The sequence below is a fragment of the Pandoraea pneumonica genome (assembly GCF_902459645.1).
Taxonomy (GTDB): domain Bacteria; phylum Pseudomonadota; class Gammaproteobacteria; order Burkholderiales; family Burkholderiaceae; genus Pandoraea; species Pandoraea pneumonica.
This window is the reverse complement of sequence record NZ_CABPSK010000001.1, coordinates 285,544-400,886: the sequence shown is the minus strand read 5'-3', so window position 1 is coordinate 400,886 and position 115,343 is coordinate 285,544. Positions and strand designations below refer to the sequence as shown.

The following is a 115,343-nucleotide window of genomic DNA, read 5'->3' as shown; positions in this document are numbered from 1 at the left end:
GAAGCGGCACTGCGCTCACTCGCCGCCAGCGGCACATTGCCGGGCCACTATCACTACCGGCAGCAGGCGCTCGGCGCCCCGGCGCAGTTCCTTGCCGAACTGCTGGGGGTCCATGGCCCCGCCTACACCATTTCGACGGCCTGCACCTCGAGTGCAAAGGCGTTTGGCGCGGCTCGCCGTCTCATCGATAGCGGCGTGTGCGATGCGGTGGTGACCGGTGGTGCAGATGCCCTGTGTGCGCTGACGCTCGGTGGTTTTGGCGCGCTCGAGTCGCTCGCGCAAGGTCTGTCGCGCCCCATGAGCCGTCATCGCGACGGCATCAACATCGGCGAAGGGGCGATGCTCTGCCTGATGTCACGCACGCCCGGGAACATCGTCTTTTCCGGCATTGGCGATTCGAGCGACGCCCATCACATTTCGGCGCCGGCCCCTGACGGCAGCGGTGCCATCGATGCCATGCGCGCCGCATTACGCGACGCCGGTCTCGCTCCTGCGCAAATCGACTACGTGCATCTGCATGCCACGGGCACACCGAAGAACGACGCCATGGAAAGTCTCGCGACGCACACCTGCTTCGAGCATTCGCCTTGGGTGAGTGGCACCAAGCCGATGACAGGCCATCTGCTCGGTGCCGCAGGCGCCACCGGCATCGGCATTTGCTGGCTCACGCTAGAAGCCGGCGGCCGTTTGCCGCCGCACGTCTGGGACGGCGCTACCGATGAGACACTCAGCCCGTTACGTCTCACCCCTGTCGGCACCACACTGGGCCGCGCGCCCCGTCATGTGATGACGAACGCGTATGCATTCGGCGGTAACAACGCCAGTGTGATTCTCTCGCGTGCGGAGGCCTGGCAATGACCGCGTCGACGCCATGGCCGCCCATCGAAACCCTGCTACCGCACCGGCCGCCCATGCTGTTGATCGACGCCGTCTGCGAATACGATGCCGAGTCGATCTGCGTTCAGGCAACGCCCGACGCGCATGCGTGGTACGCCGACGCGAGCGGCAACATGCCCGTTCATATCGTGATCGAACTCATGGCGCAGGCGATTGCCGCGCATGAGGCGCTCACACGCCGCAACAGCGGCCTGCCACCGGCACCCGGCGTGTTGCTCGGTACGCGCAGGCTCGAAGCGAATGTCGCGTCGCTGCGCGCCGGCGTGCCGGTGCTGGTGCGCGCGGCCTGCGTGCTGCGCGACGACACTGGCAACGGAGCTTACGACTGCCGCGTGGACATCGACGGCGACGCCGTTGCCAGCGCCACGATCAAGGTTCATCAGCCGACCGATTTTTCTGCATTTTTGTTGGAGCATCTATCATGACCCGACGCGTTCTCGTCACCGGCAGCAGCCGGGGCATCGGGCGGGCAATTGCCCTGCGCCTCGCTCAGGACGGCTTTGCCGTCACCGTCCATTGCCGCGAACAAGTCGGCCCCGGTGAGGCCACCGTGGCCGAAATTCGCGCGGCCGGCGGTACCGCCCATCTCGTGCAGTTCGACGTGCGCGACCGGCAGACCTGCCGCGAGACCCTCGAAGCGGATGTCGCCGAACACGGCGCCTATTACGGCATTGTTTGCGGCGCAGGCATCACACGCGATAACGCGTTCCCCGCGCTGTCCGACGACGATTGGGACAGCGTGCTCGATACAAGTCTCGACGGCTTCTTCAACGTCGTTCACCCGCTCAGCATGCCGATGGTGCGCCTGCGCGCCGGCGGGCGCATTGTCACGGTGGCTTCGGTCTCCGGTGTCATGGGCAATCGCGGGCAGGTGAATTACAGCGCTGCCAAGGCGGGCCTGATCGGCGCCACTAAAGCACTGGCGGCCGAACTCGCATCGCGCCGCATTACCGTGAACTGCGTCGCCCCCGGTCTGGTGGACACGGGCATGCTCGAAGGGGTAGCGCTGGACGAAGCCCTGCGCATGGTGCCGATGAATCGCGTCGGCACGCCGGACGAGGTGGCGCACGTGGTGTCGTTCTTGATGTCTGACGGCGCGAGCTACGTGACGCGTCAGGTGATCGGTGTCAATGGAGGGATCATCTGATGACGCGTGTTGTGGTTACCGGATACGGCGGCATCACGGCCTTAGGCAGCCGCTGGGAAGATATCGAGATTGCACTGCGCGCCGGCCGGAATGCCGTGCGCCGCATGCCGGAGTGGGACTACTTCGAAATGCTCAACGGGCGTCTCGCCTGTCCCGTAGAAGACTTCGCGCCGCCGCCCCACTGGCCACGCAAGCAACTGCGCTCGATGGGGCGCGTGGCCCAGTTGGCGCTTCGGGCCACCGAACACGCCCTTGCCCATGCTGGGCTCGACGTGACGGCGGGCGATCCGGGCGATATCGGCGTAGCTTACGGTTCGTCGTCCGGCAGCATCGCGCCGATTCAAGCGTTTGGCGTGATGGTCGAAACGGGATCGATGGCGGGCGTCACCTCGACGAGCTACATCCAGATGATGCCGCACACGACGGCCGTCAACATCGGCGTGCATTTCGGACTGCAAGGCCGCATCATTCCCACGTCGAGCGCATGTACCTCGGGCAGTCAGGCGATCGGCTACGCCTACGAGGCCATCCGGTTCGGCCGCACGAAAGTGATGCTCGCCGGCGGTGCCGAAGAGTTGTCCGGCCCCGGCAGTGCCGTGTTCGACACGCTGTACGCGACGAGCACGCGCAATGACGAACCGCAGCTCACGCCCCGCCCGTTCGATGCGGCACGCGACGGTCTCGTCGTGGGTGAAGGGGCCGCCACGCTGGTGCTCGAATCGCTCGAACACGCGCAGGCGCGCGGCGCCACGATTCTCGCGGAAATTGTCGGTTTCGGATGTAATACCGACGGCAATCACGTCACGCAACCTACCGCTGCCACCATGGCGCGTGCCATGCAACTGGCGCTCGACGATGCCGGGCTGACACCGCACGCCATCGACTACATCAGCGCCCACGGCACCGCAACCGACCGGGGCGATATCGCCGAGAGCGAAGCGACCGCCAGCCTCTTCGGAAGCGGTGTACCGATTAGCGCCATGAAGAGTTACCTCGGTCACACGCTGGGTGCCTGCGGGGCGATCGAAGCCTGGTGGGCCATCGAAATGATGCGTCGCGACTGGTTTGCCGGCACGCTCAATCTCGATACCCCAGACCCGGCCTGCGCTTCACTCGACCACATCGGCGGTGCCGCTGGCCGTCAACTGGAAACGCAGCGAATCATGAGCAATAACTTCGCGTTCGGTGGCATCAATACGTCGCTGATCTTTCAACGATTTGTGGATTGAACGCGATCAATTACGCAACACGTTGGTAACCCAATGACGCAACGGGGTCATCGCCGGGCCTAACCGGCGATATACCCAGTAACGTCGCTCACAAACGCAATGGAGAAAACATGCAGACTCGTCGACGCCTGCTCGCCGCCTCGCTCGCTGTCACCCTGACGGCCATGCTCGCCCCTGCCGCACACGCCGCCCGTCCCGCCGTGCCGATCGTGCCGCACGACAACATGCCGATCGTCTCGGGCAGCGGCAAACCGTTGTCGCTCGAAGAGATCCGTGGTGCTATCACGCGCGGTGCCGCCGGGCACGACTGGGCCACCACGCAAGACAAGCCGGGCGAACTCGTTGCCTCGATCAATGTGCGCAACAAGCACTACGCGTCGGTGACCATCAAGTACACGGAAACGGCGTATTCGGTGTCCTACCGCGACAGCACGAATCTCGAGTACGCTCTCTCCGGCGCACCGGCGGCCTCCTCACGCCGCGAAGACTTCAATAACACCGCGCTGCCCGCCAATACGCCGATGATTCACCCCAACTACAACCGTTGGGTCGACACGCTGATCCGCGACATCAACGCGGAACTGCGCCGCCTCTGATGTCTCGCTTTCATCGCCCCGACGGATTGGCTCGGGTGGTCGTCACCGGCCTCGGGATGGTTTCCGCGGCCGGTCATTCGCGCGAGGTGATCGTCGACGCGTTGCGCCAGCAGAAAAGCGGCGTGCATGAGGCACCGGATTACGTCGCACACGGCCTGCGCAGCACCGTCACCGGGCGGCCGCACGCCGGATCGCTCGACGACGCGGCGTTACCACGCAAGCTGCGGCGGTTCATGGGCGACACGGCGCTATATGCCAGCCACGCCGCCCTGCGCGCCGTGGCAGACGCCGGACTCGACGCCGCGACACTGAGCAACGGACGATGCGGTGTCGTCGTCGGCTCCGGTACCGGGGCGATGAAAGACTTCGAAGAGGCGCTGGACGTCGCGCGAGAAAGTGGTGCGACACGCGTATTGCCCTACGTCGTGCCACGCGCCATGTCGAGCACGGCGCAAGCCGCGTTATCTGCCCTATTCGATCTGCGCGGCGTGGGATATGCCATTTCGTCGGCATGCTCGACGTCGATTCATTGCGTCGGACACGCGGTCGATCTGCTGCGTCTCGGCCGCCAAGATGTGATGCTCGCGGGCGGCAGTGAGGAAGCCCCTTGGGGTGCCGCGATGTGTTTCGATGCGATGGGCGTCCTCTCCCGCGCGCGCAATGCGACACCCGACAAGGCATCCCGGCCGTTCGACGCCGAGCGCGACGGCTTCGTGCTCGGAGGCGGTGGCGCCATCGTCGTGCTGGAAACCCTCGCACATGCCGAAGCACGCGGTGCCCGAGCGCTCGCCGAAATTACAGGGGTGGGTGTTGGCACTTGCGCTTCGCGTGCGTTCGGTGTGGATATCGCGACAATGAGCGATGTCGTCAAAGCCGCTTGTCAGGATATTCCGGCACCGCCCGGCTTTATCAGCGCCCATGCCAATGGGTCGGTCGAGGGCGATACCGTGGAGTTGGCAGCACTGGCCGATGCCTTCGGCGGTGTGTCCGAGCTACCGGCCATCACTTCGATCAAAGGCATCACTGGTCACACGGTCGCCGCGGCCGGTGCGATGCAGATTGCCTGTGCCATCTGGGCGATGCACGAGGGCTTCGTCCCGGGCGCGGCCAACATCGATAGCCTGCCCGCCGAAGCCGCCGCTTATCCGATCTGGAGAGAGAGCCGCGACGCTGCTGCCCGCAGCGCGTTGATCAATACGTTCGGCTTTGGTGGCACCTACGGCGCGCTCACACTGGCGCGCATCTAAGGGCGGTTACGCCAGCGGTTTTCTCGCGACCACGTTCACCAACGTCTCTTCGCGTTCGCCGAACACTCGGCGTCGCTGCAACTTCATGCGTTCGAGCAGCCCGAAGTCCTTGGCCCGGCTCCACCACAAGTAGGGGTAGGAAACGTTCTCAGGCTCGAACGTGAATCCCGCCTCGCGAATCATGTCGAGGTAACCCTCTGCGCTGCGCTGAACGTGCATCGGATGGCGGAACAGCAATCGGATCACCCATGATCGGATGTAGGCCTCCGTCGACTCGGCGAAGCACAGCAGACCGCCCGGCTTGAGGACACGATAGAACTCGGCCAGCGCGGCCTCCTGATAGACCAGATGATGGAACGTCTGATGGCAGAAGACGATATCGCAACTGGCATCGGGCAGCGGAATCGCCGAACAATCCCCCGAATGCAGTTCGACCGGCACCCCGGCGGCGCGCGCATGCGCTTGGGCATCGTCGAGCGCCGGCGCGAAGCAATCCACCCCGATCAGACGCGAGGGTACGAAATAACGATGCAGCAGAGGCAGCGACTGCCCATGGCCGCAACCGGCGTCGAGTACGACGGGTGCAGGCGGCACGGTACCGCGCGCCAGTTGCAACAAGTCCTCGATCGCCACACGCAACACGTGATGACGCCATGTGTAGGTCTTGAGGAACCAATTTCCGAAGCGGGTTTCGGGAACGAACGCCTTGGCGGATGACAGGGAAGACGGATTGGCAGCGCTGGTCACAATAGCGGGGTACCGCTCTGGCGGTTTATTGAATGGAATCCCGCTATTGTGCCAACTGCCTCATCTCATGGAAAGGACGCGAAGCGCTATCCCCCTGAAATTCAGGGGTACTTGATAAATTCGAGAAAAATCCTGCGCCGTATCGGCCTATTCGCGCGCCCGGTTACACCAGCCGAACGATCTGCTTGCCGAAGTTTTCGCCCTTGAGCAAACCGAGGAACGCCGCAGGGGCACTCTCCAATCCTTGCGTCATCGTTTCGCGATAATGCAATTCGCCCGCGGCGATGGCGTCGGTCAGTTCGGTGAGTGCCTGCGGCCAGATATCGAGATGCTCGGTAACGATGAAGCCCTCGAGCCGCACGCGGTTCGTCAGCAATAGCGCCGGATATTTCAATGGCGCGGGTTGCCCGTCGTACCCGGCGATCATGCCGCACAACGCAATGCGCGAATGGGCGTTGATGTTGCCCAGCACGGCATCGAATACGGCGCCTCCCACGTTTTCGAAATACCCGTCGATACCGTCGGGCGCCGCAGCACGCAATGCCTCGTACACATTGCCCGCCTTATAGTCGACGCAGGCATCGAACCCTAGCGTTTCGGTGACATACGCGCACTTTTGCGGCCCGCCTGCGATACCGACGACGCGGCATCCCATACGCTTAGCCAACTGGCCAACCACGCTGCCTACCGCGCCTGACGCCGCGCTCACGGCCACCGTCTCGCCTGCCTTGGGCGCGATGATCTTGTTCAAGCCGTACCACGCCGTCACCCCCGGCATACCGGCCGCACCGAGATACACACTCATCGGCACCCGCACCGCATCGACACGGCGCAAGTTGCTACCGTCGGAGATGCCGTACTCCTGCCAACCGAACATCGCCGTCACTGCGTCGCCGGGCTGCCAGTCGGGATGCCGCGACTCGATGACCTCGCCGACCGTCGCTCCCACCATCACGGCGTCGAGCGGTTGCGGCGGCGCGTACGACTTGGTGTCGTTCATGCGGCCGCGCATATAGGGGTCGAGCGACAGATAGAAATTGCGCACCAGCACCTGCCCGTCGCCGAGTTCGGGCAGTTCGGGCGCGGCGAGGTGGAAGTTGTCCAGCGTGGCCTCGCCCTTGGGACGCGAAACCAACAGAATTTGGCGGTTGATCGTCATGACTTACGCTCCGGTTAGTCGCCTTGCGGATCGTCGGGACGTCGTTGCTGGCGAACCTCGCGGCCCACCGCCAATCGACGCAAATATTTGAACGTGCCCATCGCCTTGGCAACCAATTTGCCGTCGGCGTCGCGCACTTCGCCTTCGCAATACGCCATCGTCGTCGAGCGATGCAGCACGCGGCCAAACGCGCGCATCTCGCCCGACCCCGGTTGCATAAAGCTCGTCTTCATTTCGATGGTCACGACACCGCTGCCCTCCGGTGCGGCACTGCGGCTCGCGGTACTCAGCGCCACATCGAGCAGCGCCATCGTCACGCCCCCGTGCATCACTTCCCAACTGTTCAAGTGCTGGGGTGCGAGATTCAGACGCAGTTCGGACTCGCCCCCTTCGGCACGCAAAAGCTCGATGCCGAGGTGATCGATAAAGCCGGAGCGGATCGATAACGTGCTCATCGCGGGCTCCAGTGATTCAAATGGGATGCGCCGCAACGGCGGCTGTCGTGTCGATAAGGCATTGGGTAAAACATTTCCGTCATTTTCAGCATGAGACGCAGTCCACAGCGGCTGCGTCCCGGTTAAATCATTCACTCGCGCGCCACGCCCGCGTCAGACAACGACGCCCACGCCTTGGCCAGCGAGCCATTCAAATCGATGGCACGACAAGCGTGCTCGATCACGCAAACTTCGAAGCCCGCCGCCTTGGCGTCGAGTGCGCTCCATGCCACACAAAAGTCGGTCGCCAGCCCCACGCAATGCACGCGCCGGACACCTTTGTCTCGCAAATAGCCGGTCAGTCCGGTCGGCGTCTTTCGATCGGCCTCGAGAAACGCGGAATAGCTGTCCACCGCAGGGTGATAGCCCTTGCGTACTATGGCCTGCGCTTGCGGAATGTGCAGTGCGTCGTGCAAGGCCGCGCCGCGCGTGTCTTGCACACAGTGCGCCGGCCACAGCACCTGCTCGCCGTAGGGCAGCGCGATCGTCTCGAACGGCTGCCGTCCGGGATGATTCTCGGCAAACGAGACATGCCCCGACGGATGCCAGTCTTGCGTGAGTACCACGTGCGAAAAGCCGCCAGCCAGCGCGTTGATGGCCGGTACGACCTCGTCGCCATGCGGCACCGCAAGCGCGCCACCGGGCATGAAATCGTATTGCACGTCGATCACGAGCAAGACTTCGTCCATCGGTTTCATTGCATTCTCCTGCCCGCTTGTCGCGCGGCGAACCCGCTGCCGCGCATTGCCATTACCCGTTAAAACGCTTCCCGCTCTCGGCCAATTCGACAAGGCGTGCCGCAGGCGTCCAATCTTCACCATGCGCACTCGCTTCGAATTCGCGTACGCGCGCCAGCACCTTGTCGAGCCCCACCGTATCGGCGTAGAGCATCGGTCCGCCGCGCCATAACGGGAAACCGTAACCGTTCAGATACACCATATCGATGTCCGACGCGCGCGCCGCCGTGCCGTCGGCCAGCACCTTTGCACCTTCATTGACCAGCGCATAGACGAGCCGATCGACGATTTCGGCATCGGTGAACGAGTGCGGCACGATGCCGTGTTCGCGGCGATAGTCGTCGATCATCCGCTCGACCTCGGCCGACTCATGCGGAGTACGGTCGCCATCGGAATAGTTGTACCAACCGGCATGGGTCTTCTGACCATAGCGACCGGCTTCGCACAGCACATCGGCAATCTTCGGATACACCAGCCCCGGCTGTTCGGCATGCCGACGCTTGCGAATCGCCCAGCTCACGTCGTTACCCGCCAGATCGCTGGTCCGGAACGGCCCCATCGCAAAGCCGAACCGCTCGATGGCAGCATCGATTTGCGCGGGCGACGCGCCCTGCTCGATCATCCATTGCGATTGTTTGAAATACGGTTCGAGCATGCGGTTGCCGATGAAACCGTCGCACACGCGCGCCACAACGGCGAGCTTGCCGATACGTTTGGCGAGCTTCATCACCGTGGCCAGCACATCGTTGGCGGTATGGGCACCACGCACAACTTCGAGCAACCGCATGACATTGGCCGGGCTGAAGAAATGCATGCCGATCACGTCTTGCGCACGTCCTGTGGTTTCAGCGAGCACATCCAGATTGAGAGTCGACGTATTCGACGCGAGGATCGCGCCCGACTTTGCCACCTTGTCGAGTTCGCGGAACACCACCTGCTTGATCGCCATGTCTTCGAAGACGGCTTCGACGATCAGGTCGGCGTTTGCCACGGCGTTGAAGTCGGAACTGCCGTGAATGCGCGCGAGGCGCTTCTGTGCTTCGTCGGCGGCCATCTTGCCGCGTGTCACAGCGCGTGCGTAATTGCCGCGCATCGCCTCAAAGCCCCGGGCGAGCGCCGCGTCCGTGGTATCGACCAGCGTCACGGGAATTCCGGCATTGGCAAACGTCATGGCGATGCCGCTGCCCATCGTGCCCGCGCCGATCACCGCCACACGCTCGATGTTGCGAACCGGCGTATCGTCGGGCACGTCCGCAATCTTGGCCGCTGCACGCTCACCGAGGAACGCATGCCGCAGCGCTTTCGATTCCGGCGACGTGACGAGCGACACGAAACATTCACGCTCGAACTTCACGCCATCGTCAAACGGACGCAGCAGCGCCGCCTCCACCGCTGCCACGCATTTTTGCGGCGCGGGGAAATGCGGTTGCTCGCGCTGCACTTTCTCGCGCGCCGCGTCGATGGCAGCCTGCGCCGAACCATCGGCGTCTTCGATCGCAACATCGCGCAAGCGCGGAAGCGATTCTCCATGCGCGGCGACTTCGTTCGCAAAGGCGATAGCGCCCGTCAGAAGATCGTCATGCGTGCCTTCGAGCATCTTGGCAAACAGCGAGCCTGCCAGCGCTTCCGATTTCACGACTTTGCCCGTCACCACCATATCGAGCGCGCGCGTCACGCCGATGGCGCGCGGCAGCCGTTGTGTGCCGCCCGCACCGGGCAGCAGCCCGAGCTTGACTTCAGGCAGGGCAATTTGTGCGCCCGGCAACGCCACGCGGTAATGACACGCCAGCGCAAGTTCCAGCCCGCCGCCCATCGCGACAGCGTGTACGGCAGCGACCACCGGCTTCGCGCAGGCGTCCAGCGCATTGATCACATCGACGAGCAGCGGGCTTTGCGTGGCCTTCGGCGTATTGAACTCGCGAATGTCCGCACCGCCCGAGAACGCCTTGCCGCTGCCGATCAGCACGATGGCGCGTACCTGTGCGTCGGCCTGCGCCGTGGTCAGCCCCTCGGCAATGCCGGTACGCGTCGCGTGCCCCAGCCCATTGACCGGGGGATTCTCCAGCGTAATGACGGCTACGCCGTCACGGACTTCATATGCCGTGCTCATCGTTGTCTCTTTCCTTATTGTGGTGCCGTTGGGGGTGCCGTCAGTGCGTCGACTGCGGCAGAACGATCGTTCGATTCTAGCGCAGCTAGACCTCCAACCATTCGGCACGAATGTCGTCTGCGCCCGCCAGTTCGCCCGGCGTGCCTTCGAATACCAGTGCGCCGCGGCCCATGACCGCCACGCGTTGTGCACAACTCAGCGCGAGCGACAGCTTCTGCTCGATGAGCAAGATGGCGACGCCGGACGCGCGCAGCTCCGTCAGAATGCGCCCGATACGGGCGACCACGCGTGGCGCCAGCCCTTCGGTGGGCTCGTCGACAATTAGCAGATCGGGACCGGCCATTAACGCGCGGCACAGCGACAGCAATTGTTGCTCGCCGCCTGAGAGCGCCGCCGACGGGGCGTCCCGGCGCGGTGCCAGTTCCTCGAAGCGCTCGAAGGCCTGCGCCAGCGTGAGCGCTCGGGGCCTCGACGCCTGCCCCTGCACCCCCTGTCCCGCCTGTTCCGGCTCGCTGCGACGCCCCGCTCGCTGCCACCACCGGCTGGGCGCGTGCGTGCCTCGCTGACCTAGCAGCAGGTTTTGCGTCACGGTGAGTGGGCCGAAAACGTCACGCGTCTCCGGGACATAGCCGATGCCGAGCCGGGCGATCTCGTGCGGGGCCAGCGACACGAGCGATTTGCCCTGCCAGCGAATCTCGCCCTGCCGAGGCAGTTGTCCCATGATGGCGCGCGCGAGCGTGGACCGGCCAGCGCCGTTGCGCCCCAGCACGGCCACGATTTCGCCAGGTTCCACACGCAACGTGACGCCGTTGAGCACGCGAGCGCCGCCATAGCCAGCCTTCACGTCGACGAGATCAAGCATCGCGCCCCCTTCCGGCAGAGGCCGCGCCCAAGGCATCGGCATACTCGCCTAGATACGCCGTGCGGACATCCGGGTGTTCGCGAATCCGCGACGGCGCATCGCACGCGATAATCTTTCCGCGCGCGAGCACGGCGATCCGGTCGGCGAGCGAAAATACGACGCGCATATCGTGCTCGATCATCAACAGCGACCGGCCACGGCTAAGCTCGGCGATAAGCGCAACGACGCGGGCCGATTCGGACTGACTCATGCCTGCCGTCGGCTCGTCGAGCAGCATCACCTGCCCGGCAGCCGCGGCACACAGGCCGATCTCCAGTACGCGTTGCTCGGCGTAGCTAAGTGCGCCCGCCGGATCATCGCGGCGGGTATCCAGCCCGAGCCGCACCAACCACGCCTCACTGATGGCCGTGACGTCGCGCAACCCGCGCATACGTCGCCAGAAGGTGTAGCGGTGCCCGCTCGGCCACAACGCCGCACATCGCAGATGATCGACGACGCTCGTCTCCATAAACAGTTGCGACGTCTGGAAGCTGCGCGATAAGCCCAGACGGCTGATGACATGGGGCGCCCGGCCTGTCACATCGTGCTCGCCGAGTAAGACGCGGCCATGGTCAGGCGTCGTACGCCCGGAGATTACGTCGAAGAGCGTGCTCTTGCCCGCGCCATTCGGGCCGATGATCGCCAGCCGCTCGCCCGGCGCCAGTGTCAGGTCGACGGAGTCGAGCACCTGCGTGCGCCCGAACGACTTCCGGACCCCGCGCACGCTGAGGATCGGCTGTGACGACACGCGTGCGTCGCTGTTTGCGCGCGTCATGGCTGCCCTCCGGGTGCTTTGATCGCCGAGCGCGCGACTTGGCGCGAAACGTGGCACAAGCGGGGCCACGCCCGGCGCAGGCACGCCACACCGAGCAGCAGACTGATCATCGCAATGCCCCACGGTACCAAAACATGCCATCCATGAGGTGCGCTCATGTCGCCCAGCCACGACGGTCCGCGCTCGGCCGTAGCGGTCACGGCGAGACGCGCGCTGTAAGTCATTTCCACCAAGGCAATCAGTCCGCCCGCCAACAGCGCGCACCCCGCGCAAACGGCCAGATACGGACGCCACAGATGCCGTAACCCGCCACGATGCTGCGCGCGAAGCCCTCGAAGCGCCCGCACGTGCGCAGCGGCCAGCCCTGCGATGCCGCCCGGCGCAAACACCACGACGGCAAGAAAACTCAACCCTAGATACAACTGCCACGCCCTCGTGAGCGTTGCCAGCACCACGGTCGCGAAAACGCCGATGACCGCACCCGCGATCGGACCGGCGAAGTAGGCCGTGCCGCCCAGCACCGTGAATACCAACACGACGCCGGAGCGCTCAAGACTGAAGGTGTCTGCGCTGACCAGTTCGAAATTGAGCGCACCGAGCGCCCCAGCCACCCCGGCAAACGCCGCGGCAATGATCTGCATCCGGTAACGTACGGCCGCAGGCGACTGCCCCAGAAACGCGACGCGCGCCGCGTTGTCGCGCACCGCACGCGCGAGAAAACCGAGTGGTGTGCGCGTCACGCCATACATCAACGCCGCGCACACGAAGAGCCAGACGGCGACGAGACCATAGACCTCGCGCTGGGAACCGAAGGTCAGGCCGAGCCATGGCGCGCCCAGCGTGCGGTCGGTGGCAATGCCGCGCTCCCCGCCGAACCACTCGGGCAACATCGCGGCCATGACCCAGACCAATTCCGCCACGCCCAGCGTAATCATCGCGAACGTCATCCCCGCGCGGCGCGTGGTGACAAAACCGAGCGTCGCCCCCGCCAGCGCTCCTGCCACCGCACCGGCGAGCGGCACGACGATCATCGATACCGGCAACGCCCCGGCACCGATGCGATTCATGCACCAGACCCCCGCATACGCACCGATGCCCGCATACGTCGCGTGACAAAAACTCAGCAAGCCCGTCGAACCAAGCAGCAAGTTGAACGACAGCGCAAGAATGGCCGCCGTCCCCATCTGCGTCATCAGCGTGAGCGCAGCGTCGGACGGGAAGCACAGCGGTAACGCGACGAGCAGCATCGCGAATGCCGCCCAAATCGCCGCGCTCGCACGCTGGTCATTGCGATCGGCGTGCTGGATGGGGCCGACGGGGCCAAGGGGATCAAGAGGATCAATGTGGCTGCGAGATGCGTTGTCGGGTACGTCGAGCATCACCCCTCCCGCACGCCGAGCAAACCGCGTGGCCGCCACAACAGCACCGCTACCATCAGCAGATATGGCACGGCGGGTGCCAACTGCGACAACGTCAATCGGGAGAGCGGCGCGAGCGCATCGAGCAGCGCGCTCTGCGTGGCCTGCGGCCACCATGGCGCTAGACTCGCATCGCTCGTCACCGCCCATGTCTGCAAGACGCCGATCAGCAGCGACGCGACGAATGCGCCACTCAACGAACCTAGTCCGCCCACCACAACCACGACAAAAACCACACTGCCAACCGTCGCGGCCATGCCCGGCTCAGTGACCAACACGTTACCGCCCGCCGCGCCCGCGAGTGCCGCCAACGCAGCGCCGCAAGCAAACACCCCCGTGTAAAGCGCAGGCACGTTATAGCCAAGGGCCTGCGTCATGGCCGGTTGCGCCAACGCCGCCTGTAGCACCAGCCCGGCACGCGTGGCACGAAACGCGACCCACACCAGCAACGCAACCGCACACGCGAGCGCCATCAGGAACAGCCGGTAAGCCGGTACCGCCACGCCCATCACATTGACCAGCACGCCCTCGAACGCTGCTGGCACGACGTAGTCGACAGGCCCGCGCCCCCAAACCAGTTGCACCAGTTCCACCACGAGATACGCCAGACCGAAGGTCGCCAGCAGTTCCGCCAATGCCCCTCGGGAGCGCAGGCGCCGCAAGATGCCACGCTCGAACGCGGCGCCGAAGACGCCTACGATCAGTGGCGCGAAGATCAGTGCGGGCCAGAAACCGATTGCCGAAGACAACGCATAAGCAAAGTACGCCCCGAGCATGTAGAAGCTGGCATGCGCGAAGTTCAGCACGCCGAGCATGCTGAAAATCAACGTGAGCCCGCTCGACAACATGAAGAGCAGCAAGCCGTAGCTCACGCCGTTCACGAGGATGAGGCCAGCCGTGGCGCTCAGAAAATGCACTGCGACTCCTTGGTCAATGTCTTGTGTCGATGCCAACGAAAGACGCGGCAACTCGCGCCTATTCAGCGAGCAGGCGCTGCGCCGCGTCGAACGAAAATCTGGCTGACATTATAGGGGCCGCCGACCGCCGGATTCACGGCGAATCTGCCTTGAATCCGCGTCGCGACTGGCTTTTGAGACACTGCCGGTTGTCCCGTCAGACAATTCCGGCAGACGTTCGGTGATTGCGTAGCTTATGACGCCGCTTGATAGTCGCGGAATCGCTCACGTAGTTTGAGCTTGAGCATCTTGCCGGTCGCGGTGTGGGGAATCTCGTCGACAAACACGACGTCATCGGGAATCCACCACTTCACGACGCGGCCCTCGTAGAACGCCAACACGTCCTCGCGGGTGAGCGACGAACCGGGCTTGCGCACGACCACCAGCAACGGGCGCTCCTCCCACTTCGGATGTCGAACCGCAATGCACGCCGCCTCGTGAATCTCGGGGTGGGCCATTGCAATGTTTTCCACATCGATGGAGCTGATCCACTCGCCGCCCGACTTGATCACGTCCTTACTGCGGTCGGTGATCTGAACGTAGCCCTCGGGGTCGATCGTCGCCACATCGCCTGTTGGGAACCAGCCATCCACCAGCGGCGACGACTCACCACGGAAATACCGGTCGAGCACCCACGGACCCCGAGCGTGGAGGTCGCCGAATGCCTTGCCGTCCCATGGCAATTCTTCGCCTTCGGGGCCGACAATCTTCAGATCGACGCCATAAATCGCCGTGCCCTGCTTCTCCAGAATGTGTTGCTGGGCGTCCTCGGGCAGGTCGCGATGATGCTTGCGCAGGTGGCAAAGCGTGCCGAGCGGCGACATCTCGCTCATGCCCCAGGCATGGATGACGCGCACGCCGTAATCGCGCTCGAACGTCGTGAGCATCGCCGGTGGGCACGCCGAGCCGCCGATCACCGTGCGCTCCAGCGTCGAGAATCGCGCGCCGATCGACTTCACATACGTGAGCAAACCGAGCCAGACGGTCGGCACGCCCGCCGAGAACGTCACGCCCTCGGCTTCGAACAATTCATAGAGGGACTTGCCGTCGAGGTCTTTGCCGGGGAACACCAGCTTGGCACCGACGAGCGCGCTGGAATACGGCATACCCCACGCATTGACATGGAACATCGGCACGACGGGCAGCACGGCGTCGCGCGCCGACATCGCCATGGCGTCGGGCAGCGAGGCGCCAAATGCGTGCAACACCGTCGAGCGATGACTGTAGAGCACGCCCTTGGGGTTGCCGGTGGTGCCCGACGTGTAGCACAACCCGGAGGCCGTGTTTTCGTCCATCTCGGGCCATTGGTAAGCGTTGGCGTCCTCGGCCGCGAGCAGGTCTTCGTAGCACAGCAACGGCAGCGTCGACGCGGGCAGATGCGCGCGGTCGGTCATGGCGATCCAGCCCTGAACCCCGGGGCATTGCGGCGCGATCGCTTCGACCAGCGGCATGAAGTTGATGTCGAAGGCCACGTAGCGGTCTTCGGCGTGATTCACGATGAAGGCAATTTGCTCGGGGAACAGGCGCGGGTTGATCGTGTGCACGACGCTGCCCATGCCCGAGACGCCGTAGTAGAGCTCGAGATGGCGATAACCGTTCCATGCCAGCGTGCCCACCCGCTCGCCCGCGCCCACGCCAAGCCGTTGCAACGCCTGGGCCAGTTGCCGGCTTCGCTGCTCGGCGTCGCGCCAGGTGTAGCGATGAATGTCGCCTTCCACGCGACGCGAAACGATTTCGGTGTCGCCATGATGGCGGGCAGCGTGCGTGAGTAGCGAAGAAATCAGCAGCGGCGCGGCCATCATCTGGCCGAGGAGCGGTGTTGCCATGCGTCGAATCTCCAGAAAAGTCGGGATTACCGGAATATCGGGATACGTCTGGGCTACGGCTGGGATGAAACACGGCACGTGGCAGGCTGGCACGTCTCATGCGTGCATTCATGGTGCCACGCACTCCGATTCTTGACGCGCCCGGGCCGCCGGTCAACGCCGATCGCTTGTGCGGCGCAGCAAGCGCGGCATCCCCCGCCTGCTGGCCTTCCACGCGAAACACCAGCAAAGTGCCCTGCACCATGGCTCCTCGCTGCCTCGCCAAGCGGCAGCAGGCACAGGACACCTCAAGTAGAATGTTTGTTCACCATCAGGAACGTCCCCAATGTCGGCTTCAGACCGCCCCGCAAGCGCCTCCTCGGCGTCGGCCCCCGCGTCGTCCCCCGCGTCGTCCCCCGCGTCGTCCTCTTCGCTCAAAAATTTCGGCACCCTTAATTTGGCGAACCGATTCGCGACGCTCGGCCCCGACTTCTACACCCGCCTCTCACCCCAGCCGTTGCCCGAGCCTTATCTCGTCGGCTTTTCTGCCGACGCCGCACGCCTGCTCGGATGGTCGCCCGAGGCTGCGCGCGATCCGGAGTTTCTGGCAACGTTCGCCGGCAATCAGCCGTTGCCAGGCGGCGATCCGCTCGCCAGCGTCTACTCGGGTCATCAGTTCGGGGTCTGGGCCGGTCAGCTTGGCGACGGCCGTGCGCTGCTTCTCGGAGAAGCCGATGGCGCCGGCGGGCGCTGGGAAATTCAGCTCAAAGGGGGCGGCCTCACGCCGTACTCGCGTATGGGCGATGGCCGCGCCGTGTTGCGCTCGTCGATTCGCGAGTTTCTCTGTTCGGAAGCCATGTTCCATCTCGGCGTGCCGACGACCCGCGCGCTTTGCGTGATCGGCTCGGATGCGCCGGTGCGCCGCGAAACGATCGAGACGGCGGCCGTCGTCACGCGCCTCTCGCCCAGCTTCATCCGCTTCGGGCACTTCGAGCACTTCTGGGCGGCCGGTCAGCACGAGGCCTTGCGCCAACTCGCCGACTTCACCATCGATCACCATTACCCGCATTGCCGCGACGCCGACAATCCGTATCTCGCGCTGCTCGAAGCCGTCTGCGACGCGACCGCAGAACTCATTGCGCACTGGCAAGCCGTGGGCTTCTGCCATGGCGTGATGAATACGGACAACATGTCGATTCTGGGCCTCACGATCGATTACGGCCCGTTCGGTTTTCTCGACGCATTCAACGCCCATCACATCTGCAATCACTCGGATACGCAGGGACGCTACGCCTATCAGGCACAGCCCAACGTGGCGTACTGGAATCTGTTCTGTCTCGCGCAAGCGCTGCTGCCGCTGTTCGGTGAAGGAGATGAGGCGATCGAGCGCGCGCAATCGGTGTTGCCCGTCTTCAAGACACGCTTTGCCGAGGAAATCGACCTGCGCATGCGCGCCAAGCTGGGGCTGCGCGAGTCGCACGCCGATGACGAGGCGTTGATCAACCGTCTTTTCAAGCTGATGCATGAGGGGCGCGTGGACTTCACGCACCTGTTCCGCTCGCTGGCGACGCTGCAACTCGATAACCCAGCGGCAGACGCACCGCTGCGTGACATGTTCATCGATCGTCCGGGGTTCGATGCGTGGGCCGTCGACTATCGGGCACGTCTGCGCCACGAGGCCAGCACCGATGCGAAGCGCGCTGTTGCGATGCGTCTGGTCAATCCGAAATACGTGCTGCGCAACCATCTCGCCGAAGTCGCCATTCGACAAGCGCAAGTGAAGGATTTTTCGGAAGTCGACACGTTGCTGCGCGTGCTGTCACGCCCGTACGACGAGCAACCGGAGTTTGCGCGCTACGCCGAACTGCCGCCCGACTGGGCCGGTCAATTGGAAGTGAGCTGCTCGTCGTAACTGACACGTTGCGACGCATTGCGAATCCGGGAATTATCCCAATATGTGACTCGTCAGATGACACTCGGAACGTAGAATTCCGGGTAACGACGGGTCTGGAAATAGTCAGGAGAGTTTTCATGAGCAAAGTGGAAAAGAGCGATGCCGAGTGGCGTGCCCAGCTCGACGATGTCGAGTACCAAGTCACCCGAAACGCCGCGACCGAACGCGCCTTCACCGGGCGCTATTGGGATCACTGGAAAGACGGCACTTACCGGTGCGTTTGTTGCGGCGAGCCGCTCTTCCAATCGACGGACAAATTCGACGCCGGTTGCGGCTGGCCCAGCTATAGCAAGCCGATCGAGGGCGCGGGTGTCGATCAGGTGATGGATTACAGCCACGGCATGGTGCGCGTGGAAGTGCGTTGCCATAACTGCGACGCGCACCTTGGCCACGTGTTCGAAGACGGCCCCGCACCGACCGGTTTGCGTTACTGCATCAACTCGGCGTCGTTGAACTTCGACGACAAACCGGGCGAAGCCGAAGCCGGTAGCAAGACCGAAAAAGGCGACTAAAGCGACGAACGCGCCTGGTTTGGCGAGTCCCATCGAGCCGATGGGCTCGCCGCAGCGATACAGGGAAGTCACCGATTGGCGGTTGGTATTCTGCTATGCTGGGTTTCCTCTATCAAAAACAAGGAACGCCTCTCATGTCCGTGCAAAAGTCTCGCTTCGCCCTGCTTCTCGCAGCGGCCACCACCGTTGCGGCGCTGTCGGCTACGCCGGCCAGCGCGCAGTACACGGGCCCGGGTGCCCCCGCCGCCGGCAGCACGATCGGCCCGGCAGTGATGCCCGGCGTGACGAACGTTCAGCAGGCACTCTCCGCCCCCGACGATTCGCAAGCCATCATTGAAGGCTTCATCGTCAACCGCATCAAGCACGAGCACTACACGTTCCGCGACGACGCCGGCCACACCATCGAAATCGAGCTCGACGACAAGTACTGGCCGCAAGGCGTCAAGATCGACGACAAGACCCGCGTGCGCATTACCGGTGAAGTGGATCGCCATCGTCATCGTCCGAGCGACATCGACGTGAAGCGACTCGAAATCGTTCGCTAAGCGCACATTCTGATAGCAGGGGCTTTGAAATATAATGCGGGTTTGCCGCTCGACGGGATTCACCGATGCGCGCTGAGCGCGGATTCAGCGTGAATGCTTCAGACTGGCAAGCCCGCAGCCCCCAAGTCGAGACCCCATGAAATTTCTGTTCGACCTGTTACCGGTCATTCTGTTTTTCGTCGCCTTCAAGTTCGCCGGCATTTACGTTGCCACGGGCATTGCGATTGCCGCCACGATCGCGCAGGTCATCTGGATGTGGGTTCGCCACCGCAAGGTCGAGCCTATGCAGTGGGTGAGCCTCGGCATCATCGTGGTTTTCGGCGGTGCCACCATCCTGTTGCACAACGACACCTTCATCAAGTGGAAGCCCACCGCGCTTTATTGGCTGTTCGCGGTGACGTTGTTCGTGGCGGAACTCATGTTCGATAAGAACCTGATTCGCGCCATGATGGAAAAGCAAATGGCCTTGCCCGAGCACCTGTGGCGCTCCGTGAATTTCAGCTGGGCGCTTTTCTTCCTCGCGATGGGTGCGCTCAATCTGGTCATCGCTTATCAGTTCTCGACCGACGTCTGGGTGAACTTCAAGCTGTTCGGCGGCATGGGCCTCATGGTGGTGTTCATCGTCGTGCAGAGCCTTTGGCTCGCGAAGTACATCAAGCAAGACGACTAATTCGCTCCGGAGCCCCCTCATGACCATGGAACAGCAAATCGAGGCGCGTCTGACTGCCGCCCTCGCTCCCACCGAGTTCGCGCTCGAGAACGACAGCGCGCGTCATGCCGGCCATGCCGGTGCGGCGTCGGGCGGGCATTACAACCTTCGTATCGTCTCCGCCGCTTTCACCGGCCGCAACCGCGTGGCGCGGCATCGGCTGGTGTATGATGCGCTTGCCGATTTGATGCAGAACGGCATTCACGCCCTCGCCATCGTCGCGCTCGCCCCAGGCGAAGCGTAAGAACGCGTGCGACGCGTCCCCCGTCGATTAACCTTGCCTTCGTCATTCGTTAGGAAAAACAGCATGGCATTGAAACTCGCCCGCACGGCCTTGGCGCTTGCCGCCACCGTGTCGCTGACCGCCGTCTCCCTCCCCGCCCTTGCCCAGAATGTTGCCGTCGTGAACGGCACGCCGGTGCCCGTTTCGCGTGCCGACGCAATGGTGCGTGAAATGGTTCGTCAGGGCCAACCGAACTCGCCGCAACTGCAACAGCAAGTGCGCGAAGAACTGGTCAAGCGCGAAATTCTCGCGCAAGAAGCTGTGCGTCAAGGCCTCGCAAGCAACACCGACGTGAAGGCTCAGGTCGAACTGGCTAAGCAAGGCGTGCTGATCCGCGCGCTGATCGCCAACTTCCAGAAGACCTCGCCGGTCACCGATGCCGACTTGCAGGCTCGCTACGACCAGTTGAAGAAGCAATTCGGCGACAAGGAATACCACGCTCGCCACATCCTCGTGCCGGATGAAAAGACGGCCAACGACATCATTGCCAAGCTCAAGGGCGGTGCAAGTTTCGCCGATCTGGCCAAGCAGTACTCGAAGGACCCGGGTTCGGCGCAAAACGGTGGTGACCTCGACTGGTCGCCGGCGAATGCGTACGTGCCGGAGTTCGCCGATGCCCTGCAAAAGCTGCAAAAGGGTCAGTACACGCAAGCCCCGGTGAAGACCTCGTTCGGCTATCACGTCATCGAGCTCGACGACATGCGTGACGCACAGATCCCGCCGCTGGCCGACGTCAAGCCGCAACTCGTGCAACAGATGCAAGAAGAGAAGCTTCAAAACTTCATCGACGGTCTTGAGAAGAAAGCCAAGATTCAGTAAGCATCTTCGCTGTCTTGTCTGACTTGAAAAACCCGCCGCGAGGCGGGTTTTTCTTTGGGCGATCGCATCGCGCAGCGCGTCCAATAAAAAAACCACCTGTCCCATCACAGGGCAGGTGGTTTCTCGTCAACGACGCCGAGGCGTCGCCCAATACTTCACAAAGCAGACTTACGCGACCCAGCGGCGTGCGTTGCGGAACATGCGCATCCACGGGCTGTCTTCACCCCATTGCGCCGGTGCCCAGCTCATTTGCACCGTGCGGAACACGCGCTCCGGGTGCGGCATCATGACCGTGAAGCGGCCATCGGCCGTCGTCACCGACGTAAGGCCGCGCGGCGAACCGTTCGGGTTGAACGGATACTGCTCGGTCGGCTGACCACGGTGATCGACAAAGCGCATCGCGGCAATCGCCTGATCGATGTTGCCCTGCTGGCCGAAGTTGGCGAAGCCCTCGCCGTGCGCGATCACGATCGGCAGTTGCGAGCCCGCCATGTCCTTAAAGAACAACGACGGCGAGTCGAGCACTTCGACTTGCGTCAGACGCGCTTCGTACTTCGACTGGTTGTACGTGAACTTCGGCCAAGCCGCAGCGCCCGGAATCAGGTTCGACAAGTTGCTCATCATCTGGCAACCGTTGCACACGCCCAGCGCGAACGTATCGGCACGGTTGAAGAAGCCCGCAAACTGTTCGGCCAGCGCCGGGTTGAACAAAATCGTCTTCGCCCAGCCTTCGCCCGCGCCCAGCGTGTCGCCATACGAGAAGCCGCCGCAGGCGATAAAGCCCTTGAAGTCGGCCAGCGCCTGACGACCAGCGAGCAGATCGCTCATGTGCACGTCGTACGCTTCGAAACCGGCCTTGTCGAGCACGTAGGCCATTTCCAGGTGCGAGTTCACACCCTGCTCGCGCAACACCGCCACCTTCGGGCGAACACCCGTTGCGATGAACGGTGCCGCGATATCTTCGTTCGCGTCGAACGTGAGTTTCGGCGACAGGCCCGGATCGCTCGTGTCGTTCAGCGCTTCGTATTCCGCATCGGCAGCCGCCGGGTTGTCGCGCAGGCGCGCAATGCGCCAGCTGACTTCCGACCAGAGACGTTGCAGTTCAGCACGCGGCGCACCGAACACTTTCTTGGCATCGCGATAAATCTCGATCACGTCGTTCGTGTTCGGCTTGCCGATCACGTTCGTGCAAGCCGACAAACCCGCTTCACGCAGCGCTTGCAGCACCGCGTCGCGATCGCTCGCGCGCACCTGAATCACGCCGCCCAGCTCTTCGGAGAACAGCGCGCGCAGCGTCTTGTCTTCGCGACGGCCCACCGTCTGCTTCGCCCAGTCTTTGGCGTCGCCGTAATCGGATTCGAAGCCTTCGTCCAGCGTAAGCATGTCGACATTGAGCGACACGCCCACGTGACCGGCAAACGCCATCTCGGCCACCGTGGCAAACAGACCGCCATCCGAGCGGTCGTGATAAGCCAGCAGCTTGCCGTCGCTATTGAGCGCTTGAATCGCATCGAAGAAGCGCTTGAGGTCCATCGGATCGTCGAGATCCGGTGCCACGTCGCCGATCTGCTGCGTCACTTGGGCGAGGATACTGCCGCCCAAACGGTTCTTGTTGTGGCCCAGATCGATAGCGATCAGCACCGTCTCGCCCACCTCGGCGGCCGAGCGCAGTTGCGGCGTCAGATGACCACGCACGTCTTCGACCGGCGCAAAGGCCGACACGATCAACGAAACCGGTGCCACCACGTCCTTGCTGCGGCCAGCGTCTTCCCACTTGGTGCGCATCGACAACGAATCTTTACCGACCGGAATCGACAGCCCCAGCGCCGGGCACAGTTCCATGCCCACAGCCTTGACCGTATCGAACAGCGCAGCGTCTTCGCCTTCGGTACCGCACGCTGCCATCCAGTTGGCCGACAGCTTGATTTGATCCAGCGAAGCAATCGGCGCGGCGGCGATATTGGTAATCGCTTCACCAACGGCCATGCGGCCCGATGCCGGGGCGTTGATCACGGCCAGCGGAGTCCGCTCGCCCATCGTCATCGCCTCGCCGCGGAAACCGGCGTAATCCATCAGCGAAATCGCGCAATCGGCCACCGGCACTTGCCACGGACCGACCATCTGATCGCGTGCGGTCAAGCCGCCCACGGTACGGTCGCCAATGGTAATCAGGAACGACTTGCTCGCCACCGTCGGGTGACGCAGCACGGCACGCGCCACTTCGTCGAGCGACAGACCGGTCACGTCGACCGGCGGAAGTTCCGCCGCGACACGCGTGACATCGCGGTGCATACGCGGCGGCTTGCCGAGCAGCACATCCATCGGCATGTCGACCGGATCCGGCGACTCCGGATGCATCGGGTCGACCAGCTTCAGTTGACGTTCTTCGGTCGAAACACCGACCACAGCGACCGGGCAACGCTCACGCTGGCAAACCGCCTGGAATGCCGGGAAGCTGTCCGGCGCAATCGCCAGCACGTAGCGCTCTTGCGCTTCATTGCTCCAAATCTCGGCAGGCGACATGCCCGACTCTTCAAGCTGCACCTGACGCAGATCGAACAGCGCGCCCTTGCCTGCGCCGTCGACCAATTCGGGGAATGCGTTCGAGATACCGCCCGCGCCCACGTCATGAATCGACAGGATCGGGTTGGCCTCGCCCTGACGCCAGCACCAGTTGATGACTTCCTGCGCACGGCGTTCGATTTCCGGATTCCCGCGCTGCACCGAGTCGAAGTCGAGTTCCGCCGTGTTGGTGCCGGTGGCCATCGAGCTGGCAGCGCCGCCGCCCATGCCGATGCGCATGCCCGGGCCGCCGATCTGGATGAGCAGCGTGCCGGCCGGCAGGTCGTGTTTGTGGGTGTGTTGTGCCGCGATATTGCCCAACCCGCCGGCAATCATGATCGGCTTGTGATAGCCACGTACGCGGCCACCGACATTCTGCTCGTAAACACGGAAGTAACCGCCGAGGTTCGGACGGCCAAATTCGTTGTTGAACGCAGCGCCGCCGAGCGGGCCGTCGATCATGATTTGCAGCGGCGACGCGATGCGATCCGGGCGGCCGTAATCGGCGCCGGTGTCGTCAGGCTTGCGCAACGTGAGCGGCACCGCGACGTCGCGGTCGTTTTCCCACGGCTCGCGTGCATCCGGCAGGGCCAGATTCGAGACGGTGAAGCCGGTCAGCCCCGACTTCGGCGTCGATCCACGGCCCGTTGCGCCTTCGTCGCGGATCTCGCCGCCCGCGCCCGTCGACGCGCCCGGGAACGGCGAAATGGCCGTCGGGTGGTTGTGCGTCTCGACCTTCATCAGCGTGTGCGTCAGCTCGACGCTGCGGCCGTACTTGGCATCGGCACCGCGCGGATACCAACGCTCGACCTCGGCACCTTCCATCACCGACGCGTTGTCCGAGTACGCCACCACCGTACCTTGCGGGTGCAGTTGGTGCGTGTTCTTGATCATCTGGAACAGCGACTTGTCTTGCGCTTCGCCGTCGATCGTCCACTGCGCGTTGAAAATCTTGTGGCGGCAATGCTCGCTGTTGGCCTGCGCGAACATCATCAATTCGACATCGGTCGGGTTACGCTTCAGGCCGACGAACGCTTCAACCAGATAGTCGATTTCATCTTCGGCCAGCGCCAGACCCAGTTCGCGGTTCGCGGCTTCCAGCGCGCTGCGGCCCACTCCGATCACGTCGACCGTTTGCAACGGCTTAGCGGGCAACTCGACGAACAGCGCCTCGGCATCTTTGCGCGTGGCGACGACCGTCTCGGTCATGCGGTCGTGCAGCACGTCCGCGACGCGTGCGAGGACGTCGGCCGACAGCGACTTCTTGCCGCCCAGCAGGCCCGACTTCACACCAACGGTGTATTCGACGGCGCGCTCGATACGGCGTACGTCGGCGATACCGCAGTTGTGCGCAATATCGGTGGCCTTGCTCGCCCACGGCGAGATCGTGCCCAGACGCGGGATGACCAGCAACTGGTCGCCCACCGGCTCTTCGCGCACCGGCTCACCGTAGGTCAGCAGGCCCGCCACACGGGCCACGTCGTCGCTCGATAGCGGCGCGGCGCTGGCCACCAGGTGCACGTAGCGCGCGTCGATACGCACGATCGAGCTGTCGATGGCTTGCAGGGTCTGCAAAAGACGTTGCTGGCGGAATTCGGAGAGCGCCAAGGCGCCGGCGAAGCAGGCAATGTGAGTCATGGAAGGACGGAAGGCGAGGCGTTCAAAACGCGGGGGAACGACAAACCGCGATTATACCCTGCTTACCCGGGGTTATACCCGAGTGCGCGTTGTCCGATTTTGCAAGCCGGAACGCCAAACTCAGGGCGATCGCGGCCATAGGAACCGGGCGGCACGGGGGCTTTGCCAACGCCTCGGGACCGGCTCAAGCTGGGCACCCGCCCACTTTTTCTGCCCGCAAACCCTTGTCGCACGGGCCTTCTCCCCGCGAGGCGCCCTGCCGTGGCCGCTCTCTGGTAACCTATGCGCCCCGTGACGAGCACACGCGGCCCAAGTTTTTCGGCATGCGCGCGACTCAGTCAGGCAATACAGAACGACACTAACAAGCGAACGTACGGGCGTTTGCCACACACCAGACGGTTGGGAATGAAGGTCATCGTTATCGGCGGCGGGGTTATCGGCACATGCACCGCCTACTATCTGGCCGCCTCGGGGCATACCGTTACGCTCGTCGAGCGCAACAGCACAGTCGCGCAGGAAAGCAGCTTCGGCAACGCCGGTGTCATCGCACCCGGCTACGTCACGCCGTGGGCCGCGCCCGGCATGCCGCGCAAACTGCTCGGCTACATGTTCAGTTCGGCAAGCCCGTTGATTTTCCGTCCCGGCCTGTCGCGCGGTACGTGGCGCTGGGCGGCGCGCTGGCTGCGCGAATGCAAGATCGAACGCTATCGCGCCAATCGCGAGCGTATGCAACGTCTGGCGTTCTATAGCCAGCGCTGCCTGCATGAGCTGCGCGAACAGCATGTCTTCGAGTACGAACACACGCAGGGTTATCTGCAACTGTTCCGCACCGAGCGCGACATCAAGATGAACGAACCGGCGCGCGCCATGCTCGCCGAGAACGAGGTGCCGCACCGTCTGCTCACCGCCGACGAGTGCCGCAAGCTCGAACCGTCGATTTCGACCGACGCGCCGCTCGCGGGCGGCCTGCATCTGCCGCGCGACGAAACCGGCAACTGCCCCCTGTTCACCAAGCGTCTCGCGCAAATCGCGCGCGACATGGGCGTGACGCTCGCCACCGAGACGACGGTGCTCGCCGTGCGGCCGAATCTGGGCCGCGCCGGTGTGAGCGTCGAGACCGCCAGCACGGCCGACCCGCTGCAAGTCGCCATTCTGGAAGCGGATGCCGTCGTCATCGCCGCAGGTGTGGCAAGTACGGCGCTGCTCGGGCCACTCGGCATCGATCTGCCGCTTTGGCCGATCAAGGGCTATTCGCTCACCGTCCCCGTGAAAAACGAACTGTTCAGCCCGCGCATCGCGGTGATGGACGAGTCGTACAAAACGGCGATCACGCCGCAAGGCAACCGGCTGCGTATCGCAGGCACGGCCGAGTTGGGTGACACGCAACTCGTGCTGCGCGAGCGCGCCATCGCCACGCTCTACAAAGTGGCGACGGACTGGTTCCCCGGTGCAGGCAAGTACCGTGAAGCCCGTGCTTGGGTCGGCGCCCGCCCGATGCTGCCCGATGGCCCGCCTTTGCTCGGCGCGACGCATTTGCCCGGCATCTACCTCAATCTCGGCCACGGCTCGACCGGCTGGGCGATGGCTTGCGGCTCAGGACGCATCCTGGCCGACGTCATCTCCGGCCAAACGCCCGATATCGATCTCAACGGGCTGACGCTCGCGCGGTATTCCCACTGATCGCACCGATCACATTGATTCCCCCCACTTATCCACGGGTTGCGCACATGACCGTGGCACTGATGGCTTCGGCCGTCAGTGAATACCGACGGCACGTCGGGGAATGCGCTGGCAGGCACACGGCGGCAATCGCGGCATAATCGTCGAATTACCGCACCCGTTCGAAGCTTCGACGGTGCCCGTGCCTTCCGGGAGTTCCGACTGTCATGACCGTTCACCAGCGCGCCGCCGCCGCCGCCCCCGCGACGCCGAGTCCGCTCGCATCGCCCGCGCGCACGGCTGGGCCGTCCAGCATCATCGACAGGCCGCTCGCCGATACCTCGCTCCCACTGTTTTTGCCCGCCGATTTGCGCGACATCGAACGCGCAAGCGCCGCGCAGTTGCCGCCGCATATGCTCATGGCGCGCGCGGGCGCTGCCGTTGCCGATTGGTTGTACGGGCACTTGCCCGCGCTCGCGACGGCCGGACGCCAGCCTGTCCTACTGCTCGCAGGCCCCGGCAACAATGGCGGCGATGCCTATGTCGCCGCCCGCGAATTGCATCGCCGGGGCGTGCTCGTCGATGTCTGGCAACTCGCGCCGCCAACCGCCAGCGACGCGCAATGGGCGCACGCTGAGGCTGCCGCGGCCGGTGTACCCATCCGTCCTGCGCCCGAGACGTGGCCCGCGCCTTCCGCCTATGCGTGGATTGTCGACGGCCTGTTCGGCATCGGCCTGTCGCGCCCGCTCGATGGCGCTGCGGGCCGCCTCGTGGAGAACATTGGGTACGCGCATACGCAGGGCACCCCGGTGCTGGCTATCGACATTCCAAGTGGATTGGGGGCCGCTAACGGCGTAGTGAGCGGCCCGGTCGTTCGTGCAGACGTCACCATGGCGATGCTGGGCGCCTGCCCCGGGCTATTCACCGGCGGGGGACGCGATATCGCGGGCCGTGTCGTCGTCGCGACACTGGGGGCGGACAGTGCCCTGGTAACGGCAGCGGCGACCGCGTGTTTATCGACTAGCGCCCCCGATGCCTTCCTTGCCGATCTGCCACAGCGGCATCATGCGACGCACAAGGGCAGTTACGGCTCGCTCGCCGTGCTGGGGGGCTACGACGGCATGATCGGCGCCCCGCTTCTCTCGGCGCGTACGGCGTTGATGCATGGTGCCGGGCGCGTCTACGTCGGTTTCGTCGCACACGATGCACCCGCCTGGGACCCGGTTCACCCCGAGTTGATGCTGCGTCACGCTGAAGGCATCGATCTCGCTGCCATGCAAGCCGTCGCTATCGGCCCGGGGCTCGGCACGTCGGCAGCGTCGGCCGCGTGCCTGTCGCGCGTTCTTGCGATGGAACACACGCCGCTGGTGCTCGATGCCGATGCGCTCAACTTGCTCGCCGCAGAACCCTCGCTCGCTGAGCGAGTGCGCGCCCGCCCGGGTCCGACCGTGCTCACGCCTCACCCGCTCGAAGCGGCGAGACTCGCAGGATGCGACGTGCAGCGCATTCAATCGGACCGGCTCGCGTCGGCGCGGGCGCTGGCCCGACATTTCGGCGCGACCGTGGTGTTGAAGGGCTCCGGCAGTGTCGTCGACGACGGCTCGCGTGCGTGGATCAACACCACCGGCAACGCGGGGCTCGCGACGGCGGGCACGGGTGACGTGCTCACCGGGGCGATCGGCGCGTTACTCGCACAAGGGATGAGCGCGACGAGCGCGGCGCTCGCTGGGGTGTGGCTGCATGGCCGCGCTGCCGAGCGATGTGTGAGCGAAGGCACCGGCCCCGCCGGATTAACGGCATCTGAACTTTTACCGGCAATGCGCAACGAACTGGGGCAGTGCCTCAAGCGAGCCCCTTTACCATGACAAATCGGCTCGCAAACCCTCGCAGGAACGGGTTTCGGGCGTAATTTCGCGTCAGACTCCCGTTATACTTCGTCCTACCGAAAAGAACATATTGCACATGTCGTCGAAGCCGTCCTTTCGTTTGGATCAAACTCCCGCCTGGCGCGCCCTGCTCGAGCATCGCGATGAGATCGCCAGTCAGCACATGCGCGACTGGTTCGCCGGTGCCGGCGCGAGCTCGCGTGTCGAACAATTCTCGCTGCGCGCCGCCGGTTTGTATCTCGACTACTCGAAGAACCGCATTACTGAAAAGACTCGCACGCTGCTCACGCACCTCGCCCGTGAATGCGACGTGCCTGGCAAACGCGACGCCATGTGGGCCGGTGAGCACGTCAATGTCACCGAAGATCGCGCCGCGCTGCATGTCGCGTTGCGCGCGCCGAAAGGTGTCACGTTTCGCAACGGTACCGGCGAAGTCAGCACCACCGTGCATGCCACCCTCGATCGCATGCGCAAGTTCAGCGACGACGTTCGCGACGGGCGCTGGCTCGGTGCCACGGGCAAACGTATCCGCCATCTGGTCAACATCGGCATCGGCGGCTCCGATCTCGGCCCGCGCATGGTGTGCGACGCACTCGCCGCCTATGGCCGCGCGAATCTGACGGCACACTTCATCGCGAACATCGACCCGACCGAACTCGCGCGCACGTTGCCTGCGCTCGATCCGGAAACGACGCTCGTGGTTGTCTGCTCGAAGACATTCACGACGCTCGAGACGATGACCAATGCGCGCACGATTCGCGCCTGGTTCATCGAGCACGGCATTCCCGAAGCCGAGCTCGGCAAGCATTTCGTCGCCGTGTCGACGAACGTGGAAGAAGCGACGCGCTTCGGCATCTGTCGCGATAACGTCTATGAATTCGGCGAGTGGGTTGGCGGACGGTATTCGCTGTGGTCGTCCGTCGGACTGATCATCATGCTGTACCTTGGCGCCCAGCATTTCGAAGAACTGCTCGCCGGTGCGCACGCCATGGATGAGCACTTTCGCACGGCGCCGCTCGAAGCGAATATGCCGGTGTTGCTCGCGCTGCTGGGCATCTGGTATCGCAACTTTTTCGACGCGCAAACCCTATCGATCGCCCCTTACACCGACGCACTCCAGAAGCTGCCGCCGTATTTGCAGCAACTGGATATGGAAAGCAACGGCAAGTCGGTGCAAGTCGACGGCACCCCGGTGCAATGGCAAACCGCACCGATCATTTGGGGTGAGCCCGGCACCAACGGCCAGCACGCCTACTTCCAGATGCTGCATCAGGGCACCACGCTCGTGCCGGTGGATTTCATCGCCGTGCTGCTGCCCCAATACACGAAGCCCGCCTATCTCGATCACCATCGCAAATTGCTGGCCAACTGCTTTGCGCAGAGCGAAGCCCTGTTGCAAGGCGGCTCGATGGCAACGGCCGAACAGGCAGGCGGACCGCTGGGCGAACAACGGCGCTTTGAAGGCAATCGTCCGAGCAACACGGTCGTGATCGACAAACTGTCGCCGGAACGGCTGGGTGCACTGATCGCGCTCTACGAACACAAGGTGTTCGTGCAAGCGGCAATTTGGAACATCAATCCGTTCGATCAGTGGGGTGTGGAATTGGGCAAGACGTTGAGTCGCGCCATCGAACCGGAACTGGTCGATCCGGCCACGCTGACACCCGATGCGCACGATGCCTCGACGGCATCGCTGATTCGCCTCGCGGGTGAAGCGCTCAATCGCAAGCACTAGCCACTCGGCGCGCTCAGTGAGACATGTGTGCCGGTAAATACCGGCACACAGCGTTTTGGTCGATCAGGCGGCTTCGCCGTCCACCAAACGGCCACCGGCGAGTTGCACCGTGGCATCGCAACGCTCGGCAATCGCCAGATCATGCGTCACGAGTACAAGCGTGGCGCCGCTCGCTTTATTGAGCGAGAACATCAGATCGATGACGCGCTCGCCCGTCGCCGTATCCAGACTGCCCGTCGGTTCATCGGCAAACAGCACGACAGGCTGCGTGACGAATGCCCGGGCAAGCGCCACGCGTTGCTGCTCTCCACCGGACAATTGCTTCGGATAGTGCGTGAGGCGCGAGCCCAAGCCGACCTGTTCCAGCAATTCGACGGCACGATTGCGCACTTCACGTGTCTCACCCAGCAGTTCGAGGGGCAGCATCACGTTCTCGAGCGCCGTCAGATGCGGCATGAGCTGGAATGACTGGAAGACGAAACCGACAGCGCCGCGGCGAAGCGCAGCACGGCCCTCTTCGTCGAGATCGCCAAGCGACTTGCCGAGCAGCGTGACCCGGCCGTCGGTCGCCGTATCGAGCCCGGCCATGAGGCCCAGCAGCGTCGATTTGCCCGAACCGGAGGCCCCGACAATCGCCACACTCTGGCCTTTCGCGACGGAAAAATCGATATCCTGCAAAATGACGAGCTCACCGGTAGCGTCGCGCAACCGTTTGCCCAGACCCCGCACTTCAATTACGTTTTCGGAAAACGACATGGCAAGAAGACAGTTCTTGAAATTGGCCGCCTCAGCCCTCGTGGGCTGCTGCATGCTGACAGGGACCGCGGCGTACGCTGCAAGTTCTGGTGCGCCGACAATTCTGGTCGTGGGCGACAGCCTCTCCGCGGAATATGGCATCGCGCGCGGTGCTGGCTGGGTGAACCTCATGCAACAAAAAGTTGCGCAAAGTGGGTTCGATTATAACGTCGTCAACGCCAGTATTAGCGGCGATACGACAAGCGGTGGCCGCGCACGTCTCGCCCCGCTGCTCGATCGGTACCACCCGGCCATCACGATCCTTGAACTCGGCGGCAACGACGCCTTACGCGGCATTTCGCTGGATCTCACACGCGCCAATCTGCGCGAGATGATCGAGGCGTCGCGCAAAGCCGGAAGCCGGGTGATTGTGGTCGGTATGCGCATCCCGCCAAACTACGGCACGGAGTACGGCGAGCAGTTTTTCAACATGTTCGGCACGCTGGCCAAGCAGGAGAAGACCGGCTACGTGCCGTTCCTGCTCAACGGCGTGATCGAGCATTCCGATTGGTTTCAACAGGACCAGATTCATCCGCTCGCCAAAGCCCATCCGACGATTCTGCAAAATGTCTGGCCGAGTGTCGCGCCACTGCTCAAACGCGACGGCAAAACCCCACCGAGAGCCGCTGACGGAAAGACCTCGAAACCGGGGGCATGATCGCAGGTCTTGCGAGACTGGGCTGATCGCCAACATCGGCAGACATAAAAAAAAAGCGCGGCCATCGAGCCGCGCTTTTCTATGACACCGGTTTGCACCGGCAGTCGTGCGTCAGATCCGTAGGATCAGGCACCCGACTTGGTGACGTCGCTGACCACCTTCACCTTCGAGCGGGCACGCAGATCGCCCAGCCATGCATTCCATTCGGCTTGCGCAGCCAACTGGTTGAGCTGCTGGGCTTCGGCGGCCAGACGTTGCGCGTCTTGCTCGGCCGGTTGCGTGACCTTGCTGATACGGTACACGGCGTAGCCCTGCCCCTCGCCCAGATCAACGCCAACATAAGCCGGGAGCTTGGCCGTATCGGCACCGAAGATTGCCGTCAGCGCGGCCGGGGCCAGCTTGCCCGGGTTATCACGCGAAATCGTCTGCGTGGCACCGAACGCGGCATCGCCACCCTTCTTCAGCGCGTCGAGCTTGGCCTCGCCAGCCTTCTTCGCTTCCTGTGCGGCCAGGTCCGCCACGACTTGTTGCTTGACCTGCGCTTCCACCTGCGCGAGCGGCGGCGTTGCGGCCGGATGGTAGTTCACGATATGGGCCGACACCAGCACGCCCTGCCCCACATCCACGGCTTCGGTGTTGCGCTTGTTCTTGAGCGACTCGTCGCCGAACACAGCCTTCAACAGCTTGTCGTTGCCCAGCGGCGTTTGCGCTTGCGCCGGGTTCGGCGTACGCGTGACCTGCGCCGTCTGCACCTTGAGGTTCAGCTTGTCGGCAACCGGTTGCAGGCTGTCCGGCTGTTCATACACGGCGTTGGTGAACTGATCGGCCAACTTGGCATAGGCCTTCGCCGATTCCTGTTGACGATACTGATCGGCCAATTGCGCCTTCACGTCGTCGAACGACTTGGTCGTCGCGGGCTTGATGCCAGTGAGCTTGATGATGTGATAGCCGAAGTCGCTCTTCACCACGTCGCTCACGTCACCTTCGCTCTTGAGGGCGAACGTGGCATCGGCAAACGGCTTGACCATCGCGTCACGCGTGAAGAAACCGAGATCGCCGCCATTAGCCTTCGAGCCCGGATCTTCCGAGTTCTGGCTCGCCAGCTTGGCAAAATCGTTCGGGTTCTTTTTCAGCTGCGCCAGCAACTCGTCGGCCTTGGCCTTCGCCTTGGCGTGGTCCGCAGGCGAGGCGTCGGCAGGCGAAGCAATCAGAATGTGCGATGCACGGCGCTCTTCCGGCGTCGTGTATTGCTTCAGATTGTCGTTGTAAAGCTTGCGCAGTGCGTCATCGCTCGGTGCGGCGACGGCAGACGTCGGCATGGCCTTCGGATCGAGCACGACGTATTGAATCTCGGCCGACTCGGGCGTCTGGAAGGCAGCCTTGTGCGCATCGTAGTAGGCCTGCACTTGTTCTTGCGTCGGCGTGATCTTGCCTGCGAAGTCAGTCACCGGGAACGTCAACGCCGACACATCGCGCTGCTGTGCGCGCAGTTGTGCAAAGCGATCGAGCACTGCCTTCGGCAGCATCGCGCTTGCCTGCACGCTGGCGGGCAATTGGTTCGATGCGAGTTCGTAGCGAATTTGCGCTTCGAGGCGCTGCGGCGTGAGGTTCTGCGCAGCGAGCAATTGCTCGTAAGCGGCTTGATCGATCGACCCGTCTGCGCGACGCAGTTGGGCAATCGCAGGAATCGCGAGCAGTGCGTCGCGCACTTGCGCGTCGGGTACCGACAGATTCTTCTTGAGGGTTTCTTGCGTGAGCAGCTTCTGCTGGATCAGGTTGTCCAACACTGCACTGCGCATTTCCGGCGTGTTGATCTGACTTGCATCGACGGCGCCGCCGAACATTTGCTGCATGCGTTCGGTCTGGGCACGCAGCACGCTGTCGTACTCCTGACGCGTCACAGTCTGATCGCCAACCTTGGCAATCGTGCTCGCATCCGAGGCATATTCCTGCCAGCCGTGAACGCCAAACACCACAAACGACGGCACGATCAACACCGTCAGGAAAATAAGAACCAATCGTTGGTGGCGCCGAATGAAGTCGAACATACGAAATCGGAAGAGTCGTCAGGATGCGTCTTTTGGACGTCCATATGGCAAAAAAGGCGAACCGAAGTTCGCCTTTTCACAATTTGGCGGAGCGGACGGGGCTCGAACCCGCGACCCCCGGCGTGACAGGCCGGTATTCTAACCAACTGAACTACCGCTCCCCAAGATCTGGAACTGGTGGGTGCTGAGGGGCTCGAACCCCCGACCTACGCCTTGTAAGGGCGCCGCTCTACCAACTGAGCTAAGCACCCGTTCCCGATTCTAGTTTTGTTCTTACTACTGCTCCCGCCGAAGCAGGAAAGTCAGTCAGTTTACAGTATCTTTTAGATCTTTGCCAGGGCGAAATTTCGGAACCTTTGCTGCCTTGATCTTGATCGCTGCGCCAGTGCGCGGATTGCGACCGGTGCGCGCTGCACGCTTCGTCACGTGGAACGTGCCAAAGCCCACCAACGTCACATCGTCGCCCTTCTTCAACGCTTTCTTTACCGCACCCACCAATGCATCAAGTGCTCGACCGGCAGCCGCTTTCGAAATGTCTGCCTCACCCGCGATATGATCGATCAGTTCCGTCTTATTCACTGTAACCCCCTTGCAAGGATAGTAGGCGATTGAGCCGCGGAGGCGCTCTTCACGCGCCTTGACATTGATCTGCGAAGGTCCGCTGGCTTTGCCATTAGACAAGCCGCAAACCCTGATGTCAAGCCGTTTTGCGCTGTATTGGCGGCTTCGGAAGCACTCCTGAGTCTTCGCTTCCGGACGCTATTTTCGAGCACTATGCGTGAATAAAAAAAGCCCGGGGAAAACCCCGAGCTTTTACGTCGTTTTCTGTCCGGCGAACGCGATAGCGATCGAAATCGTTTCTCGCCGTTCGCCGTCAGTCACTAACGTCAGTGCTTGATGACATCCTGCTTGCCGCTTGCATCGGCATTCGGCGTCACCGGTGCCTTCGGCTCTTCATCGGGCAGCGGCGTCGGCGCATGTTCCAACGCCAACTCCAGCACCTTGTCGATCCAGCGCACCGGCATGATTTCCAGCGCGTTCTTGACCGTGTCGGGAATCTCGGCGAGATCCTTCACGTTCTCTTCCGGAATCAACACCAGCTTGATGCCGCCACGATGCGCTGCAAGCAGCTTTTCCTTGAGGCCGCCGATCGGCAGCACTTCGCCGCGCAGCGTGATCTCACCGGTCATCGCCACATCGGCACGCACCGGAATGCCGGTGAGCACCGACACGAGCGCCGTCGTCATCGCGATACCGGCAGACGGACCGTCCTTCGGCGTCGCGCCTTCGGGCACGTGGATGTGGATGTCCTTCTTCTCGAACTGCTCATCCGTCACACCCAGACGACGCGCACGCGAGCGCACCACCGAGCGAGCCGCTTCGACCGACTCCTTCATCACGTCGCCCAGCGAACCGGTGCGGATGATGTTGCCCTTACCCGGCATCAGCGCAGCTTCGATGGTCAGCAAATCGCCGCCCACTTCCGTCCACGCAAGACCCGTGACCTGGCCGATCTGGTTTTCCTTCATCGCCAGACCGAAGTCGAACTTACGCACGCCGAGGAAGTTGTCGAGGTTGCCGGCGTCGACCTTGATCGAGGTGCCGTCAACCTTCTTGAGCAACAACATCTTCACGACCTTGCGGCAGATCTTCGAAATTTCACGCTCGAGCGAACGCACACCGGCTTCACGCGTGTAGTAACGAATGATGTCGCGGATCGCGGCTTCGGTCAGATCGATTTCGCCTTCCTTCAACCCGTTGTTCTTCTTCTGCTTCGGCAGGAGATAACGCTGGGCGATGTTGACCTTCTCGTCTTCCGTGTAGCCCGACAGACGAATCACTTCCATACGATCGAGCAACGGCGCCGGAATGTTCAGCGAGTTCGACGTCGCCACGAACATCACATCCGACAGATCGAAGTCGACTTCGACGTAGTGGTCCGAGAACGTGTGGTTCTGTTCCGGATCGAGCACTTCGAGCAGCGCCGAACTCGGGTCGCCACGGAAGTCCATGCCCATCTTGTCCACTTCATCGAGCAAGAACAGCGGATTGCGCACTGCGACCTTCGACAGGCTCTGCAAAATCTTGCCCGGCATCGACCCGATGTACGTGCGGCGGTGACCACGAATCTCGGCCTCGTCGCGTACGCCGCCCAACGCCATGCGCACGAACTTGCGGTTCGTTGCACGAGCGATCGACTGACCAAGCGAAGTCTTACCGACACCGGGGGGCCCCACGAGGCACAGAATCGGCGCCTTCACTTTGTCCACGCGCTGTTGCACAGCAAGATACTCAAGGATGCGTTCCTTGACCTTCTCAAGACCGAAGTGGTCTTCGTCGAGCACCTTCTCGGCGTTCGCCAGGTCATTGTTCACCTTGCTCTTCTTGCGCCACGGCAGACCGACCAGCGTGTCGATGTAGTTGCGCACGACGGTCGCTTCGGCCGACATCGGCGACATCAGCTTGAGCTTCTTGAGTTCAGCGTCGGCCTTCTTCTTGGCTTCCTTAGGCAGATGGGCGCCCTTGATGCGCTTCTCGAGCTCCTCGAGATCCGCACCTTCTTCGCCTTCGCCCAGTTCCTTCTGAATGGCCTTGACCTGTTCGTTCAGGTAGTACTCGCGCTGGCTCTTCTCCATCTGACGCTTCACACGGCCGCGGATACGCTTCTCCACTTGGAGAATGTCGATCTCGCTTTCGAGTTGCGCCAGCAGATGTTCGAGGCGTTCGATCACCGGGAACATTTCGAGAATCTTCTGCTTCTGCTCGAGCTTAAGCGGCAGGTGCGCAGCGATGGTGTCAGCCAGACGACCCGCTTCGTCGATGCCCGACAGCGACGTCAGGATCTCCGGCGGAATCTTCTTGTTGAGCTTCACGTACTGGTCGAACTGCGCCACGATGGCGCGACGCAGCGCCTCGGATTCCGGCGAATTGCCGTCATCCGGTTCGAGCGGCATAACTTCCGACGTGAATTGCGTCTCTTCTTCGTCCACGCTGATCGTGCGTGCACGCTGAATGCCTTCGACCAACACCTTCACGGTGCCGTCGGGCAGTTTGAGCATTTGAAGGATGTTGGCCACGCAGCCGATCTCATAGAGATCCTTGGACGTGGGCTCATCCTTGGCCGCCGCTTTCTGAGCGACCAGCATGATGTGCTTGCCGCCTTCCATGGCGGTTTCAAGCGCTTTAATCGACTTTGGACGCCCCACGAAAAGGGGAATCACCATGTGCGGAAACACGACCACGTCGCGCAAAGGCAACAGGGGCAGTTGAATCGCTTCGGGCGGGAGGATTTGGGTGCCTGACATCTCGTTCCCCATAATTAACGATACCGTTGTGTTCCAGCTAATTGAGGCCGCCGGCAGGAATTACAAGGGGGGGTTAATTCGCCCTTCTGCCGGTAAGGTGCACCACTCGGGGTTTCATTGCCCGTGGCACTAGTATGAAGGAAAAAAAGCCGTCCATGTTTCCATGAACGGCTTTGGGTATCACTGAGTTGACCGTTCAGTTTGAGCCGGCAACCTTGGGCGACTCCTGGTAGATCAAGAGCGGCTTACCGTCGCCGCTGATCGCGTTATCGTCCAGAATGACCTTGGTCACGCCCTTGAGCGACGGCAATTCATACATCACTTCAAGCAGCGCCTGCTCGATGATCGAGCGCAAGCCACGCGCGCCAGTCTTGCGCTTGATGGCCTTGCGTGCCACAGCGTGCAAGGCGGCCGGGCGAATTTCCAGCTCGACACCTTCCATCGCGAACAGACGCTGGTATTGCTTGACCAACGCGTTCTTCGGCTCGATCAGGATCGTCACCAGCGCTTCTTCGTCAAGCTTACCCAACGTGGCAACCACCGGCAGACGACCGATCAGTTCCGGAATCAGGCCGAATTTGATCAGGTCTTCCGGCTCGACATCGCGCAGCAGCTCGCCGGCGTCGCGCTCTTCGCCCGTTTTGACTGTCGCACCAAAGCCGATACCCGTCTTCTCGGTGCGGTTCATGATGATCTTTTCGAGACCGTCAAAAGCGCCGCCGCAGATGAACAGGATGTTCGTGGTATCGACTTGAATGAAGTCTTGGTTCGGGTGCTTGCGCCCGCCTTGTGGCGGCACCGACGCCATCGTGCCTTCGACCAGCTTCAGCAACGCTTGCTGAACGCCTTCGCCCGACACGTCGCGCGTAATCGACGGGTTGTCCGACTTACGGCTGATCTTGTCGATTTCATCAATATAAACAATGCCCTTCTGCGCCTGCTCAATCTCGTAGTTACAGTTTTGCAGGAGCTTCTGGATGATGTTCTCGACGTCTTCACCCACATAACCGGCTTCGGTCAGCGTGGTGGCGTCGGCAATCACGAAAGGCACGTTCAGCAAACGGGCGAGCGTTTGCGCGAGCAGCGTCTTGCCCGAGCCGGTCGGCCCGATCAGCAGGATGTTGCTCTTGGAGAGTTCAACCTCGTCACGCTTGTCGCCAAGGTGCTTGAGTCGCTTGTAATGGTTGTAGACCGCTACGGCCAGAATCTTCTTGGCACGGTCTTGGCCGATCACATATTGATCGAGGCTCTCGCGAATTTCCTGCGGCGACGGCAGGTCAGACTTGCCGCCACTGCCGTTCTCGTCTTCGGCCGCAGCGGCCTCGTCGCGAATGATCTCATTGCACAGATCGATACACTCGTCGCAGATAAACACGGACGGACCTGCGATGAGCTTCTTGACCTCATGCTGACTCTTTCCGCAGAAGGAGCAGTAGAGCAGCTTTTCGCCGTTGGAAGTGCTTTTTTTATCCACCATATCTGTGTCAGCCTGCTAGCAATTTGCGCCCCGGTCGTCCCCCGATGGGGGCGGCAAACGCGGCATAGTGAATTCCATTGTAACGCCATGCCGCGCGGGCGTGTGGCCCACCCGCGACAGCCGTATTTTCCCTTTTACGACAAAGACTTGGCGCGAACACCCGGACTTTCGCTTCGCAAAACCCGATGTCGCGCCAATATTTTTGCCGTTAGCGTCCGCGTCCGCGTCCGGCGACCGGCTTAGGGACGCTTTTCGAGAACGCGATCGATCAACCCGTACTCGACGGCATCCGCCGCCGATTTGAAGTTATCGCGATCGGTATCGCGCGCGATCACTTCCAGCGACTGCCCGGTATTTTCGGCGAGCAGTTTGTTCAAGCGCTCCTTGAGCAGCAGGATTTCGCGGGCGTGGATTTCGATGTCCGACGCCTGACCACGCGCACCGCCCAACGGCTGGTGAATCATGATGCGGGCGTTCGGCAGCGCAAAGCGCTTGCCCTTCTCGCCAGCGGCCAGCAGGAACGCGCCCATGCTCGCTGCCATGCCCATGCACAGCGTCGAGACAGCCGGTTTGACGAACTGCATCGTGTCGTAGATCGCCAGGCCGGCCGAAACCGAACCACCCGGCGAGTTGATGTACATCGAGATTTCCTTGTCCGGATTTTCGCTCTCGAGGAACAGCAACTGGGCGACGATGAGGTTGGCGCTCTGGTCGTTGACCTCGCCCACCAGGAAAACAATGCGCTCCTTGAGGAGTCGCGAGTAGATATCGTATGCGCGTTCGCCACGACCACTTTGCTCGACGACCATCGGCACGAGGCCAAGGGCCTGCGATTCGAGAGCGGAGTTGTGCGTCGGGGAAGCGAGTTGGGCGAGCAATTCGGAACGGGTAATCATAACGGTTCGACCCTTCTATCGAGATGGTTTTGCGCGCCGCAGGGAGGAGGCCCGAAAAGGCCGGTTGGAAGCACCGCTGCGGCCTTTCGGCCGCAGCGGGTCAGACGATGTAACGCAGTCGATTAGTTTTGCGTGTTGCCAGCCAGCTCTTCGAAGCTAACTTGCTTGTCCGTGACCTTGGCCTTGCCCAGGACGAACTCAACGACATTGTTCTCGACGACGAAACCTTCCATCTCCGCCATGCGCTGCTGATCGCCATAGTACCAGCGGACGACTTCTTGCGGGTCTTCGTAGCTCTTCGCGAACTCTTCGACTTCGGCCTTGATTTGATCCGGCTTCGCTTGCAGGTCGTTTTGCTTGACCAGTTCGGCCAGAATCAGACCCAGCTTCACGCGGCGCTCGGCTTGTTCCTTGAACATTTCAGCCGGGATCGGCACGTTGCCGGCGTTCGGCACGCCACGTTGCGCCAGATCTTGACGGGCCATCGCCACCAGACGCTCTTGGTCTTGTTCGACCAGTGCGTTCGGCACGTCGAGTTCCGACACCGAGATCAGTGCGTTCATCACTTGATCCTTGAGGAGAGCCTGCGTGCGACGCTTCACTTCGCGCGACAGGTTTTCCTTGATGTCAGCACGCATCTTCTCGATGCTGCCGTCGGCGATACCGAGCGACTTGGCGAACTCGGTGTCGACTTCCGGCAGGTGCGCCCACTCAACCTTCTTGAGCGTGACGGTGAACGTTGCCGTCTTACCGGCGACTTCCTTACCGTGGTACTCGTCCGGGAACTTGAGTTCGAATTCCTTCGACTCGCCGACCTTCAGACCCAGCGTGGCCGTCTCGAACTCGGGCAGCATGCGGCCTTCGCCCAGCACGAACACGAAGTCTTCGGCCGAACCGCCAGCGAACACTTCGCCGTCGATCTTGCCAACGAAGTCGACCGTCACGCGGTCGCCGTCTTTGGCTTCCACCGTGCCGCCGTCGCCGTGGGCACCGGCTTCGCCGCGCACGTGGTAGTGCACGCGTTGCTTGCGCAGAATGTCGATCGTGCGATCGATTTCGGCTTCCGAGACATCGGTCGTGGTGCGGTTGACTTCGGCCGTGGCCAGGTCACCAATCTTCACTTCCGGGTAGATTTCGAACGTTGCGTCGAATGCGTATTCGGTGTCGGCGCCGTCAGCCTTCGGTGCGAAGCGCGGCTGGCCAGCCACGCGCAGGTCTTGCGCCTTGCTGACTTCGAAGAATTGTTGACCGACCTTGTCGCTCACGACTTCGGCTTCGACCTGACCACCGTATTGCTGGGTGACCATCTTCAGGGGCACCTTACCCGGGCGGAAACCCGGCATACGCACCGTCTTCGACAGCTTTTGAATGCGGGCTGCGACTTCTTTCTCGACTTCCTGCTTGGGCAGGGCGATGGTAAAGCGACGCTCGAGCTTGCCGAGGTTTTCAACAACGATAGTCATGAGGAAATTCTTCCATCCAGAGGGTCGTTCTGTGTTGCGGCGAGGGAATTGCCGCAAGCGGACCCAGTCAGTTAATCAACCTTGGGCCGGAACCGGCGATATCGCCGGCTTCCCTCCGACCCCGACGAATCGGGGTAGCGCCAAACGGTCTTGCACATAAAGCGGGACATTTTAGCAAACTATTGCCACGTCTCCAGACTTTCGGCCCGAAATCGGAGAAAACGAGCCAAATGGCCGATTTCGCTACCGATGGCACCAGCCACTCGGGCCTCCTCCATGTGCATCCGCCTTTGTCTGCGCGCCTTTGCACGGCCAAGGACTGAACATTAGAGGGCCGCACCCAGAAAAAGATCTTGGGGGGATGGGCCTGCGCCACCTAGGATTCAATCGAACGTTTGAATGAAACGAAAGTTCACCGAGGCGGCTCGATAGCGGGCCGCCTCTCACTGGAGGTTCGTCGTGAGCCCTCGCCTCTCGGCCGGCCGACAAGCCGGCGACACCAAACTGCGCATCCTCGATGCCGCAGAAGATCTCTTCATCGAATATGGCTACGAGGCCATGTCATTACGCCAGATCACCTCGCGTGCCGAGGTCAATCTGGCTGCCGTGAACTACCACTTCGGCAGCAAGGAAACGCTGCTGCAAGCGATGCTGTCGCGTCGGCTCGACCGACTCAACGACGAGCGTCTCGCCCTGCTCACCCGGGCCGAGGCCGCATGGCCCGCGCCGAAGCTCACCTGCGAGCACGTGCTGGGTGCCATGTTCATCCCCGCGCTGGCGATCTCGCATCATCGCGACATTGGTGGCCCGGCGTTTCTGCGCCTGCTCGGGCGCGTGTATGCCGATCCGTCGCCGTTCATCCGCGATTATCTGCAACAACACTACGCGCCCGTCTTCGAACGCTTCTTCGAAGCCTTTGCGCGCGCATTGCCCGAATTGCCGCGTCAAGAATTGGGCTGGCGGTTGCATTTCGCCCTGCAAGCGCTCTCGGGCGTTCTTGCCAGCGGCGATACCACCCGCTTAATCGACACCTTTGCCCAAGGGCAGCCGATGGGCGACCTGCAAGTGGTTGCGCGCCTCACCGCCCTGATGGTGGCCGCGCTCAAAGCGCCGATGCCGGGAGAAGAACAACTGGCGAGTTTCGCCGCTGTCTTCGCACTCGCGAAAGACGCCGACGTCACGCCGCCACGCGAGGCAGGCCACATTACGCCCAGCCCCGACACCGCCGACTCGGCACATGACGGCCGCCCTACACAGGGCACGCCGGGCTCGCCGGGCACGCCAAGCGATAGCGACAAATCGTTCGCAAACGTCTGATCGCCTGCAAAACCGGGGGCCAACCCCGGCTACACACAATAAGCCGTCGGCGACGCCATCTCGTCGCCAGACAGCGCCATGATGAAAGCCCACGCGCGAAAGCGCCCGCGCAAGCGGGGCCATTTCCGCACGACGGCTGAACCGAAAGGGAGGAAGACATGATGGTCCTATGGATTCTCGCGTTTATCGTCGGAGTGAGCGCGCTGCTCCTCTACCGTGCGCATGCGTGGCAATGGCTGATCGCCAGCGTGCTCTGGGTCGGTGCGGGTGCCGCCGGCGATCTCATCGGCCCGGTGACCACCGCCATTCTTGCCGTCGTATTCATCCTGCCGTCCCTCGTGCTAAGCATCGGCCCGCTGCGCCGCGCGTGGATCACCGCGCCCATGCTGGCCAAGTTCCGCACGATCATGCCGGAAATGTCGGACACCGAAAAAGACGCTATCGAAGCGGGCAGCGTCTGGTGGGATGCCGACCTGTTCTCCGGCCGCCCCGACTGGCAGAAATTCGCCGCATTCCCGGCCCCCAAACTCTCCCCCGAAGAACAAGCGTTCATGGACAACCAGGTCGAGCATCTGTGCGACCTGTCCAACGACTGGGAAAGCACGCAAGTCTGGCAAGACCTGCCGCCCAAAGCGTGGCAATACGCCAAGGATGCGGGCTTTCTCGGCATGATCATTCCCAAGCGTTACGGCGGCCTCGAATTCTCGGCGTACGCACACTCGCAAGTCGTGATGAAGCTTGCCTCGCGTTGTTCGGCCGCCGCCGTCTCGGTCATGGTGCCGAACTCGCTCGGCCCAGCCGAGTTGCTGCTCCACTACGGCACCGAAGAACAAAAGAACTACTACTTGCCGCGCTTAGCCAAGGGAGACGAAATCCCCTGCTTCGCGCTGACCAGCCCGTACGCCGGATCCGACGCCGCGGCGATTCCCGACGTCGGTATCGTCTGCCGCGGCACGTTCGAGGGCCGCGAAACGCTCGGCTTTCGCGTGACGTGGAACAAGCGCTACATCACGCTCGGCCCCATCGCCACCGTACTTGGCCTTGCCTTCCGCGCACTCGACCCCGATCACCTGCTCGGCACCGACGCAGAACCCGGCATCACCTGCGCGCTGATTCCCACGAATCATCCCGGCGTGATCATCGGTCGCCGTCATTGGCCGCTTAACGCGGTCTTCCAGAACGGCCCCAACTCGGGCAAAGACGTTTTCATTCCGCTCGACTGGGTGATCGGCGGACAAGCGCAAGTCGGCAAGGGTTGGCGCATGCTCATGGAGTGTCTGGCTGCGGGACGCGCCATCTCGCTGCCGTCATCGAATGTTGGCTATTCGAAGATTGCCGTGCGCGCCACCGGCGCCTACGCGGCGGTACGGCGTCAATTCCGCACCCCCATCGGCAAGTTCGAAGGCGTGCAAGAAGCCTTGGCTCGCATGGCCGGGAATTTGTACGCCATGGACGCCGCACGCCGCATGGCAGCGCTAGCCGTCGACCTTGGCGAAAAGCCCTCGGTCATCTCGGCCATTGCGAAGTACCACGTGACCGAACGTGCCCGCAAAGTGGTGAACGACGGCATGGATGTCGTCGCGGGCAAAGGCATCTGTATGGGCCCGAACAACTTTCTGGCGCGCGCTTATCAACAGATACCGGTCTCGATCACCGTCGAAGGCGCGAACATCATGACGCGCTGCCTGATGATCTTCGGTCAGGGCGCCATCCGTTGCCATCCGTATGTGCTCAAGGAACTCGCTGCCGCGCAAACGGAAGACCACGACGCCGCAGTGCAAGCCTTCGACGACGCCCTCTTCGGGCACCTCACCTTCGTCACCAGCAACATCGTGCGCGGCGCACTGCAAGGCATCACGTTTTCTCGCTTCTCGTCGGTGCCGTCCAAGGCTGCCCCTGAACTGCACGCCTACTATCGCGGCGCGAACCAAATGTCGACGCTGTTGGCGATCGCCTCGGATGTCTCGATGGCCGTCCTCGGCGGCTCGCTCAAGCGCCGCGAGAGCATCACCGGGCGTCTGGGCGACATTCTTTCGCAACTCTTCTTGCTCACCGCAACGCTAAAGCGCTTCGAAGACGAAGGCCGTCCCGAGGCCGACTTGCCACTGGTGCACTGGGCCGCCCAAGACGCCCTCTGGCAAGCACGCGAAGCATTCGAAGGCGTACTGGCGAACTACCCGTCGCGCGGCGTCGCCTGGTGGATGCGCTGGAAGCTCACTCCGCTCGGCCTGCCCTACGCGAAGCCCTCCGACGCCCTCGCCGCACAAGTGGCGGAATTGATGCAGACGCCGGGCGATGCACGCGAACGGTTGATCGCAGGCAGCTACTCCCCGCGCCCCGAGATCGACGAACTGGCTTACGGCGAGATCGTTTTCAAGATGACACCGGAAGTCACCGTCATCGAACAACGCTTGCGCACAGCGGTGAAAGAGGGACGCCTGCCGACCATGCCGCAGAGCCTGCCGGAATTCTCGGCGTGGGTGGAGGGTGCGGCGCGGCTGCAACTCATCACCGCGCAGGAGCAAGGCACGCTGGCGCAATACGCGGACTATGCCGCGCGGGCGGTTGCGGTCGACGACTTCCCGGCGGACTTCGGCCGTGCCGCCGACATGCGCCACGCGAGCCAGACCGACAACGCCGACGAAGCGGCAACGCCTGAAGTCGCCACATAAGCGCCCCCCGCCCACCGCATCAAGGACCTATGCCTGTGACGACGTCCGACCGATATCTTGCTTTCGCCAACTCCGCCGTGGGCAGCCGGCTGGCCAATGCGCTGGGGTTGCCGCGCCCCGTGCCGCTCGAGCGCATGCCGCCCTTTGGCGACCCCGATGCTGAAGCCGCCGCGCAGTCGTTGCCGCCGCCACTCGCCGTCGTTGGCGGCGCAGGCGATGCCCCGCTCTTGCCCACACTGGCCCGCGAGCTGCACTGGCTAGGCGTGCCCAGTCTTGCGCATACCGAGCGCCTCGACTGGATCTCACGCGCGAATCAAGCGGGCACGATGAGCGGCCGATTCAACCCGGCCGAGGGTGTGCGTCCGAAGGCGTTGATCTTCGACGCGAGCGCCATTGCCAACACCGACGAACTTACGTCGCTCTACACGTTCTTCCACGACACCCTCCCATCGCTCGCCCCGTGCGGCCGTGTGCTCGTCTTCGGCCTGCCGCCGTATCTGGGCGCAACACCGCAAGCAAGCATTGCCCAGCGCGCTCTCGAAGGCTTCGTTCGCTCTCTCGCGAAAGAACTCAAACGCGGCGCGACGGCGCAGCTTCTCTATGTCGCCCCGAAAGCCCGCGAATCGTTGCACTCGACGCTGCGCTTCTTTCTCTCGCCGCGCGCGGCTTACGTCAGCGGTCAAGTCGCGACCTTGCAAGACCCTGTCTTCGAAACGCCGCCCATGCGCGATCAACGCCCGCTTGCCGGGCAGACGGCTGTCGTCACGGGGGCGGCGCGCGGCATTGGTGAAGCGATCGCCACGGTACTCGCCCGCGACGGCGCACATGTGGTCTGCGTTGACATCCCCGCGGCGCAAGACACCTTGAGCGCGGTCGCCACGCGGCTCGGCGGGAGCCCGCTCAGTTGCGACATCGCGTCGCCGGACGCGGCCGCCATCCTCATCGCGCATCTGGCCGTCATCGCCCCCACCGGGCTCGACATTCTGGTGCACAACGCTGGCATCACGCGCGACAAGACCCTCGCCCGCATGAGCGAGGCGCAATGGCAAAGCGTGCTCGACATCAACGTCGGCGCACCGCAGCGCCTCAACGCGGCACTACTGGAAGCCAAGGTATTGCGCGAGAAAGCGCGCATTGTCGGCGTGGCGTCGATCAGCGGCATCGCGGGCAACCGGGGTCAGACGAATTACGCCGCGTCGAAGGCGGCGGTGATCGGCATGGTCGAGGCATGGGCGCCGTTGCTCGCCGAACGGCACATGAGCATTAACGCCGTCGCGCCGGGCTTTATCGAAACACAAATGACGGCGGCGGTGCCCTTCGCCATTCGCGAAGCCGGACGCCGCATGAATTCGCTGGGACAAGGGGGCCTGCCGGTCGACGTCGCGGAGACGATCGCGTGGCTGGCGCACCCGGCATCGGGGGCATTGACCGGACAGGTCGTGCGCGTGTGTGGGCAAAGTCTGCTGGGAGCGTGACCATGCCGGACAACCAACTGTCGTCGCCAGTCGCTGTCGCTTCACGTACCGATTCACCTACCGACTCGCCGTCTTCGCGGGTCTCTTCCACGGCCCACACGCCCGATACACCCGATACACCCGATACGCCTGCCCAGTCATCCGCCAAGCCACGCGCCAGCACATCGCCCGGGCATGGCTCGCCCGCGCAGCTCACGCCCGAGACGCTGTGGTCCGCCATCTGGCCCAACACACCGCCCGCGCAGGACGTTCGCCAGATCGCACACCCGCCGTCGCCCATCGCGCTCTATCTGCGCGCCTTGATGTCGTCACGCAAACCGGCGCGCGCCCAGCCCATGCCGTCGCTGGCGTTCGAGCGCCGCAACGTGCCGCTCGACGGCGACGCCATCGCTCGCTACGCCCGCCTTTGCGGCTTCTCGCCCGACCACGGGGTGCCGCCCACCTGGCCGCACCTGCTAGCCTTCTCGCAGCACATGCTGCTGATGACCGATCGCACGTTTCCGTTCGCCATGCTCGGCATGGTGCATCTGGCGAATCACAACCGTCAGTTCGCCCGCTTGTCGGTCGGTGATCGACTCGATTTGCATGTTCAATGCGGCGCGATGTATGCGCACGACAAGGGGCAGGTATTCACCGTGCTGACGACCGCGCGCCGCGACGGCAACATCGTCTGGACAGGGGAAAGCCTCTACTTGCGCACAGGCGTCACCGACCCGCTTGGCGCGCCGTATCGAAGCGAACTGCGGGCCGACGCGACGTTGGTCACGTCCGAGAAATTTCTGGCGCCCGCCGATCTCGGACGCCAATACGCACGCGTCTCCGGCGACTACAACCCGATTCACCTCTGGCCGCTCACGGCGAAGCTGTTCGGTTTCGAGCGGCCGATCGTTCATGGCATGTGGAGCTTCGCGCGCTCGCTGGCAACGGTATTACCTGCGCAGGCCGGTGACCAACTCGATCTGCTAGTGGAATTCAAAACGCCGCTGCGGCTGCCCGGCGAAGCGACGCTCTGGCGTGAGCGTGACGCGCACGACAGCAAACGCGGCAAGTGGATCAGTACCGTCGACACGCCGAACACCAGCAGCAACGCCAGGCCGCCCACCCTGCCGTTGGGCGCGCTGAACGCCTTGCCCACGCCGCCGCTGCCCGTCGCGGGCAACGTGTTCGAGCTGCGTGATGCGACCGGCACCGTGCCCCATCTGCGCGGACGTTGGCAGTCGTTCGACGCCCCAGCAGCCACCGATCCCCTTTCTACCGACACCTTCGACCCGGACCGTTCATGAGCGCCTTCAAACCCGCCGCGCCCGCCCCCGCCTTGCGCCGCGTCGCCATTCTCGGCGGCAATCGTATTCCGTTTGCCCGCGCCAACACCGCCTATGCCACGGCGTCGAATCAAGACATGCTCACGGCGGCCCTCCAGGGTCTCGTCGATCGCTTTTCGCTGCATGGCCGAACCCTTGGCGAAGTCGCCGCGGGGGCGGTCCTCAAGCACGCACGCGACTTCAACCTGACGCGCGAATCCGTGCTCTCGACCACGCTCGCGCCGCAAACACCGGCCTACGACGTGCAACAGGCCTGCGGCACCGGGCTTGAGACTGCCATCCTCACGGGCAACAAGATCGCTCTCGGACAAATCGACGTCGCCATTGCTGGCGGCGTCGACACCGCGTCGGACGCACCGATCGGCGTGAACGAAGGCCTTCGCAAAATCTTGCTCGAAGCCAATCGCCAGCGCAGCACCGGAGGCAAGCTCGGCGCGTTCGCCAAAGTCCGGCCGGGCATGTTGTTCAGTCCCTCGCTGCCGCGCAATGGCGAGCCGCGCACGGGCCTGTCGATGGGCGAGCATTGCGAGTTGATGGCCAAGCGCTGGCAAATCGAACGCGCGGCGCAAGACGTGCTCACGCTCGCCAGTCATCAACACGCGGCAGCGGCGTACGACCGCGGCTTCTTTCTCGATCTGATGACGCCGTTTCGCAACCTGCAACGCGACAACAATCTGCGCCCCGATCTGACGCTGGAAAAACTCGAAAGCCTGAAACCGGTATTCGATCGCAGCGCCACGGGCACCCTCACGGCGGGCAATTCCACGCCGCTGACCGATGGCGCGTCGTGCGTGTTGCTGGCCAGCGAGGATTGGGCGCGCGCGCACGACGTCCCCGTGCTCGCGTATCTGACCTATTCGCAAACGGCCGCCGTCGACTTCTTCAACCCCGATGAAAGCCAACGCGAAGGCTTGTTGATGGCACCGGCCTACGCCGTGCCACGCATGCTGGCGCAGGCCGGGCTCACGTTGCAAGACTTCGATTTCTACGAAATTCATGAAGCGTTTGCCGCGCAGGTGCTGTGCACGCTCAAGGCGTGGGAAGACCCCGAGTATTGCCGCGACAAGCTAGGCCTGAGCGCGCCGCTGGGCAGCATCGATCGTCAACGGCTCAACGTGAACGGCAGCTCGCTCGCGTGCGGGCATCCGTTTGCTGCCACCGGCGGGCGCATTCTCGCCACGCTGGCGAAGCTACTCGCGCAGCGCGGCGGCGGACGCGGTTTGATTTCGATTTGCGCGGCTGGCGGTCAAGGCGTGGTCGCCATTCTGGAGCGCTGAACCACTCGATACGAATTACCAACTCGCTTCAACGCGAAAGACTCGTCGCGTCTACGCAGCGCGTTCGTTGCCGATAGAGCCAAAAATGGCCGCCGGTGAACCGCAAGGGCAACGCGACGGAAACAACCTCTGGGAGGAGACGATGGACCAAGCTGTTCAGCAAGACCGCGTCTGGTTGGGCGCGTATCCGCCGGGCGTACCGGCGCAGATCGACGTCACGCGCTATGAATCGCTCGTGCAGGCCTTCGACGAGTGGATCGGCAAGTATCGCGAGCGCGCCGCGTTCGTGAGTCTTGGCAGCGACATCACGTACGCACAAGTCGAAACGCAGGCGCGCGCCTTCGCCGCGTGGCTTCAATCGCGTGGCGTGCGCAAAGGGGACCGCGTGGCCCTCATGATGCCCAACTGCCTCCAGTACCCGATCTGCCTGTTCGGCACGCTGATCGCCGGGGCGGTCGTCGTCAACGTCAACCCGCTTTACACCGTGCGCGAACTCTCGCATCAGTTGCGCGACTGTGGCGCGCGCACGATTGTCGTGTTCGAGAACTTTGCCAAGACATTGCAGGCGTCCCTGCAGGGCACCGACGTACGCGATGTCGTCATCACGCAAATCGGCGACTTGCTCGGCGACGGGCTCAACGCCAAGGGACGGCTGGTGAACTTCATCATGCGGCGCGTGGCGAAGCAGGTGCCGCCCTACGACCTTCCGCAAGCCATTCCGCTCAAGCGCGCACTGGCCGACGGGGCCAAAGCACGCAGCGCACAAGGGCTTACGCCAGTGCCGCTAACGCGTGACGACCTCGCCTTTCTGCAATACACCGGCGGCACCACCGGGTTGGCGAAAGGCGCCATGCTCACGCACGGCAACGTGCTAGCCAACCTGTTGCAAGCCGAAGCGTGGATTGCCGACCAACTTACCGACGAGATCGAAACGAACCTGTCGTTGCTGCCGATGTATCACATCTTCTCGCTCACGGTGAACTGCCTGATGTTCATGAGTCTGGGCGGGCGCAACATCCTCATCGCCAACCCGCGCGACGTCAAAAAAGTCGTCTACATCATCCGCAACGAGACCTTCACCGGCGTGGCAGGCGTCAACACGCTGTTCAATGGCTTGCTCGAAGACGAGGGGTTTCGGGCGCGCGACTTCTCGAAGCTCAAGCTCTCGCTCGCGGGCGGCATGGCCACACAGCGGGCCATCGCCGAGCGCTGGAAGCAAGTCACGGGCAAGCCGATCATCGAGGGATACGGGCTCACCGAGTGCTCGCCCATCGTCACAATGAATCCGGTCGATCTTGCGCATATCGACGACATGGAATTCACCGGCTCCATTGGCTTGCCTGCGCCCTCGACGGAGGTGCGTTTCAAGCGCGAAGACGGCACGTGGGCCGATATCGGCGAGCCGGGCGAACTCTGCGTGCGCGGCCCGCAGGTCATGCGCGGCTATTGGCAGCGCCCAGAAGACACGGCGAAGACGTTCGATGCCGACGGGTGGCTGCTCACAGGCGACATCGGCGTGATGGACGCGAACGGCTTCGTGCGGCTCATCGACCGCAAGAAAGACATGATTCTCGTCTCCGGCTTTAACGTGTATCCGAACGAGATCGAAGACGTGGTGATGCTGCACCCTGGCGTGCGCGAAGCGGCGGTGGTGGGCGTGCCCGATCCGGTCGCTGGAGAACGGGTGAAACTCGTCGTGGTCGCAAAAGATCCGCAACTGACTGCCGAGGCGATGCTCGCGCACTGCCGTCAGCATCTGACCGCGTACAAGGTGCCACGTATCGTCGAATTCCGTCAGGGCGAACTGCCCAAGACAACCGTGGGTAAGATCCTGCGGCGCGAACTGCGTGATCCGGCACCGGCACAAACCCAGCCCGCAGGCACGCCACTGCCGCACGCCAGCGCTGCACTGGGCTTCATCCTTGCGCCCCTCGCGCTGGCCGTCGGCCTGCTCGGCGCGCCCGATGCCAAGGCGCAAAGCAATGCGTCGGCACCGGTTACTGCATCCGCGCTCTCCGCCGCGCCTTCTACGGCAACCAACGATGCCGACGTCGCCAAACTCGCCGCCATGCCCGTGACGCAGCAAACGCAGTGGCTCGCGCAAACCATCAAGAGCGGCGACCTCGCGAAGATGGGCGACGAAGCCATCGTCGCGCGCATACAAGCGCTCAATCCCGAAGCGCTGGTGCGCTATCTCAAAGCGGAATCCGCCGCCCTGCCCGAGTACCAGTACGAGCTCACGAGACACGAGCGCATCAACAACCAGTGGCAGACCACGCCCGATCGCATGATCGTGAAGATTCGCGAGAAGCCGTTGCAGATTTACGCGAAGTGGCTGCCGGACGGCGCGCATTCGGGTCAGGAAATCATCTACGACGAAACCAAGAATCCGAAGGAAATGTACGGCCACCTGGGCGGCATCCTCGGCTTCACGTCGATCTGGAGCAGCATCGACGGCACATTGGCGCGCTCGCAATCGAACCACACCGTGCGCGATCTCGGCTTTGCGTTCATCGCCGAGCAAATTGCCCACGATGGCCGCAGCTTCCGCGCAGCGGGCCTGCCCGAGAAACCCGCAAGAATGTCGGTATCCGAAGTGAATGGCGTACGCGTACTGGCGTTGGAATGGGACGCCCCATCCGGGCCGCCGCAACATTATGCGAACAAATCGCGCGTGCTCATCGATCTGAAGACCGGTCGCCCGCGCGGCATCGAAGCGTGGGACGCCTCGGGACAAAAGACCGAAGAAATGCGCTTCGAGAAGGTGCGCCGCGAACAGTGGAGCGACACCACGTTCGATCCGAAGAACCCGGACTACAAGTTCTGAGCGATTCGCAACAAACTGCGCGAGCAACGACGAAAGCCCGCCACCCTGTCATGGGGTGGCGGGCTTTCGCCCTGAAGACTACGGCCGACGATTAGCGATTGCGCGTGGCAATCACGTCTGCGGCAGTTCGATCTTCACTTCGAGCACTTCCAGGTTGTCCTGGTGCTCGACGCTGACCTTGATGTCGTCTTGAGCGATCTTGACGTACTTGGAGATGACAGCGACCAACTCGCGTTGCAGTGCCGGCAAATAATCGGCAGGCGGCGACGAGCCCGAGCGTTCGTGCGCCAGAATAATCTGAAGGCGCTCTTTAGCGACGGAGGCGGTCTTTTTCTTCTCCCCCAGGAGGAAAGACAGGAAGGACATGGGCGGGCGCTCCTTACTTCGAGCCGAAAATGCGCTGCAACAGCCCCGGCTTTTGATAGTCGGTAAAGCGCATGGGCTTGTCTTCGCCCTTGAATCGGCTCACCACGTCGCGATACGCGTCGGCCACGTCGGTGCCCTCCAGATGGATGGCAGGCGTACCCTGGTTCGACGCATGCAGCACCGATTCCGATTCCGGAATCACGCCGATCAGCTTGATACGCAAAATTTCCTGAATATCTTCGAGCGAGAGCATCTGACCGTCGCTCACGCGTTTCGGGTTATAGCGGGTAATCAGCAGGTGCTCCTTGATCGGCTCGCTGCCTTCGATGGCCCGTTTCGTCTTCGACGACAGGATGCCGAGAATGCGGTCCGAATCGCGAACCGACGACACTTCCGGGTTGGTCACCACGAGCGCCTCATCGGCGAAGTGCATGGCGAGCAATGCGCCCGACTCGATACCGGCCGGCGAATCGCACACGATGTACTCGAAGCCCATGTCGGTGAGGTCCTTGATGACCTTCTCGACGCCTTCTTGCGTGAGCGCGTCTTTGTCCCGCGTTTGCGACGCGGGCAGGATGAACAGGTTCTCGGTCGACTTGTCCTTGATGAGCGCCTGATTGAGATTTGCTTCGCCCTGAATCACGTTGATCAGGTCGTACACCACGCGGCGCTCGCAACCCATGATCAGATCGAGATTGCGCAGACCGACGTCGAAATCGATGACTGCCGTTTTGTGCCCCTGCAAGGCGAGGCCGGCGGAAAAGCTGGCGCTGGTTGTCGTCTTACCGACACCACCCTTGCCAGAGGTCACCACAATCACTTTTGCCATCTGTCGATGCCTTCCCAAACTTGAGGATGAAATTAGCTACGAATCATTTGAGCCCGAGGGGCTCGAAAATCAGTTTGTCGTCTACCAGCCGCACCTGCACCGAACGCCCTTGAACATCGGGCGGTAGCGCATGTTCGCCGGTACGGTAAATACCGGCGATGGAAATCAGCTCAGGCTCCAGACAGGTACAGAAGATGCGCGCGTCGAGCTTGCCCTTCACCCCTGCCAGTGCCCGCCCCCGTAGCGGCGCGTAAATGTGAATATTACCTTCGGCGATCACCTCGGCCCCATAACTCACGAGATCGAGCAAAATCAAATCGCCCTTGGCATAGACCTGCTGGCCTGAACGCAAGGGCTTATCGATGATGGTCGAGGGGATGGCGGAAGGCTCCGGCGCGCTCGCGTTTGCGCTCGCAGCGGCCGCTGCCGCGACGATTGCCGCGGCTTCACCCGACGCTTCGCTGTCGCTTTCGCGCGCGTCGTCGCGGGCATTGCGCGGTGCACGGCGCTCATGACTATCCAGACGCGGCAGGCCATCCACCACGGCCCAATCGGTCTGTTCGGCATTGGCGACCACGCCAATGGGTTTCATCCGGAATTCCGCCAGCATTTCGGCCAGCGCGGGCACGGCAACTCGCTCGGTCCCCGTCAGGCGGCGCACGTCGATCGCGACGGTGTCGCCCGCAAAGAACTCCGGGGTGGCCTCGAAACGTTGCGCCAATTCGGTGCGCAGCGTATCCAGTTGAGGCGTCTTGACTACGAAATGCAGGGTATCTACAGCACCGCTGCGTAACTCGAAGTACGGCGTTTTCTTTTGCGGCATGTCAGGTCGTTGAGCGCGTTGCTGGCAGCGTGTTGCTGGCAAATTGGGCCATTCTACAGTCCCTCGGCGCTGAGCAAACCCAAAATAAGCGGGCGAACCTCGCGATTCGGGTGGTTTTGGTCACTATTGCATCGCAGCAAATCAATGCATTTGTCATCCGCAATTAACGTATTGAATGACACACGAGTGTCATTCTAAAAGCCTATGCTGGCTCTGGGAAAGTCCAATACAAGAAATGCTGCAAAGCAGCATCGAAAGTGCGAATTCTGTCGCGCAAGTGCCATATTCGTGACCTATCCTTAAAGTCCCTTGATGTGGGACCCCTGTTGAACCGCAAAACCGGGAGACGAAGATGCTGAGTCATCATGAATTTGCCACCCTGATGCTGGTCAAGGACGCTCCGGAGCAAGTGGAGCTCGACCGCCCGGACCTCAATTCGCTGCTCGAGAGCAAGCTCATTGAATGGGAAGAGTTGGCGCCGGGTGTGAAGTCCCCGCGCCTGACTGTCCAGGGCAAATATGTCCTTCAGGCCGTCGCCTGAGCGCCCAGCTAGCAAGTAAGGTGTCTAGTAACAGAAAGCCCGCCGAAAGGCGGGCTTTTTATATTTCCAGTCCTAAGCGGCACGTTGCGCGCCGCGAGGTCCATACGGGTGAATTAACCGTGCCGGATATCCCTGCGATGACGCCGCCAGGTGTGACGCGCAGCCGGATGCTCGCGGCACCAGTTACGGTCCGCCAGCCAGGCGACGGCAACTCCGACGACCAGCACTATCACCAACATTGCAATCAGGCTCCCTGTCAGCATCGTGGCCTCCTTACTTCGTAATGGCGGGATGGCACGATTTGATTCTAGGCAATCTCTATCGCAAAAGGTACTTAAAAGTGATTCGGGTATACCGCGTCAGCCGGTCGCCGGACAATCTACCCGATGGCGGCCAATCGCTTGCGGCAGCGCAGCAGCGCGGTCTTTGGCGCACGCATGACGCGTGCCTGACCGCCCACTGACGCTGCCCTTCCAACGCATAGTTAGAGAGAATCGACGACACCGCCATCCACACGCAGCGCAGCGCCCGTTGTGGCCGATGCCTGCGGCGACGCAACATACACCACCATATTCGCGACCTCCGTCGTGCTCGCGGCACGGCCGATGATCGAACTCGGGCGATGCTCCTGCACAAAGGCCGCTGCGGCCTGTTCCATATCGGCGTCCGCGGGCACGCCCGCTTGATGCAGCATTTCGGCCATGCCGTCCGAGAGCGTCGGCCCCGGCAGCACGGCGTTGACCGTCACGCCGGTGCCGCGCATGCGCTTAGCCAACCCGCGCGAGACCGCCAATTGGGCCGTTTTCGTCATGCCGTAGTGAATCATGTCTTCGGGGATATTCAGTGCGGACTCCGACGAAATGAAGATCACCCGCCCCCACTCGCGCGCCGCCATGCCCGGCAGATACGCCCGCGATAGCCGCACGCCGGACATCACGTTGACGTCATAAAAGCGCGCCCAATCCGCATCCGGAATCTCGAAGAAGTCCTGCGGCCCGAAAATCCCCGCGTTGTTCACGAGAATGTCGACATCCGGCACCTCGGAGACCAACGCATCGCATCCCTGAGCCGTCGCAAGATCGGCAGCCACACCGCTCACTTGTGCGCCGGGCACCGCTTCACGCAACCGCGCAACGGCGGCGTCCACGCTGGCCTTCGAGCGGCCATTGACGATCGTCGTCGCACCGGCTGCCGCAAGCCCTTGAGCAATGGCAAAGCCGATGCCCGCCGTCGACGCCGTCACCAACGCCACTTTCTCTTTCAAGTCGATATACATACGGAAAACTCCAAAGCGTGATTCGTTAGGACAACTGGCGGTGCAATGCTGCCTGCTCCCGCCAGTCGGTATTGGGATGCAATCGCGAAATCACGCGATCGCCCCACCCGCATCGATAAGCACCGTCGAGCCCGTCGCGCTGGGCGTGCCTGCCAGATACAGAATCGAGTTCGCCACGTCCTCGGCCGCCACGACGCGACGCGCGGGCAGACGCTGCGCAGCATTGGCGTACATCGCTTCGCGATCGGCTTCCGGCAGTTTGTTCCACAGCGGCGTCACCGTCAGCCCCGGCGACACCGTGTTCACGCGCACCGGCGAGAGTTCGAGGGCGAGCCCGCGCCCCAACGCTTCAATCGCTGCATTGATGGCGCCCTGCACCACCGATGCCGTACTCGGGCGCACGCTCAGATAGCCGGACGTCAGCGTGAGCGAACCGCCGTCCTCAATGCGCGCGAAGCGGGCAATGTGATACGTCCCCCAGAACTTGCTGTCGAACGCCGCGTGCGCGTCGTCGAGCGAGAGTTTGCGTACCGCACCGGTCGGCGTCTGCGCCGCCGAAATCACCACGTGTTGCCAAGGTGCGTGATCGGCGAAGAATTTTTCCACCGCAGCCGCATCGCCCGTATCGAGTACGACAGCACGCGCGGTGGTGCCGATGGTCGCCAGCGCCTCATCGAGCTTGGCCTGACTGCGCGACGCGATCGTGACTGCCGCACCCGCCTTCGCAAACGCTTGCGCCGCAGCGCGGCCAATGCCTGAACTGCCGCCAATCACCAGCACGCGCTGGCCTTCGAAGTTGAACATGCTGAATCTCCCGGAGAGCAATAGGAACGGAACAAGAAGCAGGCGTCGGTACTTGGTAGTGCCCCGTCACGCGACGTCATGGACGCATTGTCGTCCTCATTCAGAAAGAAGATAATCCCCGGAAAAACTGAATGACTCTCTTCAAAATATTGAGAATCTGCTCGTGATGATCGATCAAACGCTAGACCTCACCTTGTTCGACCGGGTCGTTGCCACGGGCAGCATGTCCGCAGCGGCGCGGGAATTGGGCTTGTCGCTGGCCGTGGTGAGCAAGCGGCTGGGGTTACTAGAACAGCGGCTCGGCGTGCGGCTGCTGAACCGTACGACGCGCCGTCAGGCCCTGACCGAGGAGGGGCAGGTCTTTCACGCGTGTTGCCAGCGAATTATTGCGGAAATTGCCGAGACCGAGCGATTGATGACGACACAGGCGGGCACCGTCGGCGGCGTGCTGCGCATCAGCGCCCCGCGCGCTTTCGGACGGCGGCATCTCGCAGCGCTCTTAGTCGCGTTTCGCGAGCGCCATCCCGATCTCAAAGTGCAATTGGAATTGAGCGATCTGTGGGTCGATTTGGTGGCGCACGGCATCGATGTCGCCATTCGCGTGGGCACCCTGCCCGACTCCAGTCTCGTCGCGCAGGAGTTGGCGCCGAACTATCGCGTGTTGGTGGCCTCGCCCGAGTATCTGGCGCGCCGCGGCACGCCGAGCGAAGTGAGCGATCTTCAGCAGCACGATTGCATTCTGTTCGGCCATGCGGCGCATGGCGACTGGCGTTTCGTGTGGCAATCGGAAACGCTGCGCGTGCAAGTCCAGAACACTTATGTGGTGGATGACGGCGACACCGCGCACGAACTGGCGCTGCACGGGGCCGGTATCGCACAGAAATCGATCTGGGATGTCGGCGACGACATCAACGCCGGACGCCTCGTGCGCGTCCTGCCCGCCCTGCCAATTCCCGCATCGCCGCTGCACGCCGTCTATCCGCACAGCCGCCATCTCGCCCCGCGCACGCGAGCCTTCGTGGACTTTCTGCGCGACCGGCTTCGCGCGGCATGGCGATGGCCACAGCAATGAATCTGGTGACGGCCCTTACCCTTGCGCCGCCCCCGTGAGCGCCTGACGCCCTGCGGCCAGCAGCGCATCAGAGAGTGCCGGATCAGACGCGGCCACGGCACGCGACAACACCAGCGTGCCGACCATCTGCGAAAAGCGCGCCATCGCCGCCTGCGCAGCGTCGTGTTCGCTCATCCCCTGCTCGACACCGGCGGCCGTCAGCTTCGCCAATAGCTCCGCGAGCCCTTGCGCATAACACGCTTGCGCTTCGGCACCGATACGCGGCGCATCGCCAGCAAACCCGGCCATCGGACAACCGCACGCCACGTCGTCGCGGTGCGTGGCAGACAAGTAACGCGCCACACGCGCCTCAGGCGACATCGCCGCCTGCGCAGCGGCATCGCCGCCGGTCAGCACCCCGTTCGAACCTGACACCGCCCGCGCCATCACCGCAGCGACCAACGCATCTTTCGACTTGAAATGGTTGTAAAAACCGCCTTGCGTGAACCCGGCTTCTTTCATCAACGCCGTCAGCCCCACCGCGTCGACGCCATGTTCGCGAAACAGCCGCTCGGCGGCGGCCACAATGGCCTCGCGGTTTTCCGCTGCCTTTTCCCTCGAAATTCCCATATTTGGCTCCCTCGGCACGTCGCCGAACGCATCGCCCCTATCATTGCGATCGAAAATGACAATGTTGATCACCATTGACAAGAATCAAAGCCTGTCGGCACAATGCACCCCAATGACGATGGCGATCACAATTGTCATGAAGTATAGCCGAAGCCGAGCCGCTGAGCCCTCGTTGAACCCTATAACGCGGCCAACCCATTGCACTGGAGCGTTGCCATGAAGATCAAAGATGCTGTCGTATTCGTCACCGGTGCCAACCGGGGCCTTGGACTGGAATTCGCCAAACAGGCGCTCGCCCTCGGGGCGAAGAAGGTTTACGCCGGGTCGCGCGATCCGGCCAACGTCACCCTGCCGGGGGTGATTCCCGTGCGGCTCGACGTGACGAATCCCGACGAAGTCGCCGCCGCTGCCCGGCTGGCAGGCGACGTCACGCTGCTCATCAACAATGCGGGCATTGCCCGAGTGAGCGAAGGCCTGACGCGCCCCGGTGCCGACACGCTGCTGCGCGACACGCTGGAGACGAACGTCTTCGGCATGCTCGCCACCTCGCAGGCCTTTAGTGCAGCGTTGGGCCGCAATGGCGGCGGCGCCATTCTCAACGTGCTGTCGATCGTGAGCTGGATCAGTTCGTCGGTCATTCCCGAATATGCGATTTCGAAGGCGGCCGCGTGGTCGCTCACGAACGGCCTGCGCTTGGCGCTGCGTGAGCAGAACACGCAAGTCGTCGGGCTGCATGCGGGCTTCATCGATACCGATCTCACGCGCGGCTTCGAAGCGGAGAAACTCGCGCCGTCCGACGTTGTGCGTCAGGCTTACGCGGCGATCGAAGCGGGTGAAGAGGAAGTGAGCGTGGACGAACGCACGCGCGAGGTGAAGCAAGCGCTCTCACAAGGCGTGTACCTGCTCGACCCCGCGCGGGAATCGGAGCAGCACTAAGCCAGGCCAGCGGCGCACCAATGAAAAACGCCGCGATACCCATATCGGGATCGCGGCGTTTTTTCGCCTAAAGCCGCTTGAGCGACTTGAGCGACTAAACCAGCTTAGGCCGCCTTATCCATCTGACGCTCACCGCCCACGGCTTCGATCAGATCGTCGAGCAGCTTGGCGAGCTCGCCGGTCATCAGCGCCACGTCGGCGTCGAACTTCTCGGCCTCGCCTTCGGCCGTCGGATCGGCGGCATCTTTGATGATGTCGAGCGGCGTCACGCGCTTGATCGCGAAGGCATCCGTGAGCACGAACGAGATACGGTCGTTCCACGTCATCGCGAGCTTGGTACAGCGCTTGCCCGCTTCGATGTGTTGACGCACATCCGCGCCGTCGAGCGGGTGACGCACGTAACGCACGGCAGCCTTCTCATCGGTATTCGAGCGCAGTTCCACGTCCTGATCGACGGTGAAGCCGCCCGGCGCTTCGTTACCGGCCAGCCACGACGTCATGACAGCGACCGGTGCCTCGTTGAGCTCAATGTTCTCGAGCGTGATGTCGAGCGTCTTGAGCAGCAGGCTGCGCACTTCGTCGGCCTTCGTCGGCGACGCAGCGTCGATCACCAGCCAGCGATTCACCGGATCGATCCACACGCGCGTGTCACGGCGAATGCCGAAGGCGCGCGGCAGCAGTTCGTCGGTGACCTGCTCCTTGAGTTCCTTCATCTGCTTGCGGCCCGGCTTGAAGCCCTGCTGCTCTTCGAGTTCGGCCGCCTTGGCGCGCGTCACTTGATTGACGACGGTCGACGGCAGCAGCTTCTTCTCGGCACGATAGGCCAGCAGAAATTGACGATTGATGCTGTGAACGAGCTCGCCGCCTTCACGCGGCGCCGCCCAGCCCTGCACTTGCATTTCGAGGCTGCCGCCCTCGCGGAACGCGTGCTTCTCGAGCGCGTCTTCCATTTGCGCGACGCTCATGGACCAACCGGCAGGAATTCGGTGCAACTGAAGATTCTTGAACCACATCGGCATCACCGCAAAAAGCAAAAGGAGCGATTTTACCAGTGACCCGATGGGCGACGCGACCGACTTTACAAATCAAAGGAATCGGTCGAGGATCTTGCGGCTCGGTTTGTCGAGACTGCTCGAGTCTCGAATGAGGAAGTGAATGCCGTGGCTGTCGGTAATGAGCAGCGTCTGGCCGCCGAGACGGCGAATATCTTCTTCGCCGCGCAGCACGAACGAGGCTTCGCCGCGATTGGTCTGCACCGTCCACGTACTCGGCGTGGCAAACGTCGACACGCCCTTGATGCGTTGCACTTCGGGCATGAATTCGCGCGCCGCCAACTCCTCGCGCACCAGCGTCTGCATATTCACCGGCAGCACGTCGAGCGAGTCGAGCCATGCCAACTCGCGCCCTTCGGTACTCACCAGCGCCAGCCCGTCGTCGGGTGCGGCAATCGGAAAGGCGCGCACAGGCACCACGCCTTCGTGCGAAATACCGGCGCTGTCGGTGAGCACCAATCGGCCAAACGCGTTACGCGAGAGCGTGAAATCGATTTGCATAAGGTCCTCGCGTCGATCAGTTGGCCGAGAGCGGCTGTGCGGGGGCGGCGGTCACGGCGGCGATCGTCGCGGCGGCTTCGGCGGTGTCGAGCGTTTCGTCGATGTCCGTATCGACGTTGCGTTGCTGGGCCTGATACAGCTTGTAGTAAGCCCCTTCGCGCGCGATCAGTTCATCGTGGTTGCCCACTTCGACGATCTTGCCGCGGTCGAGCACCACCAGCCGGTCGGCCTTGCGCAGCGTCGAGAGCCGGTGCGCGATGGCAATTGTCGTGCGGCCTTGCACGAGGTTGTCGAGCGCCTTTTGAATTTCCTTCTCGGTGGCCGTATCGACCGACGACGTGGCCTCGTCGAGAATCAGAATGCGCGGGTCGATCAGCAGTGCGCGCGCAATCGAAATACGCTGACGCTCGCCGCCCGAGAGGGCTTGCCCGCGCTCACCGACGAGCGAGTCGTAACCATGCGGCAACCGCAAGATAAATTCATGGGCGTGCGCAGCACGCGCGGCGGCCACCACTTCGGCGCGCGTCGCATTCGGTTTGCCGTAGGCGATATTGTCGGCAATCGTGCCGAAGAACAGGAACGGCTCCTGCAACACCAGCCCCACGTTGCGGCGGAATTCCGAGACCGGCAGCGCGCGAATATCCACGCCGTCGATTTGAATCGAGCCTTCGGCCACGTCGTAGAAGCGGCAGATCAGGTTCACCAGCGTGCTCTTGCCCGAGCCGCTGTGGCCCACCAGGCCGATCATCTCGCCCGGGGCGATGCGCAAGTCCATGCCGCGAATCACCGAGCGGTTGCCGTAACGGAAGCCGATGTCGCGCAGATCGATCGCGCCCTTCACTTCCTTCAGATGCACCGGGTTGACGGGCTCCGGTACGTTCGAGACGTGATCGAGCACGTCGAAGATACGCTTGGCGCCAGCGGCGGCCTTCTGCGTGACCGAGACGATACGGCTCATCGAATCGAGACGCGTATAGAAACGGCTGATGTAAGTCAGGAACGCGGCGAGCACACCGACCGTGATCTCGTGCTTCGAGATTTGCCAGATGCCGAAGATCCACACCACCAGCAGGCCCACTTCGGTCAGGAACGTCACCGTCGGCGAGAACAGCGACCACACGCGGTTCACGCGGTCGTTGACCACGAGGTTATGACGGTTGGCTTCCTTAAAGCGCGCCACTTCGCGGTTTTCCTGCGCAAACGCTTTGACGACGCGAATGCCCGGAATGGTGTCGGCCAGCACGTTGGTGATTTCGGCCCAGATCCGGTCGACCTTTTCGAAGCCATGACGCAGACGGTCGCGCACCAGATGAATCAGCCAGGCAATGAACGGCAGCGGCACGAGCGTAACCACCGCCAGCCAAGGGTTGATCGAAATGAGAATGACCGCGGTCATCACGATCATCAGCACGTCGGTGGCGAAGTCGAGCAAGTGCAGCGACAGGAACACGCAGATGCGGTCGCTCTCCGAGCCGATACGCGCCATCAAGTCACCCGTGCGCTTTCCGCCGAAATATTCCAGCGACAGACGCAGCAAGTGCGAATACGTTTCCGTGCGCAGGTCGGCGCCGATACGCTCGGACACCTTGGCGAGCAGATACGTGCGCGCCCAGCCCAGCACCCACGCCACGACGCCTGCGCCGAGCAGGCCCGAGAGATACATTCCCACCAGATGATAATCGATGGGCTTGCCGTTCTGGAACGGAATCAACACGTTGTCCATCAGCGGCATCGTCAGATACGGCGGGATCAACGTGGCGCCGGTCGCGCACAGCGTGAGCAAGAAACCGGCGAGCAACTGAAAGCGGTACGGCCGCGCAAAGCGCCACAGGCGCAGCAAAGCCCACGTCGACGGTGGGGCTTCCGTTTCCGGGTTGCATTGCGGGCAGTCGTCGACGCCCGGCGGCAGTTCGGCCAGACAGATCGGGCAAGTGCCGACTTCCGCGACCTCGTCTGCCGCCACGCGGCCCGCCACGGTGGCGTCGCGCATGCGCACCACGGTATCCATCAACTGCAAGGCGGCGGGGTTATGGCCCAGCGTGTAGCGCCAGCTGGCGAGCTTGCGGTGCGCGTCGCACAACTCCAGCGCGCCGACGCCGGCGTGATCGGTATGCGTGAGCGACAAATCCGCCCGATACGCCCATGTCTGCCAGCCCCCGGCTTGCGCCGACGCCCCGCCTGCCGTGGCCTCGCGCGCCAGAATCCGGCGGTCGGTCGCCACCACCACGCCGCGCGCAAAGTGCAGGTGCGCGTCGAGATCGATCGTCAGCCAGGCCAGCACGACCTCGCCGTCGGCCAACTGTGCGGCGGCGTCCGGGTACCAGGACTCGGCGGCGGCACTGCGGGCAGAAGCGGCAAAGGAAGCGGGAGCGGCAGCGGGCGGGCGACTGTCGGAGGCGGCGGTGGGACTGGCGGAGGCGGTGTCGGTCATTGCTGCGGCGGGCGTGTCCTCAAGGGGCGGACATCGAGGCAAACGGAGAGAAATCGACGCGAGCTTTCCCTGTCAGCCCGCAAATTTGCCGCAAGTATAACCACAGCGACGCCTTTTGCGGCGGGGAGTTCCCCGATGACACACCGCAACATTGAAATATTGTTGCGCCGGTCAACCGATTGCCCGATTTCACGTTAAGTAACCAGTTAACTGTACAAGCGCGACCGGCTGTGCCGCCCGAAATCGGCCTTGCCGGCTTCACCGAATCCAGCCTTGACGCGTGAATTAGCCTTAGATGAAAAAGAAAGACATTGAGATTTTCGATGTCCTGTCGCTGCGCGGCCCGAATATGTGGACATATCGGCCGGTGCTTGAGGCATGGGTCGATATCGGCGAACTCGAAGAGTTCCCGTCCAACAAGATCCCGGGGTTTCCTGAGCGGCTGTCCGCGTGGCTGCCGACGCTCATCGAGCACCGTTGCAGCATCGGCGAGCGCGGCGGCTTCTTGCAGCGCCTGCGCGAAGGCACGTGGCCCGGCCACATTCTGGAACACGTCACGCTGGAATTGCAGAACCTCGCGGGCATGCCCGGCGGCTTCGGCAAAGCGCGTGAGACCCCGATCAGCGGCGTCTACAAGGTGATCGTGCGTGCCTGGCACGAAGACGTGACCCGCGCCGCGCTGTTCGCGGCCCGCGATCTGGTCATGGCTGCCATCGAAGACCGCCCGTACGACGTGGAAGCTGCCGTCGAAATGCTGCGCGGTCTGGTCGACAAGCACTGCCTGGGCCCGAGCACCGCCTGCATCGTCGATGCGGCCGACGATCGCGACATCCCGCATATCCGCCTGTCCGACGGCAATCTGGTGCAACTGGGCTACGGCGCTGCCGCCCGCCGCATCTGGACCGCCGAGACGGACCGCACCCCCGCCATCGCCGAGAGCATCTCGCGCGACAAAGACCTCACCAAACAATTGCTGGAATCGTGCGGCGTGCCCGTGCCGGAAGGCCGTCTGGTCGAGAGCGCCGACGACGCGTGGGAAGCCGCCGAAGACATCGGCCTGCCGGTGGTGGTCAAGCCGTACGACGGCAACCATGGCCGTGGCGTGTTCATCAATCTCACCACGCGAGAAGAAGTCACCACGGCGTTCGCCGTCGCCCTCGAAGAAGGCAACGGCGTGATCGTCGAGCGCTTCGTGCAAGGGCTGGAGCATCGCCTGCTCGTGGTGGGTGGCCGTGTGGTCGCCGCCGCGATGGGCGAAATGGCCTCGGTGGTCGGCGACGGCAAGCACACCGTCTCGGAACTCATCGAGCTGCAAATCAACAGCGACCCGCGTCGCGGCAGCGCGGAAGACCAGCCGCTCAACCGCGTGCGCATCGACTCGTCGGCCCGGCTGGAGCTCAAGCGTCAAGGTTTCGACGCCGATTCCGTGCCGCCCGAAGGCAAGAACGTCCTGATTCAGCGCAACGGCAACGTCGCGTTCGACGTCACCGACCGTGTGCACCCGAGCGTGGCCGCCCATGCGTCGCTGGCCGCCCGTATCGTCGGGCTGGACATCGCCGGTGTCGATCTGGTGGCGGAAGACATCTCCCGCCCGCTGGCCGACCAACGCGGCGCCATCGTCGAAGTCAACGCCGGCCCCGGCCTGCTCATGCACCTGAAGCCGGCGTCGGGCGAAGCCCGCCCGGTAGGCCGCGCCATCGTCGACCACCTGTTCCCGCAAGGCGATGCCGGCCGTATTCCGGTTGTCGGCATCACCGGCACCAACGGCAAGACCGTTGTCGCCCGCCTGCTCACGCATTTGCTGCAATTGGCTGGGGAACATACCGGCCTCGCATGCAGCGACGGCCTGTTCCTCGACAAGCGCCTCGTGCAAAGCGGCGACCGCGCCAACTGGGACGCCGCACACCGCGTACTGATGAACGCCAGCGTCACCGCTGCCGTGTTCGAGAACGATAGCGGCGCCATCCTCTCCGAAGGCTTGGCCTACGACCGCTGCCAGGTCGGCATCGTCACCAACATCGACCGTCCGGACCATCTGGGCCAGTTCTTCGTTGAAGACGTCGACCGCATGTACAACGTGCTGCGTACGCAGATCGACGTGGTGCTGCCCGAAGGCGTGGCGGTACTCAACGCCCGCGATCCGCTCGTGGTCGAAATGGCCGATCTGTGCGACGGCGACGTGATCTTCTTCGGTCTGGACGAGCAACTGCCTGCCATCGTGGCGCATCGCGCTGCCGGTAAACGTGTGGTGTTCGTGCGCGATGGTCGCGTGGTGCTCGCCACGGGTGCAGAAGAAAGCGTTGTGGCCGCTACCGCCGACATGCCGCTGACCTACGCCGGGCGCGTCGCCTTCCAGATCGAGAACGTGCTGGCCGCTGTGGCTGCTGCGTGGTCGATGGGCGTGAAGCTCGACATCCTGCGTGCTGGCGTGACCACGTTCGACGTGGGTCAGGTTGACGCACCGGGCCGCTTCACTCTGTTCGAAAAGCAAGGCGCGACGGTCATCGTCGACGACGCTCACAACGCCCCGGCGCTGACCGCGCTGGCGGCTGCACTGGCCACGTTGCCGGGCGAGCGCCGCATTGCCGTCTACGGCCCGGGCCTCGACCGCATGGACGAAGACCTGCAAGCCGAGGGCAAGCTGCTCGCGCAGACGTTCGATCGCGTGGTGCTGTGCGACGACCAAAGCGTGTCGCGCAAACGTGAGTCGGCCGAGTCGCGGGCGCAACTGCGTGCCGGTATCGATGCGGCGGGCCGCAAGGTCCAAGTGGCTGACGCTGGCGAGCGCCGTAGCGCTGCCGAGGAAGCCTTGGCCCAGTTGGTGCCGGGCGACGTGCTGGTGCTGCAAGCCGATGAAGGCGGTGCGGCGGCCATGCTCGACCTCGTGCACCTGTGGATGGGTCAACCGATGCGCGCGCTGGCCGCCTGAGCGCCCGCCACAGACAGCAGCGATGAAATGAAGACAGGCGGCGTTCGGGGAAGTTAAATGCCGCCTGCTCTATATAGATAGTTACCGAATACCCAAGCCACAGTCGTTTTTCTCGCAAACCACCAGCCATACAGGGACGCGAAGTGGACAGACAGGGATTGCAATTTATGGAAGTCTCCCGCATCCGCGCATTGCGCGGTCCGAACCTCTGGAGCCGTCACACGGCCATCGAGGCCATCGTGACGTGTACCGATCTCGAGTACTCGATCGGCAATTTGGCCGGTTTCGAAGCGCGTCTGCGTGCGCGTTTCCCGGAACTGACGGCCCTCACGCCCGATGCGGAAGAGCGTCCGGTGTCGCTCGCCGACGCCCTCGCCACGACCGCCCTGCACTTGCAGGCGGCGGCCGGATGCCCGGTGACGTTCAGCCAAACGACGCAAACCATCGAGCCGGGCACGTTCCAAGTGGTGGTGCAGTACACCGAGGAGCCCGTTGGGCGTCTCGCGTTCGAACTCGCACAGCAACTGATCAATGCCGCGCTCGAAGACAGCCCGTTCGATCTGGCCGACGCCCTCTACCGCTTGCGCGACCTCGATGAAGACGTGCGCCTCGGCCCGTCGACCGGTTCGATCGTCTACGCGGCGGTGGCGCGCGGCATTCCGTATCGCCGCCTGACCGAAGGGTCGATGGTGCAATTCGGCTGGGGCAGCAAGCAACGCCGTATTCAAGCCGCCGAAACCGACCGCACGTCGGCTGTCGCGGAATCGATTGCCCAAGACAAAGACCTGACCAAGACGCTGCTGCACGCGGCCGGCGTGCCGGTGCCGTTGGGCGGCACCGTGCGCGACATCGAAGACGCGTGGAAGCTGGTGCAGGAAATCGACGCCCCTGTGGTGGTCAAGCCGCGCGACGGCAACCAAGGCAAGGGTGTAGCCGTGCGTCTGCGCACGCGCGAAGAGATCGAGAAGGCGTTCGAAGCTGCGCAAGATATCAGCCGCGACGTCATCATCGAGCGCTACATTCCGGGCCACGACTTCCGCCTGCTGGTGATCGGCAACAAGCTGGTTGCTGCGGCACGCCGCGATCCGCCGCAAGTGACCGGCGACGGCGTGCACACCGTGCGTCAGTTGGTCGAAACGGTTAACGCCGACCCGCGCCGTGGCGAAGGCCATGCGACGTCGCTGACCAAGATTCGCTTCGACGACATCGCACTTGCGACGCTCGCCAAGCAAGGACTGAACGCCGACTCCGTGCCCGAAGCGGGCGCGCGCATCGTGCTGCGTAACAACGCCAACCTGTCGACGGGCGGCACCGCCACCGACGTGACCGACGACGTCCATCCGGAAATCGCCGCACGCGCCGTAGCTGCTGCGCAGCAAGTCGGTCTGGATATCGCGGGCGTGGATGCTGTGTGCGAGACGGTCATTCGTCCGTTCGAAGATCAGGCAGGCGGCATTGTTGAAGTCAATGCGGCACCCGGCCTGCGCATGCACTTGCAACCGTCGTACGGCAAGGGCCGTGCGGTCGGTGAAGCCATCGTCTCGACCATGTTCGAAGACGGCGACGACGGCCGTATTCCGGTCGTGGCCGTGTCGGGCACGAATGGCAAGACGACGACGGTGCGTTTGATTGCGCACCTGATCGCCCAGCGTGGCCTGCGTGTCGGCATGACCGGCACCGATGGCATTTACGTGAGCGGTCAGCGTATCGACACGGGCGATTGCAGCGGTCCGCGCAGCGCGCGTAACGTGCTGCTGCACCCGGACGTGGACGCCGCCGTTTTCGAAACCGCACGTGGCGGCTTGCTGCGTGAGGGGCTGGCCTACGACCGTTGCGACGTCGCCGTGGTGACGAACATCGGCATGGGCGACCACCTTGGCCTGTCGTACATCAACACGGTCGAAGATCTGGCCGTGCTCAAGAGCGTGATCGTGCGCAACGTCGCGCCGAACGGCATGGCTGTGCTGAACGCCGCCGACCCGATGGTCGCTCGCATGGCCGACGCTTGCCCGGGCAAGGTGACGTATTTCGCCATGGACGCATCGCATCCGGTGCTCGCCACGCACCGCGCCAAGGGCAAGCGCGTGGTGTTCGTCGAAGGCGGCGATATCGTGACGGCGCAAGGCAGCGAAGAAACGCGCTATGCGTTGTCGGCAATTCCGCTTACGCGTGGTGGTGCGATCGGCTTCCAAGTCGAGAACGCCATGGCAGCGATTGGTGCGGCATGGGCACTGGCGATCGATCCGACGATCGTGCGCGCGGGTTTGGCCACGTTCGTGAACGATGCGGGCACGGCACCGGGACGCTTCAACGTGTTCGACTACAAGGGTGCGACGGTGATTGCCGATTACGGTCACAACCCGGACGCGATTGCCGCGCTCACGCAGGCTGTCGAAACGATGCCGGCCAAGCGCCGCTCGGTGGTGATTTCGGGCGCGGGCGACCGTCGCGACGAAGACATCCGCCGTCAGACGGAAATTCTGGGCGACGCTTTCGACGATGTGCTGCTGTATCAGGATCAATGCCAGCGCGGCCGTGAAGACGGCGAAGTGCTGGGCCTGCTGCGCGAAGGTCTCGTGGATGCTCGACGCACCAGCCATATCGACGAAATTCGCGGCGAATTTGCTGCGATCGATACGGCACTGGCGCGTCTGCAACCGGGCGACCTGTGCTTGATTCTGATCGATCAAGTGGATGAAGCGCTGGAGCACATTGGTAAGCGCGTGAAGGAAGCTGCGGCGCGCTGATCGAAGGGTTGCCGAATGCGCGCGTCGCTCGACGCGCGACATATCGCCAACATGGAAATGCCCCCGAAGTCTGGCGTCGTCGTCAGCGCTTCGGGGGCATTTTCTTTTCTGCGTACGGTCTTAGTGACCGAAGCGTCTGATGAGCAATTGCCCTGAGAACTCCCGATCGATGTCGCCTTGTTGACCGGGATTGAGGTTGCGACTCAGCCGCGCTTCCGCCTCCACCGTACTCGCATACTTCAACGACGCGACCGGATTGGCGGGTTGTCGATCCGCCACAATGACGCGTCCCCGGTTTTCGCCGACAACTGTAAAGGTGTGCCCGCTCAGCGCATTAGCCGATCCCAGATAGACGCTGGTTCCGGGGGGCCGGTGTTGCAATACGGTTTCTAGCGGAACATCGCCGTTCAAATCATAGACGACACGTGTCGCCCCGGTCAGGCGGCTCAACTCTTCGATCCTCGGCCGCACCTGCGTTCGCTGCTGCACTAAATAGCGCGTGAGGTCGTGGCACAGCGCCCCCGGGCACAGCCCTTCGTTATCTCTGACGCCTTGAATGAGTTGGGCGATATCGGTCACACCTTGGTCGCCATGTTCCGCGATCAGTTGCTGATAAAGCACGTTGTGATTGTGGGTGGTTCTGGCGATGACTTCCTGCTGAATTTCCTCATTGGTGCGCTCGCGGGTCGAAAGCCCGCCAAGCGCCAACGTTTCACCGTAGGCGGCCCGCGTCGTCGGAATGTCTTGTACGACGCCACGCGCGAGCGGCGGCCTCGCGACCCGCTGTTGGTTCTGTTGGCGGCGACGATAAATGCCGTAGCCGATACCCAGCAGTACGCCAACGCCGACCACCAGGCCGACGACACGCTGCACAGGCGCGGCATCGTCCGCCTTCTTCTGTACGCTCGCCCCGGGAGTATGCGTTGGCTCGCTGCCGCCACCCCCACTGCTGCCGGTGGTTGCACTCTCCACAAGCACGCGCTTCGCTTGCAGATCGTCGCCATTGAGCACGTCGGAGGCCGTCTTGATGTAGTGCGTGATTTCCTGACGCGCCTGCGGATCGGCCTGCACGTCCTTGGTGTCGAGCATTGCCGTGAGCGATCCGATGATCTCGCGCAACTCGGCATCGTAGGCATCCGCGCCTTCGACCTTGCGCTGAAGCACGGCTGGACGTGCCTTGTCGGCCATGCGCTGCACCTGTCGCTGCACACGCGCGTCGGGGCGGTTATTGGCGAGTTGAAAGACCGGTGTGCGTGCTCGTTGCACTGCGCCATGCGCATTCGTTGCAGCACTGGTTTTCGGTGGTTCGCGTTTCTCGGCATATCGGGGCATGGCTTCGATTCCTTATCATTGCGCCAGCATTCGGCGCACGGCTGCACATGACAGAAAACAGGAAAGCTACCGACCGATGCTGAGCCAATGTGCCCGGCGTGGCGGAAAAAGAACGGCTAAGTATAGCAATGCGCCGTGCTTCATGAACCGAGGTCATCCCAGCAGTTTCCACAGGGCGCTGGCCATAAAGATTGGCACGTGTGGCGTAGAAGATTCCAGCCCTGCACGTCTGGTGGGCTATCATGCCAGTCTTCTCCGCAGTTGGTCCTTATGATTTCCGTTCGCAATCTCACGCTGCGTCGCGGCGTAAACGTCGTGCTCGACAGCACATCCGTCACCTTCACCCCGGGCGAAAAGATTGGCCTTGTCGGCCGCAACGGCGCAGGCAAGTCGTCCTTTTTCGGCCTTCTCAATGGCACGCTGCACGAAGATAGCGGCGAGTTCTCGATCCCCGCTTCATGGAAGATGGGTCAGGTCGCGCAGGACATGCCCGAGACAGAGCAGGGAGCGACCGACTTCGTCGTCGAGGGTGACACCGTATTGCTGGCCGCGTACGCCGAAGTCGCCGCAGCCGAGGCTAGCGACGACGGCATGCGCATGGCGCATGCGTATATGAACCTCCATGACGCCGGTGCGCACGACGCCCCCGCCCGCGCCCAAGCGCTGATTCAGGGCCTCGGTTTCAGTGCCGCGCAACTCGATCAGCCGGTCAACAGCTTCTCCGGTGGCTGGCGCATGCGACTGCAACTGGCGCGCGCGCTCATGTGCCCGTCAGACCTGCTACTGCTCGATGAACCGACGAACCACCTCGACATCGACGCGCTGGTCTGGCTGGAGGGGTGGCTCAAACGCTACCAGGGAACGCTGGTAGTGATCAGCCACGACCGCGAATTTCTCGACGCGGTGACGCAAGTCACCGTGCACGTCGACAATGCCAAGCTCGTGCGCTATGGCGGCAACTACAGCAAGTTCGAAGACATGCGCGCCGAGCAACTCGTCTTGCAACAGGCAGCGATGGCCAAGCAGGTGGAAAAGATCGCCCACTTGCAGAAATTCATCGACCGTTTCAAGGCTCAGGCATCGAAGGCGAAACAGGCGCAGAGCCGGGTCAAGGCGCTCGAACGCATGGAGAAAGTGGCACCCGTGCTTGCCGAAGCGGAGTTCAACTTCGAGTTCAAGGAACCCCTCAACGTCCCGAACCCGCTGTTGTCGATGCTGGACGCAAGCTTTGGCTACCCTGCCCCGAGCGAAGCCCCTCCGGGCACACCGCCCACGGTCATCGTGCAAGGCATCAGCCGTTCCGTTCTGGCCGGGCAGCGCATCGGCATTTTGGGTGCCAACGGCCAAGGCAAGTCCACGCTAGTGAAGACAGTGGCGCACGCGCTGACGCCGATTGCTGGCGAAATCAGCGAAGGCAAGGGGCTGAACATCGGCTACTTCGCGCAGCAGGAACTGGACGTGCTGCGCCCGCTCGACACGCCGATGGAACACATGATTCGCCTCGCACGTGACACGCCGCCACAGATGCGTGCCCCAGGCCAGAGTGGCACCGAACAATCGCTTCGCACTTTCCTCGGCACGTTCAACTTTAGCGGCGACATGGTTCACCAAAAGGTGGGCACGATGAGCGGCGGCGAGAAGGCGAGACTCGTGCTGTGCATGATCGTGTGGCAGCGTCCTAACCTGCTGTTGCTTGACGAGCCTACCAACCACCTCGACCTGGCCACACGCGAAGCGCTGGCCGTGGCGCTCAACGAGTTCGAAGGCACGGTGATGCTGGTCAGCCACGACCGCGCGCTGCTGCGTGCCGTATGTGACGAGTTCTGGCTGGTCACGAACGGCGGCGTCGAACCCTTCGACGGCGATCTGGACGATTACCAGCAGTTCCTGCGCGACGAAGCACGTCGAATGCGCGAGCAGGTCAGCGCATAACGGTAGGCCGTTCGTGCTTATCAACCGCACGCGCGGCCCATTGCTCGGGCGTCATCACCAGCCGAAAACCGATATGCGACATCGGATTAAGCGGGTCGGTGCCGCGCCGTGCGCTCGTGCGGTAGCCGCTGCAATAGGTGTCGGTACAAAGAAATGAACCGCCGCGTGTGACGCGCTTCGGCGCGTTGGGCGGCGTCGCACCGTCATCGGGGTCGAAGCTCTCCAGCGGACCGCGCGGGTCGATGATTCGGCCGCCGCGTTTGGCCTGCATCGCGAAGTAATCAGCACCGTACCAATCCGCGACCCATTGCCAGACGTTGCCCGCCATGTCGTACAGCCCGTAACCATTCGGTGCAAAGCTGCCCACGGGGCGCGTGCCCACCTCGATCTTCGTGGTGCTGGTCATGGGAAACGGTTGCTTGTCGTCGTCCCAGATGTTGGCCATCGGCTTACCATCCGGCGTCTTTTTATCGCCCCATGCGTAGTCGGCTTGCGTCAGTCCGCCGCGCGCCGCGACTTCCCACTCGGCCTCTGTCGGCAGACGCTTCCCCACCCACGCGGCATATGCCGACGCATCGTCGTAAGACACCTGCACCACGGGATGATCGGCTTTGCCCGTCAGATCGCTGCCCGGCCCTTGCGGATGCCGCCAATTCGCGCCGGGCACGAAGCGCCACCACCGCGTGGCATCTTGTAGCGAGACCTGCCGATCCGTGCCGACGAACACCATCGCCCCCGGGACAAGCGTGCTCGCAGGCGGCTCCGGCGTACCCGGTGGCAACTGCACCTTCAGGTCATCCCAGCGCGGCGCGCGCTCGGCGGTTGTGACGTAACCGGTCGCGGCGACAAAGCGTTCGAACTCGGCATTGGTCACATCGTGCACATCCATCCAGAATCCGCTGACCGTCACGTCGTGTGCCGGGCGCTCGTTGCGCTCCGCGATCCGACTGTTTGTGCCCATGACAAAACGCTGCGCCGGAATCCATGCCATGCGCGCCGGGCCATCGCGGCCATCGCCGATACGCGGGACGACCGGGCCGGTGGGCGGCGTGTCGCCACGTGCCGACAACCACCCTCCCGCACCGGCGGCCAGCAGCACGCCGACGAGCGGCGCCAGCCACGCCACATTGATCGCCCTCACTCCGACAACCCCGGCGCAAGCACCACGCCGACGCGCGTCATGTACTCGCGCCATCCCTGCTTCAGGCGGGTCACGACATCGGGATGTTCGGCGCTGACGTCGCTCGTCTCGCCACGATCCGCCGACATGTCGTAGAGCTTCCAATCAGGCGGTCCAGACACGGGATGCGGCCCTTGCTTGAGCTGAACCGACAACAATTTCCAGCGGTTATCGCGGATGTACCGGTTACCGGCAAACTCCTCGCCGACCAGCGCATCGTCGGGCAAATGCGTGGCTTTGGTGCCGGTCAGCAACGGCAGTAACGACGTGCCGGTCATCGGATTGACCGCCTCGCCGCGATAGCGGCTGCCGGGGTTTGCGACGCCTGCCAACTGAAGGAACGTCGGCGCAAGATCGAGTACCGACGTCAGTTGCGAGGCCTGCCCCTGCGCGTCCCGCTGCCTTGGCATCCGCACGATCGCGGGCACGCTCACGCCCCCTTCCGCCGGATACCCCTTGAACAACCGGAACGGCGTCGCACTGACTTCGGCCCAACGCGTGCCCAACGCAATGTTCGAGCGTCGGCGGCCCAGATTCGCGTAACTGTTGTCGTTATCGGGACCGTCCGGATAAAACACATCCACGCGCTCTCCCGACGGGCCGTTATCCGATGCAAAAAACACAAAGGTGTTGTCGTATTGACCAGAGGCTTTCAGATAGTCGATGAGCCGCCCGATATTGGCATCGAGACTCTCGACCATCGCGGCGTACACCTCCATCTTCCGGGCTTCGACTTTGCGCTGATCAGGCGTCAATTGCTCCCACGCAGGGTTCGCCGGTGACACCGGCAATTGCGCGGCCGGTTTGAAATCGCGCGGCACGATGCCCAAGGCTTTCTGCCGCGCCAGGCGCTCGTTGCGGATGACGTCGTACCCGGCGTCATAACGGCCACGATAGTGATCGATGGTGTCGTCCGGCGCTTGCAGCGGCCAATGCGGCGCGGTGTAGGCGGCGTAGGCAAAAAACGGTTTGCCGTCAGCGCGATTGCGCTCGATGTAATTAATCAGCTTGTCGGTGTAGCCGGTGCTCGAATAGAAATTCTCGGGCAGCCGCACGATAGAACCATTCTCGCGATACGACGCACGATCCGCCGAAGTGATCTTGCCTGGCGTCGGCCCGAAATGCGCTGCGCCGCCTTGCAACAGGACGAACGACGATTCAAAGCCACGCGCCTGCGGACTTTGGCCCGGCGTGAGCCCGAGGTGCCATTTCCCAACCATATACGTGTGATAACCGCCATCGCGCAACAAGCTGGCAATCGAGAGCGAGCGTTCGTTGAGATAGCCCTCGTATCCGGGCTGTCCGACCTGATAAATCTGCAACGTCTCGGCCATCGTGCCCAGTCCGGACAAATGGTGATCGGCCCCCGAGAGCAACATGGCGCGTGTGGGCGAGCAACTGGGCGCGACGTGGAAGTTCGTCAGAATCCGGCCCGACGCGATGAGCGCATCGAGATTCGGCGTGCGGATTTCTCCACCGAATGCACCGACGTCGGAATACCCGAGGTCGTCGGCGAGAATCATCAAGATATTCGGGCGCTGCGCCGGAGCGGCCCATGCACTCGCGCTCAGGCAGGCTGCGACAGCATACGGCAACACCTTAAGCGCTTTGATCGCCCTAAGCGTGGCAGGCACCGCCGTGCGCATCGTCCGACCGCACCGGATCATTGAATCGTTCATCCTCAGGCTCCCCTCAGAAGGCATGACTGATGCCCAACGCCACGGCGCTCGTGTTCTCGCCGGGCAGCGGTGTCATATCGAATGCCAGCGCGTACCGGCTGTTGCCGCGATTGTTGATGCGCGCATAGCTTGCATAGAGTCGCGTGCGCTTCGACAGGCTGTGTTCGATACCGACATACAGCCCGGTCGCGTCGCCGTTCGAGCCGCCGCTCTCGTTGCGATTGACCAGCGACACCACGAGCTCGTCGGTGGCGGTGAATTGGTAGCGCCCGCCAAGTTGCCAGTCGAAGCCCTGCTGCGACGGCTTGCCTGTCGTGTAGATGCCTGAGTAACGGTGCACGGCCGCGGTGATCTTGTAATGCCCGTGAATCCAGTATTCGCCGACGAGCCACACGTCCTGCATGCTTTCGCCGGGCTTGGCGTTATTGAAGTTGTCGTAGACCAGCGATGCGAACCATGGCCCCGTCGAATAACGCAGCCCGGTACTGGTGCCCTGCCCGCTGGTTTTCCGCTCGCCGGTCTGAAGGTTTTCGCCCTGCTTGCCCAGCGACAGTGAGGAGATCACCTGAAAGCCGTTCCATTTCGGCGTTTCGTACTTGACGGTGTTGTTCTCGAGCCAGCGCTCGTACGAGGCGATGACGTTAGTGATGACGCTGTAATTACCGGTGTACGTGGGGTCGATCCGGCCGTAAGTGGTCGCCGACGTCACCCGCATGCGACCGAGCAACAGCCGACCGAAATCCCCCTTAAGCGCCACGTAAGTGTCACGCGCAGGCGGCACCGGCTGAGTACCGTTGTTCACGCGAAAACGCCATTCGAGTACCGCCTGCGCTTCGAGCGTGTCGGTAATTTTCTCGACATCGCGAAAGACGAAGCGCGATGTTTGCAGACCACCGCTTTGCATGCGGGGCGTGGTTTGGTTTTGGGCGCGGATGGTTTCGAAGTAGCTATCGACAACACCGGACAGCGTGGGTCCGGTTTGCGCGAAAGACGCGCCGGAACAATGCGCGAGAACCAGCGCAGTGCAAGCCTTCTTGTACATGTCTCCTCCTGTGCGAGCGCCGCCTTGTGGGTGTTGCGGGCAGCGTCAGGGCACGGCGGTCCGGTGGCCCGGCAACGTGTGTGCGGGGACCGGAGCGGTGTTCGTTCGTGTGGGATACCGCTGGGGCGACGCGGGGTAGCGTGCCCGCGAGGACTACTTGTTGAGGCTCATGACCCAAGCGGCAAAACGATCGGCCTCACCTTCGGCGAGCGCATTCGGCGGCATCGGGATCGAACCCCACTTGCCTTGGCTGCCTTCGAGAATGCTTTTCTTGATCTTCGCCAGCGCCGCCGGATCGTCGCGATACGACGCCGCAATCGCGCGAAACGCGGGGCCCACCTTCTTGTCGTTCATGTCGTGGCAAGCGCGGCAGGACTGTTCGCTGGCCGAAGGCGCAGCGGTTGCCGTATTCGTCAGCACGCCGAACATGCCGGACGCGCTCAGCGTGAGTGCAACGCTGAAGACAGCGCGGAATTTCATGGTGAACCCCTCAAAAAATGCGATCCCCCAACAGCGGAACCGCTGAATTGTGACTTTTTTATGTATACGTATCGTTACAAAAGAATACATTGTAAAAAAATAAAATACATATCACTCTTTCGGGATGCACATCATCGATTGGTTATAGCCAGGGGTTCCGTTTTCCGGGATCTCGGGCAAGATGCGGGATCCGCCATTTCTGCCGACCACGCGATGCTCCCTGTTCCCCCAATTGCCCCGATTGCCCCCTTCCCCGACGACGCCTGGAACGCATGGACACCCAACGATCTCGCGCAGCGATTGGGCGAGACGTCGGCTGACTGGTATGTCGTGGGGGGATGGGCGCTGGATCTGTGGCACGGAACGCAGACGCGTGAGCATGAGGATCTGGAGTTTTCCGTGCTGCCCGAGGACGTGAGTTACTTCCGGGAAGCGCTGGCGGAGCTGGTGTTCTTCACCGTACGCGATGGCGTGGTCGAGCACCTGCCTGCGTCGGAGCCTCCGGCGGCAGACATCACACAGTTATGGGGCGGGGATTTGGCTGAGCGTTGCTGGCGTGTCGACATGATGGTCGAGACGCAGGGCACGCGAGACACGTGGGTGTATAAGCGCGCGCCGTCACTGCGGCGTCATCGCGCCGAGATGGTTCGGCACACCGGTGACGGCGTGCCCTATCTGTGCCCAGCGGCGGTGCTGCTTTTCAAAGCTAAGCACCGCCGCGAGAAAGACGAACGCGATTTCCGTCTTGCATTACCTAAACTGCTGCCGTCCGAGAGAGACGATCTGCGGCAATGGCTAGAGACACTGCATCCGGGGCACGACTGGCTTCAGGCACTATAAGCGCCCTCACCTGCGCACGGCCTGCGGGCATCACGCGTATTGCGCGAGTCCGTGACCGAACGACCAGTTTTCCTTCGCGACCTCGACAAGACTGATAAACACATCGTCGGGCCGCACACCGGGGCGCTCGCCTAGCAAATCGACCAAGCGTCGGTAAAACGCCTTCTTTTGCTCCAGCGTTCGCGTGTTGTTGGCGGTGATCTGAATAAACATCACGTCGTCGCTACGCGAAACGCCCTGATAGGTCGGGTCGTACCGGAAGTTGGCGGCGTCATGTTCCCTGATGGTCATGAACTGATCGTTCTCGGGCACGTTAAACGTTTCGCGCATGGCCTGATAAACGCTGTCGAAAATAGCCTGACGGTACGCTTCCGGCTTTCCTGCACGAAGGGAAATGCTGACGAGTGGCATGTCTTGGCTCCTGTGAAATGAGCGGTGGGAACAACGTCAGATTATCTATTTTGATATGCTATCGCCAATTATTTCATTGATAAGCATTGGATATGATTGGACGCCCGCTGGACCTCGATGCCGTAGACGCTTTCGTGCGGATTGCCGAGTTTGGCAGTTTCACGCGGGCCGCCGAAGCGATGCTGACCACGCAGGCCGCCGTGAGCCTCAAGCTCAAGCGGCTGGAAGACCGGCTGGGCTTTCGTCTGTTCGAGCGCACGCCCCGGTATGTTGAGCTTTCCGTGCAAGGCGCGGCGTTTCTGGAGCATGCGCGTGAATTGCTTAAGGTGCACGACCGGGCGCTGTCGTCGGTCGCGGGCACACGTCAGCGTCTGACGATCGGTATCAGCGACCACGTCGCTGGCCCGGAATTACCCGCCCTGATCGCGCGCATGAACGCGCAAGACCCGAAGCTGTTGATTGAAATACGCATCGGCTCGTCTTGCGATCTGCTTCAGAGCTTTGACCGCCGCGAATTCGATACCGTGATCGTGCGCCTGCACGACGGACGCAGCGATGGCGAAGTGCTCGCGGAAGAGAAATTCGGCTGGTTTGCTGCGCCCAGTTGGCAGCATCGGAGCGACGAGCCACTGCCGGTGGCGACACTGGCCGAGCCGTGCGGTGTGCGCGTGATGGCTGGCAAGATGCTCGATGCGGCTGGTGTGCCTTGGACGGAGATATTCGTGGGCGGTGGTGTGGCTGCCGTCACGGCGGCCGTCATGGCCGGATTGGGCGTCGCCGCGCTGGCGCCGCGCATGCTGCCGTTCGGTGCGATCGATGTCGGCCCGCGCCTCGGGTTGCCCGATTTGCCGCGCTTACCGGTGCTATTGCACACGCGCATCAAAGATGGCCCTGCCCGCGAAACCATCGCTGCGCTATCGGCAGCCTTCCGCGCGGCGGTAAGGGGCTGATTGCGGCGGTAGTCGTGGATAGCGGGCGCCAGTAGAATTAGCCACCTTTCTCACGTCACCGTCCGGCTGCCGACACCTATGCGAACCCTCCTTGCCTCTGCCCTGCTCTGCGCACCGTTGCTCGCGCACGCCGATTGCCAAGACAACTTCAAGGCATGGGCGCAGACGTTGCAGCCCGGCCGCACGGTCGATGCCGATGTCGCCGCTTGCAAGGTTTGGCCTGCGAACCCCGCGCAAACGCTAGCTATCCTGCCGCTGCCGCAAAAGGGCAGCACAGATGACGACAAGGTTTATGACGTGGAAGTGCTGGTAGCCGATAGCCAGACGGGCAAGATCATTGCGCACAGTTTCGAGCGCTCGGCGATCACGTCGGATGCCGTGCAACTGCGCAGCCTCTCGCTCGACACAGCCCCTTGGCGTCTCACGCCGCAGGTGCTCGCCTTCGGTGTTCGCGCGACCTATGAAGGGTCGTCGCGCGTGAATCCGTATTCGCAGACCACGCTGAGCTTGTATGTTGTCGATGGCGCGAAGCTGCGCAAGGTCGTCAACAATCTGTCCACGCAGCAAGGCGGCGGCGAGTGGGATGGCAACTGCGCGGGCAGCTTCTCCGACACGTCGCGCGCTGTCTCCGTCGGCCCGGAAGGGAAAGTCGGTTACGCTAAGTTGATCGTCAGCGAGAAGACCGTCACCACGACGAACAAGCCCTCGCGCAACGACTGCGCGAGCAAAGAGAGCACGTCGAAAAGCGCCAACGTCACGCTTGAGTACGACGGCGCGCAGTACCACGTGCCGAAAGCGCTCTCCGGCAGTTGACCGCTGATAGCGCCGCCCGCCCTCTCACTCAGCCGTCGGCAGCACGTCCCCGAACGGGCTCGGCACGGCGTCGGGAATGCGGCGCACAGCAAAGCCCGCAGAGGTATCTGGCCCCCAGTTGAGCACGATCTTCATCCCCGTGGTCGACACCACCGGCTTGTTGATAATGGCCGAAATCAGGCCGCCACCGCGCCCGAAGCTGAGCGGGTGTCCATCGAGGCTTCTGACGATAAACATCACCGGCCCACGCGGCTGCGGCACCTGACAGCGAATGACTTCGCTGGCGCCCGGCTTGTCGCTCTGGGCAAAGCTGTTGGCGATCCGATCACCGGGATATCCGCAATTCAGATACGTGAAGTCTTGCCAATAGTTACCGTTCGTCAATCGAACGTTCGCGAAGGCAATACCGCTTTTGTCACGCACGAAGCGCACGTCGATCTGCGTGAGTTCAAGCGCTTTGGGTGCCGCCTGATCCACCACTTCGTACGATCCCGACAGCCCGGCCAGCGTCTCGGGCGACGACGGGACATTGGCGCAGCCCGTGATCGTCAATGCCAGTGCACAGACTGCCGCCAGCGCGATGTGTTTGTGTTGTCTCATTTCTTTTGTGTGTAGATTTGCGTGGGCGTGTAGTACGAGATCGCCGAAGCCGAGAAAATGACGCCGCGAATGGACTTCCCTTCCGGTACGCCCGCCGTCTTGATGAACTCGAAGGCTTTTGCCGCGCCATCAGGCTCGATCCCGGTGGCATCGTCGTTCACCATGGCAATGCCGACGAGACGCTTGTCCTCGGTCAGTTGCACTTGTTTAACACTGCCAAACGACGTGAATGCCACCTGCGAAACGCCCTTGAACGGAATCGTCATGAGGTTTTCGTACTTGGCGGCGAAGGGGTTCCACGACGCCAGATAGACAGCGTCCTTCGTCAGCGCGAAGACGCACATCTTATCTAGCCCCACGTTGTTGTCCGGCGTCGAGACATACACCTGGCAGCGCCCTTGCTGCACCACCTCGCCCGTTACGCCAGGCATGTCGCGCTTAAGCGTCTCGGCAAAGGTCGTCCGATCGTAAAAGACCAGTCCCCTGCCGAGGGGCACGATGGTCGTGGACGTGCAGGCGCTCACCAATAAGGCCGCCGCTAATGCAGAAGCAAGTTTGAAGCGAAGCATTGCCGATGTCTCCGTGAACATTTGTATCGCCCACTCGTTATCGGCAATGCCACGTCAGAACTTAGGGTCGGCGTCGAAAGCCTCTTAGATTTGATAGCTTCGAGGTGCTGAATATCACAACTGTCCGATGTTCAGCCACTTGATGCACGGATGATCGCCGGGCACCGTCAGTGGCACGACGGTATGCGCGAGACGCAAGCCTCGGGCGGCATTCGCGAACCAGACAACGGCATCTTGCGTCTCGCGATTGGCCAACACGACCGCGCGAAACCCCGGGCTGTTCCCCCAGTGAAAGCCGCATCCCTGCTCGATCTCGATGCCCCAGCCCAATCCCCAGCCGACCGCCGGATCGATGGGGAATTCACCGCGCAAATCCTCGACTTCGACCTGTCGCGTGTTGACCCTCGGCACAAACCAGGCCATGTGACTCGTGTCGGACAACCCTCGGCCAGCGAGCGCCGCCTGAACGAACGCGATGTAGTCGGACGCCGTCGTGAGCAGCGACCACGAGGCCTGCGCCTCGGTCAATCGACGTTTCAATGCAGGCGTGCCGTCCAACTCATGCCCCTGCGCGTGATTGTCGGCAAAGCGATCTTGCCAATGCAGGCTTGAGCGAAGCATGCCGAGAGGCTCAAACACGCGGCGGCGCGCGAGCGTTTCCAGCGATGCGCCACTCACCGCCTCCATCGCCCGTTGAAGCCATGCGAACGCGCTGCTGCCATAGCTGAAGCGCTCGCCGGGCGTGAAGTAGGTACGAAGCGGTGCGTCGCTACGAACGATGTTCGGTAAACCGCTGGTGTGGGTGAGGACGTGGAACGCCGTGATGCGGTGCGAGCGTGGATCTTCCGGGACGTATTCGCCGCAGATATCGACGAGGGGGCGATGCAAATCCAACCGCCCTTCGTCGACCAGTTGCAAGGCAATGTAGGCAACGAGCGGCTTGGTGAGCGAGGCAGCTTCGAACACCGTCTGCGCATCGACGGGCGCGCCGTCGTGAGCACCCCGAATGCCTGCATAGCACTCGATGTGCCGCTCGCCTGCGCGCAAGGTCGCTAACGAGACGCCCGGGATCGCTCCGTCCGATGTGACCTGCGCAAGAAATTTGTCGAGATCCATCGGCGGCACCACGGGAAAGACTTTTGGGGAAAGTGATTCTACAGAATGCGCCGCATGGCGCAGCGCCGGTCTTCCGGCAACCCGCCCGCCACTTCGTCCACCAAGACTCGCTTGAGCCTTGCGCTCAATTCGGTTGACGGGATTGTCGCGAACCCTAGACGCTCGTAGAACGGCCCATTCCAAGGCACGTCGCGAAACGTCGTGAGGGTGAGCGCCGCCAGTCCCGTGCGTGCCGCGTAGTCGCTTGCCGCTGCCATCAGCGCACGGCCAAGGCCGCGCCCTTGCCAATCGCGATGCACCGACATTTCCCACACGTGAAGTTCGTCGCCCGCGACTTCGGCATCGAGAAAACCGACCGGCGTATCGTTTTCGTCAACGCCGACCCACGCCGCGCCCTTCTCGATAAACGCCCGGTGACGCTCGACCGGCATCCCTTCACCGTCCGCGAGCCACGCAAGCTCAGGAAACCGACGGAATACCTGCCCCGCGTCGCGGTCGATGGTGGGCAGCGCCTCGGCGTCGGCAAGCGTCGCCGGGCGCACCTTCACGACGGTGATTGACGACGCCGATGGCGTCACCGACAACGTCAAACCACGACCTCTTGCGGCGCCATTTCAGTGCCGTACGACGTTGCCCAACGAACATCCGCATCGGGTGCCGCCACGGTCGGTTTGCACACGCCAGCCGTCTCGTCGAGCCCTTGCAGCAGCGGGCAGCGCTCAAACAGTTCGGCGATGAAGTCGACAAATACGCGAACTTTAGGCGACAAATGGCGATTATGCGGATAGACCGCCGAAATCGGCATGGGCGGCGGTTTCCATTGATGGAGAATCTCCACCAGTTGCCCCGATTGCAGATACGGCAGCGCCATAAAGCGCGCCAACTGCACCGTGCCGAAGCCCGACAGCCCCAGTTGCAGATACGCCTCGGCATCGTTCACCGCTACCGAGCCTTGCATTTGGACGTCGACTTCCTTGCCATCGACGAGAAACTGCTCGTCCATGACCCGACCCGTGCGGCTCGAGAAGTAATGCACGGCCGTGTGCCGTTGCAGATCCTCGAGCGTATGCGGCATGCCCATGCGTTCGAGATACGTCGGCGACGCACACGTCACGCTCTGGAACAGCCCCACGCGCCGCGCCACCAGACTCGAATCCTGCAACGTGCCCACGCGCAGCACGCAGTCCACCCCTTCCTGAATCAGATCGACAGGCTTGTCGCCCATGCCGACCATCAGTTCGATTTCGGGATAGCGATCATGAAATTCGCACAGTGCCGGTAACACCACGAGCTTGCCGAGCGAGCCCGGCATGTCGACGCGCAACTTGCCACGCACGCGCTGGCTGCTCTCTCGGAACGACGATTCCGTCTCTTCGATGTCGGCGAGGATGCGCAGACAGCGCTCGTAATACGCCGCGCCGTCGGGGGTGAGGTTGAGCCGCCGGGTCGTGCGCTGCAACAGCCGCGTGCCCAGATGCGCCTCGAGATTTTGGATGATGGTGGTCACGGAAGTGCGCGGCATGCCGAGATTGTCGGCAGCGCGCGAGAAGCTGTTCGCTTCGACCACCCGCGTAAAGACCTGCATCGCTTGCAAGCGATCCATGATGTTTTCCCCAGTGAAAACGCTGTTGCACTGGTCAAGCCGACGTTTTCGCGCCAATCGCAAAAATATAAGCATATTGGTCGGCGGCATAAGCCAATAACCACAAGGCAGGCGCCGATTAGTCGAACTGACCGAACAGTGTTGCCAAATTATAGGCGTTTATCCCAATGTGCGTGGCCTCTAGACTTCGCTCCATCGAAAGTCACCAGAGGGGCGTCGCTCACGCGAGCCCGAAGCCAATATGTCTGCTAACGCCAAGTCGCAATCGGGCCACGCCAGCCAAACCAGCGACGGACTGCGCATCGAAGATGTCAGCATTGCCGGCCATGTCGGCCCGCTGACGCTGCGCCTGTACCGTCCGGTGGCGAAGCCCGGGAAGTCGGCGAAAGCTGCGAAAGATAGCCATCCTGCCCAGACGGGCGAGCCCGGCGTCGTCGTGCCGCTAGAAGCGCACCTGCCCACCGTGTTGTATTTCCACGGCGGCGGCTTTTGCACGGGCACGCTCGACGACGGCGACGCCGCCGCCCGTTACCTCGCCACGCACGTGCCTGCGCTGGTGGTGTCGGTCGCCTATTCGCTGGCCCCCGAATTCCCGTTTCCCGCTGCGCCGGAAGACGCTTGGTGCGCTGCCCTCTGGGTGCAACGCCACGCCCGCCGCTATGGTGCCAGCCCGCGCCGTCTGGCAGTGGCCGGTCACGACTCGGGCGGCAACATCGCCACGTCGCTCACGATGATTGCCCGCGACCGCGGCGAAGTCACGATCTCGGCGCAAGCCCTGCTCGCCCCGCTGCTCGACCCGAGCATGACGCGCCTAGCCAACGCCCGCACGCCCAGCGACATCGAAGCGAGCGAATGCGCCAAGTGCTATCGCGCCTACCTGCCGCATGCCACGCAGCGCTTGCATCCGTATGCCGCGCCGCTCGAATCGCGTCGCCTGGGGGGCTTGCCGCCCACGCTGATCGCCTCTGCCGAACACGACCTGCTCCACGTCGAAGCTGAAAAATACGCTGCCGAACTCATCGCGGCCGGCGTGCCGACGCAAGTCACGCGCCATTTGAGCGCGTCCCATCACGGCCTGGCCGCCTTGCCCGCTGCACTACGCGAGGTAGCCGCCTTCCTGACACGCCGGCTGGCACCGCCTGCCGCTGGCTCTACCCAGTGAGTCCATCCGTTCCGGAGATTTCAATAATGACCACCCTCGCTCGCAAACCCGTCATCATCGCCGCCGCCGCTACGTTGGCGCTCTTGGCTATCGGCACGCTCACTGTCGTGCGTGTCGATGCCAGCACGCCGCCGGCCGCCCAAGTCATGCCGACTGTCGAAGTCGACGTTGCCAGCGTGATCTCGCGCACGGTGACCGACTGGCAAAGCTATTCCGGCCGCCTCGACGCCGTGGATCGCGTCGATATCAAGCCGCTCGTGTCAGGCACCATCACCGCCGTTCATTTCAAGGACGGCCAGCTCGTGAAGAAGGGCGACGCGCTCTTCACCATCGACCCGCGCCCGTATGCGGCGGAAGTCGATCGCGCCGAAGCGCAACTGGCTTCGGCACAAGCGCGCGACGTCTTCACCAGCACCGACCTCGCCCGTGCCAACCGACTGATCGCGGATAACGCCATCGCGAAGAAGGACTTCGATCAGAAGGAAAACGCGGCACGTGAAGCCGTCGCCAACGTGAAGGCCGCGCGCGCCGCACTGGAAACCGCACGCATCAACCTCGGCTACACGCAGATCGTGGCGCCGGTGGCCGGACGCGTCTCGCGTGCGGAAATCACCGTGGGCAACACCGTGTCGGCGGGCGCGCAATCGCCTGCGCTGACCACGGTGGTGTCGGTCTCGCCGATCTACGCCTCGTTCGATGTGGATGAACAGACGTACCTGCGCTACCTCTCGCGCGACACGGCCAAAACCAGCAGCGTGCCGGTCGATCTCGGTCTCGCCAACGAGTCGGGCTTCTCGCGTAAAGGCACGGTGTACTCGGTCGATAACCGCTTCGACACCACGTCGGGCACGATCCGCGTGCGCGCTCGCTTCGACAACGCCGATGGCGCGCTCGTCCCGGGCCTGTATGCACGCATTCGCGTCGGTGGCGGCGAGCCGCACCCGGCGCTGTTGATCGACGAAGCCGCCGTCGGCACCGACCAGAGCAAGAAGTTCGTGCTGGTGGTCGACAACGCCAACAAGGTGCAGTACCGCGACGTGCAGTTGGGTGAGCGCCATGGCGGGCTCGTCGAGATTGCCGGTGGTCTGAAGGAAGGCGAGCGCATTGTCGTCAACGGTCTGCAACGCGTGCGCCCGGGCGACCCGGTCACGCCGAAGGCCGTGAAGATGGCTGGCGACACCGGCGACGCGCACGACATCGTGGCACCGGCCCTGGCCGCCAACCCGGCCAGCGCAGTGAACGCCGCCCCGCAGACGACTTCGCAGAACGACGCCAAAGCCCCGGCGAAGGCCGCGGCGGCGAATTCAGCCGCGCATTCAGCCGCTCAACCGGCCGCTAAATCGGCTTCGGCCGACACGACGGCGAAGCGCTCGTAATGCTGACTTGGCTGACTTGGCACCGTCACGAATTACACGCTGAACGACACCACAGAGTTTCGTAATGAACATCTCAAAATTCTTTATCGACCGACCTATCTTCGCAGGGGTGCTCTCGGTCATCACGCTGCTGGCAGGCTTAATCGCCGTGTTCCAGCTGCCGATTTCGGAATACCCGGAAGTGGTACCGCCGTCGGTCGTCGTGCACGCCCAGTATCCCGGCGCCAACCCGAAGGTGATCGCTGAGACGGTGGCTTCGCCGCTCGAAGAGCAGATCAACGGTGTGGAAAACATGCTGTACATGCAGTCGCAAGCCAACAGCGACGGCAACCTGACCACGACCGTGACCTTCCGTCTGGGCACCGACCCCGACAAGGCGCAGCAGCTCGTGCAAAACCGTGTCTCGCAAGCGCTGCCGCGCCTGCCGGACGACGTGCAGCGCCTTGGCGTGACGACCATCAAGTCGTCGCCGACGCTCACGATGGTGGTGCACCTGATCTCGCCGAACGATCGCTACGACATGACCTACCTGCGCAACTACGCGCTCATCAACGTCAAGGATCGCCTCTCGCGTATCAAGGGCGTCGGTGAAGTGCAGTTGTGGGGCGCAGGCGACTACTCGATGCGTGTCTGGCTCGACCCGGCGAAGGTTGCCCAGCGCGGCCTCACGGCTTCGGACGTGGTGAAGGCGATTCGCGAGCAGAACGTGCAGGTAGCTGCCGGTGTGATCGGCGCAACCCCTGCTGGCCCGAATACCCCGCTGCAACTGAACGTGAATGCGCGTGGCCGACTGAATACGGAAGAAGAGTTCCGCGACATCATCCTGAAGACCTCGCCTGACGGTGCGGTGACGCATCTGGGCGATGTGGCCCGCGTGCAGCTCGACGCGTCGTCGTACAGCCTGCGCTCGTTGCTCGACAACAAGCCCGCCGTGGGTCTGGGTATCAACCAATCGCCGGGTGCGAACTCGCTGCAAATCTCGGACGACGTCCGCGCAGCGATGGCCGATCTGCAAAAAGATATGCCGCCGGGCGTGGAATACCGCATCGAGTACGACCCGACGCAGTTCGTGCGTTCGTCGATCTCGGCCGTGGTGCACACGCTGCTCGAAGCGATTGCGCTGGTGGTGCTGGTGGTGATCGTGTTCCTGCAAACGTGGCGTGCGTCGATCATCCCGCTGCTCGCGGTGCCGGTGTCGATCGTCGGTACGTTCGCCCTGCTGCTCGGCTTCGGCTATTCGATCAACGCGTTGTCGTTGTTCGGGATGGTGCTCGCGATCGGTATCGTGGTGGACGATGCGATCGTGGTGGTGGAAAACGTCGAGCGGAATATTGCGGCCGGACTCTCACCGAAGGAAGCGACGTATCAGGCCATGCGGGAAGTGAGCGGTCCGATTATCGCGATTGCGCTCACGCTCGTGGCCGTGTTCGTACCGCTGGCTTTCATGTCGGGTCTGACGGGTCAGTTCTATAAGCAGTTCGCCATGACCATCGCCATCTCGACGGTGATCTCGGCCTTCAACTCGCTGACGCTCTCGCCGGCCATGGCCGCCCTGCTGCTCAAGGACCATCACGCTAAGCCCGATTGGCTGACGCGTCAGATGAACCGTTATCTCGGTGGCTTCTTTGGTGCGTTCAACCGCGTCTTCCATCGCGGCTCGGAGAAGTACGGTCAGGGTGTGACCCGCGTGATCGGTCGCAAGGCCGTCATGATGGCGCTCTTCGCGGTACTGATCGGCATCACGGTATTGCTCGGCAAGGTGGTCCCGGGTGGCTTCGTGCCCGCGCAGGACAAGGAGTATCTGATCGCGTTTGCCCAGTTGCCCAACGGCGCGTCGCTCGATCGCACCGACAAGGTGATCCGCGATATGTCGGAAATCGCACTGAAGACGCCTGGTGTGAAGAGCGCTGTGTCGTTCCCGGGGATGTCCGTCAACGGCTTCACCAACTCGTCGTCGGCAGGCATCGTGTTCGTCACGCTCAAGCCGTTCGACCAGCGTAAGGACAAGTCGCTGTCGGCCGGTGCGATCGCCGCGAAGTTGAATGCGGAGTACCAGAAGAACAAGGACTCGTTCATCGCCGTGTTCCCGCCCCCGCCGGTGATGGGCCTGGGTACGCTCGGCGGCTTCAAGCTGCAAGTGGAAGACCGTGGCGCGCTCGGCTACGAAGCCCTCAACGATGCAACGCAAGCGTTCATCAAGAAGGCCTCGCAGACGAAGGAACTGGGCCCGACGTTCTCGTCGTACCAGATCAACGTGCCGCAACTGAACGTGGATCTCGACCGCATCAAAGCCAAGCAGCTCGGCGTGCCGATCACCGACGTGTTCGACACCATGCAGATTTACCTCGGCTCGCTGTACGTGAACGACTTCAACAAGTTCGGCCGCGTGTATCAAGTGCGAGTGCAAGCCGACGCGCCGTTCCGTGCTCACGCCGACGATATCGGTCTGCTCAAGACGCGTAACAGCTCGGGTGACATGGTGCCGCTGTCGTCGCTGGTGAAGGTCACGCCGACGTACGGCCCGGAAATGGTGGTGCGCTACAACGGCTACACGGCGGCTGACATCAACGGTGGTCCGGCTCCGGGTTACTCGTCGGGTCAGGCACAGGCTGCGGTCGAGAAGATTGCTGCTGAAACCCTGCCGCGCGGTGTGAAGTTCGAATGGACCGACCTGACGTATCAGCAAATTCTGGCGGGCGACTCGGCGCTGTGGGTGTTCCCGATCTCGGTGCTGCTGGTGTTCCTGGTGCTCGCTGCGCAGTACGAGAGCCTGACGCTGCCGCTGGCCGTGATCATGATCGTGCCGATGAGCATCATGTCTGCGCTGTTCGGTGTGTGGCTGACGGGCGGAGATAACAACATCTTCACGCAGATCGGTTTGATGGTGCTGGTGGGGTTGTCGGCGAAGAACGCGATTCTGATCGTGGAATTTGCGCGGGAACTGGAAATGCAAGGCCGCTCGGCCGTGGCTGCGGCAATTGAAGCCAGCCGCCTGCGTCTGCGCCCGATTTTGATGACGTCTATCGCGTTCATCATGGGTGTGGTGCCGCTGGTGATGTCGACCGGCGCGGGTTCGGAAATGCGTCATGCCATGGGTGTGGCCGTGTTCTTCGGCATGATCGGCGTGACCGGGTTCGGTCTGGTGCTGACGCCGGTGTTCTACGTGCTGCTGCGTACGCTGGCTGGCAAGAAGCCGCTGCATAGTGCGCACGCGTCGACCATGCCCACCAACGTCAAGGCCGAAGTCTGAAGGATGCCAATCATGCAATCGCAATGGATTAAACGCAGTCTGGGTGTTTCGGGCTTGCTCGCCACGCTGCTGGTGGTGGCGGGCTGCTCGATGGCCCCCACGTATGAAGTGCCGAAGGTGACCGATAAAGGCACGCCGACGGCGTTCAAGGAAGATGCCCCGCTGTCGGCTGCCGACGCGGGCACGTGGAAGACCGCGCAGCCGTCGGAAGCGGTGGCGCGCGGTGAATGGTGGAAGGTGTTCGGCGACGCGACGCTCGACAAGCTCGAAGAGGATGCGCTCGCTGCCAACCAGAATCTGGCCGCTGCTGCGGCGCGTGTGAAGGAAGCGCGCGGCGTGCAGCGTCAGGCTCGCGCCGCCCTCTTCCCGACGCTCGATGCAGGCTTCGGCCCGACGCGTCAGAAGATCTCTCCCGCCTCGCAGTTGCAGCCGGACGGCAACAACATCGCGCCGTACACGCTGTGGCGTGCTCAGGCGAGCGTGGGATACGAAGTGGATCTGTTCGGCCGCGTGTCGGATAACGTGGCCGCCGCCCGCGCGGACGCCGAGCAAAGCGAAGCGCTGTACCGCTCGGTGCAGCTCGCCTTGCAAGCCGACGTGGCGCAGAACTACTTCAACCTGCGTGAGCTCGACGCTGAACAGGCGCTGTACACGCAGACCGTGAAGCTTCGTGAAGATGCGCTGAAGCTGGTGCAGCGCCGTTTCACGGAAGGCGATATCGACGAGTTGGACGTGGCGCGCGCCAAGGCTGAGTTGGCCACGGCGCAGTCGGATTCGCTAGCCGTGGCGCGCCTTCGTGCTGCGTCGGAACACAGCCTCGCGATTCTGCTGGGTAAGACGCCCGCAGAGTTCTCGTACACGCCGACGCCGTTGGTGCCGGTGAACGTGCGGATTCCGGCCGGTTTGCCTTCGGCCCTGCTGGAGCGCCGCCCGGATATCGCGGCAGCGGAACGTGCGATGGCAGCCGCCAATGCGCGTATCGGTGTGGCGAAGGCCGCGTTCTTCCCGTCGCTGTCGTTGACGGGTTCGGGCGGGTTTGAGGCGGCGACGCTGGGCGACTTGTTCAACTGGTCGAGCCGTACGTTCTTGCTCGGCCCGGCCGTGGGCGGTTTGCTCTCGCTGCCGATCTTCGACGGCGGTGCGCGCAGCGGCAATCTGTCGCGTGCCCGTGCGCAGTACGAAGAAGATGTCGCGAACTATCGCCAGCAAGTGCTCGTGGCGTTCCGTGACGTTGAAGACAACCTGTCGAACCTGCGATTGCTTGCCGAGCAGACGCGCGCTCAGGACGATGCCGTGAAGGCGTCGAACCGTGCCGCGCAACTCTCGCGCACGCAATATAAGGAAGGCTCGATTGCGTATCTGGATGTCATCGATGCGGAGCGCACGGTGTTGCAGGCGCAGCGCAGCGCGGTGCAGTTGGCCGGTGCGCAAGCCGTGTCGACCGTCAACTTGATCCGCGCGCTGGGTGGCGGCTGGGGTGACGTGCCAGCGGCACAGCCTGCGCCTGACGCAGCGGCGCCGGTGGCGGCTGTGGTGAATCCCGCTACCGTCGCCGCTCGATAAGTGATGAAAAGTCGTAAATGCAAGTGAAGTGATTTAGCCCTGTAGCCAACCGAAAGCATCGGGCCGGCGGCCGCCCTCGTGTCCCCCAAGGCGAGCGGCGCGTGGAGTTGCCCCCTCCCATTGCGCGCCATGCGCGCCGCCGGTTTCGATGCTCCCCTGTTGGGTATAGCGGCACCCCGTTTCGAATAGTTTCTTCCCTGCGTCCCTGCTTGCCCGGTGTCTGTCCGATGTCAATTGACGTCCGACATGCCCGGGCTCTTTTTTATGCTGCGATGGTAGGATGGCCCTACGGTTGCCCTCACGCGTATTGCGTATGCGGTGCGTCTGACCGGCAGCCGTTACTGGCAAGTCATCTCGAATGCTTCCCCCGCGTGCGATCGCTCGATCTCACGAAAAGGAGTGCAAGAATGAAGATGCGCAAGACGTTGTCGATGTGTCTCGCCGCCGGTCTGGCGGTGTCATCCACCCTCGCCCTCGCCCAGGGCGGCCCGCCGCCGCAAGGGCGTCCGGACGATCACCGAGGCCCACCGCCGGGTCATGGCCCGCAACACGGCGGACCACCACCGGGACACGGCCCGCAGCATGGCGGACCGCCGCCACGCGGCCCCGCCGAAGATACCTGGCAGCATCCCGATTGGCGCAAGGGCGACCGCATGCCGCAGCAGTATCGCGATCGCCAGTACGTCGTCGAAAACTATCGCGATTACCACCTGCCGCCGCCGCGTCGCGGCTATCAATGGGTTGGGGTCGGCGGTGACTTCCTGCTCGTGGCCATCGCCAGCGGTGTCATCGCAGACATGGTGGTCAACGGCGGACGCTAGCCACCCGCCCCAGTGAACACAGCGAATTCCCGCTGACTTGCCAAACAGCGGCAGGGCCTCAAAAGCTCTGCCGCTTTTTTGTTGACATCCTCCCTACATCGTCTCGTTTTCCACCTTTTGGTGCGTCGCATTGCCAGCATGTGGGGCAATGCCGGGATTTCGCTGCGTCGCAGCACTAAAATCACGCGCTCATGCTCTCCCAATCCATCGATATACGATATATCATGCACAAAATATCAATCGATTGCCCCATCTCGGTGCGGTCGGCGGAGGGGACGACATGGCAATGACGCAACGTGATGTAAGGCAATGGTTGACCGGTTTTCTGCCCGCCGTGGTGGCGGTGCAATGGCGCGAGCGGTTACGCGCCGGGGTGGGTGCCCTGTGCGGCATCGCCTTCACTGGTGGCTTGATGCTCTGGATGCTCGGCCCCGCGACTTATATCCCTTGGCTGGTCGCCCCGATGGGGGCCTCCGCAGTCTTGTTGTTCGGCGTTCCTGCCAGTCCCCTCGCGCAACCGTGGTCGATCCTCGGCGGCAATCTCATCTCGGCGTTCGTCGGTGTCACGTGCGCCATGTTTATTCCGTCGCCGGTCGTGGCGGCAGCGGCAGCGGTCGGTATCTCGATTGCGCTGATGTTTACGCTGCGCTGCGTGCACCCGCCTTCGGGTGCTGTCGCATTGACGGCAGTGCTCGGCGGTCCGGCGGTGCACTCGCTCGGTTACGGGTTCCTGCTTGAGCCGATCGCGGTGCAGTCTGTCGCGCTGCTGGCGGCGGCCATCGCGTATCACGCGATCACCGGTCACCGGTATCCGCATGTGGCACGCGCCCAAGCGGCACCGGCCCGCCCTGCCGATGGTGCTGGCGTTCAAGTCACCACGGCCGATGCCGAAAAAGCCCTCGCCCGCCATAGCGAACTGCTCTCCATTTCGGCGGACGATCTGGCCGACCTGCTGCGCGATACGCAACGCGAAGCCTATGCCCGACGCGCCCGCGAGTTGACCGTGGGCGATGTGATGACCCCGCCGGTCGCGCACGTCAACGCGCACGACATCGCACCGACCGCATGGCGCTTGTTGCAGCGGCATGGTCTCGATGCATTGCCTGTGATCGACGCCGACGCTCGGGTCATCGGGTTGGTTTCCCGTCACGATCTGCATGCGCGTCGTGCGCGCGGACAACGTTGGCCGCGCTTCGGTGCTGGCCTGAGTGCCGGGCCACGTCCGTCCATTCGCGAAATGATGCAGGCGGATATGAAGTCAGCCACGACGAGCATGCCGCTCTCGGAAATCGTCCCGCTGCTTGCAACCCAGCGCCACGGCACGGTGCCCGTGCTCGACGAGGCCGCGCGCCTCGTCGGTGTGATTACGCATGCAGAAGTGCTGCGTAAGGTGATGTCGTCCTGATGTGACGTCGTCCTGATCCGATTAAAAATGCCGTCCAGAGGCCATCTGGACGGCATTTTGTTTTTCGCAGACCGAAACACGTCGGCCGCTCGTGTCGACGCTTCCCTCCAAACGCCCTGCCCCTGCTGTGCGCTATTTGTCAGTCATTCCCCGATCTGTGAGAATGGCGGCGTTGTGACGGGTGCAAGGGTGCATTTGCGGCCGACCACCCCGCGCTCCTCAGCCGCTCCGGGACGCGTTATTGCCGCACAGCTTCGGATCACGAAGCGACACACGCTCAGGGGAATCATGGAACCGATCACGTTCAAGCAGTGTTTCATGGGCGCATGGCGGGACGGATGGAATGCGCTGCGCAGTCGCCCGTTGTTGACGCTGACCGTCGCCGTCGTTGTGCTCGTCTCGAATGCGGTCAGCGTCTCGATCAAGCAACTGGTGCTCGTGATGGCGCAGAACGGTGAATCGCCGGAGCATCGTCTGGCGTTGGCGGGCGTGGGGTTATGTGTCGCGCTGGTGAACCTGGTGGCCTACACGGTGTTGGGGGTTCACACGTACCGCCACACGGTACTCGGCCCGGATGCCGCACGCCAAACCCCTTGGTACCGCAATCTTCTGCGTTATTGGTGGGCCATGATCCAGGTGTTCGGCGGGGCATTCGTGGCGATGTTCATCGTCACGGTCGTCATCGTGCTCGCGCTGCGGCTCGCCGATCTTGGCGGGTCTCGCGCCACCATCCTGACGCTCTTCGTACTGCTTGGCTGCGCGGCGGCATTCATCATCGTCCGGTTATCGCTGATATATACGCAAATCGCCGTAGGGAGAAGCAAACGCTGGGGCGCCGCGTGGCACGACACGCGCGGACACTTTTGGTCGTTGTGGGGGACGGTTTTCACGACGTTGCTGCCGCTCATGGCGGTCGGCGTCATCGTCACGATCATCTTCGGCCTCGTGCTGACGCTCTGGCCAACCGTCACGTTGGCGGTGCTTGGCGCCCTCCTCTTGCACACGGTGGTGACGTTGCTCTACATCGCCGTAGGATCGGCCTCGCATGCGTGGCTGTATTTGCGTTACGCCGATCAGTTGCTCACCTACGAGGACGCCCCGGACGATCTTTGAGCACCGGCGTCAGTCCTTCGAAATCACCAGTTGCGTGGCCAGTCCGTGCTGCACTTGCGGCACGACGGCCAGGCGCACTTCGATGACTTGCGCATCGCCCTGTTGCACGACCATCGGCATGGCATAGACGCACGCGTGCACGCGCTGCACGATGAGCGCGCCATTGGGCTTGTGATGGGGAGTGAGGTCGGGTGTGAGATGGGGAGTAAAGCGCATGCTCGCCAGGCGGTCGAGCAGGAAGTTGGCGATGTCGCCCTCGGCAAGCACTTCGACGCCAATGGTCCGGGCAAACTCATCGTGGGCGAAACGGCGCGCCAAGGCTGCCGTTTCCACGAGATTCCCTTCGTCAGCTATCACTTTCATGATGTCTCTGGGATGTCCGCGGTACGCACGCGGGCGGCGTCAGCACGCCGTCCTATATTGCGTGACGAGAAATCCTAGCATGCGAACGCCCCCATTCGCATCATCCGAATGGGGGGCGTTTTGAGGGGCACTGAGGGGTGCTGAGAGGTGCTTGTCGCGTGGCTCAGGCAGCGTTGGCCGTTGCCGGGCTGCTGCTCAGCGGGCCGAAGCGTTCGTATTCGCCCAGCCCGTCGGGCCATTGCGTGAGCACTTCGAAGCCGGTCTCGGTCACGGCCACCATGTGTTCCCACTGTGCGGAGAGCGAGCGGTCGCGCGTGACCACGGTCCAGCCGTCGCCCAATTGCTTGGTGTCGGACTTACCGGCGTTCACCATCGGCTCGATCGTGAAGATCATGCCGGGCTTGAGCGTGAGCCCCGTGGCGGGGCGGCCATAGTGAAGCACCTGCGGATCGTCGTGATACGTGGTGCCGATGCCGTGGCCGCAGTAGTCGCGCACGATGCTGAAGCCTTCGCGATGTGCCACCGTCTGAATGGCATAGCCGACGTCGCCGAGCGTCGCGCCCGGACGCACGGCACGAATGCCGGCGAGCATGGCTTCGTAGGTGGTGTCGACCAGACGCTTGGCGAGAATGCCCGGCTTGCCTGCGTAATACATGCGGCTCGTGTCGCCGAACCAGCCGTCTTTGATGAGCGCCACGTCGATGTTGACGATATCGCCGTCATGCAGTCGCTTGTCGCCGGGAATGCCGTGGCAAACCACGTGATTGACCGACGTGCAGACCGTCTTCGGATAGCCGTGATAGCCGATGTTGGCGGGCACGGCCTTCAGTTCATTGACGATGAAGTCGTGGCAAATGCGATCGAGTTCATCGGTCGTCACGCCGGGTTTGACGTGTTCGCCGATCATGGCGAGCACTTGGGCGGCCAACTGGCCTGCGTGACGCGAGAGGGCGACTTCTTCTTTCGAGCGGATAACAACGTGTTCGCGCACCATTACGCCACCTTGTTGAATGCGGTGACAGGTGCACCGGTTGTTGGAGAAACGGCGGTCGCTGGCAGTGTGGCGGGGGCCACCGATGCCGCGGATGCGCCGTCGGATTCGATGAGATGGCGGCAAATCTCGCCATAACTCAGGGTCGGGTTGAGCTCGGCGAGCATGCCGACGCGCAGCCAATGCTCGGCTTGCGCATTGATCGAGCGACTAAGGGCGCCACTCGTGTTGCGCAACGCCTCGTGCATCTGCTCCGATATCTTGACGATACCCATATTGCGGACCTCTTATATACGAAATAGCTACGAAACGTATATTAGCAGGTCGAGGGGGATTTGTCAGGGCTGGGGGGCGCTTCGACTACCGTGTCGCGCCGTCTGCGGGGAATCGGCTGCCCAATACGTAGCGATTGGCCGGGTGATAGCAGCGCACCATCGTCACGACTGAGCCCCTGGTCCAGGTTCTGCGGAACAGCACCAGACACGGTTGCGTCGGGTCCATTTGCAGCAACGAGGCTTGCTTCTTCGTGGGCAGCGTTGCGTCGACGATGTGCTCGATTTCGTCGACCGGGACCGCTCTGAGCAGAAACGCCGCCGGGGTCTCCTCCGTGAACGTTTGATTGACGAAGTCCGGCGCCATGAATTGATTGACGTAGCGATCTTCCAATTGCACCGGCACTTCGTTTTCTAAGTGAACGCAGACGGAGTGCGCTACCAATTGACCGGTCGGCAGCCCCATAGCGCCCGCGATTTCAGGCGTCGCGGGCACACTTTCCACCGAGATAACGTGGCATTGATAGCGATGCCCGCGACGTCGAATCTCCTCGGCGATATTCGCGATATGAAGCAGTGTGGATTGCGGGCGGGGTTCAGCAACGAAAGTACCCACGCCTGCGACACGCTCGACGCGCCCTTCTTTCGCCAATTCGCGCAACGCGCGATTTACCGTCATCCGCGAAATGCCGAATTGCTCGACCAGTTCCTGCTCAGACGGAACGCGGTCACCCGGCACCCATTCTTTGGAAGCAATCTTGCCTTCGATGTAATCGCGGACTTGTTGATAAAGCGCAGATGGCTTAGCGCTAGAGAATGAGGTCGGCACGGCGCTGGCGTTGGATTTCGGGGAAGACATGAATGGAGCCCGCTTGAATTGTGCTCACATGATAATGCATGTCTATATCACCTCTGCGCCCGCCGATCTTAATGTCCTTCTAGAAAATTCAGCATGGTTTCCAACATACGGCGCAGATGCGGGGAAATGCCCTTTGCGGTTTCCGGCAGGTATTCGTATGGTGGGTGTTCCGCCATGTAACACGACCACGTCATTTCGAGTTGTACGGCGTGCACGTTGTTGGCGGGTTGGCCATAGTGGCGCGTGATATAGCCGCCGGTAAAACGTCCGTTGAGCACACTGGTATAGCCGGACGCTGACTTGGCGTCCGCGAGCAGGCGCTCGCCTAATGCTGCGGCGCAACTAGTACCCTTGCCGGTGCCGAGATTCAGATCGGTGAGCGTTCCTTCGAAGAAACGCGGCACGACGGAGCAGATGGAATGCGCATCCCAGAGACCGGCGACGCCATGCACCGCACGAATGCGGGCCAGTTCGGCCGCGAGTTGCTGGTGATACGGTTCCCAGATCGTTTTACGCCGGTCGTCGATTTCGGCCTCGTCTGGCTCATCGCCGGGTTTGGCGTAGATCGGCGTGTTGTCGAATATATCGATCGGACAAAGGCTGGTCACGCTTTGGCCGGGATACAAACTCGCGTTATCAGGCGGGCGGTTTAGATCGATGACGTAGCGCGAATGCGTGGCTACCAACACGGACGCGCCAAGTTCATCGGCAAAGTCGTAAAGACGCTCAAGATGCCAATCGGTGTCGGGCACTTGCTGCGCTGCACCAGTAAAGCGCGCCGCGAGCGCTGGAGGCACGTACGTTCCCGCATGCGGTATCGAGATCAGAAGCGGCCGGGTGCCCTGCCGGAATCGAAATGGCGGTTCGTGAGTCTGCATAGCGTGGGTTTGGGTAGGTGCAGCGTCACCCACTCTGCAATTGGGGCCGCGACAAGTCAAGGGCGACGAAAATCGCGATCGCCGTTGAAAAGCGGTTGCCGACGTGGGTGACGAGTCCGGCTTATCAGCGTATTCATGGCGCTATGAATCCCTAACGCGCTGGCTCTCGGTGATGTGGCGCTTCGCTTTTACACTCGGTTCAACTGGTCAATTGTTCAACTGAGAGCGCGATTTATGAGCGAGTCATTGGTAGTGCGCAATGTGGCGCCATCGGATTTCAATGCGTGGTTGCCGCTTTGGAATGGATACAACGAGTTTTACGGGCGTGTTGGCGCGACGGCGCTTCCGAAAGAAATTACCGAGATCACTTGGAAGCGTTTCTTCGATGGGTATGAGCCGATGCACGCCATGGTCGCGGAATTGGATGGCCAAATCCTCGGGCTAGTGCATTTCTTGTATCACCGCCACACGACGATGGCTGGCCCCATCTGTTATTTGCAGGATCTCTTCACCGTTCAGGCAGCGCGTGGCAAAGGCGTGGGACGTGCGTTGATTGAAGCGGTTTATGCCGAAGCTAAGAAAGCGGGCGCTGAGCGGGTTTATTGGCAAACCCATGAGACGAACGAGACCGCAATGCGACTTTACGATCAAGTCGCGACGAAGTCGGGGTTTGTTGTGTATCGCAAGGCGCTGTAGGTTGTTGCGTGCGAGCCAGTCAGGACGATGTGTCGTCGTAGCGCTTCCGGGCGTCGCGGAAATCGGCCGCATTGTCGATAACCCAACGCCACAGCGGCATCATGCCGACCAACAGACCGCGGCCTAATTCAGTCAATCGATAATCGACGCGCGGCGGGACTTCGCCATAGTCCTTTCTGGCGATCAAACCGTCGCGCTCCAACTGACGCAGTGTTCGCGTGAGCATGCGTTGCGTAACGCCATCGAGTTGGCGCGCGAGTTCCGCATGCCGCAACGTGCCGCCGACACCCAAGGCATGCACGACACCTAACGACCAACGATTTCCCGCGTGCGCGAGTATTTCGCGCTTGAGTCCGTCGTCATCCGCGGACAAGGCGTCGCAAGCCTCTTGCGACTGTCGCACGATCTCTTCAAACGACGGCGACGGCGGCAGTATCACCGGTGTGCCTTCTTCTCGCGGGTCCATAACGCTCCTATGATTTGCAACTCACTAGGAGCTGCAAATGACCATTCAAAATTCGCCGTCCGATTCCATCCTCGTGCTAGGCGCGGGAGAACTCGGCGCGTGCGTGCTGCGAGAACTTGCCAAATTTCGCGACGCGGGACAGGTGGGTGCCGTTTCGGTATTGTTGCGACCGGATGCTGGCGCGACATCGTCCCACAGAGCCGACACCGTTGCCATGCTGGGGGCGCTTCAGATTTCCATTGTCGAAGCCGATCTCGCTGTCGACAGCGAAGAAGACTTGGCCGCCATCTTCTCCGGATTCGACCAGATTATCTGCTGCACTGGATTTGTCGGTGGCCTTGGCACTCAACGGAAGATCACTGCTGCTGTTTTGGCCGCGGGCGTCGCGCATTACATCCCGTGGCAGTTCGGTGTGGATTACGACGTTGTAGGTCGCGGCAGCGGTCAGGATGTCTGGGATGAACAACTCGACGTGCGCGATATGTTGCGTGGTCAGGATAGTGTTCGTTGGACGATCGTGTCGACGGGAATGTTCACAAGCTTTGTGGTTCTGCCTGCGTTTGGTCTCGTGGACCTAGAACGCGGCGTCGTGCGCGCGCTTGGCGAATGGGATTACGAATTGACGGTCACCACTCCGGAAGACATTGGTCGCCTGAATGCCTTTGTCGCGGCGAACCGGCGTGAATTTGAGGACAAGATTGTTCACGTCGCTGGCGACACGTTCACGTATAGCGAATTGGCCGATACGTTGGAGGTTGTGTTGGGTCGGTCATTCAAGCGCGAACGCTTGAGCGTGCCGCAACTGAGGGCCGATGTTGCCGAGCAACCCAACGACGTGATGCGCAAATACCGCCTCGCGTTCGCGCGCAAAGATGGCGTTGCGTGGCCGAAAGATCAGACGCTTAACAGCAAACTGGGAATGACCGTCATCGATCTGAAGACGTGGCTGAGTGAGTGGAATGCGCGAATTAGCGTTACCCGGAAATCCACCGTCACTGGAAATCGATGATGCGAATGTCCTTTCCGACGGCGTACAGCAGATGCTTTTCATCCGGACTCAGAGCACACATCGTCGGCCCGCGATTGCTACCAGGCGTTTCGATCGAGTAACGGGGCATGCCGCGCTTAATGTCCCAAACAGTAATGGTTCGGGACGACGCCATATCAGCCTGACAGGACACCAGCGTGTTGCCGCTCGCACTTGGCAGCAATGATGCCACCCGTCCAGTCACCGGCGAGAACGTTTGCTGGACGCTTCCGTCCGAAAGTGAAAACATGCGGATCGGGTCGGCATTGACGGTGTGCACCCATTTTCCCGAGCTTGTATCCAGGTCATCGCTTATCGCGCCGGTGTTGGTACCCGTAAATGCAAAGCGATCTGACGCACTCGTCGCCAAAGCTGTCGGCCGCATCACATGTATGTCGCGTGCGACGTCCTGCTGCTGATCCGTTATTAAGGTCACCTTCCGGAGAAGCGTCCTCGTCGCCAGGGCACCGACCTGCCTGACACCATGACTATCGAGAAGTTGATCGCTTCCGGCGAAGTACAGACTCTTTCCGTCGGGAGAAAACACTACGGCGGTCGAGATTCCTGCGCCCTTGAGGTCGATCTCCCGCTGAGATGCTCCGGTTGCTGCGTCGTAGATCAGCAAGTGTTCCGGAGTGCGGATCTGCGAATTGGCCAGCGGTAAATAGTCGACAACCAGCGCTTTTCCGTCAGGGCTGAGCGCTAATTGCTTGATAGGTACGAACTTGTCGCTCCCTATGGCTATGCCACCAAATGCTTTGAGTTCTTGGCCGTCGACAACTCGAAATTCGTGAACCTGATCATCACCCACGTACAGACGGTCGCCTTCGGAGGAAAAGGCCAGACCGCCTTGGAACGTCCCCCAAGGTAATGGCATCTCGCGGATTAATCGTGCACCACGCTGTTCGTGAAGGCAGACATTTCGCTGGCTGCCCAGCACGGCAAAATGCTGGCTGTCTGGCGACCAAGCAACACGCGTAGCGATGCATGGTGAACTCACCGAGCGCATTTGAGAAAACGTGAGTTCTGCTGCACTCGGTGTCGCATTGGCAGCGAGAGGATCGGTGGACTGTGCAATACCGCTAGACCACGCTGTAACGCCTACAACGAATGCGGAAACGCAACGCGTAAAGCTTCGCATACAGCCCCCTCCACGAGTGGCAACGACAGGTAAGGAGAGCGCCCGCACGAGCGCTTCATTTGAAGCGAAAACAATCGAAAAGACCTTGTGCGAAACACTGGAGATTCTATTTCTAGTTATTCAAGGGCCGAATTTATAACACCACTGAACACCGTCGGAGAGTGGTTTTGTTTCAAACGACTGTGTAGTCCGTGATTGAGGTGAGTTTGGGCTCGCGACGACGCGTTTGACAGCGGCTCCGCTTGGGTAGACCCAGGCAAGCCTCGCGCGAATTTCAGGGAAGAAGTAGAACCTACAAAACCGATGCCAAAACGGGGAGTTGGTGCGAGGAAGGGGAAACGTGATTCGTTTGGAATCAATATAGTTGCTGGGTCTTGGGGACAGGATGGGGACGGGTAGTGGACCGCAGCGTGCGGGGGCTCGAGTCCTCTCGGGGCACTCGAACCCCCGCACTCGTTAGCCGTATTGCCCACGACACCCCACAAATAAAATAGGCATGATTCGGGCGCAAACAACGGCCGTACTTCTGAGGCTAAGAAAACTATCAACCAACTCCCTCTATCACCGATATGAGAGATGCATTAGCTTCAGAGGCTCCAACCCCACCGACAAAACGCGTCAGGCGAGTCCCCATATTTCCCAATATTTGCATCCGATGCATGCTTCAATTTTTTGCCTGAACCTCCCAGAGATTTAGATGCTGTATTTTTCCATATAGCGGCGAAATTGAAGGATCAAGATGAAAGACAGGTGAGAAGAGTTCAGATTCTCGAGCTTGATTCCCGGCGGACTCAGTGAAGACACATGTATGCGAATATGTTCCATACAAAATTTGACAAGAGTTCACCAATATCTGCTCGCAGGTCGCCCAATTTCCCTCAACGAACTCCCGCCCCCCACCTAAAATCTTGAAAACACGGATATATGCACTCATCCAGTGGCGGAAAATCATAATGGGCGGTCAAAAATATGTTTGTAGTGCTACGTTAACATAGGTTGCGTAAACCTCGAATTTTGGGAAAATAGCGGAACAAAAAATAAATTTACCTTCCGAAGGCTAGATCTACGAGAAACGGGGTTCTCAAGTTGATGAAAGCGAAAAATAAGATCGAGTTTATCCAAGGTCCCGAGTTTCCAGACTCACTGGGCACTTTGTTCCGCAAAGGGGGACTCTATCAAAAGGCCGCAGAGAAAGCTTATCAGGCTTGGGGGAAAGCCAACGCCGGAGAAACCACTTTCGAAGGTGTTTTCACTGGGCTTCCCCTAACCAACAACGGTGAAAATCGCATCGCATTTTGCCGAAAGTTTGACCTTCCCGGTTTTTCTCGGCTAGTGACCGCCTACAGCAGCAACGTCTGCATTTTTCTATTTGCAGGTGATCATGACGCTGTGGACCGCTGGCTAAACGTCAACAAGGGCCTGGACTTTGTCGCAAGAGAGCAAGGAACTCGGCTCGAAATTACACCTGTTTACGTATCGAATCGAGCTGAAGGAAAAGATGGCCTGATTCAATCCGAAGTAGATTGGATGAGCACCGGACCAGTCATCGAACAGTTGCCCGATCGATATTTGGAGCGTCTTCTCCAAGATGTGGATCCGAGTACAAAATCTCGAATCAGTGATGTTATGTCACACACTTCAGAAGACTTGGTACAGGAGATTGTGGAAGGCATCTCGGACTCAGAGCTAGCTTACACAGTCCTTGATGTGCTGCTGAAGCTACGGTCCAGCGATCTGCAAGGGGCTAAGTCTCGCGTCGACCTCTATACCGACCAAGTGAAACCGGTCGGTACTTTGACCGCAGACGATGCCAGTCGAATTGCGTCAAGCGAGATGACCGTGCGTGTCCAGGATATTGATCCAATCCTATTCGAACATTTCATCAAGACGGCGGATTTCAAGCAATGGATGCTCTATCTTCATCCGCAACAGCGAGAATTTATTGACAACGACTACGTTGGAGCGACTCGTCTGGCCGGAGTGTCGGGCTCCGGAAAGACATGCGTTGTCATTCATCGTGCGTTACGGTTGGCGCGCAGCGCACCGGATAAAAAAGTCCTCGTTCTAACACTAAACGAAGCGCTTGCGAAGCTAATCAGTGAGCTAGTTAATGCTGAAAGTGGTTCCCTACGCCCCGAGAACCTTACGGTGAGGTCAGTATTCGAGTTGTGTCGAGAGAAGCTCATCGCACTTGAACCAGCCAAACTCGACTATTACGGCAAACGTATTGTGCAACGCAACGCCTTTGCCGCCGCGGAGCATATTGACGATATCTGGGATGAGTATTTTCACTGCCAGGCAAACAATCACGATGCGGAAGTCCTGTTCGATGTAATTCGAACATTGCTCGCGCGCAACGTCTTACCTCAAGACTATTTGAGGCAGGAATTGGACTATGTACGCAGCGCGTTTGCACCGGAAGAGCGAGCCACCTACCTCGACATGCAACGAGACGGCCGGGTTGTGGCGCTGGAGCGACGATATCGCGAAATGGTGCTATCTGGACTCGCGGGATCGGAACGAAAAATGGCGGCAGTTGGTGCAATTGACGATGTAGGAATAGTCACCGCGCTGTACTCGCACGTTAACACCCTTTCACACGAGTTCGACCACGTTTTGGTCGACGAAGTCCAAGACCTTGGGACCCTTGAATTACGAATTATTCGGCGCCTAACCCGACCAGGGACAAACGATCTTTTCCTGTGTGGAGATGCTGCCCAAACCGTTCACACGAAACATCTCAACCTAAAGGACGCGGAAATCGATGTTCCACCCGCGCGATGGATTCGGTTAAATCAAAACTACCGGAATAGTCGACAAATTCTTGCGGCAGCGTACGAGGTCCTAACTCGCACCTTCAATTCGATACCCCGCGGGACGGTCGACTTCGAAATCCTCCAACCAGAGTACGCGAACTTTACATCCGCAAAGCCGCTACTTTTGCGAGCCACATCAGTCTTTGATGAACTCGCAATGGCTTACTCCTATGCGTTAGAGAATATTAGGAGCGCTCCCCATCACAAGGTCTGCATTGCACTGTGTGGCTACTCACACGCTGCAGTGGAGCACCTTGCGGCTAATTTAGGTCTGCCTGCTCTCTCCGGCGACACAGACCTATCGGCAAAGTCACTCTTCCTATCAGACCTTGAGCAAACGAAGGGCTTCGAATTTGATCTGATGATTGTGCTGAACTGCAGTCGACAAGTGATCCCACACCCTGATTTGCCTGAACACGAGTCGTTTCGTGAACTCTTCAAACTATATGTGGCATTAACGCGTGCAAAGACAGAGCTAGTGGTCAGTTTCCACGGCAGTGCCTCTCGATTTGTGGACGCCGCGGTTGAACTCTTCAACGTCGCCACCTGGGAAGAGCACGTGGCGCATCCCGCTGACCTTGCCGGCATCCTCTGGCCCCCGGCTACCTTACGCCAGACTGGCAACATTGACAGTTGGACGGTTAACGGTCGCGATTTTCTGCGCATGCGAGAAGCTGTTGGGTTGAGTCAAATCGTTCAAGACGAGATCCTCCAACACGTGACAGGACAAGTTAGAACGGAGGCGCGGTCCGCAAGCGGCCGCCGAAAGCAGACAGAGTGGCGGGAATTTCAAACCTTTTATCTCGCAATGGAAAACCCCATTACTCGCAACGGGATTATGGGAAATGCCGCCTGGGCCGAACTCAATACACGACTTGCGTCCTTGATCCAGAACAACACGGGAGACAACAGCCACGTTAGTTCCTCGCGAGCAGTAATCGAAGTTGCTCGAGCGCCTCGCGTACTCGATTTCGGTAACGCGCACGGCAATGAGGCAATACCCGTTGGTCAGTTGAGACTCCATCGACATAGTGAAGTACTTAAATTCTCGCAACGGGAGCTCAGTGCGCACACACTTGCTTCGCTTCTTGTAGCTCAGAACGTCAACGGAATAGATCTGCTTGAGGTAGGTAGGCCGATGGCATATTCGATACTCGGATTCCTAATCCCACGACACGAGCTCTCAGAATGGCTTAAACGAAATCATATTCGTCAATTGCGCACCAATCCTAATGCGATGGTTCTGACAAAAGCTGGCCTAGATGAATGCGGGCGTCGCGTAAGTATTTCTAAAACTTCTGTTCCATATGAAGCAGCAGGAACGGACAGCGTCACCTTCGCCGAGGTTCAAGCCAGTCACGCGATGATCCTCGGCGGTCAGGGAGCAGCAGGTCAAATCGCAAAATTTTTTGAGCGGCAATTTGAAATTAAGCCGAACGCATACGATGCCACGTAACTTTCATCATTTACAGACATGAACAGCAATCCCCGGAATTATTCACAAATAAAATTTATAAATATCACCTTCACCAACACGAAACAAAATAAGCAAAAAACCAATTAAAAATTTAATAAACTTACGCACCCAGAAATCCTAGTTTTTCCGCACAAAAAGTAGACAGCAATATCCACACAAGGTACTACCGAGATTAAAATGAACTCATTCTATGCAAGACTTCGAAATCAAAGAGGCGATGACGACGAATTGGCAGCATGCATTGAGCGCGTTGTCAATCAACTTGAGGAGGCATCGACCACAAGCGATCGGCCTGGAATGCTGTTAGGGAAGATTCAATCAGGAAAAACCAGAGGTTTTGTTGGAGCCATTGCGAGAGCATTTGATAGAAATTTTGATATTGCAATAGTATTAACAAAAGGCACAAAGACGCTCTCGGCACAGACCGTCGCCAGGCTTAGTCACGACCTGACTGAATTCATCGAGGAGGATGAATTAATTGTTCTGGACATCATGAAACTGCCTGGAAAGCTAACGCGAAGTGAACTCAGCCGAAAAATAGTTATAGTTGCAAAAAAGCAGGCGCAAAATCTGTCGAGGCTGATAGATTTTATAGACAGTCACTCCACCTTGAAAGAACGACGCGTTCTGTTAATTGACGACGAGGCCGATCTAGCGAGCGTAAGATTTGTGCGGAAGAAAGGGCAAGATGATGTGGAGCAAGGAACAATAGCCGAACAGATAGATCAGTTGCGTGAGATGATGACTAAGGTGGCATTTCTGCAAGTGACCGCCACCCCCTACTCACTATATCTACAGCCCGAAGACTACGAAGATACGGCCTCAACAGGCTATGTATTCAAGCCGAAAAAGCCGGCATTCACTGAACTACTCCCCATTCACGGAGGATACGTTGGTGGAGATGACTACTTCGGTGGATACGACAAAAATGATCCTCGGTACTATTTAATAGTACGAGTTCAAGTACAAGAATTGGACGCACTCCGAAAACCAGATCAAAGAAAGATTCGCGCCACTTCGGCATTGGTTAGTCCCAATACCACCGGACTTCGACGGGCAATCATAACTTTTGTATTAGCCGTTTGCGTTCGTCGCTGGCAGCAGCAGCAGGCGGGGGAAAAAAAGCGGAAGTACGCGATGATTATCCACAATGATACTCAAAAGGCCGCTCACGCTTGGCAGGATCAGGTTATTGACTGGATATTTGAAGCAATTCTCTCTTCGGCGGAATCATCGCCGACGAACCTACGCCCACTCTTCGATGCAGCGTATGAAGATTTGTCCTCGTCGGTTCACGCAGACAAGGGGAGAATGCCCGACCGCGAAGCGGCGTTCAATATGTTTATCGATGCACTTCAGAGTGACGATGTCGTGCGTGAAACGGTCAACTCTGACAAAGATGTCATGGCGCTTCTTGACGATAAAGCGGAGTTGAAACTTAGAACACCATTTAACATCTATGTCGGCGGTAATATTCTAGATCGCGGGATTACAATTCCGAATCTTATTTCTTTCTACTACGGGAGAAATCCAAAGACCATGCAAGCTGACACGGTGCTACAGCACTCTCGGATGTATGGCAATCGAGCCCGCCCCGACATTGCGGTAACGAGATTTTATACTTCTAACGACGTCTATGATCGGCTATCAACGATCAACGGATTCGAGAACGCATTACGGGAAGCCTTTGAAACTGGCGCTCATGACAAGGGGATTGTTTTCATCCAAGCAGACAGAGAACGACGAGTCCGACCATGCGCCCCCAACAAAATAGTTCTAAGTAACGTTGTCACCATAAAGCCAAACGGCCTTTTGCTTCCGACAGGCTTCCAAACGGCCACCGGGAAAGGCATGAAATCCTCTCAAGACGAACTTGACAAACTCATTGATTCCTCTTGGCGTGATACCGACACTTTTCATCCAATCGACAAGCATCGGGCGCAAAAAATCATTGACATCACCGCAGATACCATGAAGTTCGGTGACATCCAGTTTGACTGGGATGCTATGCACAGTCTTATTGAGTACTACTTGACCGCTAGAAACTCAAATACAGAAGACCTCCTGATACTTGCCGAAACCGGTAGAAGACTAGATCGTGAAAAATCGGGCGATAAGTCTGGCCGCTCCATACTCGGGACCAAACTACGCGAATTGGCCTCCGAAAAATCGAGAAGCCAACCTGCACTAATTCTGCTCCAACAAGAAGGGAGCAAGGAATTAGGGTGGATGGGACAAAAATTTTGGTGGCCGATTTTAGTTGCCCCGGGGAACGTTGAACCGTGCGTCTTCGCTGGCAAAACGGCCGAATAATGTCGCGCACGTAAATTAAAATATTTTTTGTCAGTTTAGCGTCGCGGCGAAAATATTCGCCACGACGCGCGTCTTGGCAAATTACTTATATACCTCCCGGCAAAAAGCCCAGTACAGTTGGCACCCAGCCTTCGAAACATAGGAATTTCCCAAGATATTTGTGTGAAACTTCCGAATTCAAAGCCTTACAGTAGAGTTGTTGACGCACGACCTTGCCGCACGCTTTGGATGCTCATAGACTTCCATCTTCACGCCCCAAGCGTGATCAGGTTTAGCAGCCTGAAAATGGATTTATGGGCACACGGCCGCACTTCACTGCGGTCTTTGTGTGCGGCGTCCTTCGTGCATCCATCAATGGGTGGGCTTGGATTGGGACACCTTCGGGTGTGCCGTTAAACCATATCCATTACGGTCTGCTAACCCGGTCCTATGCCCGCCCACCCTCATCTGCAATCCGCGGCGGGATTAACCTGGTAAAGCACGAGGAACTTCGCATGACTTCACATTGCTCCCTGTCCATTCCCTCAAGAGACACGCTCGATAGACTGAGCGAGCTGTCAGAAAGATTGGTCGCGCTTTCTATGATTGGTGCGAACCAACGTTCAACATCGATCCCCGAGCAGTTCAACGAGGCGTACTTCGATCAAATGACCGACATTTCGAGCGAGGTACATCACTTGTGCCGACGCCTCGATGAAGATCTAAATTATCTGATCCAACCAGACGCACTGGTCGCGTAAACATCACTGCCCTGACTGGCCCCCCGATGCCACTTCCGCCTTTTTGAAAAATTTTTTGCTGAGAGTCGTTCGTATGTTGATCGCCTCGCTCTTCGCGAAACCACCGCATAGAACGTACGCGTCTGACTCAACGTCAACATCTACGTAGTAGGCGCTGCCCGCCCTTTCGAAGCCAAACGGCGGGATCGAGCAGAAACAACAAACGCTATCGCGACCTAACGCCGCTGCCACCAACGCGCATTTGCCTTGGCGGCGACTACCCAGCCTTCCGGATTTTGTTTAAGTCCCGAGCCCTGCGCTCCAGGGTGGGTGAGATGTGGCCGCTTGCCTCATCTGTGCGTCCCGTCACCAACCAGTACGCAAACTGAGGCCATACGCGGCCAATCGCTTCGATCATTTCAGAGGTCGGGCGTTGCAGACCGCGTGAGACGTTCTGCCATCGCTTGGACGGGATGCCCGTGAACTCCTCCATTTCCCGCCAGCATCGATCCGCGTCAGCGACATGCTCAATGAGTTCGCAGACACGTTCGCGCATTTCGGAAAGTCCCCAAATTCATTCTCGACATGCAGGCCTACAATTTAGGCATGCCTATTCCTTAGGCGTCGGTAGCTTGGATTCACCGGCTTCCGTTCTCTCACAACGGGACAACCCATGATCGCCACACCAAAGCTCAGAATTCTCGACATCCTTCAACGCCAAGGCATTTCCATGAAGACCGGCCGTCCCTACGACATGCGCACCGCACAATGCGCACTCACGCAAACGACGAGCGAAGGCGTGAAGACCGTTGTCGGCACGGTCACGCTTCCTGAAGCGCTCAAAGACACCGAGCCAGGCGACTACCTCGCGGAGTTCGCCTTTGCGCAGTCGATTGACGGCCAGCTTGTCCCTCGCATTGTAGCGTTGCAACCCTACGCACCCAGCGCCCGAGCGGGCGACCCTACCAAGCCCGCTAAGTAATCATCCCCAACGTCTCGTCGCTTATCTACGGGCGACGCTCTGTCGTCAAATCCGGCCCCCCGCCACTTTTTCACTCCGTCTGGCTCACTCGCCTTGGAGTAACTGGGGGTTGCGATGCTTCACCAAAGATCTTCTCTGCTACTCGGTGACTTCTGTCCCGCCCGAGTTCAATCACGCACCAGTTCCAGCGCTACCCCGGCCTCACATTTACAGGTAGATGAACTCCTGCCGTGCGGACTGACTATGTCAACGGTGACAGCATGACCGCGCCGCCCTCTGGAGTCATCGAGCACACGTTCATCGTTCCCGGCGAGACATGTGTTTGCATTGCGCAGGTACGGGGCCTGTTCTCGGACGACGTTGCGCGCTTCTCCCGCACCATCGAATCGGCCCCGTTGCTTTACGAAACAGTAGAAGCGCTGGCCGGCGTTCTCGACCTGATTTGTGATGCTCAAGACGTCCCGCAGCCATCGAGTTCGAGATTTGCATGGCAGCTTCTGCACAGCATTCGGTATGGGGTTTCACGGTGAGCGCCCTACCCCACCGCATCCTCATTTGCCAGCCAACGAACTTGAGCACTCCCACCACGGCGATTGACACCCAACTGTGCCCGCCCGAAGGCGATCAGCAGTTTGCCGTGGTGAGCATTCCCCCCTCTCAGACGTCAATGACATCCCCACAGCTCGACATCCCACAGATGGCGGGTTTCTGGACATTGGCATTCGCAACCGTGATCGGACTCTGGTTCGTGAGTGCCCAGGTTGGCGCAATCGTCGGCTTCATCCGCCGTGGTTGACCAAGCGTGTCGGGCGCTCCCCGGCGTATCAACTGGAGGAAATACCCATGAAAGTAACCCTGCAACGAATCTTCTGCGCGGGAAAACACGCTGCGTGCGGTGTCGCACTGGGCACTGCGCCGTTCCTTGCGCGTGCAGAGAGTGACGTGACGGAGATGGCGAAGAGTGTCAGCTTGGATTCCACCATCGGGGCGATTCTTGCCATCGGCATCACGTTAGCGACCGTGTACGCCACATTACGCGGGGCCAAGATCGTGCTTTCCGTCCTGAAGGGAGGTTAATCCCCCGTTTTGCCGAGCGCACGAACCCATGCTTTGTGCGCTCGGCTCGTGGTCACCAACAAGCGCTTAGCCATCTCCAGGGGAGCCGACATGCCAATCCAAGATCTCTGGAATTTGACCTTCTTCGTGTGGGGAATGGTTTGCGCCTGGGCGGTAATTCAAGGCTTCCGAGGATAACGATGAAACGATCGGTCATGACTGCGCTTCTCCTCGCATTGCTCGCACAGCAGCCCGCAATGCCACAAGCACTTCCCGTCGCAAAGCTAGCAATGAATCGCGCCATCGCTGGACTTATAACGCGTGTTGCCAGGGAGAGAGGCTTTGCTGCTAACGATCCGAGAATCGCTGCGACCTTGGAGACCATTTCATCGAACAGCACCGCACTCAACGTCGTTTCCACCGGAGCCGGGTTTGGACTATCGCTCATGGGTGCGCCCGTCTGGCTGACCATATTGGCCGGTTTGGGCATCTTTGGGGCGGGTAATGCGCTACTAGCTCGTTTGGGAGACACCGAGGTCTCGATTACGGCAACCGAAGCCGGAACGCTAACGATATCAACGAGCCGTCCCCAAGGCCCTCCTCCCGTGTTGTCTGAGAATTTTCACGTGAACCTGACTCCCGGTGAGGATGAGTGGCTCGACGATCTACTTGAGCGGGGGTATCTCGCCTACCAGTTACCCAACTGCCCGGTAGGGGATAGGGAGTACATTTGCTCCTCGCTGCCGAGTCCACCTTCCGTCTCATCCGGAATGAGCCAGCAGAACTGGTGGCACGGCTACGAAGTGGTCGCAACATCCATGCATGCGTTTGTGCAACTCGTTGGCGTGCTGTTGCGAAACAACGATGGCTCGGACCCAAATCCAACAATTGTTGAGATGTTCGGTCCTGATGGCGAATTCAAAGAGTTCGGCGTCCGGTACTGGGGGCACGATTACATGAACTGTCCCGGCTCTCCAAGTTGCACTCCCTATAGTTGGATAACCGTCCCTCTGGAATCCAAATACGTTCTCACTCGCGAAGCATTTGAGCGAACTCGACGGACCACTACGTTTTCCTCGCATCCCAACCTCGATAGCGCCATTTTCGAAATTGCCGACGAAGCCTCAACCATTCCCCTCAGTGCCGAAACGCTTGCCGAGATAGTCGATCAAGTGTGGCAGCGGGCCGCATCATCTGTCGATTACCAAGGGCTCCCCTACTCCGTAACTGAGCCAGTCACGGCGCCAGAGGTGATGCCGTGGATTCGAGAGAATCCAAAGTCAACGCCGCAAATCGGCGATGTGATGGAACCTGCCACGCTTCCCGAACAAAAAGCCGTCCCTATTTCATCATCGATAAGACCTAACAAGAAGCCGGATGCGGAGACGGATCCAATCGCCCAGCCAAAGCTGGATCCAAGCGAGGTCCAAGACGTCAACGTCGTCAACCGACCAATCGTCGACATCGGTAACACGGTAAAAGCTGAAGTGGATCTGGGTGCGGCACCCGATGTAGCGGCACCCGTGCTGGAGTCAGCACCCACAGCCAAGATGATTCTTGAGCCCGTTTTGGGCCTGTTAGATGACTTCAAGAAATGGTCTGCACCGTCTCATGGCGGGGCGTGTCCGCGCGCACAACTGCAAGTCTTTGGCAGCGTGATTGCCGTCGAAGCTTATTGCGACATCGCGAACGCCATTGGCCCGGAACTTCGCCTTGCCATGCTCGCCGCATTTGCTGCGCTCGCGACTCTGATCATTCTCTCTGCTTGAGGTCATCATGCCGCTCTTTTCCATCCTAACGAGCGTACTGAACGTCGCACTCGGCTTTGTGCTGCGCTCGCTATTGGTGAAGTTCGGAACGTTCTTCGCGCTCTGGTTCATCACCACCGAATTCGTCGAGTTTCTGTTGTCGGCACGCCTTTTCCCCGAAGCCAAATCGCTTGACGACGCATTCGCCAAGATCCCTGACGGTGTCTGGTTCTGGCTAGAACTGTTTGCCGTGTCTGAAGGAATGCCGATGATCCTCAGCGCTATCGCGACTCGATTCATTATTCGCCGCTTGCCGGTAATCGGGTAATTCATGGCCATCAACGCGTACACAGGGCTAATGGGCTCGGGTAAAAGCTACGAGGTTGTGAGCAACGTCATCGTGCCCGCCGTTCTCGCAGGACGGCGTGTGGTGACCAATATCGACGGCATCTCTCCTGATGCCATTCATGACTACTGCGTCAGCATCAGAAACGCCGATCGGGACGCACTTGGAGCCATACTCCCGGTCGCGAACGCCGACGTGCTCGCTGAGCACTTCTTCCCCGACGAAACTCGACCAGACGTCGACTCAGTGGTGAAGGCAGGCGATCTGGTGGCAATCGATGAGGCATGGGAATTCTGGTCGACGTCTCACAAGATCAAACCGGAACACATGCGTTTCTTTCGAATGCACCGTCACTACGTACATGCTGAAAGCGGCTTGGCCTGCGACGTTGTGTTGATGATCCAGTCGATTACGGATCTACATCGGCAGCTGCGCTCCGTCATCGAAGTGACGTTCGTCACCAAGAAGCTCAAGGAGCTAGGGCTACGCAATCGGTATCGGATCGAGATGTTTGGCGGCGGCAAGACCATCAAATCCGCACGCCTCGGGACGTCAACGACCACGTACGACAAAGCCGTCTTCCCGCTGTACCAGTCTTACGCCGGGCAGAAGGGGCATGAGCGGGCCATCGACACTCGGCAAAACCTGTTGAAGAGCCCGAAGCTTTGGCTCACAGCAGCAGGTTTCATTGTTTGTTGGATTACAGTCGGCACCTTCCTATGGCGGTACTTCCATCCCCATACGCCGAAGAAATCGCCCCCGACGGTAGCGACTCGTCCAGGGTCGTCAACGAAGAAGCCCGAGCACGCTACCGCTGCTCAGTCACCTCGACAAGCATTTAGCTCAGATTGGCGAGTCGCCGGGCAGTATTTGATCGACGGAAAACGCTATGTCGTGGTCAGCGATTCAGCGGGTCGATTACGAGTCGAATCACCATCTGCTTTCCGCAACAATGGGATTGCGAGCATCGGTGAGATAGACGGGCAGCGCGTCACAACTTGGTCAGGCCAGAAGCCTACGTCCGGGAAAAATGGGGGCTGGAAATGAAGCTGCTCATGCCCACCGCAACCCTGCTGCTCTCGTCGTTAGCATTTGCAAACGAGCCCTACATCGTCCCTGCCCCCATCGATTACGTTGGACCGGCACTGCACGACGACGGCCCGCCCGAGTCCCGTGATATTCCTAGCCCCCCAACTTCGTCGCGGCAAAAAAACCAGTCATCCACACGAACCAACGCATTGCCCTTCCAGCCTGGCAAGTTCGATTTCCAGTTCGTCAATGTCGCGCAGCTCGTGTCCTTGCTTTATGGTGAAGCGATCAAAACGCCTTATGTCATTGCCCCAGACGTTCTTCAAGATGATCGTCTGGTGTCGCTACGTTACGAGGGCAAACCCGGCGATCTTCGAGCATTCCTGACTACGCTCCTCGAATCACTCGGGTTCGGCATCGAGCGCCGCCGAGGAGTGGATTTCGTGTTCAAGCTAGATCCGAATGGGTTGGCATCCAACTCGACCAAAGAGACGATCGTTTACCGCCCTCTCTTCCGCGATACCGCATATCTCGCAGGCCTAGTCCGTCCACTCTTCCAAGGGCATTTCACCGTGAACCGGGCAGTATCGATGCCCGCAGCCAACAGGGCCAAGGAGAATGCACCCGAGGGATCCGCAGCGGCACTGATCGACGCCCAAGGCGATACGCTGTTGTTCCAAGGCACTCGCGAGGAAATCATCGCTTTGTGTGAACTGTTGCCTCAGGTGGATACGCCGATAGGTGAAGTGTCGGTACGCGCCACGGCGTACGAGGTCTCACGCAGCAACGAGCGCGGATCGGCCTTCCAGTTGGCGCTTGATCTACTGTCGAAAGGTCTCGGACTAAGCGTCTCGATTGCTGGCGATGTGGTCGGGAACACGCTGCGCATCAAAACTAGCAACGTCGACACGATTTTCTCGGCCCTGTCGAAAGACGCCCGCTTTCACGTGATCAACAGCCCTAATCTGCGGATTCGATCAGGCGCCCGCGGACGGCTTACCGTCGGGCAGAAGGTCCCCGTGCTGAAATCAGTCTCCTATCCACGGGGAGGTGGCGAGCCGGTCCAGTCCGTCGAGTATCACTCTTCAGGCGTCATTTTCGAGCTGCGGCCGATGGTTAAGGAATCGGTAATCGATCTGCACGTCTCACAGCAGATCAGCGATTTCGTGAAGACCACAACAGGTGTCAACGCGTCCCCAACGCTCAATACGCGCGAAGTGAGTACCGAAATCACCCTCCAGAACGGGGAGGTGATCCTATTGGGTGGGCTGACGACCAACAAGTCGACCGACAACACCGCTGGCATCTCGTTCCTGCCTCGCTTTCTAGATGCGCACTCCGATACCGCGTCGAGTACCGAAATTCTTCTGGTGCTCCAGGTTGAGCGCGTAGGGGCGTCTAGCGTCGGGAGTGTCGGCGCGCCAGATACCTGCTTGAAGCGCAACAGCAAGCCAGTGCCACTGCGGGTTCCGGCCGACAAGGCCACCCCGCCGACCGAGCAGCGGGTCTCACCGCCAACGGTGATCGAAGGCGTGGCGGCCCGCGCACCTGCACTCACTGCCGAACAGTCGGGCCGTGGTGCCGCGCTGCCGCGTGCAAGTGCCTGGGGTGTAGACGTTTTGGAGGAAGCGCGATGAGCACGCCCCGCCGCCCGGAGGGCCGAGGACGGCGGGGCGCGCGAAGCGCGCCCCTATATTTATATCAATAACACTTAACGTACGCGATCAAGGAAACAGGTACCAAACCGCCCCCCGCTTTGCCAGGACAGGAACACTTTGATCGACGGTAGAAAAAAAGCCCCGACGGGGTTACCCGTCGAGGCAAGGACTACGCTCTCATACATAACCGGAGGTGGCTATGCAGGAACAGAGTTTAGAGGGCTATTCACCCTTCCGCCGTGAGTGGGTCATCAGAGGTCGCAACTTCGGGGATGGTCAAGTGGAGGTCACAGCGACCCGA

General features: G+C 61.4%; 95 protein-coding genes, 2 tRNA genes and 1 pseudogene (2 of these 98 only partly in view). 51 read left to right on the top strand and 47 right to left on the bottom strand.

Going from position 1 to position 115,343, the window contains the following annotated elements; all coding sequences use genetic code 11:
* The 6 genes from PPN31114_RS01835 to PPN31114_RS01810 all read left to right on the top strand — a co-directional run.
* Window positions 1-858, top strand: partial view of a beta-ketoacyl-[acyl-carrier-protein] synthase family protein gene (locus PPN31114_RS01835; protein WP_150677793.1) — the 3' portion only. The gene continues 351 nt to the left of window position 1, outside the view; 858 of the gene's 1,209 nt are visible here — the last part of the coding sequence; its start codon lies beyond the left edge, outside the window; the stop codon is at window positions 856-858.
* Window positions 855-1,322 (top strand): hotdog family protein, encoded by a 468-nt coding sequence (locus PPN31114_RS01830; RefSeq protein ID WP_150677792.1) that lies wholly within the window; start codon window positions 855-857, stop codon window positions 1,320-1,322. Before PPN31114_RS01835 ends, PPN31114_RS01830 begins: the two co-directional genes overlap by 4 nt.
* Window positions 1,319-2,044 (top strand): 3-ketoacyl-ACP reductase FabG2, encoded by a 726-nt coding sequence (locus PPN31114_RS01825; RefSeq protein WP_150677791.1) that lies wholly within the window; start codon window positions 1,319-1,321, stop codon window positions 2,042-2,044. Before PPN31114_RS01830 ends, PPN31114_RS01825 begins: the two co-directional genes overlap by 4 nt.
* The gene (locus tag PPN31114_RS01820) at window positions 2,044-3,273 is read left to right on the top strand and encodes a beta-ketoacyl-ACP synthase (RefSeq protein ID WP_150677790.1); all 1,230 of its coding nucleotides are present in this window, start codon (window positions 2,044-2,046) and stop codon (window positions 3,271-3,273) included. Before PPN31114_RS01825 ends, PPN31114_RS01820 begins: the two co-directional genes overlap by 1 nt.
* Window positions 3,274-3,383: 110 nt before the next feature.
* Window positions 3,384-3,869 (top strand): hypothetical protein, encoded by a 486-nt coding sequence (locus tag PPN31114_RS01815; RefSeq protein WP_150677789.1) that lies wholly within the window; start codon window positions 3,384-3,386, stop codon window positions 3,867-3,869.
* A complete protein-coding gene (locus tag PPN31114_RS01810; protein WP_150677788.1) occupies window positions 3,869-5,116 on the top strand; it encodes a beta-ketoacyl-[acyl-carrier-protein] synthase family protein in 1,248 nt (415 codons plus the stop codon). The genes PPN31114_RS01815 and PPN31114_RS01810 overlap by 1 nt, the downstream gene beginning before the upstream one ends.
* 6 nt (window positions 5,117-5,122) lie before the next feature.
* Here the strand turns inward: PPN31114_RS01810 and PPN31114_RS01805 are convergent, their stop codons facing one another.
* The 10 genes from PPN31114_RS01805 to PPN31114_RS01760 form a co-directional block, all read right to left on the bottom strand.
* Entirely contained in the window at window positions 5,123-5,863 is a 741-nt protein-coding gene (locus tag PPN31114_RS01805; protein ID WP_246182361.1) for a class I SAM-dependent methyltransferase, read from the bottom strand.
* 163 nt (window positions 5,864-6,026) lie between these two features.
* Entirely contained in the window at window positions 6,027-7,022 is a 996-nt protein-coding gene (locus PPN31114_RS01800; protein ID WP_150677787.1) for an NADP-dependent oxidoreductase, read from the bottom strand.
* 14 nt (window positions 7,023-7,036) lie between these two features.
* Window positions 7,037-7,477 carry a PaaI family thioesterase gene (locus PPN31114_RS01795; protein WP_150677786.1) on the bottom strand — a complete coding sequence of 147 codons (441 nt, stop codon included), beginning with the start codon at window positions 7,475-7,477 and terminating at the stop codon, window positions 7,037-7,039.
* 131 nt (window positions 7,478-7,608) lie between these two features.
* Entirely contained in the window at window positions 7,609-8,214 is a 606-nt protein-coding gene (gene pncA, locus PPN31114_RS01790; protein WP_150677785.1) for a bifunctional nicotinamidase/pyrazinamidase, read from the bottom strand.
* 52 nt (window positions 8,215-8,266) lie between these two features.
* Complete coding sequence (locus PPN31114_RS01785; RefSeq protein ID WP_150677784.1) at window positions 8,267-10,363, bottom strand: 3-hydroxyacyl-CoA dehydrogenase NAD-binding domain-containing protein; 2,097 nt, start codon at window positions 10,361-10,363, stop codon at window positions 8,267-8,269.
* Window positions 10,364-10,448: 85 nt separating this feature from the next.
* On the bottom strand, window positions 10,449-11,225 hold the full coding sequence (locus PPN31114_RS01780) for an ABC transporter ATP-binding protein (protein WP_150677783.1): 777 nt from the start codon (window positions 11,223-11,225) through the stop codon (window positions 10,449-10,451).
* Entirely contained in the window at window positions 11,218-12,039 is an 822-nt protein-coding gene (locus tag PPN31114_RS01775; protein WP_150677782.1) for an ABC transporter ATP-binding protein, read from the bottom strand. The genes PPN31114_RS01780 and PPN31114_RS01775 overlap by 8 nt, the downstream gene beginning before the upstream one ends.
* Complete coding sequence (locus PPN31114_RS01770) at window positions 12,036-13,418, bottom strand: branched-chain amino acid ABC transporter permease (RefSeq protein ID WP_246182360.1); 1,383 nt, start codon at window positions 13,416-13,418, stop codon at window positions 12,036-12,038. The genes PPN31114_RS01775 and PPN31114_RS01770 overlap by 4 nt, the downstream gene beginning before the upstream one ends.
* Window positions 13,418-14,374, bottom strand: coding sequence for a branched-chain amino acid ABC transporter permease (locus PPN31114_RS01765; protein ID WP_150677781.1), 957 nt, complete (start codon window positions 14,372-14,374; stop codon window positions 13,418-13,420). The genes PPN31114_RS01770 and PPN31114_RS01765 overlap by 1 nt, the downstream gene beginning before the upstream one ends.
* A gap of 233 nt (window positions 14,375-14,607) precedes the next feature.
* Window positions 14,608-16,239 carry a 3-(methylthio)propionyl-CoA ligase gene (locus PPN31114_RS01760; RefSeq protein WP_150677780.1) on the bottom strand — a complete coding sequence of 544 codons (1,632 nt, stop codon included), beginning with the start codon at window positions 16,237-16,239 and terminating at the stop codon, window positions 14,608-14,610.
* 325 nt (window positions 16,240-16,564) lie between these two features.
* Between PPN31114_RS01760 and PPN31114_RS01755 the strand changes: the two genes are divergently transcribed.
* The 6 genes from PPN31114_RS01755 (at window position 16,565) to PPN31114_RS01730 (ending at window position 21,040) form a co-directional block, all read left to right on the top strand.
* On the top strand, window positions 16,565-18,130 hold the full coding sequence (locus PPN31114_RS01755; protein ID WP_150677779.1) for a protein adenylyltransferase SelO: 1,566 nt from the start codon (window positions 16,565-16,567) through the stop codon (window positions 18,128-18,130).
* 119 nt (window positions 18,131-18,249) lie between these two features.
* Window positions 18,250-18,684, top strand: a complete 435-nt coding sequence (gene msrB, locus PPN31114_RS01750) for a peptide-methionine (R)-S-oxide reductase MsrB (RefSeq protein WP_150677778.1) — start codon at window positions 18,250-18,252, stop codon at window positions 18,682-18,684.
* A gap of 134 nt (window positions 18,685-18,818) precedes the next feature.
* Complete coding sequence (locus tag PPN31114_RS01745) at window positions 18,819-19,229, top strand: YgiW/YdeI family stress tolerance OB fold protein (RefSeq protein WP_174987559.1); 411 nt, start codon at window positions 18,819-18,821, stop codon at window positions 19,227-19,229.
* A 136-nt stretch (window positions 19,230-19,365) separates the two neighbouring features.
* A complete protein-coding gene (locus PPN31114_RS01740) occupies window positions 19,366-19,899 on the top strand; it encodes a septation protein A (protein WP_150677776.1) in 534 nt (177 codons plus the stop codon).
* A 19-nt stretch (window positions 19,900-19,918) separates the two neighbouring features.
* Window positions 19,919-20,182 carry a BolA family protein gene (locus PPN31114_RS01735; protein WP_150677775.1) on the top strand — a complete coding sequence of 88 codons (264 nt, stop codon included), beginning with the start codon at window positions 19,919-19,921 and terminating at the stop codon, window positions 20,180-20,182.
* A gap of 63 nt (window positions 20,183-20,245) precedes the next feature.
* Window positions 20,246-21,040 carry a peptidylprolyl isomerase gene (locus tag PPN31114_RS01730; RefSeq protein WP_150677774.1) on the top strand — a complete coding sequence of 265 codons (795 nt, stop codon included), beginning with the start codon at window positions 20,246-20,248 and terminating at the stop codon, window positions 21,038-21,040.
* Between the two features lie 168 nt (window positions 21,041-21,208).
* Here the strand turns inward: PPN31114_RS01730 and purL are convergent, their stop codons facing one another.
* Window positions 21,209-25,240, bottom strand: a complete 4,032-nt coding sequence (purL, locus tag PPN31114_RS01725; RefSeq protein WP_150677773.1) for a phosphoribosylformylglycinamidine synthase — start codon at window positions 25,238-25,240, stop codon at window positions 21,209-21,211.
* 405 nt (window positions 25,241-25,645) lie between these two features.
* On the opposite strand from purL, the gene PPN31114_RS01720 reads away from it, so the two are divergent.
* From PPN31114_RS01720 to pgi, 3 genes are all read left to right on the top strand, one after another.
* The gene (locus PPN31114_RS01720; protein WP_150677772.1) at window positions 25,646-26,920 is read left to right on the top strand and encodes a D-amino acid dehydrogenase; all 1,275 of its coding nucleotides are present in this window, start codon (window positions 25,646-25,648) and stop codon (window positions 26,918-26,920) included.
* Window positions 26,921-27,126: 206 nt separating this feature from the next.
* Complete coding sequence (locus PPN31114_RS01715; protein WP_150677771.1) at window positions 27,127-28,764, top strand: NAD(P)H-hydrate dehydratase; 1,638 nt, start codon at window positions 27,127-27,129, stop codon at window positions 28,762-28,764.
* Window positions 28,765-28,861: 97 nt separating this feature from the next.
* On the top strand, window positions 28,862-30,520 hold the full coding sequence (gene pgi, locus PPN31114_RS01710) for a glucose-6-phosphate isomerase (protein WP_174987555.1): 1,659 nt from the start codon (window positions 28,862-28,864) through the stop codon (window positions 30,518-30,520).
* 63 nt (window positions 30,521-30,583) lie between these two features.
* Here pgi and PPN31114_RS01705 read toward each other — a convergent pair whose 3' ends face one another.
* The gene (locus PPN31114_RS01705; RefSeq protein ID WP_150677769.1) at window positions 30,584-31,276 is read right to left on the bottom strand and encodes an ABC transporter ATP-binding protein; all 693 of its coding nucleotides are present in this window, start codon (window positions 31,274-31,276) and stop codon (window positions 30,584-30,586) included.
* A 52-nt stretch (window positions 31,277-31,328) separates the two neighbouring features.
* Here PPN31114_RS01705 and PPN31114_RS01700 point away from each other — a divergent pair, with 52 nt between their 5' ends.
* Window positions 31,329-31,973 (top strand): arylesterase, encoded by a 645-nt coding sequence (locus PPN31114_RS01700; RefSeq protein ID WP_150677768.1) that lies wholly within the window; start codon window positions 31,329-31,331, stop codon window positions 31,971-31,973.
* A gap of 125 nt (window positions 31,974-32,098) precedes the next feature.
* Here the strand turns inward: PPN31114_RS01700 and PPN31114_RS01695 are convergent, their stop codons facing one another.
* The 8 genes from PPN31114_RS01695 to tig form a co-directional block, all read right to left on the bottom strand.
* Complete coding sequence (locus PPN31114_RS01695) at window positions 32,099-34,021, bottom strand: SurA N-terminal domain-containing protein (protein ID WP_150677767.1); 1,923 nt, start codon at window positions 34,019-34,021, stop codon at window positions 32,099-32,101.
* A gap of 84 nt (window positions 34,022-34,105) precedes the next feature.
* Window positions 34,106-34,182, bottom strand: a tRNA-Asp gene (locus tag PPN31114_RS01690).
* A gap of 14 nt (window positions 34,183-34,196) precedes the next feature.
* Window positions 34,197-34,272: transfer RNA gene (locus tag PPN31114_RS01685), tRNA-Val, on the bottom strand.
* 55 nt (window positions 34,273-34,327) lie between these two features.
* The gene (locus tag PPN31114_RS01680; protein WP_150679093.1) at window positions 34,328-34,600 is read right to left on the bottom strand and encodes an HU family DNA-binding protein; all 273 of its coding nucleotides are present in this window, start codon (window positions 34,598-34,600) and stop codon (window positions 34,328-34,330) included.
* A gap of 308 nt (window positions 34,601-34,908) precedes the next feature.
* A complete protein-coding gene (gene lon, locus PPN31114_RS01675) occupies window positions 34,909-37,326 on the bottom strand; it encodes an endopeptidase La (protein WP_150677766.1) in 2,418 nt (805 codons plus the stop codon).
* A 196-nt stretch (window positions 37,327-37,522) separates the two neighbouring features.
* The gene (clpX, locus tag PPN31114_RS01670) at window positions 37,523-38,803 is read right to left on the bottom strand and encodes an ATP-dependent Clp protease ATP-binding subunit ClpX (RefSeq protein WP_150677765.1); all 1,281 of its coding nucleotides are present in this window, start codon (window positions 38,801-38,803) and stop codon (window positions 37,523-37,525) included.
* Between the two features lie 239 nt (window positions 38,804-39,042).
* Window positions 39,043-39,696 (bottom strand): ATP-dependent Clp endopeptidase proteolytic subunit ClpP, encoded by a 654-nt coding sequence (clpP, locus tag PPN31114_RS01665; RefSeq protein ID WP_174987827.1) that lies wholly within the window; start codon window positions 39,694-39,696, stop codon window positions 39,043-39,045.
* Between the two features lie 125 nt (window positions 39,697-39,821).
* Window positions 39,822-41,162 (bottom strand): trigger factor, encoded by a 1,341-nt coding sequence (gene tig, locus PPN31114_RS01660; RefSeq protein WP_150677763.1) that lies wholly within the window; start codon window positions 41,160-41,162, stop codon window positions 39,822-39,824.
* A 459-nt stretch (window positions 41,163-41,621) separates the two neighbouring features.
* Between tig and PPN31114_RS01655 the strand changes: the two genes are divergently transcribed.
* From PPN31114_RS01655 to PPN31114_RS26330, 7 genes and pseudogenes are all read left to right on the top strand, one after another.
* Window positions 41,622-42,479: a TetR/AcrR family transcriptional regulator gene (locus tag PPN31114_RS01655; protein ID WP_150677762.1), complete on the top strand. Its 858-nt coding sequence runs from the start codon at window positions 41,622-41,624 to the stop codon at window positions 42,477-42,479.
* Window positions 42,480-42,640: 161 nt separating this feature from the next.
* Window positions 42,641-45,151 carry an acyl-CoA dehydrogenase gene (locus tag PPN31114_RS01650; RefSeq protein ID WP_370865850.1) on the top strand — a complete coding sequence of 837 codons (2,511 nt, stop codon included), beginning with the start codon at window positions 42,641-42,643 and terminating at the stop codon, window positions 45,149-45,151.
* Between the two features lie 35 nt (window positions 45,152-45,186).
* Window positions 45,187-46,626: a 3-oxoacyl-ACP reductase gene (locus PPN31114_RS01645; RefSeq protein ID WP_246182359.1), complete on the top strand. Its 1,440-nt coding sequence runs from the start codon at window positions 45,187-45,189 to the stop codon at window positions 46,624-46,626.
* A gap of 2 nt (window positions 46,627-46,628) precedes the next feature.
* Window positions 46,629-47,909: a MaoC family dehydratase gene (locus PPN31114_RS01640; RefSeq protein ID WP_150677759.1), complete on the top strand. Its 1,281-nt coding sequence runs from the start codon at window positions 46,629-46,631 to the stop codon at window positions 47,907-47,909.
* On the top strand, window positions 47,906-49,225 hold the full coding sequence (locus PPN31114_RS01635; RefSeq protein WP_150677758.1) for an acetyl-CoA C-acetyltransferase: 1,320 nt from the start codon (window positions 47,906-47,908) through the stop codon (window positions 49,223-49,225). The genes PPN31114_RS01640 and PPN31114_RS01635 overlap by 4 nt, the downstream gene beginning before the upstream one ends.
* 142 nt (window positions 49,226-49,367) lie before the next feature.
* Window positions 49,368-51,104: pseudogene (locus tag PPN31114_RS26335) on the top strand (AMP-binding protein); the annotation flags it as partial.
* 189 nt (window positions 51,105-51,293) lie between these two features.
* Window positions 51,294-52,052: a DUF1571 domain-containing protein gene (locus PPN31114_RS26330; RefSeq protein ID WP_306439709.1), complete on the top strand. Its 759-nt coding sequence runs from the start codon at window positions 51,294-51,296 to the stop codon at window positions 52,050-52,052.
* Between the two features lie 111 nt (window positions 52,053-52,163).
* Here the strand turns inward: PPN31114_RS26330 and minE are convergent, their stop codons facing one another.
* The 3 genes from minE to minC are packed head-to-tail and all read right to left on the bottom strand — an operon-like array spanning window position 52,164 to window position 54,070.
* Entirely contained in the window at window positions 52,164-52,418 is a 255-nt protein-coding gene (minE, locus tag PPN31114_RS01625; protein WP_058378334.1) for a cell division topological specificity factor MinE, read from the bottom strand.
* 13 nt (window positions 52,419-52,431) lie between these two features.
* Window positions 52,432-53,247 (bottom strand): septum site-determining protein MinD, encoded by an 816-nt coding sequence (gene minD / locus PPN31114_RS01620; RefSeq protein ID WP_150677756.1) that lies wholly within the window; start codon window positions 53,245-53,247, stop codon window positions 52,432-52,434.
* 43 nt (window positions 53,248-53,290) lie between these two features.
* On the bottom strand, window positions 53,291-54,070 hold the full coding sequence (gene minC, locus PPN31114_RS01615) for a septum site-determining protein MinC (RefSeq protein ID WP_150677755.1): 780 nt from the start codon (window positions 54,068-54,070) through the stop codon (window positions 53,291-53,293).
* A gap of 352 nt (window positions 54,071-54,422) precedes the next feature.
* On the opposite strand from minC, the gene PPN31114_RS01610 reads away from it, so the two are divergent.
* Complete coding sequence (locus tag PPN31114_RS01610; RefSeq protein WP_150677754.1) at window positions 54,423-54,611, top strand: hypothetical protein; 189 nt, start codon at window positions 54,423-54,425, stop codon at window positions 54,609-54,611.
* A gap of 484 nt (window positions 54,612-55,095) precedes the next feature.
* Here PPN31114_RS01610 and PPN31114_RS01605 read toward each other — a convergent pair whose 3' ends face one another.
* Window positions 55,096-55,887 carry an SDR family NAD(P)-dependent oxidoreductase gene (locus PPN31114_RS01605; RefSeq protein ID WP_150677753.1) on the bottom strand — a complete coding sequence of 264 codons (792 nt, stop codon included), beginning with the start codon at window positions 55,885-55,887 and terminating at the stop codon, window positions 55,096-55,098.
* Window positions 55,888-55,977: 90 nt separating this feature from the next.
* The gene (locus PPN31114_RS01600; protein ID WP_150677752.1) at window positions 55,978-56,691 is read right to left on the bottom strand and encodes an SDR family oxidoreductase; all 714 of its coding nucleotides are present in this window, start codon (window positions 56,689-56,691) and stop codon (window positions 55,978-55,980) included.
* A gap of 163 nt (window positions 56,692-56,854) precedes the next feature.
* Between PPN31114_RS01600 and PPN31114_RS01595 the strand changes: the two genes are divergently transcribed.
* Window positions 56,855-57,763 carry a LysR family transcriptional regulator gene (locus PPN31114_RS01595; RefSeq protein WP_370865823.1) on the top strand — a complete coding sequence of 303 codons (909 nt, stop codon included), beginning with the start codon at window positions 56,855-56,857 and terminating at the stop codon, window positions 57,761-57,763.
* A gap of 15 nt (window positions 57,764-57,778) precedes the next feature.
* On the opposite strand, the gene PPN31114_RS01590 is transcribed toward PPN31114_RS01595, so the two are convergent.
* The gene (locus tag PPN31114_RS01590) at window positions 57,779-58,372 is read right to left on the bottom strand and encodes a TetR/AcrR family transcriptional regulator (protein ID WP_150677751.1); all 594 of its coding nucleotides are present in this window, start codon (window positions 58,370-58,372) and stop codon (window positions 57,779-57,781) included.
* A gap of 216 nt (window positions 58,373-58,588) precedes the next feature.
* Between PPN31114_RS01590 and PPN31114_RS01585 the strand changes: the two genes are divergently transcribed.
* Entirely contained in the window at window positions 58,589-59,308 is a 720-nt protein-coding gene (locus tag PPN31114_RS01585; RefSeq protein WP_150677750.1) for an SDR family oxidoreductase, read from the top strand.
* A 104-nt stretch (window positions 59,309-59,412) separates the two neighbouring features.
* Here the strand turns inward: PPN31114_RS01585 and PPN31114_RS01580 are convergent, their stop codons facing one another.
* The 3 genes from PPN31114_RS01580 to PPN31114_RS01570 all read right to left on the bottom strand — a co-directional run bounded on the left by PPN31114_RS01580 (window position 59,413) and on the right by PPN31114_RS01570 (window position 63,292).
* Complete coding sequence (locus PPN31114_RS01580; RefSeq protein WP_150677749.1) at window positions 59,413-60,321, bottom strand: recombination-associated protein RdgC; 909 nt, start codon at window positions 60,319-60,321, stop codon at window positions 59,413-59,415.
* Window positions 60,322-60,393: 72 nt separating this feature from the next.
* Complete coding sequence (locus PPN31114_RS01575) at window positions 60,394-60,861, bottom strand: cyanophycin metabolism-associated DUF1854 family protein (protein ID WP_150677748.1); 468 nt, start codon at window positions 60,859-60,861, stop codon at window positions 60,394-60,396.
* A gap of 16 nt (window positions 60,862-60,877) precedes the next feature.
* Entirely contained in the window at window positions 60,878-63,292 is a 2,415-nt protein-coding gene (locus PPN31114_RS01570; RefSeq protein ID WP_150677747.1) for a cyanophycin metabolism-associated ABC transporter, read from the bottom strand.
* A 295-nt stretch (window positions 63,293-63,587) separates the two neighbouring features.
* Here PPN31114_RS01570 and cphA (PPN31114_RS01565) point away from each other — a divergent pair, with 295 nt between their 5' ends.
* Both cphA (PPN31114_RS01565) and cphA (PPN31114_RS01560) read left to right on the top strand, forming a co-directional pair.
* Window positions 63,588-66,221, top strand: coding sequence for a cyanophycin synthetase (cphA, locus tag PPN31114_RS01565; RefSeq protein WP_150677746.1), 2,634 nt, complete (start codon window positions 63,588-63,590; stop codon window positions 66,219-66,221).
* Window positions 66,222-66,388: 167 nt separating this feature from the next.
* On the top strand, window positions 66,389-68,968 hold the full coding sequence (cphA, locus tag PPN31114_RS01560; protein WP_150677745.1) for a cyanophycin synthetase: 2,580 nt from the start codon (window positions 66,389-66,391) through the stop codon (window positions 68,966-68,968).
* 120 nt (window positions 68,969-69,088) lie between these two features.
* Here the strand turns inward: cphA (PPN31114_RS01560) and PPN31114_RS01555 are convergent, their stop codons facing one another.
* Window positions 69,089-70,300 (bottom strand): hypothetical protein, encoded by a 1,212-nt coding sequence (locus tag PPN31114_RS01555; RefSeq protein WP_150677744.1) that lies wholly within the window; start codon window positions 70,298-70,300, stop codon window positions 69,089-69,091.
* A gap of 270 nt (window positions 70,301-70,570) precedes the next feature.
* Here PPN31114_RS01555 and PPN31114_RS01550 point away from each other — a divergent pair, with 270 nt between their 5' ends.
* Window positions 70,571-72,232 (top strand): ABC-F family ATP-binding cassette domain-containing protein, encoded by a 1,662-nt coding sequence (locus tag PPN31114_RS01550; RefSeq protein ID WP_150677743.1) that lies wholly within the window; start codon window positions 70,571-70,573, stop codon window positions 72,230-72,232.
* Here PPN31114_RS01550 and PPN31114_RS01545 read toward each other — a convergent pair.
* The 4 genes from PPN31114_RS01545 to PPN31114_RS01530 all read right to left on the bottom strand — a co-directional run bounded on the left by PPN31114_RS01545 (window position 72,222) and on the right by PPN31114_RS01530 (window position 76,613).
* Entirely contained in the window at window positions 72,222-73,373 is a 1,152-nt protein-coding gene (locus PPN31114_RS01545) for a formylglycine-generating enzyme family protein (RefSeq protein WP_246182358.1), read from the bottom strand. The two genes, PPN31114_RS01550 and PPN31114_RS01545, sit on opposite strands and share 11 nt — an antisense overlap.
* A complete protein-coding gene (locus PPN31114_RS01540) occupies window positions 73,370-75,091 on the bottom strand; it encodes an arylsulfatase (protein ID WP_246182357.1) in 1,722 nt (573 codons plus the stop codon). The genes PPN31114_RS01545 and PPN31114_RS01540 overlap by 4 nt, the downstream gene beginning before the upstream one ends.
* 13 nt (window positions 75,092-75,104) lie before the next feature.
* Complete coding sequence (locus PPN31114_RS01535; protein ID WP_150677741.1) at window positions 75,105-76,133, bottom strand: porin; 1,029 nt, start codon at window positions 76,131-76,133, stop codon at window positions 75,105-75,107.
* A gap of 153 nt (window positions 76,134-76,286) precedes the next feature.
* On the bottom strand, window positions 76,287-76,613 hold the full coding sequence (locus PPN31114_RS01530; protein WP_174987552.1) for a c-type cytochrome: 327 nt from the start codon (window positions 76,611-76,613) through the stop codon (window positions 76,287-76,289).
* 213 nt (window positions 76,614-76,826) lie between these two features.
* Here PPN31114_RS01530 and PPN31114_RS01525 point away from each other — a divergent pair, with 213 nt between their 5' ends.
* On the top strand, window positions 76,827-77,453 hold the full coding sequence (locus tag PPN31114_RS01525) for a nucleotidyltransferase domain-containing protein (RefSeq protein ID WP_150677740.1): 627 nt from the start codon (window positions 76,827-76,829) through the stop codon (window positions 77,451-77,453).
* Window positions 77,454-77,483: 30 nt separating this feature from the next.
* On the opposite strand, the gene PPN31114_RS01520 is transcribed toward PPN31114_RS01525, so the two are convergent.
* Window positions 77,484-77,864, bottom strand: coding sequence for a tautomerase family protein (locus PPN31114_RS01520; RefSeq protein WP_150677739.1), 381 nt, complete (start codon window positions 77,862-77,864; stop codon window positions 77,484-77,486).
* A 92-nt stretch (window positions 77,865-77,956) separates the two neighbouring features.
* On the opposite strand from PPN31114_RS01520, the gene PPN31114_RS01515 reads away from it, so the two are divergent.
* Together PPN31114_RS01515 and PPN31114_RS01510 are read left to right on the top strand one after the other, a co-directional pair.
* Entirely contained in the window at window positions 77,957-78,814 is an 858-nt protein-coding gene (locus PPN31114_RS01515) for a LysR family transcriptional regulator (protein ID WP_150677738.1), read from the top strand.
* Window positions 78,815-78,892: 78 nt separating this feature from the next.
* Complete coding sequence (locus PPN31114_RS01510; protein ID WP_150677737.1) at window positions 78,893-79,627, top strand: PA3715 family protein; 735 nt, start codon at window positions 78,893-78,895, stop codon at window positions 79,625-79,627.
* Between the two features lie 24 nt (window positions 79,628-79,651).
* On the opposite strand, the gene PPN31114_RS01505 is transcribed toward PPN31114_RS01510, so the two are convergent.
* The 5 genes from PPN31114_RS01505 to PPN31114_RS01485 all read right to left on the bottom strand — a co-directional run bounded on the left by PPN31114_RS01505 (window position 79,652) and on the right by PPN31114_RS01485 (window position 83,515).
* Window positions 79,652-80,227, bottom strand: coding sequence for a hypothetical protein (locus PPN31114_RS01505; RefSeq protein WP_150677736.1), 576 nt, complete (start codon window positions 80,225-80,227; stop codon window positions 79,652-79,654).
* Window positions 80,224-80,796, bottom strand: coding sequence for a hypothetical protein (locus PPN31114_RS01500; RefSeq protein ID WP_150677735.1), 573 nt, complete (start codon window positions 80,794-80,796; stop codon window positions 80,224-80,226). Before PPN31114_RS01500 ends, PPN31114_RS01505 begins: the two co-directional genes overlap by 4 nt.
* A gap of 114 nt (window positions 80,797-80,910) precedes the next feature.
* On the bottom strand, window positions 80,911-81,912 hold the full coding sequence (locus PPN31114_RS01495; protein WP_150677734.1) for a serine hydrolase domain-containing protein: 1,002 nt from the start codon (window positions 81,910-81,912) through the stop codon (window positions 80,911-80,913).
* A 38-nt stretch (window positions 81,913-81,950) separates the two neighbouring features.
* Window positions 81,951-82,502, bottom strand: a complete 552-nt coding sequence (locus PPN31114_RS01490) for a GNAT family N-acetyltransferase (protein WP_246182356.1) — start codon at window positions 82,500-82,502, stop codon at window positions 81,951-81,953.
* A complete protein-coding gene (locus PPN31114_RS01485; RefSeq protein WP_150677733.1) occupies window positions 82,499-83,515 on the bottom strand; it encodes a LysR family transcriptional regulator in 1,017 nt (338 codons plus the stop codon). The genes PPN31114_RS01490 and PPN31114_RS01485 overlap by 4 nt, the downstream gene beginning before the upstream one ends.
* 241 nt (window positions 83,516-83,756) lie before the next feature.
* Here PPN31114_RS01485 and PPN31114_RS01480 point away from each other — a divergent pair, with 241 nt between their 5' ends.
* From PPN31114_RS01480 to PPN31114_RS01450, 7 genes are all read left to right on the top strand, one after another.
* Entirely contained in the window at window positions 83,757-84,677 is a 921-nt protein-coding gene (locus PPN31114_RS01480) for an alpha/beta hydrolase (protein ID WP_150677732.1), read from the top strand.
* Between the two features lie 26 nt (window positions 84,678-84,703).
* The gene (locus PPN31114_RS01475; RefSeq protein WP_150677731.1) at window positions 84,704-86,053 is read left to right on the top strand and encodes an efflux RND transporter periplasmic adaptor subunit; all 1,350 of its coding nucleotides are present in this window, start codon (window positions 84,704-84,706) and stop codon (window positions 86,051-86,053) included.
* 64 nt (window positions 86,054-86,117) lie between these two features.
* The gene (locus tag PPN31114_RS01470; protein ID WP_150677730.1) at window positions 86,118-89,303 is read left to right on the top strand and encodes an efflux RND transporter permease subunit; all 3,186 of its coding nucleotides are present in this window, start codon (window positions 86,118-86,120) and stop codon (window positions 89,301-89,303) included.
* A gap of 12 nt (window positions 89,304-89,315) precedes the next feature.
* On the top strand, window positions 89,316-90,866 hold the full coding sequence (locus PPN31114_RS01465; protein WP_150677729.1) for an efflux transporter outer membrane subunit: 1,551 nt from the start codon (window positions 89,316-89,318) through the stop codon (window positions 90,864-90,866).
* Between the two features lie 407 nt (window positions 90,867-91,273).
* Entirely contained in the window at window positions 91,274-91,687 is a 414-nt protein-coding gene (locus PPN31114_RS01460) for an RcnB family protein (protein ID WP_150677728.1), read from the top strand.
* Between the two features lie 280 nt (window positions 91,688-91,967).
* Window positions 91,968-93,092, top strand: coding sequence for an HPP family protein (locus tag PPN31114_RS01455; protein WP_150677727.1), 1,125 nt, complete (start codon window positions 91,968-91,970; stop codon window positions 93,090-93,092).
* A gap of 288 nt (window positions 93,093-93,380) precedes the next feature.
* A complete protein-coding gene (locus PPN31114_RS01450; protein WP_150677726.1) occupies window positions 93,381-94,205 on the top strand; it encodes a hypothetical protein in 825 nt (274 codons plus the stop codon).
* A gap of 9 nt (window positions 94,206-94,214) precedes the next feature.
* Here PPN31114_RS01450 and PPN31114_RS01445 read toward each other — a convergent pair whose 3' ends face one another.
* The 5 genes from PPN31114_RS01445 to hutG form a co-directional block, all read right to left on the bottom strand.
* Entirely contained in the window at window positions 94,215-94,568 is a 354-nt protein-coding gene (locus PPN31114_RS01445; RefSeq protein WP_150677725.1) for a hypothetical protein, read from the bottom strand.
* A 163-nt stretch (window positions 94,569-94,731) separates the two neighbouring features.
* A complete protein-coding gene (gene map / locus PPN31114_RS01440; RefSeq protein WP_174987549.1) occupies window positions 94,732-95,562 on the bottom strand; it encodes a type I methionyl aminopeptidase in 831 nt (276 codons plus the stop codon).
* Window positions 95,562-95,834 (bottom strand): ParD-like family protein, encoded by a 273-nt coding sequence (locus PPN31114_RS01435; protein ID WP_150677724.1) that lies wholly within the window; start codon window positions 95,832-95,834, stop codon window positions 95,562-95,564. Before PPN31114_RS01435 ends, map begins: the two co-directional genes overlap by 1 nt.
* An 85-nt stretch (window positions 95,835-95,919) precedes the next feature.
* A complete protein-coding gene (gene hutC, locus PPN31114_RS01430; RefSeq protein ID WP_150677723.1) occupies window positions 95,920-96,690 on the bottom strand; it encodes a histidine utilization transcriptional repressor HutC in 771 nt (256 codons plus the stop codon).
* Window positions 96,691-96,758: 68 nt separating this feature from the next.
* On the bottom strand, window positions 96,759-97,568 hold the full coding sequence (hutG, locus tag PPN31114_RS01425; protein WP_150679087.1) for an N-formylglutamate deformylase: 810 nt from the start codon (window positions 97,566-97,568) through the stop codon (window positions 96,759-96,761).
* Window positions 97,569-97,802: 234 nt separating this feature from the next.
* Between hutG and PPN31114_RS01420 the strand changes: the two genes are divergently transcribed.
* Complete coding sequence (locus PPN31114_RS01420) at window positions 97,803-98,264, top strand: GNAT family N-acetyltransferase (protein WP_150679086.1); 462 nt, start codon at window positions 97,803-97,805, stop codon at window positions 98,262-98,264.
* 19 nt (window positions 98,265-98,283) lie between these two features.
* On the opposite strand, the gene PPN31114_RS01415 is transcribed toward PPN31114_RS01420, so the two are convergent.
* Complete coding sequence (locus PPN31114_RS01415) at window positions 98,284-98,730, bottom strand: winged helix-turn-helix transcriptional regulator (RefSeq protein WP_150677722.1); 447 nt, start codon at window positions 98,728-98,730, stop codon at window positions 98,284-98,286.
* A 37-nt stretch (window positions 98,731-98,767) separates the two neighbouring features.
* Here PPN31114_RS01415 and PPN31114_RS01410 point away from each other — a divergent pair, with 37 nt between their 5' ends.
* Window positions 98,768-99,739: an aromatic alcohol reductase gene (locus PPN31114_RS01410; protein WP_150677721.1), complete on the top strand. Its 972-nt coding sequence runs from the start codon at window positions 98,768-98,770 to the stop codon at window positions 99,737-99,739.
* Here PPN31114_RS01410 and PPN31114_RS01405 read toward each other — a convergent pair.
* The gene (locus tag PPN31114_RS01405; RefSeq protein ID WP_150677720.1) at window positions 99,723-100,898 is read right to left on the bottom strand and encodes a WD40 repeat domain-containing protein; all 1,176 of its coding nucleotides are present in this window, start codon (window positions 100,896-100,898) and stop codon (window positions 99,723-99,725) included. The two genes, PPN31114_RS01410 and PPN31114_RS01405, sit on opposite strands and share 17 nt — an antisense overlap.
* A 1,089-nt stretch (window positions 100,899-101,987) precedes the next feature.
* Between PPN31114_RS01405 and PPN31114_RS01400 the strand changes: the two genes are divergently transcribed.
* The 10 genes from PPN31114_RS01400 to PPN31114_RS01355 form a co-directional block, all read left to right on the top strand.
* Entirely contained in the window at window positions 101,988-105,170 is a 3,183-nt protein-coding gene (locus tag PPN31114_RS01400; protein ID WP_150677719.1) for a UvrD-helicase domain-containing protein, read from the top strand.
* A gap of 198 nt (window positions 105,171-105,368) precedes the next feature.
* Window positions 105,369-107,504 (top strand): Z1 domain-containing protein, encoded by a 2,136-nt coding sequence (locus tag PPN31114_RS01395; RefSeq protein ID WP_150677718.1) that lies wholly within the window; start codon window positions 105,369-105,371, stop codon window positions 107,502-107,504.
* Between the two features lie 1,392 nt (window positions 107,505-108,896).
* Window positions 108,897-109,205, top strand: coding sequence for a cellulose synthase (locus PPN31114_RS01390; protein ID WP_370865822.1), 309 nt, complete (start codon window positions 108,897-108,899; stop codon window positions 109,203-109,205).
* Window positions 109,206-109,692: 487 nt separating this feature from the next.
* Complete coding sequence (locus tag PPN31114_RS01385) at window positions 109,693-110,001, top strand: hypothetical protein (RefSeq protein WP_150677717.1); 309 nt, start codon at window positions 109,693-109,695, stop codon at window positions 109,999-110,001.
* 47 nt (window positions 110,002-110,048) lie between these two features.
* Window positions 110,049-110,282: a hypothetical protein gene (locus tag PPN31114_RS01380; RefSeq protein ID WP_150677716.1), complete on the top strand. Its 234-nt coding sequence runs from the start codon at window positions 110,049-110,051 to the stop codon at window positions 110,280-110,282.
* Window positions 110,283-110,476: 194 nt separating this feature from the next.
* On the top strand, window positions 110,477-112,030 hold the full coding sequence (locus tag PPN31114_RS01375) for a hypothetical protein (protein ID WP_150677715.1): 1,554 nt from the start codon (window positions 110,477-110,479) through the stop codon (window positions 112,028-112,030).
* A 7-nt stretch (window positions 112,031-112,037) separates the two neighbouring features.
* Window positions 112,038-112,337, top strand: coding sequence for a DUF2523 family protein (locus PPN31114_RS01370; RefSeq protein ID WP_150677714.1), 300 nt, complete (start codon window positions 112,038-112,040; stop codon window positions 112,335-112,337).
* Window positions 112,338-112,340: 3 nt separating this feature from the next.
* Complete coding sequence (locus tag PPN31114_RS01365) at window positions 112,341-113,402, top strand: zonular occludens toxin domain-containing protein (protein WP_150677713.1); 1,062 nt, start codon at window positions 112,341-112,343, stop codon at window positions 113,400-113,402.
* Entirely contained in the window at window positions 113,399-115,021 is a 1,623-nt protein-coding gene (locus tag PPN31114_RS01360; protein ID WP_150677712.1) for a type II secretion system protein GspD, read from the top strand. Before PPN31114_RS01365 ends, PPN31114_RS01360 begins: the two co-directional genes overlap by 4 nt.
* A 220-nt stretch (window positions 115,022-115,241) precedes the next feature.
* Window positions 115,242-115,343: the start of a rolling circle replication-associated protein gene (locus tag PPN31114_RS01355; RefSeq protein ID WP_150677711.1), read on the top strand. It continues 678 nt past the right edge of the window; only the first 102 of its 780 coding nucleotides appear in the window; the start codon lies at window positions 115,242-115,244; its stop codon lies off the right edge, out of view.

What these genes read in the sequence shown, in the direction of transcription:
- PPN31114_RS01830 (WP_150677792.1), top strand. Translation starts at nt 855, where the DNA reads ATGACCGCGTCGACGCCATGGCCGCCCATCGAAACCCTGCTACCGCAC.
- PPN31114_RS01825 (WP_150677791.1), top strand. Translation starts at nt 1,319, where the DNA reads ATGACCCGACGCGTTCTCGTCACCGGCAGCAGCCGGGGCATCGGGCGG.
- PPN31114_RS01820 (WP_150677790.1), top strand. Translation starts at nt 2,044, where the DNA reads ATGACGCGTGTTGTGGTTACCGGATACGGCGGCATCACGGCCTTAGGC.
- PPN31114_RS01815 (WP_150677789.1), top strand. Translation starts at nt 3,384, where the DNA reads ATGCAGACTCGTCGACGCCTGCTCGCCGCCTCGCTCGCTGTCACCCTG.
- PPN31114_RS01810 (WP_150677788.1), top strand. Translation starts at nt 3,869, where the DNA reads ATGTCTCGCTTTCATCGCCCCGACGGATTGGCTCGGGTGGTCGTCACC.
- PPN31114_RS01800 (WP_150677787.1), bottom strand. Translation starts at nt 7,022, where the DNA reads ATGACGATCAACCGCCAAATTCTGTTGGTTTCGCGTCCCAAGGGCGAG.
- PPN31114_RS01795 (WP_150677786.1), bottom strand. Translation starts at nt 7,477, where the DNA reads ATGAGCACGTTATCGATCCGCTCCGGCTTTATCGATCACCTCGGCATC.
- pncA (WP_150677785.1), bottom strand. Translation starts at nt 8,214, where the DNA reads ATGAAACCGATGGACGAAGTCTTGCTCGTGATCGACGTGCAATACGAT.
- PPN31114_RS01785 (WP_150677784.1), bottom strand. Translation starts at nt 10,363, where the DNA reads ATGAGCACGGCATATGAAGTCCGTGACGGCGTAGCCGTCATTACGCTG.
- PPN31114_RS01780 (WP_150677783.1), bottom strand. Translation starts at nt 11,225, where the DNA reads ATGCTTGATCTCGTCGACGTGAAGGCTGGCTATGGCGGCGCTCGCGTG.
- PPN31114_RS01775 (WP_150677782.1), bottom strand. Translation starts at nt 12,039, where the DNA reads ATGACGCGCGCAAACAGCGACGCACGCGTGTCGTCACAGCCGATCCTC.
- PPN31114_RS01770 (WP_246182360.1), bottom strand. Translation starts at nt 13,418, where the DNA reads ATGCTCGACGTACCCGACAACGCATCTCGCAGCCACATTGATCCTCTT.
- PPN31114_RS01760 (WP_150677780.1), bottom strand. Translation starts at nt 16,239, where the DNA reads ATGGCAACACCGCTCCTCGGCCAGATGATGGCCGCGCCGCTGCTGATT.
- PPN31114_RS01755 (WP_150677779.1), top strand. Translation starts at nt 16,565, where the DNA reads ATGTCGGCTTCAGACCGCCCCGCAAGCGCCTCCTCGGCGTCGGCCCCC.
- msrB (WP_150677778.1), top strand. Translation starts at nt 18,250, where the DNA reads ATGAGCAAAGTGGAAAAGAGCGATGCCGAGTGGCGTGCCCAGCTCGAC.
- PPN31114_RS01745 (WP_174987559.1), top strand. Translation starts at nt 18,819, where the DNA reads ATGTCCGTGCAAAAGTCTCGCTTCGCCCTGCTTCTCGCAGCGGCCACC.
- PPN31114_RS01740 (WP_150677776.1), top strand. Translation starts at nt 19,366, where the DNA reads ATGAAATTTCTGTTCGACCTGTTACCGGTCATTCTGTTTTTCGTCGCC.
- PPN31114_RS01735 (WP_150677775.1), top strand. Translation starts at nt 19,919, where the DNA reads ATGACCATGGAACAGCAAATCGAGGCGCGTCTGACTGCCGCCCTCGCT.
- PPN31114_RS01730 (WP_150677774.1), top strand. Translation starts at nt 20,246, where the DNA reads ATGGCATTGAAACTCGCCCGCACGGCCTTGGCGCTTGCCGCCACCGTG.
- purL (WP_150677773.1), bottom strand. Translation starts at nt 25,240, where the DNA reads ATGACTCACATTGCCTGCTTCGCCGGCGCCTTGGCGCTCTCCGAATTC.
- PPN31114_RS01720 (WP_150677772.1), top strand. Translation starts at nt 25,646, where the DNA reads ATGAAGGTCATCGTTATCGGCGGCGGGGTTATCGGCACATGCACCGCC.
- PPN31114_RS01715 (WP_150677771.1), top strand. Translation starts at nt 27,127, where the DNA reads ATGACCGTTCACCAGCGCGCCGCCGCCGCCGCCCCCGCGACGCCGAGT.
- pgi (WP_174987555.1), top strand. Translation starts at nt 28,862, where the DNA reads ATGTCGTCGAAGCCGTCCTTTCGTTTGGATCAAACTCCCGCCTGGCGC.
- PPN31114_RS01705 (WP_150677769.1), bottom strand. Translation starts at nt 31,276, where the DNA reads ATGTCGTTTTCCGAAAACGTAATTGAAGTGCGGGGTCTGGGCAAACGG.
- PPN31114_RS01700 (WP_150677768.1), top strand. Translation starts at nt 31,329, where the DNA reads ATGCTGACAGGGACCGCGGCGTACGCTGCAAGTTCTGGTGCGCCGACA.
- PPN31114_RS01695 (WP_150677767.1), bottom strand. Translation starts at nt 34,021, where the DNA reads ATGTTCGACTTCATTCGGCGCCACCAACGATTGGTTCTTATTTTCCTG.
- lon (WP_150677766.1), bottom strand. Translation starts at nt 37,326, where the DNA reads ATGTCAGGCACCCAAATCCTCCCGCCCGAAGCGATTCAACTGCCCCTG.
- clpX (WP_150677765.1), bottom strand. Translation starts at nt 38,803, where the DNA reads ATGGTGGATAAAAAAAGCACTTCCAACGGCGAAAAGCTGCTCTACTGC.
- tig (WP_150677763.1), bottom strand. Translation starts at nt 41,162, where the DNA reads ATGACTATCGTTGTTGAAAACCTCGGCAAGCTCGAGCGTCGCTTTACC.
- PPN31114_RS01650 (WP_370865850.1), top strand. Translation starts at nt 42,641, where the DNA reads ATGGTCCTATGGATTCTCGCGTTTATCGTCGGAGTGAGCGCGCTGCTC.
- PPN31114_RS01640 (WP_150677759.1), top strand. Translation starts at nt 46,629, where the DNA reads ATGCCGGACAACCAACTGTCGTCGCCAGTCGCTGTCGCTTCACGTACC.
- PPN31114_RS01635 (WP_150677758.1), top strand. Translation starts at nt 47,906, where the DNA reads ATGAGCGCCTTCAAACCCGCCGCGCCCGCCCCCGCCTTGCGCCGCGTC.
- PPN31114_RS26330 (WP_306439709.1), top strand. Translation starts at nt 51,294, where the DNA reads ATGCCCGTGACGCAGCAAACGCAGTGGCTCGCGCAAACCATCAAGAGC.
- minE (WP_058378334.1), bottom strand. Translation starts at nt 52,418, where the DNA reads ATGTCCTTCCTGTCTTTCCTCCTGGGGGAGAAGAAAAAGACCGCCTCC.
- minD (WP_150677756.1), bottom strand. Translation starts at nt 53,247, where the DNA reads ATGGCAAAAGTGATTGTGGTGACCTCTGGCAAGGGTGGTGTCGGTAAG.
- minC (WP_150677755.1), bottom strand. Translation starts at nt 54,070, where the DNA reads ATGCCGCAAAAGAAAACGCCGTACTTCGAGTTACGCAGCGGTGCTGTA.
- PPN31114_RS01610 (WP_150677754.1), top strand. Translation starts at nt 54,423, where the DNA reads ATGCTGAGTCATCATGAATTTGCCACCCTGATGCTGGTCAAGGACGCT.
- PPN31114_RS01605 (WP_150677753.1), bottom strand. Translation starts at nt 55,887, where the DNA reads ATGTATATCGACTTGAAAGAGAAAGTGGCGTTGGTGACGGCGTCGACG.
- PPN31114_RS01600 (WP_150677752.1), bottom strand. Translation starts at nt 56,691, where the DNA reads ATGTTCAACTTCGAAGGCCAGCGCGTGCTGGTGATTGGCGGCAGTTCA.
- PPN31114_RS01590 (WP_150677751.1), bottom strand. Translation starts at nt 58,372, where the DNA reads ATGGGAATTTCGAGGGAAAAGGCAGCGGAAAACCGCGAGGCCATTGTG.
- PPN31114_RS01585 (WP_150677750.1), top strand. Translation starts at nt 58,589, where the DNA reads ATGAAGATCAAAGATGCTGTCGTATTCGTCACCGGTGCCAACCGGGGC.
- PPN31114_RS01580 (WP_150677749.1), bottom strand. Translation starts at nt 60,321, where the DNA reads ATGTGGTTCAAGAATCTTCAGTTGCACCGAATTCCTGCCGGTTGGTCC.
- PPN31114_RS01575 (WP_150677748.1), bottom strand. Translation starts at nt 60,861, where the DNA reads ATGCAAATCGATTTCACGCTCTCGCGTAACGCGTTTGGCCGATTGGTG.
- PPN31114_RS01570 (WP_150677747.1), bottom strand. Translation starts at nt 63,292, where the DNA reads ATGACCGACACCGCCTCCGCCAGTCCCACCGCCGCCTCCGACAGTCGC.
- cphA (WP_150677746.1), top strand. Translation starts at nt 63,588, where the DNA reads ATGAAAAAGAAAGACATTGAGATTTTCGATGTCCTGTCGCTGCGCGGC.
- cphA (WP_150677745.1), top strand. Translation starts at nt 66,389, where the DNA reads ATGGAAGTCTCCCGCATCCGCGCATTGCGCGGTCCGAACCTCTGGAGC.
- PPN31114_RS01555 (WP_150677744.1), bottom strand. Translation starts at nt 70,300, where the DNA reads ATGCCCCGATATGCCGAGAAACGCGAACCACCGAAAACCAGTGCTGCA.
- PPN31114_RS01550 (WP_150677743.1), top strand. Translation starts at nt 70,571, where the DNA reads ATGATTTCCGTTCGCAATCTCACGCTGCGTCGCGGCGTAAACGTCGTG.
- PPN31114_RS01540 (WP_246182357.1), bottom strand. Translation starts at nt 75,091, where the DNA reads ATGAACGATTCAATGATCCGGTGCGGTCGGACGATGCGCACGGCGGTG.
- PPN31114_RS01535 (WP_150677741.1), bottom strand. Translation starts at nt 76,133, where the DNA reads ATGTACAAGAAGGCTTGCACTGCGCTGGTTCTCGCGCATTGTTCCGGC.
- PPN31114_RS01530 (WP_174987552.1), bottom strand. Translation starts at nt 76,613, where the DNA reads ATGAAATTCCGCGCTGTCTTCAGCGTTGCACTCACGCTGAGCGCGTCC.
- PPN31114_RS01525 (WP_150677740.1), top strand. Translation starts at nt 76,827, where the DNA reads ATGCTCCCTGTTCCCCCAATTGCCCCGATTGCCCCCTTCCCCGACGAC.
- PPN31114_RS01520 (WP_150677739.1), bottom strand. Translation starts at nt 77,864, where the DNA reads ATGCCACTCGTCAGCATTTCCCTTCGTGCAGGAAAGCCGGAAGCGTAC.
- PPN31114_RS01515 (WP_150677738.1), top strand. Translation starts at nt 77,957, where the DNA reads ATGATTGGACGCCCGCTGGACCTCGATGCCGTAGACGCTTTCGTGCGG.
- PPN31114_RS01510 (WP_150677737.1), top strand. Translation starts at nt 78,893, where the DNA reads ATGCGAACCCTCCTTGCCTCTGCCCTGCTCTGCGCACCGTTGCTCGCG.
- PPN31114_RS01505 (WP_150677736.1), bottom strand. Translation starts at nt 80,227, where the DNA reads ATGAGACAACACAAACACATCGCGCTGGCGGCAGTCTGTGCACTGGCA.
- PPN31114_RS01500 (WP_150677735.1), bottom strand. Translation starts at nt 80,796, where the DNA reads ATGCTTCGCTTCAAACTTGCTTCTGCATTAGCGGCGGCCTTATTGGTG.
- PPN31114_RS01495 (WP_150677734.1), bottom strand. Translation starts at nt 81,912, where the DNA reads ATGGATCTCGACAAATTTCTTGCGCAGGTCACATCGGACGGAGCGATC.
- PPN31114_RS01485 (WP_150677733.1), bottom strand. Translation starts at nt 83,515, where the DNA reads ATGGATCGCTTGCAAGCGATGCAGGTCTTTACGCGGGTGGTCGAAGCG.
- PPN31114_RS01480 (WP_150677732.1), top strand. Translation starts at nt 83,757, where the DNA reads ATGTCTGCTAACGCCAAGTCGCAATCGGGCCACGCCAGCCAAACCAGC.
- PPN31114_RS01475 (WP_150677731.1), top strand. Translation starts at nt 84,704, where the DNA reads ATGACCACCCTCGCTCGCAAACCCGTCATCATCGCCGCCGCCGCTACG.
- PPN31114_RS01470 (WP_150677730.1), top strand. Translation starts at nt 86,118, where the DNA reads ATGAACATCTCAAAATTCTTTATCGACCGACCTATCTTCGCAGGGGTG.
- PPN31114_RS01465 (WP_150677729.1), top strand. Translation starts at nt 89,316, where the DNA reads ATGCAATCGCAATGGATTAAACGCAGTCTGGGTGTTTCGGGCTTGCTC.
- PPN31114_RS01460 (WP_150677728.1), top strand. Translation starts at nt 91,274, where the DNA reads ATGAAGATGCGCAAGACGTTGTCGATGTGTCTCGCCGCCGGTCTGGCG.
- PPN31114_RS01455 (WP_150677727.1), top strand. Translation starts at nt 91,968, where the DNA reads ATGGCAATGACGCAACGTGATGTAAGGCAATGGTTGACCGGTTTTCTG.
- PPN31114_RS01450 (WP_150677726.1), top strand. Translation starts at nt 93,381, where the DNA reads ATGGAACCGATCACGTTCAAGCAGTGTTTCATGGGCGCATGGCGGGAC.
- PPN31114_RS01445 (WP_150677725.1), bottom strand. Translation starts at nt 94,568, where the DNA reads ATGAAAGTGATAGCTGACGAAGGGAATCTCGTGGAAACGGCAGCCTTG.
- map (WP_174987549.1), bottom strand. Translation starts at nt 95,562, where the DNA reads ATGGTGCGCGAACACGTTGTTATCCGCTCGAAAGAAGAAGTCGCCCTC.
- PPN31114_RS01435 (WP_150677724.1), bottom strand. Translation starts at nt 95,834, where the DNA reads ATGGGTATCGTCAAGATATCGGAGCAGATGCACGAGGCGTTGCGCAAC.
- hutC (WP_150677723.1), bottom strand. Translation starts at nt 96,690, where the DNA reads ATGTCTTCCCCGAAATCCAACGCCAGCGCCGTGCCGACCTCATTCTCT.
- hutG (WP_150679087.1), bottom strand. Translation starts at nt 97,568, where the DNA reads ATGCAGACTCACGAACCGCCATTTCGATTCCGGCAGGGCACCCGGCCG.
- PPN31114_RS01420 (WP_150679086.1), top strand. Translation starts at nt 97,803, where the DNA reads ATGAGCGAGTCATTGGTAGTGCGCAATGTGGCGCCATCGGATTTCAAT.
- PPN31114_RS01415 (WP_150677722.1), bottom strand. Translation starts at nt 98,730, where the DNA reads ATGGACCCGCGAGAAGAAGGCACACCGGTGATACTGCCGCCGTCGCCG.
- PPN31114_RS01410 (WP_150677721.1), top strand. Translation starts at nt 98,768, where the DNA reads ATGACCATTCAAAATTCGCCGTCCGATTCCATCCTCGTGCTAGGCGCG.
- PPN31114_RS01405 (WP_150677720.1), bottom strand. Translation starts at nt 100,898, where the DNA reads ATGCGAAGCTTTACGCGTTGCGTTTCCGCATTCGTTGTAGGCGTTACA.
- PPN31114_RS01400 (WP_150677719.1), top strand. Translation starts at nt 101,988, where the DNA reads ATGAAAGCGAAAAATAAGATCGAGTTTATCCAAGGTCCCGAGTTTCCA.
- PPN31114_RS01395 (WP_150677718.1), top strand. Translation starts at nt 105,369, where the DNA reads ATGAACTCATTCTATGCAAGACTTCGAAATCAAAGAGGCGATGACGAC.
- PPN31114_RS01390 (WP_370865822.1), top strand. Translation starts at nt 108,897, where the DNA reads ATGATCGCCACACCAAAGCTCAGAATTCTCGACATCCTTCAACGCCAA.
- PPN31114_RS01385 (WP_150677717.1), top strand. Translation starts at nt 109,693, where the DNA reads ATGGCAGCTTCTGCACAGCATTCGGTATGGGGTTTCACGGTGAGCGCC.
- PPN31114_RS01380 (WP_150677716.1), top strand. Translation starts at nt 110,049, where the DNA reads ATGAAAGTAACCCTGCAACGAATCTTCTGCGCGGGAAAACACGCTGCG.
- PPN31114_RS01375 (WP_150677715.1), top strand. Translation starts at nt 110,477, where the DNA reads ATGACTGCGCTTCTCCTCGCATTGCTCGCACAGCAGCCCGCAATGCCA.
- PPN31114_RS01370 (WP_150677714.1), top strand. Translation starts at nt 112,038, where the DNA reads ATGCCGCTCTTTTCCATCCTAACGAGCGTACTGAACGTCGCACTCGGC.
- PPN31114_RS01365 (WP_150677713.1), top strand. Translation starts at nt 112,341, where the DNA reads ATGGCCATCAACGCGTACACAGGGCTAATGGGCTCGGGTAAAAGCTAC.
- PPN31114_RS01360 (WP_150677712.1), top strand. Translation starts at nt 113,399, where the DNA reads ATGAAGCTGCTCATGCCCACCGCAACCCTGCTGCTCTCGTCGTTAGCA.